General features: G+C 72.3%; 91 protein-coding genes (1 of these 91 only partly in view). 47 read left to right on the forward strand and 44 right to left on the reverse strand.

The genetic code is table 11. From position 1 onward, the window contains the following. Positions 1 to 2 precede the first annotated feature (2 nt). Positions 3 to 1,808, forward strand: a complete 1,806-nt coding sequence (locus ACH4E8_RS01260) for an ABC transporter ATP-binding protein (RefSeq protein ID WP_398443158.1) — start codon at positions 3 to 5, stop codon at positions 1,806 to 1,808. After that, positions 1,805 to 3,676 (forward strand): ABC transporter ATP-binding protein, encoded by a 1,872-nt coding sequence (locus ACH4E8_RS01265; protein ID WP_398443160.1) that lies wholly within the window; start codon positions 1,805 to 1,807, stop codon positions 3,674 to 3,676. Before ACH4E8_RS01260 ends, ACH4E8_RS01265 begins: the two co-directional genes overlap by 4 nt. A 39-nt stretch (positions 3,677 to 3,715) precedes the next feature. Here ACH4E8_RS01265 and ACH4E8_RS01270 read toward each other — a convergent pair whose 3' ends face one another. Further along, positions 3,716 to 4,513, reverse strand: coding sequence for a phosphotransferase enzyme family protein (locus tag ACH4E8_RS01270; RefSeq protein ID WP_398443162.1), 798 nt, complete (start codon positions 4,511 to 4,513; stop codon positions 3,716 to 3,718). 508 nt (positions 4,514 to 5,021) lie between these two features. On the opposite strand from ACH4E8_RS01270, the gene ACH4E8_RS01275 reads away from it, so the two are divergent. The 4 genes from ACH4E8_RS01275 (at position 5,022) to ACH4E8_RS01290 (ending at position 11,089) form a co-directional block, all read left to right on the forward strand. Then, positions 5,022 to 7,049: a M4 family metallopeptidase gene (locus tag ACH4E8_RS01275; RefSeq protein ID WP_398443164.1), complete on the forward strand. Its 2,028-nt coding sequence runs from the start codon at positions 5,022 to 5,024 to the stop codon at positions 7,047 to 7,049. A 92-nt stretch (positions 7,050 to 7,141) separates the two neighbouring features. After that, positions 7,142 to 8,575 (forward strand): hypothetical protein, encoded by a 1,434-nt coding sequence (locus tag ACH4E8_RS01280; RefSeq protein ID WP_398443166.1) that lies wholly within the window; start codon positions 7,142 to 7,144, stop codon positions 8,573 to 8,575. A 221-nt stretch (positions 8,576 to 8,796) separates the two neighbouring features. After that, entirely contained in the window at positions 8,797 to 9,474 is a 678-nt protein-coding gene (locus ACH4E8_RS01285; protein ID WP_398443168.1) for a response regulator, read from the forward strand. A 31-nt stretch (positions 9,475 to 9,505) separates the two neighbouring features. Further along, complete coding sequence (locus ACH4E8_RS01290; RefSeq protein ID WP_398443170.1) at positions 9,506 to 11,089, forward strand: sensor histidine kinase; 1,584 nt, start codon at positions 9,506 to 9,508, stop codon at positions 11,087 to 11,089. Between the two features lie 89 nt (positions 11,090 to 11,178). Here ACH4E8_RS01290 and glgP read toward each other — a convergent pair whose 3' ends face one another. The 6 genes from glgP to ACH4E8_RS01320 form a co-directional block, all read right to left on the reverse strand. After that, entirely contained in the window at positions 11,179 to 13,818 is a 2,640-nt protein-coding gene (gene glgP, locus ACH4E8_RS01295) for an alpha-glucan family phosphorylase (RefSeq protein WP_398443171.1), read from the reverse strand. A 343-nt stretch (positions 13,819 to 14,161) separates the two neighbouring features. Next, complete coding sequence (locus ACH4E8_RS01300; protein WP_398443173.1) at positions 14,162 to 15,472, reverse strand: flavin-dependent oxidoreductase; 1,311 nt, start codon at positions 15,470 to 15,472, stop codon at positions 14,162 to 14,164. Beyond that, positions 15,469 to 16,701 carry a monodechloroaminopyrrolnitrin synthase PrnB family protein gene (locus ACH4E8_RS01305; protein WP_398443175.1) on the reverse strand — a complete coding sequence of 411 codons (1,233 nt, stop codon included), beginning with the start codon at positions 16,699 to 16,701 and terminating at the stop codon, positions 15,469 to 15,471. The genes ACH4E8_RS01300 and ACH4E8_RS01305 overlap by 4 nt, the downstream gene beginning before the upstream one ends. Positions 16,702 to 17,023: 322 nt before the next feature. Continuing rightward, the gene (locus tag ACH4E8_RS01310) at positions 17,024 to 18,796 is read right to left on the reverse strand and encodes an MFS transporter (protein ID WP_398443177.1); all 1,773 of its coding nucleotides are present in this window, start codon (positions 18,794 to 18,796) and stop codon (positions 17,024 to 17,026) included. Next, positions 18,793 to 20,229: a 4-hydroxyphenylacetate 3-hydroxylase family protein gene (locus ACH4E8_RS01315; RefSeq protein WP_398443179.1), complete on the reverse strand. Its 1,437-nt coding sequence runs from the start codon at positions 20,227 to 20,229 to the stop codon at positions 18,793 to 18,795. The genes ACH4E8_RS01310 and ACH4E8_RS01315 overlap by 4 nt, the downstream gene beginning before the upstream one ends. Positions 20,230 to 20,317: 88 nt before the next feature. Next, on the reverse strand, positions 20,318 to 21,298 hold the full coding sequence (locus tag ACH4E8_RS01320) for an AraC family transcriptional regulator (protein WP_398443181.1): 981 nt from the start codon (positions 21,296 to 21,298) through the stop codon (positions 20,318 to 20,320). 120 nt (positions 21,299 to 21,418) lie between these two features. Here ACH4E8_RS01320 and ACH4E8_RS01325 point away from each other — a divergent pair, with 120 nt between their 5' ends. From ACH4E8_RS01325 to glgB, 5 genes are all read left to right on the forward strand, one after another. After that, positions 21,419 to 22,348 (forward strand): SDR family oxidoreductase, encoded by a 930-nt coding sequence (locus ACH4E8_RS01325; protein WP_398443183.1) that lies wholly within the window; start codon positions 21,419 to 21,421, stop codon positions 22,346 to 22,348. A gap of 337 nt (positions 22,349 to 22,685) precedes the next feature. Beyond that, positions 22,686 to 24,674 carry an alpha-1,4-glucan--maltose-1-phosphate maltosyltransferase gene (locus tag ACH4E8_RS01330; protein ID WP_398443185.1) on the forward strand — a complete coding sequence of 663 codons (1,989 nt, stop codon included), beginning with the start codon at positions 22,686 to 22,688 and terminating at the stop codon, positions 24,672 to 24,674. Next, entirely contained in the window at positions 24,671 to 26,377 is a 1,707-nt protein-coding gene (gene treS, locus ACH4E8_RS01335; RefSeq protein WP_398443187.1) for a maltose alpha-D-glucosyltransferase, read from the forward strand. The genes ACH4E8_RS01330 and treS overlap by 4 nt, the downstream gene beginning before the upstream one ends. A 184-nt stretch (positions 26,378 to 26,561) precedes the next feature. Further along, positions 26,562 to 27,956, forward strand: a complete 1,395-nt coding sequence (locus ACH4E8_RS01340; protein ID WP_398443189.1) for a maltokinase — start codon at positions 26,562 to 26,564, stop codon at positions 27,954 to 27,956. A 56-nt stretch (positions 27,957 to 28,012) separates the two neighbouring features. After that, positions 28,013 to 30,433, forward strand: a complete 2,421-nt coding sequence (glgB, locus tag ACH4E8_RS01345; protein WP_398443191.1) for a 1,4-alpha-glucan branching enzyme — start codon at positions 28,013 to 28,015, stop codon at positions 30,431 to 30,433. A gap of 318 nt (positions 30,434 to 30,751) precedes the next feature. Here glgB and ACH4E8_RS01350 read toward each other — a convergent pair whose 3' ends face one another. Beyond that, positions 30,752 to 31,252, reverse strand: a complete 501-nt coding sequence (locus ACH4E8_RS01350) for an SRPBCC family protein (protein WP_398443193.1) — start codon at positions 31,250 to 31,252, stop codon at positions 30,752 to 30,754. An 8-nt stretch (positions 31,253 to 31,260) separates the two neighbouring features. Beyond that, positions 31,261 to 33,525, reverse strand: a complete 2,265-nt coding sequence (locus ACH4E8_RS01355; protein ID WP_398443195.1) for a HelD family protein — start codon at positions 33,523 to 33,525, stop codon at positions 31,261 to 31,263. Positions 33,526 to 33,811: 286 nt separating this feature from the next. On the opposite strand from ACH4E8_RS01355, the gene ACH4E8_RS01360 reads away from it, so the two are divergent. After that, positions 33,812 to 34,534 (forward strand): leucine-rich repeat domain-containing protein, encoded by a 723-nt coding sequence (locus ACH4E8_RS01360; protein ID WP_398444674.1) that lies wholly within the window; start codon positions 33,812 to 33,814, stop codon positions 34,532 to 34,534. Between the two features lie 11 nt (positions 34,535 to 34,545). Here the strand turns inward: ACH4E8_RS01360 and trxA are convergent, their stop codons facing one another. Genes trxA through ACH4E8_RS01375 form a run of 3 tightly spaced genes read right to left on the reverse strand, consistent with a single transcriptional unit; the run spans position 34,546 to position 36,268 of the window. Further along, positions 34,546 to 34,881, reverse strand: a complete 336-nt coding sequence (trxA, locus tag ACH4E8_RS01365) for a thioredoxin (protein WP_398443197.1) — start codon at positions 34,879 to 34,881, stop codon at positions 34,546 to 34,548. Beyond that, positions 34,878 to 35,285: a MerR family transcriptional regulator gene (locus tag ACH4E8_RS01370; protein ID WP_398443199.1), complete on the reverse strand. Its 408-nt coding sequence runs from the start codon at positions 35,283 to 35,285 to the stop codon at positions 34,878 to 34,880. The genes trxA and ACH4E8_RS01370 overlap by 4 nt, the downstream gene beginning before the upstream one ends. 53 nt (positions 35,286 to 35,338) lie before the next feature. Then, entirely contained in the window at positions 35,339 to 36,268 is a 930-nt protein-coding gene (locus ACH4E8_RS01375; RefSeq protein WP_398443201.1) for an NAD(P)-dependent oxidoreductase, read from the reverse strand. A gap of 152 nt (positions 36,269 to 36,420) precedes the next feature. On the opposite strand from ACH4E8_RS01375, the gene ACH4E8_RS01380 reads away from it, so the two are divergent. Continuing rightward, on the forward strand, positions 36,421 to 37,011 hold the full coding sequence (locus ACH4E8_RS01380) for a DUF4240 domain-containing protein (protein ID WP_398443202.1): 591 nt from the start codon (positions 36,421 to 36,423) through the stop codon (positions 37,009 to 37,011). 116 nt (positions 37,012 to 37,127) lie between these two features. Here ACH4E8_RS01380 and ACH4E8_RS01385 read toward each other — a convergent pair whose 3' ends face one another. After that, positions 37,128 to 38,504 carry a cation:dicarboxylate symporter family transporter gene (locus ACH4E8_RS01385; protein WP_398443204.1) on the reverse strand — a complete coding sequence of 459 codons (1,377 nt, stop codon included), beginning with the start codon at positions 38,502 to 38,504 and terminating at the stop codon, positions 37,128 to 37,130. Positions 38,505 to 38,690: 186 nt separating this feature from the next. Here ACH4E8_RS01385 and ACH4E8_RS01390 point away from each other — a divergent pair, with 186 nt between their 5' ends. The 3 genes from ACH4E8_RS01390 (at position 38,691) to aac(3) (ending at position 42,027) form a co-directional block, all read left to right on the forward strand. Further along, positions 38,691 to 40,349: an ATP-binding protein gene (locus ACH4E8_RS01390; protein WP_398443206.1), complete on the forward strand. Its 1,659-nt coding sequence runs from the start codon at positions 38,691 to 38,693 to the stop codon at positions 40,347 to 40,349. Between the two features lie 91 nt (positions 40,350 to 40,440). Continuing rightward, positions 40,441 to 41,130, forward strand: a complete 690-nt coding sequence (locus ACH4E8_RS01395; protein ID WP_398443209.1) for a response regulator — start codon at positions 40,441 to 40,443, stop codon at positions 41,128 to 41,130. Between the two features lie 42 nt (positions 41,131 to 41,172). Beyond that, a complete protein-coding gene (aac(3), locus tag ACH4E8_RS01400; RefSeq protein WP_398443211.1) occupies positions 41,173 to 42,027 on the forward strand; it encodes an aminoglycoside 3-N-acetyltransferase in 855 nt (284 codons plus the stop codon). A 423-nt stretch (positions 42,028 to 42,450) separates the two neighbouring features. Here aac(3) and ACH4E8_RS01405 read toward each other — a convergent pair whose 3' ends face one another. Beyond that, a complete protein-coding gene (locus ACH4E8_RS01405; protein ID WP_398443214.1) occupies positions 42,451 to 42,819 on the reverse strand; it encodes a MerR family transcriptional regulator in 369 nt (122 codons plus the stop codon). Between the two features lie 114 nt (positions 42,820 to 42,933). Here ACH4E8_RS01405 and ACH4E8_RS01410 point away from each other — a divergent pair, with 114 nt between their 5' ends. Next, positions 42,934 to 43,845 carry an NADP-dependent oxidoreductase gene (locus ACH4E8_RS01410; RefSeq protein ID WP_398443216.1) on the forward strand — a complete coding sequence of 304 codons (912 nt, stop codon included), beginning with the start codon at positions 42,934 to 42,936 and terminating at the stop codon, positions 43,843 to 43,845. A gap of 76 nt (positions 43,846 to 43,921) precedes the next feature. On the opposite strand, the gene ACH4E8_RS01415 is transcribed toward ACH4E8_RS01410, so the two are convergent. The 3 genes from ACH4E8_RS01415 to ACH4E8_RS01425 form a co-directional block, all read right to left on the reverse strand. After that, positions 43,922 to 45,043, reverse strand: coding sequence for a hypothetical protein (locus ACH4E8_RS01415; RefSeq protein WP_398443218.1), 1,122 nt, complete (start codon positions 45,041 to 45,043; stop codon positions 43,922 to 43,924). Then, a complete protein-coding gene (locus ACH4E8_RS01420; protein WP_398443219.1) occupies positions 45,040 to 46,233 on the reverse strand; it encodes a hypothetical protein in 1,194 nt (397 codons plus the stop codon). The genes ACH4E8_RS01415 and ACH4E8_RS01420 overlap by 4 nt, the downstream gene beginning before the upstream one ends. A gap of 114 nt (positions 46,234 to 46,347) precedes the next feature. Next, positions 46,348 to 47,562, reverse strand: a complete 1,215-nt coding sequence (locus ACH4E8_RS01425; protein WP_398443221.1) for a helix-turn-helix domain-containing protein — start codon at positions 47,560 to 47,562, stop codon at positions 46,348 to 46,350. Between the two features lie 1,238 nt (positions 47,563 to 48,800). Here ACH4E8_RS01425 and ACH4E8_RS01430 point away from each other — a divergent pair. Beyond that, the gene (locus tag ACH4E8_RS01430; protein WP_398443223.1) at positions 48,801 to 49,706 is read left to right on the forward strand and encodes a S1 family peptidase; all 906 of its coding nucleotides are present in this window, start codon (positions 48,801 to 48,803) and stop codon (positions 49,704 to 49,706) included. Between the two features lie 230 nt (positions 49,707 to 49,936). On the opposite strand, the gene ACH4E8_RS01435 is transcribed toward ACH4E8_RS01430, so the two are convergent. Then, positions 49,937 to 52,141, reverse strand: a complete 2,205-nt coding sequence (locus tag ACH4E8_RS01435; RefSeq protein WP_398443225.1) for an FG-GAP-like repeat-containing protein — start codon at positions 52,139 to 52,141, stop codon at positions 49,937 to 49,939. A 590-nt stretch (positions 52,142 to 52,731) separates the two neighbouring features. After that, positions 52,732 to 53,622, reverse strand: a complete 891-nt coding sequence (locus ACH4E8_RS01440) for a hypothetical protein (RefSeq protein WP_398443227.1) — start codon at positions 53,620 to 53,622, stop codon at positions 52,732 to 52,734. A 176-nt stretch (positions 53,623 to 53,798) separates the two neighbouring features. Here ACH4E8_RS01440 and ACH4E8_RS01445 point away from each other — a divergent pair, with 176 nt between their 5' ends. From ACH4E8_RS01445 to ACH4E8_RS01465, 5 genes are all read left to right on the forward strand, one after another. Beyond that, on the forward strand, positions 53,799 to 54,923 hold the full coding sequence (locus ACH4E8_RS01445) for a CapA family protein (RefSeq protein WP_398443228.1): 1,125 nt from the start codon (positions 53,799 to 53,801) through the stop codon (positions 54,921 to 54,923). A 260-nt stretch (positions 54,924 to 55,183) separates the two neighbouring features. Beyond that, positions 55,184 to 57,454: a HAMP domain-containing protein gene (locus tag ACH4E8_RS01450; protein ID WP_398444676.1), complete on the forward strand. Its 2,271-nt coding sequence runs from the start codon at positions 55,184 to 55,186 to the stop codon at positions 57,452 to 57,454. Positions 57,455 to 57,460: 6 nt separating this feature from the next. Beyond that, on the forward strand, positions 57,461 to 59,035 hold the full coding sequence (gene pgsB, locus ACH4E8_RS01455) for a poly-gamma-glutamate synthase PgsB (RefSeq protein ID WP_398443230.1): 1,575 nt from the start codon (positions 57,461 to 57,463) through the stop codon (positions 59,033 to 59,035). Between the two features lie 73 nt (positions 59,036 to 59,108). Continuing rightward, the gene (locus ACH4E8_RS01460) at positions 59,109 to 59,591 is read left to right on the forward strand and encodes a poly-gamma-glutamate biosynthesis protein PgsC/CapC (protein ID WP_361537160.1); all 483 of its coding nucleotides are present in this window, start codon (positions 59,109 to 59,111) and stop codon (positions 59,589 to 59,591) included. 73 nt (positions 59,592 to 59,664) lie between these two features. Continuing rightward, complete coding sequence (locus ACH4E8_RS01465; protein ID WP_398443232.1) at positions 59,665 to 60,747, forward strand: C40 family peptidase; 1,083 nt, start codon at positions 59,665 to 59,667, stop codon at positions 60,745 to 60,747. Positions 60,748 to 60,830: 83 nt separating this feature from the next. Here the strand turns inward: ACH4E8_RS01465 and ACH4E8_RS01470 are convergent, their stop codons facing one another. Beyond that, positions 60,831 to 61,856, reverse strand: coding sequence for a 6-phosphofructokinase (locus ACH4E8_RS01470; RefSeq protein WP_361969502.1), 1,026 nt, complete (start codon positions 61,854 to 61,856; stop codon positions 60,831 to 60,833). Between the two features lie 673 nt (positions 61,857 to 62,529). Between ACH4E8_RS01470 and pta the strand changes: the two genes are divergently transcribed. The 3 genes from pta (at position 62,530) to pyk (ending at position 67,485) form a co-directional block, all read left to right on the forward strand. Further along, positions 62,530 to 64,671: a phosphate acetyltransferase gene (pta, locus tag ACH4E8_RS01475; RefSeq protein ID WP_398443234.1), complete on the forward strand. Its 2,142-nt coding sequence runs from the start codon at positions 62,530 to 62,532 to the stop codon at positions 64,669 to 64,671. An 82-nt stretch (positions 64,672 to 64,753) separates the two neighbouring features. After that, positions 64,754 to 65,986: an acetate kinase gene (locus tag ACH4E8_RS01480; protein WP_398443236.1), complete on the forward strand. Its 1,233-nt coding sequence runs from the start codon at positions 64,754 to 64,756 to the stop codon at positions 65,984 to 65,986. A gap of 74 nt (positions 65,987 to 66,060) precedes the next feature. Further along, positions 66,061 to 67,485, forward strand: coding sequence for a pyruvate kinase (gene pyk / locus ACH4E8_RS01485; RefSeq protein ID WP_398443238.1), 1,425 nt, complete (start codon positions 66,061 to 66,063; stop codon positions 67,483 to 67,485). Between the two features lie 72 nt (positions 67,486 to 67,557). Here pyk and ACH4E8_RS01490 read toward each other — a convergent pair whose 3' ends face one another. The 4 genes from ACH4E8_RS01490 to ACH4E8_RS01505 all read right to left on the reverse strand — a co-directional run bounded on the left by ACH4E8_RS01490 (position 67,558) and on the right by ACH4E8_RS01505 (position 71,797). Beyond that, positions 67,558 to 68,952, reverse strand: coding sequence for a hypothetical protein (locus ACH4E8_RS01490; RefSeq protein ID WP_398443240.1), 1,395 nt, complete (start codon positions 68,950 to 68,952; stop codon positions 67,558 to 67,560). Continuing rightward, positions 68,942 to 69,490, reverse strand: coding sequence for a DUF6114 domain-containing protein (locus ACH4E8_RS01495; protein WP_398443242.1), 549 nt, complete (start codon positions 69,488 to 69,490; stop codon positions 68,942 to 68,944). The genes ACH4E8_RS01490 and ACH4E8_RS01495 overlap by 11 nt, the downstream gene beginning before the upstream one ends. A 94-nt stretch (positions 69,491 to 69,584) precedes the next feature. Next, positions 69,585 to 70,238 carry a DUF6230 family protein gene (locus tag ACH4E8_RS01500; RefSeq protein WP_398443244.1) on the reverse strand — a complete coding sequence of 218 codons (654 nt, stop codon included), beginning with the start codon at positions 70,236 to 70,238 and terminating at the stop codon, positions 69,585 to 69,587. Positions 70,239 to 70,819: 581 nt separating this feature from the next. Then, complete coding sequence (locus tag ACH4E8_RS01505; protein WP_398443246.1) at positions 70,820 to 71,797, reverse strand: tetratricopeptide repeat protein; 978 nt, start codon at positions 71,795 to 71,797, stop codon at positions 70,820 to 70,822. Between the two features lie 219 nt (positions 71,798 to 72,016). Between ACH4E8_RS01505 and ACH4E8_RS01510 the strand changes: the two genes are divergently transcribed. Continuing rightward, positions 72,017 to 72,622: a TetR/AcrR family transcriptional regulator gene (locus ACH4E8_RS01510; RefSeq protein WP_398443248.1), complete on the forward strand. Its 606-nt coding sequence runs from the start codon at positions 72,017 to 72,019 to the stop codon at positions 72,620 to 72,622. A gap of 39 nt (positions 72,623 to 72,661) precedes the next feature. On the opposite strand, the gene ACH4E8_RS01515 is transcribed toward ACH4E8_RS01510, so the two are convergent. The 4 genes from ACH4E8_RS01515 to ACH4E8_RS01530 all read right to left on the reverse strand — a co-directional run bounded on the left by ACH4E8_RS01515 (position 72,662) and on the right by ACH4E8_RS01530 (position 76,283). Continuing rightward, complete coding sequence (locus tag ACH4E8_RS01515; protein WP_398443250.1) at positions 72,662 to 74,362, reverse strand: methylmalonyl-CoA mutase; 1,701 nt, start codon at positions 74,360 to 74,362, stop codon at positions 72,662 to 72,664. A gap of 471 nt (positions 74,363 to 74,833) precedes the next feature. Next, positions 74,834 to 75,160 (reverse strand): DUF3817 domain-containing protein, encoded by a 327-nt coding sequence (locus ACH4E8_RS01520; protein WP_398443252.1) that lies wholly within the window; start codon positions 75,158 to 75,160, stop codon positions 74,834 to 74,836. Positions 75,161 to 75,257: 97 nt separating this feature from the next. After that, entirely contained in the window at positions 75,258 to 75,767 is a 510-nt protein-coding gene (locus ACH4E8_RS01525) for a MarR family winged helix-turn-helix transcriptional regulator (protein WP_398443254.1), read from the reverse strand. Between the two features lie 168 nt (positions 75,768 to 75,935). Further along, positions 75,936 to 76,283, reverse strand: a complete 348-nt coding sequence (locus tag ACH4E8_RS01530; protein ID WP_398443256.1) for a DUF3817 domain-containing protein — start codon at positions 76,281 to 76,283, stop codon at positions 75,936 to 75,938. A 164-nt stretch (positions 76,284 to 76,447) separates the two neighbouring features. Here ACH4E8_RS01530 and ACH4E8_RS01535 point away from each other — a divergent pair, with 164 nt between their 5' ends. From ACH4E8_RS01535 to ACH4E8_RS01550, 4 genes are all read left to right on the forward strand, one after another. Next, a complete protein-coding gene (locus tag ACH4E8_RS01535; RefSeq protein WP_398443259.1) occupies positions 76,448 to 77,086 on the forward strand; it encodes an AIM24 family protein in 639 nt (212 codons plus the stop codon). Next, positions 77,087 to 77,737: an AIM24 family protein gene (locus tag ACH4E8_RS01540; RefSeq protein ID WP_398443261.1), complete on the forward strand. Its 651-nt coding sequence runs from the start codon at positions 77,087 to 77,089 to the stop codon at positions 77,735 to 77,737. Positions 77,738 to 77,769: 32 nt separating this feature from the next. Then, positions 77,770 to 78,519: an AIM24 family protein gene (locus tag ACH4E8_RS01545; RefSeq protein WP_398443263.1), complete on the forward strand. Its 750-nt coding sequence runs from the start codon at positions 77,770 to 77,772 to the stop codon at positions 78,517 to 78,519. A 194-nt stretch (positions 78,520 to 78,713) separates the two neighbouring features. After that, positions 78,714 to 79,190 carry a MarR family winged helix-turn-helix transcriptional regulator gene (locus tag ACH4E8_RS01550; protein WP_398443265.1) on the forward strand — a complete coding sequence of 159 codons (477 nt, stop codon included), beginning with the start codon at positions 78,714 to 78,716 and terminating at the stop codon, positions 79,188 to 79,190. A gap of 30 nt (positions 79,191 to 79,220) precedes the next feature. Here ACH4E8_RS01550 and ACH4E8_RS01555 read toward each other — a convergent pair whose 3' ends face one another. Together ACH4E8_RS01555 and ACH4E8_RS01560 are read right to left on the reverse strand one after the other, a co-directional pair. Then, positions 79,221 to 80,669, reverse strand: coding sequence for a sensor histidine kinase (locus ACH4E8_RS01555; RefSeq protein ID WP_398443267.1), 1,449 nt, complete (start codon positions 80,667 to 80,669; stop codon positions 79,221 to 79,223). After that, complete coding sequence (locus ACH4E8_RS01560; protein ID WP_398443269.1) at positions 80,666 to 81,361, reverse strand: response regulator transcription factor; 696 nt, start codon at positions 81,359 to 81,361, stop codon at positions 80,666 to 80,668. Before ACH4E8_RS01560 ends, ACH4E8_RS01555 begins: the two co-directional genes overlap by 4 nt. A gap of 126 nt (positions 81,362 to 81,487) precedes the next feature. Between ACH4E8_RS01560 and ACH4E8_RS01565 the strand changes: the two genes are divergently transcribed. Continuing rightward, a complete protein-coding gene (locus tag ACH4E8_RS01565) occupies positions 81,488 to 82,033 on the forward strand; it encodes a PepSY domain-containing protein (RefSeq protein WP_398443271.1) in 546 nt (181 codons plus the stop codon). A gap of 267 nt (positions 82,034 to 82,300) precedes the next feature. Here ACH4E8_RS01565 and meaB read toward each other — a convergent pair whose 3' ends face one another. Both meaB and ACH4E8_RS01575 read right to left on the reverse strand, forming a co-directional pair. After that, the gene (gene meaB / locus ACH4E8_RS01570) at positions 82,301 to 83,266 is read right to left on the reverse strand and encodes a methylmalonyl Co-A mutase-associated GTPase MeaB (RefSeq protein WP_398443273.1); all 966 of its coding nucleotides are present in this window, start codon (positions 83,264 to 83,266) and stop codon (positions 82,301 to 82,303) included. Between the two features lie 64 nt (positions 83,267 to 83,330). After that, positions 83,331 to 84,533 (reverse strand): acetyl-CoA C-acetyltransferase, encoded by a 1,203-nt coding sequence (locus ACH4E8_RS01575; protein ID WP_398443275.1) that lies wholly within the window; start codon positions 84,531 to 84,533, stop codon positions 83,331 to 83,333. A gap of 165 nt (positions 84,534 to 84,698) precedes the next feature. Here ACH4E8_RS01575 and mce point away from each other — a divergent pair, with 165 nt between their 5' ends. The 7 genes from mce (at position 84,699) to ACH4E8_RS01610 (ending at position 94,267) form a co-directional block, all read left to right on the forward strand. After that, on the forward strand, positions 84,699 to 85,127 hold the full coding sequence (gene mce / locus ACH4E8_RS01580) for a methylmalonyl-CoA epimerase (RefSeq protein ID WP_398443277.1): 429 nt from the start codon (positions 84,699 to 84,701) through the stop codon (positions 85,125 to 85,127). A gap of 166 nt (positions 85,128 to 85,293) precedes the next feature. Next, positions 85,294 to 89,145, forward strand: a complete 3,852-nt coding sequence (gene scy / locus ACH4E8_RS01585) for a polarized growth protein Scy (RefSeq protein WP_398443279.1) — start codon at positions 85,294 to 85,296, stop codon at positions 89,143 to 89,145. A 146-nt stretch (positions 89,146 to 89,291) separates the two neighbouring features. Further along, on the forward strand, positions 89,292 to 90,230 hold the full coding sequence (locus ACH4E8_RS01590; RefSeq protein ID WP_361537185.1) for a cellulose-binding protein: 939 nt from the start codon (positions 89,292 to 89,294) through the stop codon (positions 90,228 to 90,230). A gap of 107 nt (positions 90,231 to 90,337) precedes the next feature. Further along, positions 90,338 to 91,333, forward strand: coding sequence for an ABC transporter ATP-binding protein (locus tag ACH4E8_RS01595; protein ID WP_398443281.1), 996 nt, complete (start codon positions 90,338 to 90,340; stop codon positions 91,331 to 91,333). A 3-nt stretch (positions 91,334 to 91,336) separates the two neighbouring features. Next, positions 91,337 to 92,116 carry an ABC transporter permease subunit gene (locus ACH4E8_RS01600; RefSeq protein WP_398443283.1) on the forward strand — a complete coding sequence of 260 codons (780 nt, stop codon included), beginning with the start codon at positions 91,337 to 91,339 and terminating at the stop codon, positions 92,114 to 92,116. 172 nt (positions 92,117 to 92,288) lie between these two features. Then, positions 92,289 to 93,428, forward strand: a complete 1,140-nt coding sequence (locus ACH4E8_RS01605; protein ID WP_398443285.1) for an ABC transporter ATP-binding protein — start codon at positions 92,289 to 92,291, stop codon at positions 93,426 to 93,428. Beyond that, positions 93,425 to 94,267, forward strand: a complete 843-nt coding sequence (locus ACH4E8_RS01610) for an ABC transporter permease subunit (RefSeq protein WP_398443287.1) — start codon at positions 93,425 to 93,427, stop codon at positions 94,265 to 94,267. Before ACH4E8_RS01605 ends, ACH4E8_RS01610 begins: the two co-directional genes overlap by 4 nt. Before the next feature lie 45 nt (positions 94,268 to 94,312). Here ACH4E8_RS01610 and ACH4E8_RS01615 read toward each other — a convergent pair whose 3' ends face one another. After that, entirely contained in the window at positions 94,313 to 94,642 is a 330-nt protein-coding gene (locus ACH4E8_RS01615) for an ATP/GTP-binding protein (RefSeq protein ID WP_398443289.1), read from the reverse strand. A 218-nt stretch (positions 94,643 to 94,860) separates the two neighbouring features. Between ACH4E8_RS01615 and ACH4E8_RS01620 the strand changes: the two genes are divergently transcribed. Beyond that, positions 94,861 to 95,904, forward strand: coding sequence for an LLM class flavin-dependent oxidoreductase (locus ACH4E8_RS01620; protein WP_398443291.1), 1,044 nt, complete (start codon positions 94,861 to 94,863; stop codon positions 95,902 to 95,904). Between the two features lie 242 nt (positions 95,905 to 96,146). Here ACH4E8_RS01620 and ACH4E8_RS01625 read toward each other — a convergent pair whose 3' ends face one another. Then, complete coding sequence (locus ACH4E8_RS01625; protein WP_361969591.1) at positions 96,147 to 96,539, reverse strand: SCO5389 family protein; 393 nt, start codon at positions 96,537 to 96,539, stop codon at positions 96,147 to 96,149. A 307-nt stretch (positions 96,540 to 96,846) separates the two neighbouring features. Here ACH4E8_RS01625 and nucS point away from each other — a divergent pair, with 307 nt between their 5' ends. Continuing rightward, positions 96,847 to 97,509, forward strand: a complete 663-nt coding sequence (nucS, locus tag ACH4E8_RS01630; RefSeq protein ID WP_398443293.1) for an endonuclease NucS — start codon at positions 96,847 to 96,849, stop codon at positions 97,507 to 97,509. A 102-nt stretch (positions 97,510 to 97,611) separates the two neighbouring features. Here nucS and ACH4E8_RS01635 read toward each other — a convergent pair whose 3' ends face one another. The 4 genes from ACH4E8_RS01635 to ACH4E8_RS01650 form a co-directional block, all read right to left on the reverse strand. Next, positions 97,612 to 100,224 carry an ATP-binding protein gene (locus ACH4E8_RS01635; protein WP_398443295.1) on the reverse strand — a complete coding sequence of 871 codons (2,613 nt, stop codon included), beginning with the start codon at positions 100,222 to 100,224 and terminating at the stop codon, positions 97,612 to 97,614. 262 nt (positions 100,225 to 100,486) lie between these two features. Next, positions 100,487 to 100,810, reverse strand: coding sequence for an STAS domain-containing protein (locus tag ACH4E8_RS01640; RefSeq protein WP_361147689.1), 324 nt, complete (start codon positions 100,808 to 100,810; stop codon positions 100,487 to 100,489). 270 nt (positions 100,811 to 101,080) lie between these two features. Beyond that, complete coding sequence (locus ACH4E8_RS01645) at positions 101,081 to 101,929, reverse strand: 3-hydroxyacyl-CoA dehydrogenase family protein (RefSeq protein WP_398443297.1); 849 nt, start codon at positions 101,927 to 101,929, stop codon at positions 101,081 to 101,083. A gap of 123 nt (positions 101,930 to 102,052) precedes the next feature. Then, positions 102,053 to 102,694 carry a TetR/AcrR family transcriptional regulator gene (locus ACH4E8_RS01650; RefSeq protein ID WP_398443299.1) on the reverse strand — a complete coding sequence of 214 codons (642 nt, stop codon included), beginning with the start codon at positions 102,692 to 102,694 and terminating at the stop codon, positions 102,053 to 102,055. Between the two features lie 97 nt (positions 102,695 to 102,791). On the opposite strand from ACH4E8_RS01650, the gene ACH4E8_RS01655 reads away from it, so the two are divergent. From ACH4E8_RS01655 to ACH4E8_RS01665, 3 genes are read left to right on the forward strand one after another with little or no spacing between them, the layout of a single operon-like run. Further along, positions 102,792 to 103,571 (forward strand): ABC transporter ATP-binding protein, encoded by a 780-nt coding sequence (locus tag ACH4E8_RS01655; protein ID WP_398443301.1) that lies wholly within the window; start codon positions 102,792 to 102,794, stop codon positions 103,569 to 103,571. Between the two features lie 42 nt (positions 103,572 to 103,613). Further along, a complete protein-coding gene (locus tag ACH4E8_RS01660; RefSeq protein WP_398443303.1) occupies positions 103,614 to 104,363 on the forward strand; it encodes an ABC transporter permease in 750 nt (249 codons plus the stop codon). A gap of 13 nt (positions 104,364 to 104,376) precedes the next feature. After that, positions 104,377 to 104,949 carry a cob(I)yrinic acid a,c-diamide adenosyltransferase gene (locus ACH4E8_RS01665; protein ID WP_398443305.1) on the forward strand — a complete coding sequence of 191 codons (573 nt, stop codon included), beginning with the start codon at positions 104,377 to 104,379 and terminating at the stop codon, positions 104,947 to 104,949. A 9-nt stretch (positions 104,950 to 104,958) separates the two neighbouring features. On the opposite strand, the gene ACH4E8_RS01670 is transcribed toward ACH4E8_RS01665, so the two are convergent. Next, complete coding sequence (locus tag ACH4E8_RS01670; RefSeq protein ID WP_398443307.1) at positions 104,959 to 105,540, reverse strand: hypothetical protein; 582 nt, start codon at positions 105,538 to 105,540, stop codon at positions 104,959 to 104,961. Between the two features lie 169 nt (positions 105,541 to 105,709). On the opposite strand from ACH4E8_RS01670, the gene ACH4E8_RS01675 reads away from it, so the two are divergent. The 3 genes from ACH4E8_RS01675 to ACH4E8_RS01685 all read left to right on the forward strand — a co-directional run bounded on the left by ACH4E8_RS01675 (position 105,710) and on the right by ACH4E8_RS01685 (position 109,673). After that, positions 105,710 to 106,936 carry a sensor histidine kinase gene (locus ACH4E8_RS01675; protein WP_398443309.1) on the forward strand — a complete coding sequence of 409 codons (1,227 nt, stop codon included), beginning with the start codon at positions 105,710 to 105,712 and terminating at the stop codon, positions 106,934 to 106,936. After that, the gene (locus ACH4E8_RS01680; protein WP_398443311.1) at positions 106,933 to 107,625 is read left to right on the forward strand and encodes a response regulator; all 693 of its coding nucleotides are present in this window, start codon (positions 106,933 to 106,935) and stop codon (positions 107,623 to 107,625) included. The genes ACH4E8_RS01675 and ACH4E8_RS01680 overlap by 4 nt, the downstream gene beginning before the upstream one ends. A 191-nt stretch (positions 107,626 to 107,816) precedes the next feature. Next, the gene (locus tag ACH4E8_RS01685; RefSeq protein WP_398443314.1) at positions 107,817 to 109,673 is read left to right on the forward strand and encodes a glycosyl hydrolase family 18 protein; all 1,857 of its coding nucleotides are present in this window, start codon (positions 107,817 to 107,819) and stop codon (positions 109,671 to 109,673) included. A 104-nt stretch (positions 109,674 to 109,777) separates the two neighbouring features. Here ACH4E8_RS01685 and ACH4E8_RS01690 read toward each other — a convergent pair whose 3' ends face one another. From ACH4E8_RS01690 to atpA, 5 genes are all read right to left on the reverse strand, one after another. Further along, complete coding sequence (locus ACH4E8_RS01690) at positions 109,778 to 110,239, reverse strand: DUF2550 domain-containing protein (RefSeq protein ID WP_361964300.1); 462 nt, start codon at positions 110,237 to 110,239, stop codon at positions 109,778 to 109,780. A 162-nt stretch (positions 110,240 to 110,401) separates the two neighbouring features. Beyond that, entirely contained in the window at positions 110,402 to 110,785 is a 384-nt protein-coding gene (locus tag ACH4E8_RS01695; protein ID WP_361537206.1) for a F0F1 ATP synthase subunit epsilon, read from the reverse strand. Between the two features lie 170 nt (positions 110,786 to 110,955). Further along, positions 110,956 to 112,398: a F0F1 ATP synthase subunit beta gene (gene atpD / locus ACH4E8_RS01700; protein WP_361537207.1), complete on the reverse strand. Its 1,443-nt coding sequence runs from the start codon at positions 112,396 to 112,398 to the stop codon at positions 110,956 to 110,958. Then, a complete protein-coding gene (locus ACH4E8_RS01705) occupies positions 112,398 to 113,315 on the reverse strand; it encodes a F0F1 ATP synthase subunit gamma (RefSeq protein ID WP_398443317.1) in 918 nt (305 codons plus the stop codon). The genes atpD and ACH4E8_RS01705 overlap by 1 nt, the downstream gene beginning before the upstream one ends. Before the next feature lie 20 nt (positions 113,316 to 113,335). Beyond that, positions 113,336 to 114,904, reverse strand: the 3' portion of a protein-coding gene (atpA, locus tag ACH4E8_RS01710) for a F0F1 ATP synthase subunit alpha (RefSeq protein ID WP_398443319.1). The gene runs 30 nt beyond the window's last position; 1,569 of the gene's 1,599 nt are visible here — the last part of the coding sequence; its start codon lies beyond the right edge, outside the window — the gene reads right to left on this strand; the stop codon is at positions 113,336 to 113,338.

Consider the following 114,904-nt stretch of genomic DNA (forward strand, 5'->3'; position numbering starts at 1 on the left):
TGATGCCCATTCACCCTGAACCTGCTGCGCCGCGCTCCGTCGTGCGCACCCTGCTGCGGCTGTGGCCGTACGTGCGACCCGTGCGCGCCCGGCTGTTCTTCGCCGCCGGCGTGGCGATCGTCGCGTCCTGTCTGAGCCTGGTGATCCCGCTCGTCCTCAAGTGGCTGGTGGACGGGCCGGTCGCGGACGGCGACCAGGGCGGGGTGTGGCTGGGGGCGTTCGCGCTGCTGGCGCTCGGGGTGACGGAGGCGCTGCTGTTCGGGTTCCGCCGCTGGCTGGTGGCGCGGCCGGTGGCGAGCGTCGAAGCGGCGATGCGGGCCGATCTGTACGGGCACCTCCAGCGGCTGCCGATGTCCTTCCACGACCGGTGGGCCTCCGGTCAGTTGCTGTCCCGGGGCACCACGGACCTGAGCCTGGTGCGGATGTTCCTGACCTTCCCGATGACCTTCCTGGTGGTCAACGGGGTGACGATCGTCGTCGGACTGGCGATCTTGCTGGTCCAGGAGTGGACGCTGGGGCTGGTGCTGCTCATCCCGGTGATCCCGCTGACGGTGCTGTGCGGCTTCTTCGAGGCACGGTACGGACTGGCGTCCCGGCGCGCCCAGGACCAGGTCGGCGATCTGACGACCGTGGTGGAGGAGAGCGTCCTCGGCATCCGGATCGTCAAGGGCTTCGGGCGCAACCGCAGCCAGGCGCGCGCCTTCCGGAAGATGGCGGAGGAGCTGCGCGGGACCGAGTTGCTCAAGGCGCGGCTGCTGGCGGCCGTCTGGGCGGTGATCACGGCCGTGCCGGAGATCGCCATCGGCGCGACGCTGGTGCTGGGCACGGTCCAGGTCGCCGACGGGGACCTGTCCGCGGGCACGCTGGTGGCGTTCTTGTCCACCGCGCTGGCGCTGCGCTGGCCGGTGGAGTCGATCGGCTTCATGCTGGCGATGTTCCAGGAGGCCGCGACGGCCACCGAGCGGTACTTCGAAGTGATGGACGAGCCCCAGGAGTCCACCCCGGACCCCGCGGGGGCGAAGGCCGCCGGTGCGGACGCCGCCGGCGGGCTGCGCTTCGAGGGCGTACGGTTCCGCTTCCCCGACGCACCCGCCGACTCCGTGCCCGTACTGGACCGCGTCGACCTGGACGTGCGCCCCGGCGAGACGATGGCCCTGGTCGGCGGCGTCGGCTGCGGCAAGACCACGCTCACCGCGCTCGTCCCCCGCCTCCACGAGGTCACCGAGGGACGGATCACGCTCGACGGCGAGGACATCGCGACGATGCCGCGCGAACGGCTGCGGGGCCTGGTGGCGATGGCGTTCGAGGAGCCCACGCTGTTCTCCACCACCGTCGCGGAGAACGTGCTGATGGGCACGGACGGCACGGCGGCGGACCGCCCCGACGCGGTCGAGCGGGCCTTGGAAGTCGCCCAGGCCGGCTTCGTCACGTCCCTGCCGGACGGCGTCCACACCGAGGTCGGCGAGCAGGGGCTGAGCCTGTCCGGCGGTCAGCGCCAGCGTCTGGCGCTGGCCCGCGCGGTGGTGGGCCGGCCCCGGTTCCTGGTGCTCGACGACCCGCTGTCCGCGCTCGACGTGCACACCGAAGCCCTGGTGGAAGCGGCGCTGCGGCGCGTCCTGGAGGGCACCACGGCGCTGGTGGTCGCCCATCGGCCGTCGACGGTGCTGCTCGCGGACCGGGTCGCGCTGCTGTCCGGCGGCCGGATAGCCGCCGTCGGCACCCACCAGGAGTTGCTGCGGACGAACGCCGAGTACGCCTGGTTGATGTCCGGGGTCGACCACGCCCGGCCGGAAGGAAGCCCCCGATGACGTCCACCGCCCCGCCCGCCTCACCGGCCGCACCGCCCCCGTCGGCGGACGGCGCCGTACCGCCCCCGAAGTCCGTCGACCCCTTCGACCGGGACGACCTGCCCGCGCCCAAGGGCGCGACCGGCGCCCTGCTGCGGTCGCTGCTGGCGCCGCACCGGGCCCGGGTGTTGTGCATCGCGGTGTTCCTGCTGCTCCAGCAGGTCGCGGTGCAGTCCGGCCCGCTGCTGGTGGCGTACGCCATCGACCGGGGCGTGCCGGCGCTGCGCGACGACGACTACGGGCCGCTGATCGCGGTCGCGATCGGGTACGCCGTCGCCGCCTGCGGCTCCGGGCTGCTCCAGTACCTCTTCATCGCCACCTCCGGCCGGCTCAGCCAGGACGTGCTGCTCGACCTGCGCGGACGGATCTTCCAGCACGCGCAGGCGCTGAGCCTGGACTTCCACGAGCGCTACACCTCGGGGCGGTTGATCTCCCGCTCCACGACGGACGTCGAATCGCTGCGGGAGCTCCTCGACGAGGGCCTGCAGGAGCTGATCGACGTCGCCCTGTCGTTCGTCTTCATCTGCGTGATGCTGCTCTGGCTCGACCTGGGGATGGGCGCGGTGGCGGTGGCGTCGTTCGTCCCGCTGTTCCTGATGGTGCGGCTCTACCAGCGCCGCGCCGGGGCGATCTTCAGCCGCCGCTCGACCGCGATCGCCGCGGTGATCGTGAAGTTCGCGGAGACGATGAACGGCATCCGCCCGGTGCGGGCCTTTCGCCGTGAGCGGGTGAACGACGCGGAGTTCGGCCGGCTCAACGCGAGCCACGCCCGCAGCAACGGCGACGCGCTGCTGGAGATGGCGCTGTACGTGGTGGGCTCCCGGCTGATCGCGAACACCGCGGTCGCGGGGATCGTGCTGTGGGGCGCCTGGCGGGTCGCCGGCGACACCCTGGCCCTCGGCGTGCTCGCCGCTTCCGTGCTGTACCTGCGGCGGTTGTACGACCCGATCGACCGGCTCGGCATGTTCTTGAACTCGTACCAGTCGGCGGCGGCTTCGCTGGAGAAGATCGCGGGGCTGCTGGCCCAGCGCCCGACGGTGCCGGAGCCGGCGTCCCCGATGCCGCTGCCGGCGTCGACGACCGCGGAGCTGCCGGGCCGTCGGGTCGTCTTCGACGACGTGCGGTTCGCCTACCGCACCGGCGGCGAGGTGCTGCCGCGGTTCGACCTGACGGTCCCGGCGGGGCAGACGGTCGCGGTCGTCGGCTCCACGGGCGCGGGCAAGTCCACCCTCGCCAAGCTCCTGGCCCGCTTCTACGACCCGACGGACGGCCGGGTGCTGCTCGACGGGGTGGACCTGCGCGACCTGGCCCCGACGGACCTGCGGCGCGGGGTGGTGATGGTGACCCAGGAGGCGTTCTTGTTCTCGGGCACCATCGCGGAGAACATCGCGATCGGCCGCCCCGACGCGACGCGCGCCGAGGTCGAGGCCGCGGCGCGGGCGATCGGTGCGCACGACTTCGTCAGCGGGCTGCCCGACGGTTACGACACGGACGTGCGCAAGCGCGGCGGTCGCGTCTCCGCGGGCCAGCGGCAGTTGATCGGCTTCGCCCGGGCGCTGCTGGCCGACCCCGCGGTGCTGATCCTGGACGAGGCCACGAGCTCCCTGGACGTGCCGAGCGAGCGGGCGGTGCAGCGGGCGATGGACACGGTCCTCAAGGGGCGCACGGCGCTGGTGATCGCGCACCGGCTGTCCACGGTGGAGGTCGCGGACCGGGTGCTGGTGATGGAGCGCGGCCGGATCGTGGAGGACGGTGCGCCCGGCGAGTTGATCGCGGGCCGGGGCCGCTTCGCCGATCTGCACCGGGCGTGGCGGGACAGCCTGGTCTGAGGCGGTACGCGGCCCCGTCCCGTCAGCCCACGACGGCCGTCACCCCAAGGCGGCCGTCAACCGGTCCTGGTGCCGGGCGATGTGCGCCGCGTCGGCCCGGTAGAGCGCGTCGTGCCCGGCCGCGATGTGCCCGGCGAAGGCGGCGCTGCCCGCCGCGGCCCGTTCGTGCATGTGCTGGACGAGGTGTTCCAGTCGCTGCCGCGCGGTGGCGGCCAGCACCCGGCGGTCGGCGTCGCCCAGCCCGTAGGCGTCGGCGAACAGCCGCAGCCGGCGCGCCTGTTCGGCGACGGGCAGGTGGAAGTCGTCGTTGCCCGGGCCGGTCAGCGGTGCGAAGCGGTAGGCGGCGTACGCCAGGTCCCAGACGCGGGGGCCGGGGTGGGCGGTGTCGAAGTCGATGAGCGCGACGGCCCCGGAGCCGTCGAAGACGCAGTTGTACGGGGCGACGTCGCCGTGGCAGACCACTTCGGCCGGCTCGCGCACGGGTGCGTACCAGACGGCGTCCGGCGGCGGGACGAAGTCCGCGGTGGCGTCGTGGTAGTTCCGCAGGAGCCGTCCGACGGCGCGGAGCGTCGCATCGGTGCGGACGTGGTCGGCCAGCGGGTAGTGGGCCACCTGCCCGGGCAGGAAGTCCAGGACCTCGCGGCCTTCGGAGTCCCGTCCGTGAGCGCACGGCGCGGCGGTGAACCCGCGGGCGCGCAGGTGGTCGAGGAGGGCGTGGACCGTCGCCGTCCACGGGCCGGTCGGCCGGCGCACCGTCGCGCCAATCCGCACGACGTCGTTGACGCCGCCGCCGGCCAGCGCTTCTTCTTCGCGTTCTGTCCTCGGGTCACCGGTCACGGAGCGGCACGCTATGCGGTGCGGGCCGGCGCCGGCGACTGGTTTACGACGCTCCCGGCCGCAGCACGACCGTCGCGGCGCCGCCCGTCCCTGCGTCCGGGCCCGGGCGCCCGGGCCCGTCGGGAACCGGCCACATTGCCGTCGCCCCGAAGCCCCGCGCCGGGCCCGCCGTACGACCGTTCTGTTCGAATAGCGCAACAGCGGACCCGACTCCGCCTACCGCCGTCGGGTCAACGCCCGCAAGCCCGTGGTGCCCGCGCCATACCGACCCCTTGCCAGGCCCTTGCGACTCCTTTGCCGGCCCATGACGCTCCAGAAACGTCCGCTCAACGAACACGACACATCGACGAACGGACGCTTTCGGTCATTCTTTTGACGCGACCCTGACAGGAATGCTCTGCCGCTGACACCCTTCACCTCACCCGCACCACACATGCTCCGTCGCTCTGCCCGGACAGCGCCTCCCCGCCGCCCGGTATCCGTCGCAGGACCCGCAGAAGGAGTACGCGTGAGACCCACGCCCCGCCGTGCCACGGCGGCCGGTGCGCTCGTCGCCACCGCCGCCCTGCTCGCCCTCGGCCTCCAGGCCGGTGCGTCGGCCGCTCCGGCCGCCCCCGCCGCGCCGCGCGCCGCCCAGTCGGCCGCCGACCCGGGCTCGCTGCCCCGGGCCCTCACCCCCGCCCAGCGCGCCGAGCTGATCCGTGCGCAGACCGCGTCCACCGCGGCCACCGCGAAGGAACTCGGCCTGAGCGCCGGCGAGAAGCTGCTCGTGCGCGACGTCACGCAGGACCGTGACGGCACCACCCACACCCGCTACGAGCGCACCTACCAGGGCCTGCCCGTACTCGGCGGCGACCTGGTCGTGGCGGAGTCCGGGGCCGGGGCGACCGAGTCCGTCGGCCGCGCCTCGCGGACCTCGCTCGCCGGCGCGGACACCACCGCCCGGGTCAGCGCGGCCACCGCCGAGCGCCAGGCCCTCGCCCGCGCCAAGGCCGAGGGCTCCACCCGCACCGACGCGGCCAAGGCGCCCCGCAAGGTGATCTGGCTCGCCCAGGGCGACCGGCCGGTGGTCGCGTACGAGACGGTCGTCGGCGGGCTCCAGCACGACGGCACCCCGAACGAGCTGCACGTCGTCACCGACGCCACCACCGGCGCCAAGCTGTACGAGTGGCAGGCGGTGGAGACCGGCACCGGCAACACCCAGTACAGCGGCCAGGTCCAGGTGGGCTCCACCCCCTCCGGCAGCTCGTACCAACTGATCGACGCCCAGCGCGGCAACCACCGCACCACCAACCTCAACCGCGGCACCAGCGGCACCGGCACCCTCTTCAGCGGCCCGGACGACGTCTGGGGCAACGGCCAGCCGAGCGACCCGGAGACCGCCGCCGCGGACGCCGCCTACGGCGCCGGGCTGACCTGGGACTACTTCAAGAACGTGCACGGCCGCAACGGCATCCGCGGCGACGGCGTCGGCGCCTCGTCACGCGTCCACTACGGCAACAACTACGTGAACGCCTTCTGGCAGGACGCCTGCTTCTGCATGACGTACGGAGACGGCGCCGGCAACGCCAAGCCGCTGACCTCCATCGACGTCGCCGCGCACGAGATGACGCACGGCGTCACCTCCAACACCGCGAAACTGGTCTACAGCGGTGAGTCGGGCGGCCTGAACGAAGCCACCTCCGACATCTTCGCCGCGGCGGTCGAGTTCCACGCGGCCAACGCGCAGGACCAGGGCGACTACCTCGTCGGCGAGGAGATCGACATCCGGGGCAACGGCACCCCGCTGCGCTACATGGACAAGCCCAGCAAGGACGGCGTCTCCAAGGACGCCTGGTACTCGGGCATCGGCGGCATCGACGTCCACTATTCGTCCGGCCCGGCGAACCACTGGTTCTACCTGCTGTCGGAGGGCAGCGGCGTCAAGACCATCAACGGCGTCACGTACGACTCGCCGACCTCCGACGGCCTCCCGGTCACCGGCATCGGCCGCGACAAGGCGGCGCTGATCTGGTTCAAGGCGCTCACCACGAAGTTCACCTCCACCACGAACTACGCGGCCGCCCGCACCGGCACGCTCGCCGTCGCCACCGAGCTGTACGGCGCCACCAGCCCCGAGGTCAAGGCCGTCACGGACGCCTGGGCCGGCATCAACGTCGGCCCCCGCCCCGGTGACGGCAACCCGCCCGGGCCGTCCTTCGAGAACGCGGCGGACGTCGCCGTCCCCGACAACGGCGCGGCCGTCACCTCCACCGTGAACGTCACCGGCGTCGCCGGCAACGCCCCCACGGACCTCGCGGTCGAGGTGGACATCATCCACACCTGGCGCGGTGACCTGGTCGTGGACCTCCTCGCCCCCGACGGCACGGTCTATCCGCTGAAGCCCTTCTCCAGCGGCGACTCCGCGGACAACGTCCAGGAGACGTACGTCGTGAACGCCTCGTCCGAGGTCGCCAACGGCGCCTGGAAGCTCCGCGTCCAGGACCGCGCGGCCCAGGACACCGGCTACATCAACCGGGTCAAGCTCACCTTCTGACGCCCGTACCGCGGGCACCGCTCGACCACGCGCCCGGGAGGACCCCCTCGTCCCCCCGGGCGCGTTCCCGTAGGGCCTGGCAGGATCCGCGCATGGTCATATCGCCAACCGGGGCGCGGTGCGCGGCGTCCGACTGCCCGGGCACACCCGTACACGACCTCAGGTGCCCCGAGCACCTGAGCGAGGAGCAACTCGCCGACTGGCTCGCGGACCTGGGCCCGGGCGAGGACGTGGACCTGAGCAACTGCCGGGTGCCGGCGGAGCTGTTCGACCGGCTCGCGTACGCGGTGTGCAACGCCGAGGGCCGACCGACCTTCGGGAACTTCCTCTTCTCCCACGGCACCGTGGTCGGTGCCGAGGCGTACCTCGCCGACGCCGACTTCACGGGCCTGGTCACCTTCGCCGGCAGCACCTTCCCCGCCGGCCTGGACCTGAGCCTGAGCACCTTCCACGACGACGCCCTCCTGTCCGACGTGGCGGTGGCCGGCACCCTCGACCTGTCCCGCACCACCTTCCGCCTCCCCGTACGGCTCGGCGTCTGCGCCCGCGCCGTGAACCTCTCAGGTGCGCGCTTCGAGGAGAAGTCCACCGTCACGCTGCGGTACGCGGACGTGGACCTGACCGACGCGGTCTTCCTCCAGCCCGTCGCCGTCGCCGCCCGCGCCACGCCCTTCCCCGCGGCGGACGAGTCCGCCTTCGCCGACGCCGACCCCGGCGTACGGATCCGCTCGCTGCGCGGCGTCGACGCGTCGCTGCTCTCGCTCGCCCACACCGATCTGACGCACTGCCGCTTCGCCGGCTCCTTCCACCTCGACCAAATCCACCTGGAGGGCCGGTGGACCCTCGGCACCGCGCCCCCGGGCTGGCGCACCCGACGGCTGGTCGTCGCCGAGGAGCGGATGTGGCGCGCCTGGCCGCAGCGGCGCGCCCGGGCGCGGTCGGGCTGGGGCGAGCCGCCCGAGGACGAACCGCCCGGGCTCGCCACCCTCACCACCGTCTACCGGCAGTTGCGCAAGGCCCGCGAGGACGCGAAGGACGAGCCCGGCGCCGCGGACCTGTACTACGGCGAGATGGAGATGCGCCGCCACAGCCACGGCCACCGGCGCGCGGAACGCTGGCTGCTGGACGCGTACTGGCTGCTGTCGGGGTACGGGCTGCGGGCGTCGAGGTCGCTCGGCTGGCTCGCCGCGGCCATGCTGACCACCGTCGTCCTGCTGATGGGGTTCGGGCTGCCGGACGACGCGCCCCGGCAGGAGATACGGCAGGTCTCCACCGCCGACGGGAAGCCGATCACGGTGCTCGACAAACCCCAGCCCGCGCTCACCAAGCCCTATGCGGAACGCTTCACCGGCCAGCGCTTCGACAAGGCGCTGACGGTGACCCTGAACTCCGTGGTGTTCCGCACCAGCGGCCAGGACCTGACGACCGCGGGCGGCTACATCGAAATGGCCTCGCGCTTCACCGAACCGGTCCTCGTCGGCCTGTCCGCGCTCGCGATCCGGGGCCGGGTGAAGCGCGGCGGCTGACGGGCGCGACCTGGGTTGTCCCTTGCGACGGTGCCGTGCCTCGGCGGACGCGGTTCGCCGTGCGACAAGCTGTGTTTCAGCGTCTGCGGCCCGGTGGTGGGCTGGTCGCAGAGACCAACGCTCCCGCAGGGAAACGGCGGCTACGTCCACCCGCACAGGGAAACCGCGGCACCGTCCCACCGCACAAGCGCCCTCGTCCGCGCCCCCATACCCTGAGGTCCATGACCGCTCCCACCGCTGCGACCGTACGCGTCCTGCTCGCCGACGACGAGGCCCTGGTCCGGGCCGGGGTGCGGGCCATCCTGGCGAGCGAGCCGGGCATCGAGGTCGTCGCGGAGGCCGGGGACGGGCGGCGGGCCGTGGAACTGGCGCTGGCGCACCGGCCGGACGTGGCGCTGCTCGACGTACGGATGCCGGGCCTCGACGGCCTGAGCGCCGCCGCGGAGCTGCGCCGGCTGGCGCCCGGGGTCGCGCCGGTGATGCTGACCACGTTCTCGGAGGACGAGTACATCGCCCGGGCCCTGGACTCCGGGGTGAGCGGCTTCCTCCTCAAGTCCGGCGATCCGCTGGAGCTGTTGGCCGGGGTGCGCGCGGTCGCGGACGGCGCCGCGTGTCTGTCGCCGCAGGTCGCACAGCGGGTGATCGCCCAACTCGGCGGCGGCCGGCTGTCCCGGTCCGCCGAGGCGCGCCGGACCCTGGACCCGCTGACCGGCCGGGAGCGCGAGGTGGTGGCGCTGGTGGGCGCCGGGCTGTCGAACGCGGAGATCGCCGCGGAGCTGCACGTCGTCGAAGGCACGGTGAAGGCGCACGTCAGCGCGGTCCTGAGCCGGGTGGGCCGACGGAACCGGGTGGAGCTGGCGATCCTCGCGTACGAGGCGGGGCTGGTCGCCTCGACGTAGCGTCCCGGACGCTTGGGGCAAGGTGGAGGGCATGCACCGAGACCGTCAGGCCCTGCGCTGCCGCGCCCTCGACCTCGCCCTGTGGGCGCTGATCTGCGCGCCCGTGCTGCTCAACGGGGACGGCGACGGTCCCGGCCGATGGGCCGGCTCCTGGCTCGGGTCCTGGTGGGCGGGTGCCGCGGGCGCAGCGCTGCTCGGCGCCGCGGTCGCCGTCGGCCGGCGCCGTCCGCTGACGGCCCTGGTGGTGGCGCTGGGCCTGAGCGCCGTGCACGGCGCTCAGTTGATCACCCCGCAGTACACGGCGGCCCTCGTCGCCTTCGGCTTCCTCGCCGGGCGCCGCTCCACCCGGGCGCGCCCCGCGCTCGCCCTGTTCGCCGCGGTCGCGCTCGCGGGCCTCGGCGTGGTGCTGGTCCTCGACCGGGCGCCGTGGTCGTGGTTCAACCTGGTCGCGGCGCTCCTGTTCGCCGTCGTCGTGCCCTGGCTGCTGGGCCGGTTCGTACGGCAGTACGTGGAGCTGGGCGCCGCGGGCTGGCGGCTGGCGGACCGGATGGAGCGGGAGCAGCGCGCCGTCGCCGACCGGGCGCGGCTGCGGGAGCGCTCCCGCATCGCCGGCGACATGCACGACTCCCTCGGCCACGAGCTGTCGCTGATCGCGCTGCGGGCCGCCGCGTTGGAAGTGGACCGCGGGCTCGACGAGCGGCAGCGGGCCGCGGCACGGGAGTTGCGGCAGGCCGCGGGGGACGCGACGGCACGGCTGCGGGACATCGTGGGGGTGCTGCGCGGCGACGACGAGGACGCGCCGGTCACCCCGCGGGACGAGCCGGTGCGGGCGCTGGTGGAGCGGGCCGGCGCGTCCGGGCTCACGGTGACGCTGCGCGAGGAGGGCGAGAACGTCCCGCTGCCGGAGATGACCGCGCGCGCCGTGCACCGCGTCGTCCAGGAGTCGCTGACGAACGCGGCCAAGCACGCGCCGGGCGCCGCGGTCGCCGTGCGGGTGGTCCGCGGGCCGGCCGAGGTCGCGGTCACCGTCACCAACGGGCCGGCCCCCTCCCCCGCGCCGTCGGTGGCTGCGGGCGGCACGGGCCTGGTCGGGCTGCACGAGCGGGCCCGGCTCGCCGGCGGCTCCCTGGCCCACGGCCCCGACGCCGACGGCGGCTTCGCCGTCCACGCCCGACTGCCCGCCACCGCGGGCGCACCCCCCGCCCCGCCGCCCGCGCCCACCTCGGCCCGCGAATGGGACCTCGCACGCCGCCGGGTGCGCCGCGGGCTGCGCCAGGTGATCGCCGTCCCGGGCGCGGTGGGGGTGGTGCTGGGGGTGGTGATGCTGGGCTTCGACCAGTACTCCCGGATGCGTACGGTCGTGCACCGCGCCTCGTACGACGCGGTCCGGGTCGGCGACCCGGAGGCGTACGTCCTCGCCCGCCTCCCCGAACGCGCCCTGCCCGACCGCCCGGCGGGCCTGCCGCCGGAGCCGCGCGACGCGGACCGCTGTGCCTACTACCGCAAGGACGTCCTGTGGGACGCCCCCGCGTTCCGCTTCTGCTTCACCGACGGCCGCCTGTCGTCCAAGTCGGTCGTCCGCGACGTCCCCAACGAGGAACACCGCGCCGACTAACCACCCACCTGCACCCCTGGACGGAGCCGCCGTAACCCTGCGGGCGGGTTGGTCTCAGCGGGCCGCAGAGACCAAACCGCCCGCGAGAGCTAGCGCGGCGCCTGCGCTGGGGGCTCCACCGTGCCGGGGGTGTCCGTGGGGAGGGCGATCAGGCCGAGGTCCGCGGGGGACGCGAGCAGGGGGTGGGCCGGCAGGACGCGGACGGTGTAGCCGAAGGGGCCGGTGCGGTCGAGGGCGAGGGGACCCTCGTAGATCCAGCGGTCCTCCAAGTCGGGGCCGCCCGTGGGCTTCAGCGGGAAGTGGCGGGCGTCCGCGATCGCGTCGTCCGCGTCGACCCGGCCGGCGACGGCCTGGACCTCCACGTCGTCCGGCCGCAGCGGGCCGAGGGCGACCCGCACCCGCAGGGCGAGCGTCGCGCCCAGCTCCGCGCTGCCGCTGGGCGCGTGCTCCAGCGCTTCGACGTGGTCGACGGCGACCTTCGGCCAGGCCGTGCGCACCCGCGCCTTCCAGGCGGCGACTTCGCCGGCGACGGGTGCGTCGAGGGCGCGGTGGGAGCGCGCCGCGGGGGTGTAGAGCCGTTCCACGTACTCCCGGACCATCCGGCCCGCCAGCACCTTCGGGCCGAGGGTGGCGAGGGTGCGGCGGACCATTTCGATCCAGCGCTGCGGCAGGCCGTTCCGGCCGCGGTCGTAGAAGCGGGGCGCGATCCGGTTCTCGACCAGTTCGTAGAGCGCCGCGGCCTCCAGGTCGTCGCGGCGGTCCTCGTCCGTGGCGGCCGAGCCGTCGGCGGTGGGGATCGCCCAGCCGAAGTCCGGTTCGTACCACTCGTCCCACCAGCCGTCCAGGACGGAGAGGTTGAGGCAGCCGTTCAGCGCGGCCTTCATGCCGCTGGTGCCGCACGCCTCCAGGGGGCGCAGCGGGTTGTTCAGCCAGACGTCGCAGCCGGGGTAGAGCTTCTGCGCCATGCCCATGCCGTAGTCGGGCAGGAAGACGATCCGGTGCCGCACCCGGGCGTCGTCGGCGAACCGCACGAGTTCCTGGACGAGCCGCTTGCCGCCGTCGTCCGCGGGGTGCGCCTTGCCGGCGACGACGATCTGGACCGGGCGCTCGGGGTGCAGCAGCATCGCCCGCAGCCGGTCGGGGTCGCGCAGCATCAGGGTGAGCCGCTTGTACGAGGGGACGCGACGGGCGAAGCCGATGGTGAGGACGTCCGGGTCGAGTACGCCGTCGACCCAGCCGAGTTCGGCCGCGCCGGCGCCGCGCTGGCGCCAGGAGGCCCGCAGCCGGCTGCGCACCTCGATGACCAACTGCTCGCGCAGTTCGCGGCGGAGTTCCCAGATCTCGGCGTCGGGGATGTCGACCACGGCGTTCCACAGGTCGGAGCCGCCGACGGTGAGGGCGTCCTCGGCGCGCCCGGCGCCGATCTGGCGCGCGCCGAGACGGAAGACTTCGGGGGCGACCCAGGTGGGGGCGTGCACGCCGTTGGTGATGGAGCCGATCGGCACCTCGTCGGCGTCGAAGCCGGGCCACAGGCCGGCGAACATGCCCCGGCTCACCGCGCCGTGCAGGGTGGAGACGCCGTTGGCGCGCTGGGCCAGGCGCAGGCCCATCACGGCCATGTTGAAGACCCGCGGGTCGCCGTCCGGGTAGGTCTCGGTGCCCAGCCGCAGCACCCGCTCGACGGGGACGCCGGGCAGCGCGCCGGACTCGCCGAGGTGCCGGGCGACCAGGTCGCGGTCGAAGCGGTCGATGCCGGCGGGCACGGGGGTGTGCGTGGTGAAGACGGTGCCGGCGCGGACGGCTTCCAGCGCGGCGTCGAAGTCGAGCCCCTCGCCGCCGAGTTCGCGGATGCGCTCCAGGCCGAGGAAGCCGGCGTGGCCCTCGTTGGTGTGGAAGACCTCCGGTTCGGGGTGGCCGGTGAGCCGGCAGTACGCCCGTACGGCGCGCACTCCGCCGATGCCGAGGAGCATCTCCTGAAGCAGCCGGTGCTCGCTGCCGCCGCCGTACAGGCGGTCGGTGACGTCCCGTTCGCCGGGGCCGTTCTCCTCGACGCCGGAGTCCAGCATCAGCAGCGGCACCCGGCCGACGTGGGCGACCCAGACGTGGGCGCGCAGCGAGCGGCCGGCGGGCAGCGCGAGGGCGATCTGGGCCGGGGTCCCGTCGGGCTCCCGCAACAGGGTGACGGGCAACTCGTTCGGGTCCAGCACGGGGTAGTGCTCCTGCTGCCAGCCGTCGCGGGAGAGCGACTGCCGGAAGTAGCCGTGCCGGTAGAGCAGCCCGACGCCGATCAGCGGGGCGCCGAGGTCGCTGGCGGCCTTGAGGTGGTCGCCGGCGAGGATGCCGAGGCCGCCGGAGTACTGCGGGAGCGCGGCGGTGACGCCGAACTCGGGCGAGAAGTACGCGATGGCGGCGGGGAACTCGGCGGCCCGGTCGTTGGTCTGGTACCACCTGCGGCCGCGCAGGTAGTCGTCGAGTTCGCCGGCCGCGGCGGTGAGGCGGCGCAGGAAGCGGCGGTCGCCGGCGAGTTCGGCGAGGCGGGCGGCGGAGACGGATCCCAGCAGCCGCACCGGGTCGCCGCCGACCCTGCGCCATCCGTCGGGGTCGACGGCCTGGAAGAGCTCGCGCGTCTCGGTGTGCCAGGACCAGCGCAGGTTGCGGGCGAGGTCGCTGAGGGGGCGGAGCGGGGCGGGCAGGACGGGGCGGACGGTGAACCGACGAATGGCCTTCACGGCTCCACCCTCCCAGGGCGGACCCCCATCCCCGCGGACGCACGACGGTCCCCGCCCCACGTGCCAGCGCCTCGCGCGACGGTTTCACCCGTGTGGCCGCGCCTTCGCCTGCGGCGTGCGTTGGCTGTCTGCGGGCCGCGTGTGGTTGCCCGCGCCGTTCGGCCCCTGGACACCCTCGCCGTTCCCCTGCGGGCTGCGCTGGTCACCTCGGCCCGGTGGTGGGTTGTTCGCGCAGTTCCGCCCCCCACGCCCAGAGGGCGTGGGGGCGGAACTGCGCGAACAACCACAGACGAGCTGTACGGACCAGCGCACGCCGCAGGCGGAACCGCGGGGGCCCGGGGGCTCAGGGGGATGGGGCGTACGGGGAGCCCTGGTTTACCGTCACGGGGTCGAACGCGCCCGCACGCGCGTACTTCGCCGCGATCTCCGCCCGCTCCGCCGCCGGGACGACCTCGTCGATGTCCGCGAAGCCACCGGGCGCCCGCTCGTGCGCGAGGTTGATCACGACCTCGGGCCCGAGCTCCCGGTTCGCCCGCTGGAGCGCGGTCATCGCGGGGCGGCGGTCCGCGTCGTACGCGGTGAGCGCGTCCACCGGGTCCGGGTGCTCCGACAGCGCGTGTGCCAGGGCCCGCGCGTCGATCACGGACTGGGTGGCGCCGTTGGACCCGATCGGGTACATCGCGTGCGCCGCGTCCCCGATCAGCGTGGTGCGGCCGTGCGACCACCGCGGCAGGGGCTCCCGGTCGACCATGGGGTACTCGTACGCGCCGGTCGCGTGCCGCAGCACGTCGTCGACGCTGACGCCGTCGAACTCCCAACCGAGGTAGTGGTGGCGGAAGCGGTCCACGGGGACGGGCCGGTTCCAGTCCCCCCGGAACGCCCCGTGGTGCGCGCCCTGGTGCGCGGGCGCGTCGGCCCCGTCCGCGAGCGCCGCGGGCATCGCCAGGGCCCAGTTGACCAGGACGGTGTCCGTCGCCGGGTCGACCTCCGTCATCGGGTAGACCACGGCCTTGCGGGTGTCGTCCCCGGCGATGAACATGAAGGTGCCCATGCGCGCCGCCGGCATCCGGGAGGTGCCGCGCCAGACGAGCACGCCGTTCCACGGCGGCTCGCCCTCCTCGGGGTTGAGGCAGCCGCGGACGGTGGAGCGGATGCCGTCGGCGCCGATCAGCACGTCGGGTTCGAGGGATGCGCTGCCGTGCCGGGTCCCGTCGCGGTGCTCGATCCGCACCCGGGGCCGACCGCACTCGGGCTGTTCCACGGCGGTGACCCGCACCCCGGCGACGACCGCACCGGCGCCGAGCCGTTCGCGGACGGCGGCGCCGAGGACGGCCTGGAGTTCGCCGCGGGCGATGGAGAGCTGCGGCCAGCGGTAGCCGGCGGCGCGCCCGCGCGGCTCGCGGGAGACCAGCCCGCCGCTGCGGTGGTAGTAGCGCAGTTCGCGGGTGGGCAGGGAGCGCCGCTCCAGCTCCGGCAGGAGGCCGAGTTCGTCGAGTTCGCGGACCGCGTTCGGCATGATGTTCAGGCCCGCGCCGACCGGGAGGATCTCCCGGGCGGACTCGACGACGGTGATCCGGTCGTAGCCGACGCGGTGCAGCGCGAGCGCCGCGGTCAGGCCGGCTATGCCACCGCCGGCGATCATGAAGTGGGTCATGGGGTCGGCTCCTGTGGTGCCTCGTCGGACTCCGAACGCTTCTCGGACCGCGGACGTCCGTCGCAGTCGGAGTCCGCACGCCCCTCCGGGTCCGGGGCCTCCGGTTCCCCGGCTTCCGGTTCCCGCTCCGGATCGGTGGCCCGGCGCACCAGCGTCTCGTTGTCCCGGGTGAGGTCGAGCACCGTGCGCAGCAGCGCGATGGGCGCGCCGCCGCTGCCCAGGTCGTACTGGCGCACCTCCTCCGCGTACGCCTTGCGGGCGATGGTGATGTGCCGCGCCCGGAACGCCTTGAGGATGCGCAGCACCCGCACCAGGGCGTGCGCCGAGCGGGCGAGCTGGGCCGGGATGCGGTCGCCGCCCTCCCAACTGAACGCGGCGGACAGCTTGGAGACGGCGGAGGTCGCACCGCGGTGGGCGTGGTAGTGGTCGCGCCAGGCCGGCAGGCTGTAGCGGACGGAGTCGGCGAGGAAGGCGTCGTACGCCGCGTCGCTGCGGTCGCACTGCCACAGCGTCAGGTCGACCAGCCAGAGCGGCACCTGTGCCGCGGCCGGCCCGAGCAGGTCGACGCCGTCGACGTCGATCTCCTCGAAGTAGGGCCGCATCTCGGTGGCGAAGAAGACCGGGGAGACGTTGGTGACGGTGAAGTCGATGGAGTCCACCATCGACTGCACGTGGTGCGCGGTGCGGTCCAGCGCGATGGCGAAGCCGGGGTCGTACGGCTCCAGCCGGGCCAGTGCCGCGCAGGAGTCCAGGGACGCGACGAGCCCGGGGAAGACCATCCGGACCGCGGCCTGGAGGTTGGCCTCCATGGTGTGTCCGGTGTAGGTGCGCTGGCGTTCGCCGAGCGGGTTCCAGGTCGTGTAGTGGTGCACGGTGTCGCGCGGCACCATCGACGTCAGTTTGCCCAGCCGTTGCAGCACGGGCAGGACCCGGGGCACGGCGGCCACCGGCTGCACGCCGTGCCGTTTGAGCGAGCCGAGGAGCATGCCGAGGTCGCGCATGGCCGCGAGGGATTCGGGGACGCCGTAGCGCGCCACCTGTTCGGGCTCGGGCACCAGGGTGCGCAGGGCGCGGGTGAGCGCGGGCACGTCGCGTGCCGCGTTCATCTGCGGCAGCCGGCCGAGCAGTTCGTCGGCGTCGAGCGGATCGGCGCCGCGTATCTCGGCAATGCGGTAGTACGGCTCGCCGCGCAATGCGAGATCGGGTGCGACAAGGTCGTACAGGGCCATCGGAGTCCCCCCTCGGACACATCGATGTACATCGAGAAACCGGATGGAATGACATGCACGGCGCCCCCGGGCACCGTGCCGGAACGTGGGCGGAAACGCGCACCGAACGGCCCCCCGCCGTCCATGGACCGTGCGCGCCGCACACCCTTCCGTGCGCCGTTACGATCTCACCCACGATGGGCAGCGGCGTCCCGGCGCCTCGGACCTCCGCCTCCGGCGTTGTCGTCAGTCGCGATGGCTCCGCCATCGCTCCCTCCTCCGCCTTGGATTCGAAGGCCCCAGACGCCGCTCCTTCTCCCACCGCCCATCGTGGGTGAGATCGTTACTCCGGGGCTCCGCCGCTGCGGTCCTGGTGGACCGCGGGATCGGTGGCGGGCCCGGCTAAGGGCGCGCGGGCGGGGCTGGTCCGGGCCCCGGTTTCGGTTGCGGGAAGCGGTCCGGCTGCGGTGCCGTCGGCTCCGGGCGGGCGCGGGCCCGCCGTGGAGCGGCGCAGCCGCAGCGCCAGCAGCACCGCCAGCGCGGCGATGCCGGCGCCCACCAGGAGCGCGTTGCGGAAGCCGGACGTCGGCACGGGTGCCTCGGAGCCGGCGGTGCCGGCCGTGGCGACGGCGACCAGGACCGCGAGCCCGAGGACCGAGCCGAACTGCTGGCTGGTGTTGATCAGGCCGGACGCGAGTCCCGTCTCCTCGGGCGCGGCGTCCGCGGTGGCCGCCACGTTGGTGGTGACCATGACCAGCGGCAGGGCCACTCCGAGGACCAGGCTGGGCGCGAAGACCGTGGAGAAGAACGTTCCGTCAGGTCTGAGCGCCAGCGCCAGCCAGACCAGTCCGACGCCCAGCAGCGCGAAGCCGACGGTCATCGTGGTGCCGAGCCCGATGCGGCCGATCACGGCGCCCGCCTGCGGCGCGACCGCGACGACGACCAGGGACAGCGGCAGCAGCCCCAGCCCTCCGACCAGCGGCGACTGCCCGAGCACGCTCTGTAGGTAGAGGCTGACCAGGAAGAACATCGGGAACAGCGACATCTGCGCCAGGGCGGACAGCACGTTCGCCCGGCGCAGCACGGGCCGCCGCAGCACGGCGGGCGGCACCAGCGGGTGCGCGATCTTGGCCTCGACGAGTGCGAACGCGCCGAGCAGGGCGAGCCCCGCGCCTCCGGCCGCCAGGGTGCGCGCACTGGTCCAGCCCGCCTCCCCCGCGCCGACGAGGGCGTACGCGACGAGGCCGAGCCCCGCGGTGGCCGTGCAGGCGCCCACGGGGTCGAAGCCGCGGGCGCCGGTGCGCCCGCCGGCGTCGAGCAGCCGCAGCGCGGCGACCGCGAGCAGGAGGGCGACGCCGACGTTGAGCCAGAAGGTGGCGCGCCAGCCGAGGACGTCGGTGAGCACGCCGCCGAGCACCGTGCCGGCGACGCCGCCGAGCCCGCCCATCGCGGCGAACGCCCCGAGCGCCTGGTGGCGCGCCGGGCCGTGCGGGAAGAGGTTCAGCAGCAGCGCGAAGGCGGCGGCAGCGGCGAAGGCCGCGCCGACCCCCTGGACCGCGCGGGCCGCGATCAGCAGCTCCGTGGTGCCGGCGACGGCGCCGACGACGGACGCACCCGTGAGCACTCCGAGCCCGGTCAGGTACAACCGTCGGTGGCCGAGCAGGTCGGCGGTGCGGCCGGCGAGCAGCAGCAGTCCGCCGAAGGTGATCAGGAAGGCGTTCGCGACCCACGACAGGGCCGCGGAGTCCGCGCCGAGGTCCTTGCCGACGGACGGCAGGGCGACGTTGATGATCGCCGTGTCCATGATCAGCAGTAGCTGGGTGGAGGCGAGCAGCGCCAGCGCGGCCTTGGTCCGTCGCGCGGGACGCCCTCCGGCCTGAGCGGGCTCGGCGGCCTCGGTGGCCCCGGCGGCCTCCGCGACGGCCCGGTGGCGCCCCCCGGCGTCACCGGACCGCCCGTCCGCGGTGTCCGTGGCCCCGCCGTGCGGCACCCGGCTGCCGTTGATCCGGCCGGGCGGCCGGCCGGCGGAGGCGGGCACTGCGGATCCGGTGGGGCCGGTGGATCTGGTGGGGCCCGCGGATCCGGTGGGGTCGTTGTGAGGGGCGTCCAATGTCACGTGCCGACCCCGCCGCCCAGGTCGTATCCGTCGAGGCAGGCTTGCGCCAGCCGCTCGCTGTTCTCCGCGCCGCCCGCCCACGTCTGCATCGTCAAGTAGACGTGGGGCGCGCCGTGGTAGAAGCGCTCGTACTGCTCGTGGCGGGCCGCGAACTCCGACCCCAGCGCGTCCCAGGCCAGCTTGAGCAGCTTGACCCGGTCCTTGGCGGGCGTGCCGGGCGCGCGCAGGTAACGTTCGACGACCGGGCCCAACTCGGGGTGGAGCAGGTCGTCCCCGGACGCCGGGAGCTGGAAGACCGAGCCCCCGAGGAGTCCCTTCGCCTCCTGGACGGCCCGCGGGTACAGCTCGCCGGCCATGATGCGCTGGGCGTACGAGATCTCCCGGCCCGGCATCACCCCGCCGGCGCCGCCGTTGACGGGTTCGTGGTCGGCCTCCGCGGCCAGCACGAACGCCTTGGCCTGGGCGACCATGCCCAGCAGCCGGCCGACGGCCTGGGTGACGGCCGGCAGTTCGTGCGTGCCGTTGGAGCGGGTCACCAGGATCGCGAGCCCGGTGAGGAACTCCAGCTTGGTCCAGAACCGGGTGGCGGCCTGGTGGACGAAGTTGAGGTAGGCGGGCGTCTGCCACCACATCGCGGCGGTGGCCGCCACGTTGCGGTAGGTCAGCACCCGCTCCCACGGCACGAAGACGTCCTCGCACACCAGCAGCGCGTCGTTCTCGTCGAAGCGGGACGACAGCGGGTTGTCGAAGGTGCTGCGGGCCTGCGCCTCGTAGGAGGTGCGGGAGACGAGCTTCAGGCCCGGGGTGTCGGTGCGCACGCTGAAGCAGAGCGCCTGGTCGACGGCGTCCGGCGCGAGCGGTTCGATCGTGCCGACGATGACCTCGTCGGAGAAGACCGCGCCGGAGCCGATCGTCTTCGCGCCGCTCACCACGATGCCGTCGTCCCGCTCCGCCACCGCCTTGACCAACAGGTCTTCGGAGCCGGTGCCGGAGCGCGGGTTGGTGATGGTGAAGGCGCAGTACAGGTCGTTCTCGGCGAGTCTTCGGTGGTAGGCCAGGACGTTGTCGGCGCCGTCGAAGGAGTCCGTGGTGAACAGCCCGGGCAGCGCGGCGAAGCCGGCGGCGCCGCTCGCCATGTAGTCGGGCGTGCGCCCCAGGAAGCCGTAGCTGGCCTCGGCCCACACCTTGTACGCCGCGCGCCGTGCGACCAGGTCCGCCTGCGTCCGCGGTACGACGTAGGCGCGGTGCACTCCGTCGCTGGTCAGCACGGAGCTGTGGGCGGAGTCACGGGCCAGGTCGTAGAGCCCGGCGATCGACGCAGCAGTGTTGCGGAAGGCGGGATGGCTCGTCACGTCCTTGACGCGTTCGCCGTCGAGCCAGACCTCGCGCCCGTCGCGCAGGGCATCGAGGTAGTGCCGGCCAGACCTGATCAACGTTTCTCCTCAAACGGACCGTCCCCCGACAAAAGCGAGCCTGGCTCGCGCCGGGGACAGTGAGCAATGAACGACCGTCCAGTGGTGATTAAGAACCGGCCAGGCGCGCAGATGAGGGCCGCCCCGCTCGGTACTCGCCCGGCGTCATGCCGAACCACTTCCTGAACGCCAAGTGGAATCCGACCGCGCTCTGGTACCCGACGCGCTGCGGGACCGCGGACTGCGGTACGGACGTCTCCCCGAGCAGCCTCGCCGCCTCCTGCATCCGACGCCCCGTGAGGTGTCGGGCGGGCGCCTCGCCGACCAGTTCCCGGAAGGCGGCGGTGAAGGCGGACCGGGACATTCCGACCTCCCTGGCCAGCGCCTCGATGGTCCAGGGCTCGGCGAACCGGGTGGCGATGATCACCATGGCCTTGCTGATCCCGGGGTGGCGCAGCACGGGCAGCGCCGAGGGGTTGTCGGCGAGCTCCCGCAGCAGCGGGCGCAGTGCGAGGACGAGCGCCATCTCGAAGGCGCGCAGGGTCACCAGCCGGTCCCCCGGGCCCACCGGGCGGTCGGTGGCGGCCAGCAGCCGCAGGGTGTCGCGCAGCAGCGGTTCCTGGTCGACCTGGGAGCAGTCCATCACCAGCGCCCAGGGCAGCGCCTGGTAGAGGCCGGTGGCCGCGTACTCGTCGTAGTGCAGCCCCGCGCAGAGCAGCCGGCTGACCGGGCCGTCGCCGTCGATCCTGATCTCTCCGGAGGTGCCGGGCTCGCGTTCGGGCAGCATGCTGCCGAGCGCGACGCCGCCGCGCCGCTCCGGGTGGTCGGAGAGCCGGTGCGCGGTGCCGGTCGGGAAGACCGCGAGGTCGCCCTCGTGCAGCCGGAACGGGGTGCGTCCGTCCGCGGTGATCCAGCAGGAGCCCTCGGTGATGAAGTGCAACACGGCGCAGCTCTGCTCCGCGTCGCCCTCGATGGCCCACGGGGCACGGACGTTCCAGCGGCTGTCGAACACGCCCGTGAGGCGCAGGGGCTTCATCAGCTCGCTGAGAAGGTCGTCGCCTTCGGTCGCGGCAGTCTCAACTGAGTCCATTGGACGATCCTTCAACCTCCGACCCGGTTTGTTAATTGATCGGCCGAAGCCGCCGCCGCGAGCCTGGAAAGAGCCGTACCCGGCAGCGACCTCAACCTTATCGAAGGGCTCTTCAGACACATGTCCGATCACATTCCGATGCGCGTGGCGGTCGTGGGGGCGACCGGCTTCCAGGGAGGTGCGACAGCGCGGCTGCTCGCGGAGCGGGGCCACCAGGTCCGTACCCTCAGCCGCAAGGCCGAAGCGGACCGTCCGGAACTGCCCGGCGTCTCCTTCGGCGAGGGCGACCTCGGGCGGTACGAGGACGTGCGCCAACTCTTCGAGGGCGCGACCCACGCCGCGGTCGTGATGCCGCTGGTGTACCAGGCGGAGACGGTCATGCGGTACGCGCAGCACATCGCGAAGGCGGCGCGGGAGTCCGGGGTGCGGCGGCTGGTCTACAACGCCAACACGCGCGTGCCGCACCGGACGACGAACGTGGTCGCGTTCGAGACGCGACGACTGGCCGAAACCGTACTGCGGGAGGGGCTCGCGCAGAGCGGCGTGGAGCTGGTGGTCGTCCGTCCGCCGGTGTACCTCGACAATTTGTTCAGTCCGTGGAACGGGCCGGCGCTGCTCTCCGAGGGAGTGCTGGCGTATCCGCTGCCCGAGGCCGCGCCCACGGCGTGGATCTCGCACCGCGACCTCGCGGAGGCGGTGTTCGCGGCGCTGACGGTGGACGGCATCGGGGGCCGCACCTTCGACATCGGCGGCTCGGTGTCGCTGACGGGCGGCGAGTTGGCGGAGGCGTTCTCCCGGGGGCTGGGCCGCGAGGTGCGGTACGTGCCGCTGGCTCCGGAGGTCTTCGAGCAGGGCCTGTCCCAGATCGTCGGCCCGGAGGCGGCGGCCGGCGTGTCCGGGCTGTACCACTACATGGCATCGGGCCTGGAGCCGAACTTGATGGCCGGGGACGGCGGCACGTCGTCGACGGCGCTGTCCGTGAAGCCCGCGGCCGTCGAGGAGTGGGTGGCCCGCCAGCCGTGGCACATGTGGATCGAGGAGGTGGCATGACCGACGCGCTCGACCGCACGGCCCGCCCGACCGGCGCGCCCGCCCTCGGCCCCAAGGAGCCGAGCTGGGAATTGACGCAGCCTTAACCGAACACGCCTGCCCGAGGGCCCCGACGCACGACGCGTCGGGGCCCTCGGGCGTGTGCGCCCGTACCGGGCCGGTTCCTTCCGCCCACCGAGTGAACGCGGACGGGGGCACTCAGGGACCCGGCCCGTCAGCCACCTACCGGCACGTTACAAATATCAGGAGACTTCAACAAAACCGGCACATCACCAGATTTCACCACATCTGATATCTAGTCAGACATCCTGCCCGCACAGCCCTCACAGGTGAGCTCATGATCGGTCGCATTCCCGTCCTGGACGTCAGTCCCCTGGTCGACTGCGGGAGGAGGCCCGCCAAAGCCGTCGTCGGTGAGACCTTCCGGATCGGCGCCACGGTGTTCCGCGAAGGCCACGGCGCCGTCGGGGCCAACGTCGTGCTGCGCGGCCCCGGCGGCCGCCCGGGGCCCTGGACCCCGATGCGGGAACTCGCCCCCGGCTCGGACCGCTGGGGCGTCGACGTCACCCCGGACGTCGAGGGCCGCTGGAGCTACGCCGTCGAGTCGTGGAGCGATCCGCTCGCCGACTGGCTGCACGAGGCCGAGGTGAAGGTGCCCGCGGACATCGACACCGCGCTCGTGCTGGAGGAGGGCGCGCGGCTGTACGAGCGCGCCGCCCGCGGCGTGCCGAAGCGGGACGGCCGGGAGGCGGTGCTCGCGGTGGCGGACGCCCTGCGCGACGACACCGAGGAGCCCGAGACCCGGCTCGCCGCCGCGCTCGCGTCGGACGCCCGCCGGGCGCTCGCCCGCCACCCGCTGCGCGAACTGGTCACCATCTCCCGCCCCCTACCGCTCCTGGTGGAGCGCCGCCGGGCGCTCTTCGGCTCCTGGTACGAGTTCTTCCCGCGCTCCGAGGGCGCCGTCGTCACCCCCGGCCGCCCCCCGGTCTCCGGCACCTTCCGCACCGCCGCCGAGCGGCTGCCGGCGATCGCCGCGATGGGCTTCGACGTCGTCTACCTCCCGCCGGTGCACCCCATCGGCACCAGCCACCGCAAGGGCCCGGACAACTCCCTGGCCGCCGGCCCGCACGACGTCGGCGTGCCGTGGGCGATCGGCTCGCCCGACGGCGGCCACGACGCGATCCACCCCGACCTCGGCACCCCCGCGGACTTCGCGCACTTCGTGCAGACCGCGCGCGCCCTGCGCCTGGAGGTCGCCCTCGACTTCGCCCTCCAGTGCTCCCCGGACCACCCTTGGGTCACCGAGCACCCCGAGTGGTTCGCCCACCGGGCCGACGGCAGCATCGCGTACGCGGAGAACCCGCCGAAGAAGTACCAGGACATCTATCCGATCGCCTTCGACGCGGACCTGCGCGGCCTGGTTGAGGAGACCCTGCGGGTGCTGCGGCTGTGGATGGCGCGCGGGGTGCGGATCTTCCGGGTCGACAATCCGCACACCAAGCCCGTCGCCTTCTGGGAGCAGGTCATCGCGGAGGTCAACCGCACCGACCCGGACGTGATCTTCCTGGCGGAGGCGTTCACCCGCCCGGCGATGGTGCGCACGCTGGCCGCGGTCGGCTTCCAGCAGTCGTACACGTACTTCACCTGGCGCACCACCAAGCAGGAGCTGACGGAGTACCTGACCGAGCTGTCCGGGGAGACCGCCGCCTACCTGCGCCCCAACTTCTTCGTCAACACCCCCGACATCCTGCACGCCTACCTCCAGCGCGGCGGGCGCCCGGCCTTCGAGGTGCGGGCGGTGCTGGCCGCGACGCTCTCCCCGTCCTGGGGCGTGTACGCCGGCTTCGAACTGTGCGAGAACACCGCGCTGCGGGAGGGCAGCGAGGAGTACCGGCGCTCCGAGAAGTACGAGCTGCGCCCCCGCGACTGGGCCGCGGCCGAGCGCTCGGGGCGCACCATCACCCCCCTGATCACGGCCCTCAACCGGATCAGGAGGCGCCACCCGGCGCTCCAGCAACTGCGGAACCTGCACTTCCACGCGACCGACAACCCCTCGGTGATCGCGTACTCCAAGCGGGCGGGCCAGGACACCGTGCTCGTCGTCGCCAACCTCGACCCCCACCACACCCAGGAGGCCACGGTCTCGTTGGACATGCCGCGACTCGGGCTCGCATGGCACGAGACCGCCCCGGTGCGCGATCTGCTCACCGGTGAGACCTATCACTGGGGCAGAGCCGCCTATGTGCGCCTTGAGCCGGGCAGTACGCCCGCGCACGTCGTGGCTCTGCGACCGTCCCCGCCGATCGGAGGGTCACCCACATCATGATCGTCAATGAACCCGTCCACGACCTGTTCGAGGACACCCCCGAGAAGGACCGCGACCCCGACTGGTTCAAGCGGGCCGTCTTCTACGAAGTCCTGGTGCGCTCCTTCCAGGACAGCGACGGCGACGGCGTCGGCGACCTCAAGGGCCTCACCGCCAAGCTCGACTACCTCCAGTGGTTGGGCGTCGACTGCCTCTGGCTGCCGCCCTTCTTCAAGTCGCCGCTGCGCGACGGCGGCTACGACGTCGCCGACTACACCTCCGTGCTCCCCGAGTTCGGCGACCTGGCCGACTTCGTGGAGTTCGTGGACGCCGCCCACCAGCGCGGCATGCGCGTCATCATCGACTTCGTCATGAACCACACCAGCGACCAGCACGAGTGGTTCCAGCAGTCCCGCTCCGACCCGAACGGGCCGTACGGCGACTACTACGTCTGGGCCGACGACGACAAGCAGTACCCGGACGCCCGGATCATCTTCGTCGACACCGAGTCGTCGAACTGGACCTTCGACCCGGTCCGCAAGCAGTACTACTGGCACCGCTTCTTCTCCCACCAGCCGGACCTCAACTACGAGAACCCGGCCGTCCAGGAGGAGATCGTCTCCGCCCTGCGGTTCTGGCTGGACCTGGGCATCGACGGCTTCCGGCTGGACGCGGTGCCGTACCTCTACCAGGAGGAGGGCACCAACTGCGAGAACCTGACGCGCACCCACGAGTTCCTCAAGCGGGTCCGCAAGGAGATCGACGCCCACTACCCCGACACCGTGCTGCTGGCCGAGGCCAACCAGTGGCCCGAGGACGTCGTCGACTACTTCGGCGACTACGCGGCGGGCGGCGACGAGTGCCACATGGCCTTCCACTTCCCGGTGATGCCGCGGATCTTCATGGCGGTGCGCCGGGAGTCGCGCTACCCGGTCTCGGAAATCCTCGCCAAGACCCCGGCGATCCCCGAGAACTGCCAGTGGGGCATCTTCCTGCGCAACCACGACGAGCTGACCCTCGAAATGGTCACGGACGAAGAGCGCGACTACATGTACGCGGAGTACGCCAAGGACCCGCGGATGCGGGCCAACATCGGCATCCGCCGCCGCCTCGCCCCGCTGCTGGACAACGACCGCAACCAGATCGAGCTGTTCACCGCCCTGCTGCTGGCCCTGCCGGGCTCGCCGATCCTGTACTACGGCGACGAGATCGGGATGGGCGACAACATCTGGCTCGGCGACCGGGACGCGGTGCGCACCCCGATGCAGTGGACGCCGGACCGGAACGCCGGCTTCTCCTCCTGCGACCCGGGACGGCTGTACCTGCCGACCATCATGGACCCGGTGTACGGCTACCAGGTCACCAACGTCGAGGCGGCCATGAGCAGTCCGTCGTCGTTGCTGCACTGGACCCGGCGGATGATCGAGATCCGCAAGCAGAATCCTGCCTTCGGACTCGGCGAGTACACCGAGTTGCCCTCCTCCAACCCCGCGGTGCTCGCCTTCACCCGGGAGTACCAGGACGACCTGGTGCTGTGCGTCAACAACTTCTCCCGCTTCGCCCAGCCCACCGAGCTGGACCTGCGGGAGTTCGCCGGCCGGCGGCCCGTCGAGCTGATCGGCCAGGTCCGCTTCCCGGCGATCGGCCAGTGGCCGTACCTGCTCACCCTCGCGGGGCACGGCTTCTACTGGTTCCGCCTCCGTAAGGACCGGCCCTCCGGCTGATCCACTCGGCGCCCGGCCGGATCTCGTCGACCACGGCCGGGCGTCCGGACGCAACCCCACCCCACCCCCGCAGCGGGCACTCTGCGCGCCCGCTCCGCGCGCCGCCGGACAGTGGACGCCAAGATCCGCGACACTCTCCGCATATGTGACAAAAGGGTATATTTCGGGGAAAGGACGCGATGCCATGTCGGAGGCTGCTGCCACCCGCACTCCCGTAGGCCGTCCCCCGCTGGTACCGCTGCTCCCCTCGCTCGCCCCGCTGCTGCGGTCCTGGCTGCCGCGCCAACGCTGGTTCGCCGGCAAGGGCCGGTCGATCACCGGCTTCTCGCCGGTGTCGGCGACCGAGCTGCTGCCGGTGACCGCCGCCGGACCGGGCGCCGGACCCGGGCTGCTGCACCTGCTGGTGACGGTGCACCAGGGGGCGTCATCGGCGTCGGACGACTGCTACCAGCTCCTGCTGGGCGTACGGGACGCGCTGCCGCCGCACCTCGCCCCAGCGCTGATCGGCCGCCCCGCCGCGGGCCCGCTCGCCGGCCGCACGGTGTACGAGGGGCTGCTCGACCCGCGCCTCGCGGAACTGGTCCTGGAACGGCTGCGCACCCCCGGCGCCCTGGGGCCGCTGCGCTTCGAGAAGTCCGCGCACTCCCCCGCCGTGCCCGGCGGTCTGGCCGCGCGCCCGCTCGACGCCGAGCAGTCCAACTCGTCGCTGGTGTACGGCGACGAGTACGTCCTCAAGGTGCTGCGGCGCGTCCAGCCCGGCCCCCACCCCGACCTGGAGCTGCCGTTGGCGCTGGCGCGCGCCGGGTGCGCCCGGGTGCCGGAGCCGGTGGCCTGGTACGAGGCGACCGCGCCGCACCCGTACACGCTCGGCGTGCTCCAGCCGTATCTGCGCGGCTCCCGGGACGGCTGGCAGCTCGCGCTGGAGGCGCTGGCCGCCGGCCGGTCGTTCACCGCGGAGGCCAGGGCGCTGGGCCGGGTCACCGCCGAGGTGCACACGGCGCTCGCGGCCGAGTTGCCGACCGTCGCCCTCGACCGCGCCCGCGCCGAGCGGCTGGCCGCGGCGATGGCCCGCCGCCTGGACGAGGCCGCGCACGCGGTGCCCGGGCTGCTGCCGTACGCGCCCCGGCTGCGCACCGCCTTCGACGCGCTGGCGGGCCTCGGGGACACCGGGCGCCGCTGGCGGGTCCAGCGCGTCCACGGCGACCTCCACCTCGGCCAGGCGCTGTACGCGGACCGGGACTGGTCGGTGATCGACTTCGAGGGCGAGCCGGCCCGCCCGCTGGCCGAGCGCCGCCGCCCCCAGCCGCCGGTGCGGGACGTCGCCGGAATACTGCGCTCCTTCGACTACGCGGCCCGTACGCACCGCCCGTGGAACCCGTCCTGGGCGGAGCGCTGCCGGACGGCGTACTGCGAGGGCTACGCGCAGGCCGCGGGCGTCGACCCGCGGGCCGAGCCCGAGTTGCTGCGCGCCTACGAGACCGACAAGGCGGTGTACGAGGTCGTGTACGAGGCCCGGCACCGCCCCGACTGGCTCCCGGTGCCGATGGCGGCGATCGACCGGCTGGCCGCCGCCGCCTGAACGCCCCCCTGCTCCCGTTGTGTTCTTCCTGTTGTGTTCCAAGGAGGCCCGTACCCGTGACCCCCGCACGCCCCCCGTACCACGACACCCCAGCCACCGAAGCGGCGGGCGCCCCGGCGCCCGCGTCGTCCGTGCCCAGGCCGACGGTCCAACAGGCCGCCGCCGCGCGGCCGGCCCGCTCGGGCACGGCGAAGCCGGCGCGCCCGGCGGCGCCGGTACGGAAGGCACCCGTCCGCACCGCCCGCCGGCAGGCCGCCCCGCAGCCGGGCGTGCCCGCGGCGCCGCCCCTCGCGCCCGACGAGCGGGCGCGGCTGCTCGGCGGCGGGCACCACGACCCGCACGCCGTCCTCGGGGCGCACGTCGGGCCCGCCGGCGTCGCGGTGCGCGCCCTGCGCCCGTACGCCCGCGCGGTCGCCCTCATCGCCCCCGGCGGACGGCGGGTGCCGCTGCACGACGACGGCGACGGACTCTTCTCCACGCTGCTGCCGGGCCGCACGGTGCCCGAATACCGACTGCTGATCACGTACGACACCCCGGACGGGCGGGGCGTCCACGAGGTCGAGACGCACGACCCGTACCGGTTGCTGCCCTCCCTCGGCGAACTCGACCTGCACCTGATCGGCGAGGGCCGGCACGAGGAGCTGTGGCGCGCGCTGGGCGCCCATCCGCTGGTCCACCAGGGCGTGGCCGGCACCAGGTTCACGCTGTGGGCGCCGAACGCACGGGGCGTGCGGATCGCCGGCGACTTCAACTACTGGGACGGCGGCGGCTACCCGATGCGGTCGCTGGGCTCGTCGGGCGTGTGGGAGCTGTTCCTCCCCGGCATCGACGCGGGCGCGCTGTACAAGTTCGAGATCACGCGCCCGGACGGCACGCACACCCTGCGGGCCGACCCGATGGCCCGCCACGCCGAGGTGCCGCCCGCGAACGCCTCGGTGGTGACCCGGTCGCAGCACGTCTGGCAGGACGCCGAGTGGCTGGCCCGCAGGTCCGGGCGCCCCGCCCACGAGGGGCCGATGTCGGTGTACGAGGTGCACCTCGCCTCCTGGCGCCCCGGGCTGACCTACCGCCAGCTCGCCGAGCAGCTCCCCTCGTACGTCAAGGACCTGGGCTTCACGCACGTGGAGCTGATGCCGCTGGCGGAGCACCCCTTCGGCGGCTCGTGGGGCTACCAGGTCACCGGGTTCTACGCGCCGACCTCCCGCATGGGCTCCCCCGACGACTTCCGCCATCTGATCGACGCGCTGCACCGCGCCGAGATCGGCGTGATCATGGACTGGGTGCCGGCGCACTTCCCGCGCGACGAGTGGGCGCTCGCCGAGTTCGACGGCCGCCCGCTGTACGAGCACGCCGACCCGACCCGGGCCGCGCACCCGGACTGGGGCACCCTGGAGTTCGACTACGGCCGCAAGGAGGTCCGCAACTTCCTCGTCGCGAACGCGGTCTACTGGTGCGAGGAGTTCCACATCGACGGGCTGCGGGTGGACGCGGTCGCCTCGATGCTCTACCTCGACTACTCCCGCGAGGAGGGCGAGTGGACGCCGAACGCGCACGGCGGCCGGGAGGACCTCGACGCGGTCGCCTTCCTGAAGGAAATGAACGCCACCGTCTACCGGCGCTGCCCCGGGGTGGTCACCATCGCGGAGGAGTCCACCGCCTGGGACGGGGTGACCCGCCCCACCGACAGCGGCGGCCTCGGCTTCGGCCTGAAGTGGAACATGGGCTGGATGCACGACTCGCTGGAGTACATGGTCCGCGAGCCGGTGCACCGCAAGTTCCACCACAACGAGATGACCTTCGCGATGGTCTACGCGTACAGCGAGAACTACGTCCTGCCGATCTCCCACGACGAGGTCGTGCACGGCAAGCGGGCGCTGGTCAGCAAGATGCCGGGCGACTGGTGGCAACAGCGCGCCAACCACCGCGCCTACCTGGGCTTCATGTGGTCCCACCCGGGCAAGCAACTGCTCTTCATGGGACAGGAGTTCGCCCAGGGCGCGGAGTGGTCGGAGTCCCACGGCCCCGACTGGTGGCTGCTGGACCCCTCCTACTCGGCCGAGCCCGACCACCGCGGCGTACGGCACCTGGTGCGCGACCTGAACGCGGTGTACGGCGCCACGCCGGCGCTGTGGGAGCGGGACTCCGCACCCGACGGCTTCTCCTGGATCGACGCGGACGCGGCGGAGGACAACGTCTTCGCCTTCGTCCGCTTCGACGCGGCGCGCAACCCGCTCGTCGCGGTCAGCAACTTCTCCCCGGTGGTGCGGGAGGGCTACCGGGTGGGGGTGCCGGAGTGGATCCCCGGGTGGGAGGAGGTCCTGAACACGGACGAGTCGCGGTACGGCGGCGCCGGCATCCGCAACGGCTCGGGCGACCGCCACGCGGTCCCCCCGGAGCCGACCCCGTCCCACGGCCGCGGCTCCAGCGTCCTGCTGACCTTGCCACCCCTCGCCACGCTCTGGCTGCGCCCGGCGTAGGCGTCCCCCGCGCGGGCTGCCCTCACGGACGCGGTCCCGCCGTGGCGCGTACGCAGCGATGGCCCCTGCGGCCCGGTGGGTGGCTTGTCGCGCAGTTCCGCCCCCTACGCCCAGAGGGCGTGGGGGGACCCCCAGCGCCCCTGAACCCGTTGCCCCAGCCCGCAGGGCGTAGGCGGCGGAACTGCGCAACCAGCCACTGTTGATCCGCAGGTAAAACAACCAAGGGGAGCGCAACAGGGGCGCGGGGAACTGCGCGAACAGCCACCCACCGGGCCGCGGTCGCCACGGTCGCTCGACCAGCGCGGCGGGACCGCGGCCTCAGCGGAGCATTCGCGCGAGGCGGATCGAGGTGCGCAGGAGGCGGACGTACGGGCTCCAGCGCGCCGGCCTCCGCACCGAGCCCGTCAACGCCGACTCCGCACGGTCCAACGCGTCCTCCAGGAGCGCGTCGTGCAGCGGGCGGAAGACCAGCGGCCAGCTCACGCGCGCCGGGCCCCGCACGTCCATGGCGAGGACGTGGCGCAACACCGTCCGCTCCTCGTCCAGCGCGTGCACGGTGAACTCGTGGAAGCCGTGGAACCCCCGCGGCCCTCGGAAGGCGAACCGCACCGACGCCCCGGGGGCGTACCCGACGACGGTGTAGCGCACCGGACCGTGCCCCCCGCTCGCGCCGATCCCGAGCGGCCGGTCGAAGACCATCGCCGGCCAGGCATGGCGCGGCCACAGCCGGTCCCCCGGGCCGCTCAGGGTGTCGACGAGCGCGCCGACCTCCTCCGCCGGCGCAGCCAGGACGCGCTCGTGCACGTTGTGGACGCCCATGCCCCGCCTCACTCCGTCCCGAGCCCGGCCGGGAGTTCACCGGCGTGGATCAGCCCCAGGCGCTGCGTCGCACGTGTCATCGCCACGTACAGGTCGCTGTCGTCGAAGCGGCCCGGCTCGACGAGGACGACCGCGTCGAACTCCAGGCCCTTCGCCGCGCGGGGGTCGAGCAGCACCACCCGTCGGGTGAGGTCGACCGCGCCGCCCGCGAGTGCCGGGTCGGCCGCCGTCAGGAGCGCGTGGAGGTCGGGCGGGGCGATCACCGCCAGCCGGCCTTCGTCCGGGGTCTCGCGGCGCACGGCCGCGGCGACCGCGGCGGCGAGGCCGTCAGCGGCGACCCGTTCGCGCCACGGCTCGACGCCGGTCGACCGCACCGAGCGCGGCGGCTCGAAGTCGGGGTGCGTGGCGCGGCGCGCCGCCGCGGCCAGGGCCATGATCTCGGCCGGGGTTCGGTAGTTGACGCCGAGTCGGGCGTGGGTCCAGCGGTCGCCCACGTACGGCCCGAGGATCTGCTGCCAGGAGCCGGCGCCGGAGCGTTCCGCGGTCTGCGCGAGATCGCCGACCAGGGTCATCGAACGCGTCGGGCAGCGCCGCATCAGCAGCCGCCAGGCCATCGGCGACAGCTCCTGCGCCTCGTCGACGATGATGTGCCCGAAGGCCCAGGTGCGGTCCGCGGCGGCGCGCTCCGCGGCGCTGCGGTGGTCGGCCTCCTCCTGTCGCTCGGCCATCCGCTCGGCGTCGATGACGTCGTGCGCGGCCAGGACTTCGGACTCCTCGTCCTCGAACTCGTACGACTCCGAACCAGCCGACAGGTCCAGCACGCCCTGCGCGTAGGCGATCCGCTCCTGTCGGGCGGCCTCCTGGGCGGCGCGTTCGGCGCTGTCGTCGACGCCGAGGAGTTCCGCGGTCTCGTCGAGGAGCGGCACGTCGGCCGGGGTCCAGGGGCCGCCTTCGCGCCGGAGCAGCAGCGCGTCGTCCTCGGTCAGGTATCCCTCGGGGTCGGCGAGGAAGTCCGCGACGACCTGCTCGGGGGTGAGCTGCGGCCACAGCTCGTCGATGGCCGCGTGGACGTCGGCGCTGGTGGCGATCTCCTTGCCGATCTGGGCGGCGTCGTCGGGGCCGAGGAGGTTCGGCCCGCCGTACGGGTCGGCGCCGAGCCGGTCGACGAGTTCCGCGGTGAGCGCGTCGATGATCCGGAACGCGAAGTGCGGCCGGGCGAGGTTGTGCGGCAGCCCGGTGGCGCGGGCCCGGTCCCGTGCCTCGTACGCCATCTCGCGGTGCAGGCGCAGGGTGCCGTACTGCTCGTGGTCGACGAGGAGCGCGGGCTCGGGGAGGGTGCCCTGCGACTCGTGGTCCGCGCCGGGGGCGTCGGGAATCGTCTCGGGCAGCAGTTGGCGGTCGCGCACCACCTGCTCCAGCACCGCGGCCATCTCCGCGCGGCCCTTGACCTCGGCGGCGGCCGGCGGCTCGACGCCGGTGGCGTGCACGCCGGGGAAGAGTTCGCCCAGGGTGGAGAGCAGGACGCCGGTCTCGCCGAGGGACGGCAGCACTTCGCCGATGTAGCCGAGGAAGGCCGGGTTCGGGCCGACGATCAGCACGGCCCGGCGGGCGAGTTGCTCCCGCTCGGCGTACAGCAGGTACGCGGCGCGGTGCAGCGCGACCGCGGTCTTGCCGGTGCCGGGGCCGCCCTCGACGACCAGCACGCCCTGGCGCGGGGCGCGGATGATGCGGTCCTGTTCGGCCTGGATGGTCTGCACGATGTCGGCCATGCGGCCGGTGCGGGCGGCGGAGACCGCGGCCAGCAGCACGGAGTCGGCGTCGTGGTCCTCGTAGCCGGTGCGGCCGGTGTCCCGCAGGTCGAGCACCTCGTCGTGCAGCGCGGTGACGGTGCGCTCGTGGGTGCTGATGTGCCGGCGGCGGCGCAGCCCCATGGGCTCGTACCCCGTGGCGAGGTAGAAGGGGCGGGCGACGGGGGCGCGCCAGTCGACGAGCAGCGGGGTGAGTTCCGCATCGGCCGCGCGGATGCCGATGCGGCCGATGTGGCGGACCGTGCCGTCCTGGAAGTCGAGCCGGCCGAAGCAGAGTCCGGCCTCCACCGCGTTGAGCGCGGCGAGGTGGGCGGAGCGCTCGAAGGTGCGCACGTCGCGTTCGACGCGCGCCTGGCGGCCGGTGCCGAGTTGGGCCAGGGAGGCACGGACGGTGTCCTCGGCCTCGCCGCGGAGCTCTTCGAGGCGGGCGTAGACGGTGGAAAGGAATTGCTGCTCGTGCGCCAATTCCGCTTCCGGGCCTCCCGCAGCGTGTCGGTCTTTCTCGCATTCCCCGTTTGACAATTCAGCTCCTGACGCGATATGGTGTCACCTGTTGATGGCTTTTCCGCCTCGCCTTCTCCTGATGTGATTCTCCACAGGAGAACAGGCAAACAACCAATATACGCAGAGCAAGACAGTCACGAAAACCCTCGGCCGACAATTCGGCGGGGGATTTTTTGTTACAAAGGGTGTCGTGCCCTCCACGACTGACCACGAACGGACCGACCGCGGACGCGGACCGGTCGAAGAGCTGAACCTCTGGCGGCAGGACCTCGGCCGTGCGCCGGACGCCGTCTGGGACCGCACCGACCTCCGGGTGCTGATCCTCGCCGACAACGGACTGACCGAACTGTCCCCGCGCATCGGCGCGCTGCGCCGGCTGCGCACCCTGGACCTGGGCCACAACGCGCTGGAGTCGCTGCCGGTGGAGATCGGCGAGCTGCGCTCGCTCAGCCGCTTCCTCTACCTCCACGACAACCGGCTGACGAAGCTGCCGGCGTCCCTGGGCCGACTGACGGCGCTGCGGTACCTCAACGTCGGCGAGAACCCGCTCGGCTCGCTCCCCGACGAGCTGGGCTCGATGGCGGCGCTGGTGGAACTGCGGGCCCAGCACTGCTCGCTGACGGGCCTACCGAGCGGCATCGGCCGCCTCGCGGCGCTGCGCGAGCTGTGGCTGCGCGGCAACGCGCTGACGGGGCTGCCGGATTCGGTGGCGCGGCTGCGGGAGCTGCGCCAGTTGGAGCTGCGGGAGAACGCCCTGGTCGAGGTGCCGGCGGCGCTGGCGTCCCTCCCGCTGCTGCGCTCCTTGGACCTCCGGGCGAACCGGCTGCGCGCCCTGCCCTCCTGGGTGGCCCGCATGCCCGCGCTGGAGAAGCTGGACCTGCGGTGGAACGACCGTTGGGAGGGCGGGGCGCCCGATCCGGAGGTGGTGGCGGAGTTGGAACGGCGGGGCTGTGTGGTGCTGCTCAGCTAAGGGGCGTCAGCTCAGTCGAGAACCGGGGCCAGCTCCCGTAGCAGGCGGGCCTTGGGCTTGGCGCCCACCGTCGACAGCACCGGTTCGCCGTCGCGGAAGACCATCACGGTCGGCGTGGAGAGCACGGTGTAGCGCTGGGTCGTCTGCTGGTTGGCGTCCACGTCGATCTGCACCACCTTGAGCCGACCCGCCTGCTCGCGGGCGATGTCCGCGAGGACGGGCTTCAGCATCCGGCACGGCCCGCACCAGACCGCGGTGAACTGCACCAGCACCGGAAGCTCCGACTCCAGCACCCGTGCCTCGAAGTCGGCGTCCGTCACGTCCGGCAGTCCAGTCGTCTGCGTCACAACTCCCCCTCGGTGAACCCCCAGGCGCAGCGCGGCGCCGGGCAGTCGAGCACTTCGCCTTCGGCGCGGGCCAGTTGGGCGCCGACCCGGTCCCGCACCGAGCGGAGCCGGTCGATCAGCCCGTCCAACTCGTCGAGCTTGGCCCGGTAGACGGCGAGGGAGGCGGGGCAGGCGTCCCCGGCCGGGTGGCCCGCCCGCAGGCACTCCACGAACGGCCTGGTCTCCTCCAGGTCGAACCCGAAGTCCTGGAGCGTCCTGATCTCCTCCAGGAGCCGGAGGTCGCCCTCGTCGTAGCTGCGGTAGCCGTTGTCCGAGCGGCGTGCGGGCAGCAGGCCGCGCGTCTCGTAGTAGCGGAGCGTGCGGGTGGTGGTACCGGCGCGCTCGGCCAGTTCGCCGATTCTCATGTCGACGAACCTAGACATTGACGCCGACGTCAAGGCAAGGGGGCGCGGGCCGTTCAGGGCCGTGGGGAGAGCAGCGCTTCGTAGGTCGCGGCCCAGGTGTGGTCCCCGTGCCCGAGTTCCTTGGCCCGGTCCGCCGTCCGCTTGATGGCGTCGATCTGTGCGGAGTCCAGCTTGTGGCTGCGCGCCAGGTGTGCGACGTGGTCGACGGCCGTCGCCATCATCCCGAGGCCGCCGCCCCCGGTCCCGTAGGTGCGGGTGTCGACCTCGGCTGCGTGCACCGGCAGCATGGGCGGCAGGATGGCGGCGATGGTGGCCATGTACGGGGCGACGTCGACCGCGTCCACCCCCTCCTCCTTGGCCATCCCGAAGGCGTGGATCATGCCGCTGATGGCCCCGTAGAAGAAGTCCAGCAGCGCCAGGTCGAAGGCGGCGGCCCGACCGTGGTCCACGCCGACGTACTCGGTCCGGCCGCCGAGCGCCCGCAGCGTGTCCTCGTGGCGCTCGAAGACGTCGCGCGGACCGGCGTGGAACAGCAGCCCGTGTTCCGTGCCGACCACCGGGACGGGCACCATCACGGCGCCGTCGAGGTACGCGATGCCGTGCTGCTCGGCCCAGGCTGCCGTGCGCCGGCAGCGCTCGGGCACGTCGGAGGTGACGTTGACGAGGGTGCGGCCGGCGAGGGCGTCGGCCAGCGGTTCGAGGACCGCGTCCGATGCGTCGTAGTCGAGGAGGCACACCAGGGTGAGCCCACTGGCCCGTACGGCCTCTTCGGCGCTGGCGGCGACGACGGCGCCCCGCTCGACGAGGTCGCCCTCCTTGCCGGGGGTGCGGTTCCACACGGTGGTGGGGTGGCCGGCGTCGAGGAACGCGCCGGCGAGCGCGCGTCCCATGCCGCCGAGGCCGATGACGGTGACGGCGTCCGGCCGTACGGTGGTGGCGCGGTCTGTTGTGGATCCTGTGGATGGGGTGTTGTCCCTGTTCATGACCATCATCGTTGACGCGGCAATCAGGGCGGACAAGTACTGACCTTGAAGTCAGCAACGCACCTCGGGGTAAGCATCCAGGTCAGGCGTCTGCGGGGGTCGGGACCCGTTTCCAGGGCGGTTGTCAGACCCGGGTGGCAGAGTTCCGCCCCATGGATCTCACGGAGTTCTGGCGCGTCATCGAAACCGCCCGCTCGACCGCCACGGCGGACCGCCCCTTCGACGCGGCCCTGGTCGACGTCCTCGCCACCCGTCCCGCGTCGGACGTCCTCGCCTACGAAGAGCGCTTCGAGGAGATGACCGCGGCGGTCTACCGCTGGGACATGTGGGCCGCGGCCTACCTCATCGGCGGCGGCTGCTCGGACGACAGCTTCATGGACTTCCGGGCCGGTCTGGTCGCCCTCGGCCGCGAGTGGTACGAGAAGGCGTCGGCCCGCCCCGACGCGCTCGCCGAGAACCCCGTCGTCGCCGAAGACGCCACCGTGGGCGGCGTCGACTACGTCTTCTACGAGGACGTGAACTACGCGGCCCGCACCGCGTACGAGCGGATCACCGGCGCGGAGGACTTCTACGAGGCGTGCACCCGCCACCGCGCCGCCCGCGGCGAAGAGGACCGGACGCCCGTCGACATGGGCGAGGAGTTCGACTTCGACGACGAAGCGGAGATGCACCGCCGCTTTCCGCGCCTCTCGGCGCTGTTCCTCGACGACGACGGCACCCACGAGTCCGGCGACGCCGCCTGATCGGCCCGGCGCCGAACGCGCCCGCGCCCACCCTCCGTCATGGGGGAAGCCGGAGGGCGGGCGCGGGTGGGAAGCGGCTCGGGAGGGGAAGGGGGAGGGCTCCCGGGCCGGCGGGGTCAGACCTTCGCGGGGGCGCTCTCCTGCTCGCGCGGCTCCGGGACGTCCGGGGCGTCGTCGTCCGCGGGCGGGGCGCCGTGGCCGTCGTCGAGGAGGGTCTTCTCGTCGAACGGGATGCGGCCGGCGAGCACCGCCTCGACCCGCTCCTTGTCGATCTCCTTCGTCCAGGTGCCGACGAGCACGGTCGCAACGGCGTTGCCCGCGAAGTTCGTCAGGGCCCGCGCCTCGCTCATGAAGCGGTCGATGCCGACGATCAGGCCGACGCCGTCGACCAGTTCGGGGCGGTGCGACTGGAGGCCGCCGGCGAGGGTCGCCAGGCCCGCGCCGGTGACGCCGGCCGCGCCCTTCGAGGCGATGAACATGAAGACCAGCAGCGAGATCTGCTCCGAGACGCTCAGCGGGTCGCCCATCGCGTTGGCGATGAACAGCGAGGCCATCGTCAGGTAGATCATGGTGCCGTCGAGGTTGAAGGAGTAGCCGGTGGGCACGGTGATGCCGACCACGGGCTTGCTGACGCCCATGTGCTCCATCTTCGCGATCAGCCGCGGCAGCGCCGACTCGGACGACGAGGTGGAGACGATCAGCAGGAACTCCCGGCCCAGGTACTTCATCAGCGACCACAGGTTGACCCCGGCGACCAGCTTCAGCAGCGCGCCGAGGACCACGAAGACGAAGAGTCCGCAGGTGATGTAGAAGCCGATCATGATCACGGCCAGCGACTTCAGCGCGTCCACGCCGGTCTCGCCGACCACGGCCGCGATCGCGCCGAACGCGCCGACCGGGGCCGCCCACATGATCATCGCCAGGATGCGGAAGACCAGCCGCTGGATGTGCCCGATGCCGCGCAGCACCGGCTCGCCCGACTTGCCCATGGCCTGGAGCGCGAAGCCGGCCAGCAGCGCCACCAGCAGGGTCTGCAGGACCTTGCCCTCGGTGAAGGCGGAGACCAGCGTCGTCGGGATGATCCCCAGCAGGAAGTCCGCGGTGGACTCGCCGCCGCCTTCGGCCGCCTTGCCGCCCGCTTCCTTCGCCGCCTCGGTGATCTGGAGGCCGTTGCCCGGGTCCAGCACGTTGCCGACGAGCAGGCCGATCGCGAGCGCGGCGATCGACATGACGACGAAGTAGCCGAGCGCGAGCCCGCCGACCGCGCCGACCTTGGCCGCCTTGCGGACCGAGCCGATGCCCAGCACGATCGTGCAGAAGATCACCGGGGAGATCATCATCTTGATGAGGTTGACGAAGCCGGTGCCGATGGGCTTCAGCTCGACGGCGACTCCCGGGGCTGCGAAACCGACGGTGATGCCCAGCACCACCGCGACGATCACAGCGATGTACAGGTAGTGCGTGCGGTCCCTTCTGCCTGCTGCTGCAGCCACGGGTCCTCCTCGAATGTGTGCCGTTCCATGTCCCGTATGGATTCCGGCGAATATCCATCACGCTGTGACCCGGGTCACCGTTGCGTGCATTTCGTTCACGATCGAGCCCGTGGGCACCCAAACGAGCCGAGTGACGAATCTGGCACTGCATATCAAAAGTCATGATTCGAAGGGCAAACTGTCACCATGCGCATACCCCGCCCCCGCAGCCTCGCGGGCCAGCTCTTCGCGATGCAGGTCGTCCTGGTCGCGGTGATCGTCGCGGGCTGCGCCCTCTTCGCGTACCTCACCGACCGCTCGCAGGCGGAGGACACCGCCCGCCGGCAGGCCACCGCCACGGCCGCGACCGTCGCCGGCTCCCCCTGGGTGGCCGCCGCGATCGAGTCCGCGGACCCCTCGACGGCGCTCCAGCCGTACGCGGAGCGGGTCCGCCGGGACGCGGGCGTCGCCTTCATCACGATCATGTCGCCCGACGGCACCCGCCTGACCCACCCCGAACCCTCCGAGATCGGCCGCGCCTACCTCGGCCACACCGAACAGGCCCTGCGCGGCGAGGTGTACAGCGAGAAGCACCTCGGCGTGCTCGGCCCCTCCATCCGCACGGTCGTGCCGGTGTACGAGGACGGCGGGACCGGCGCCGGGGGCGAGCGCCGCGTCGTCGGGCTCGTCAGCGCCGGCATCACCATCCAGGCCATCAGCGAGCAGGTCCGCGAGCAGGTCTTCTGGCTGCTGGTGGTCGCCGGCGGCGCCCTCGCGCTCGGCGGCCTCGGCACGTACGTCATCAACGCCCGGCTGCGCCGCCACACCCACGGCATGAACGCGAGCGAGCTGAGCCGGATGCACGACTACCACCAGGCCACGCTGCACGCGGTGCGCGAGGGACTGCTGATGCTCGACGGGCGGCGCCGCATCGCCCTCGTCAACGACGGGGCCCGCGAGCTGCTCGGCCTCGGCGGGGACGCGGTGGGCCGGCCCGTCGACGAGTTGGGCCTGCCGCCGGGGCTGACCGGGGCGCTGCTGGCCGCGGAGCCCCGGGTCGACGAGGTCCACCTCACCGCGGACCGGGTCGTGGTCGTCAACACCAGCCCGGTGGTCGGCGGGGAGCGCCGCGGCACCGTGGTCACCCTGCGCGACCACACCGAACTCCAGTCACTGCTCGGCGAGTTGGACTCCGAGCGGGGCTTCACCCAGGCGCTGCGCTCACAGGCCCACGAGGCGGCGAACCGGCTGCACACCGTGGTCTCGCTGATCGAACTGGGCCGTGCGGAGGAGGCCGTCTCCTTCGCCACCGCGGAGTTGGAACTCGCCCAGGCGCTCACCGACCGGGTGGTGGCCGCGGTCGGCGAGCCGGTCCTCGCGGCCCTCCTGCTCGGCAAGGCGGCGCAGGCCAACGAGCGGGGCGTGGAGCTGGTGCTGGCCCCGGACAGCCGGATCGACGACGGCGTCCTGCCGGCCACCCTGCCCGCCCGGGACCTGGTGACGATCCTCGGCAATCTGATCGACAACGCCGTGGACGCCGCGTCCGAGGCGGCGGCCGACGGACCTCCCGAAGGCTCCCCCGCCCGACCCGGGGCGCTCCGGGCCCGGGTCACCGTCACCGCGTACGCCGAGGCCGACGAGTTGCTGGTGCGGGTGCACGACACGGGCGCCGGCGTCGACCCCGCCCGCGCCGACGAGGTCTTCCACCGCGGCTGGTCCACCCACGGCCCCGGCCGCGGCATCGGCCTCGCCCTGGTCCGCCAGGCGGTCCACCGCGCCCACGGCACGGTGGCGCTGGCCGAAGGTCCGGACGGCGGCGCGGAGTTCACCGTACGGCTGCCGTTGCAGTCGGGGGTGCCGGCGTGACGGGGCGGTCCTGGCCAGCGGGGACGGGCTCCGGGGGCACTCGGGTCGGTGTCGTACGATCGCCGCTGCCCACCGCGGAGGTGCACCACCCATGAGCGCGAGCGACGAGCCCATCAGCGTCCTGGTCGTCGAGGACGACCCCGTCGCGGCGGACGCGCACGCGCTGTACGTCGGCCGGGTCAGCGGCTTCCGCGTCGCCGGCGTCGCCCACTCCCGCTCCGAGGCCGTGCGGGTGCTGGAGCGGACCCGGGTCGACCTGCTGCTGCTCGACCTCTACCTGCCCGACGGGCACGGCCTGGCGCTGGTGCGCTCGCTGCGGGCCGCCGGGCACTCGGCGGACGTGATCGCGGTGACCTCGGCGCGGGACCTGACCATCGTCCGGGAGGGGGTGTCGCTGGGCGTGGTGCAGTACGTCCTCAAGCCCTTCACCTTCGCCACGCTCCGGGACCGGCTCGGCCGGTACGCCGACTTCCGAGCGTCGGCGGGCGAGGCGAGCGGCCAGGAGGAGGTGGACCGGGCGCTGGCGACGCTGCGGGCGCCTGAGGGCGGTGCGCTGCCGAAGGGGTTGAGCGGTCCGACGCTGACCGCGGTCACCCGCAGCCTGCGTCAGGCGCCGGACGGGCTGACGGCGGCGGAGGCGGGCGCGGCAGTGGGCATCTCCCGCATCACGGCGCGCCGCTACCTGGAGCACCTGGTCACGCAGGGGCGGGCGGCCCGCAGCCCGCAGTACGGCCACATCGGCCGCCCCGAGCTCCAGTACCGGTGGCTGACGGCGCCGTAATCCGCTGTCGTCGGATCCCGCGCCGTGGATACGGTCGCGCCCATGGACGAGATGGCATTACTCAAGCGCGCCGACGGCCCGGTCACCCGCAGCCGGCTCCGCCGTGACCTGACCGCGCTCGGTCTCGGCGGCGGCGACACCGTCATGTTCCACACGCAGATGTCCGCGGTCGGGTACGTGGCCGGCGGCGCCCCGACGATCGTCGACGCGCTGCGGGACGTCGTGGGCGAGCGGGGCACCCTGATGGTGACCTGCGGCTGGAACGACGCACCGCCGTACGACTTCACCGACTGGCCGCCCGCCTGGCAGGACGCCCTGCGGGCCGAGCACCCCGCGTACGACCCCGACCTCAGCGAGGCGGACCACAACAACGGCCGGCTCCCGGAAGCGCTGCGGCGCTGGCCCGGCGCGGTGCGCAGCCGCCACCCCGACGCGAGCTTCGCCGCGCTCGGCGCGGGGGCGGCGGAGCTGATGTCCGACCACCCCTGGGACGATCCGCACGGCCCCGGCAGCCCGCTGGCCCGCCTCGTCGCCCGGGGCGGCCGGGTCCTGCTCCTGGGCGCGCCCCTGGACACCCTGACGATCCTGCACCACGCCGAAGCGCTGGCGGACGCGCCCGGCAAGCGGTTCGTGGAGTACGAGCAGCCGATCCTCGTGGACGGCGAACGGGTCTGGCGGCGCTTCCGCGACATCGACTCGGAGGACGCCGCGTTCGACTACTCGTCGCTGGTCCCGGAGGGCACCTGGCCCTTCGAGGTGATCGCCCGGGAGGCGCTGGCGGCGGGCATCGGGAACAAGGGACTGGTGGGTGCCGCGGAAAGCCACGTCTTCGACGCGGCGGATCTCGTCCGGTTCGCCGTCGCGTGGCTGGAGCGGAACCTCGGCGGGGCGAGCTAGGTCCCCTGCGGTTTGCTGGGTGTGCGTGGGGACAGTGCCGCCGTGCCCCTGCGGGTGCGTTGGTCTCTACCGGCCGGTGGTGGGCTTGTCGCGCAGTTCCTCCCCCTGTGCCCAGAGGGCACGGGGAGACCCCCAGCGCTCCTGAAGACCTCCGCCGTTTCCCTGCGGGTGCGTCGGTCCCTACCGGCCGGTGGGGGCTTGTCGCGCAGTTCCTCCCCCTGTGCCCAGAGGGCACGGGGGGACCCCCAGCGCCCCTGATGTGCTTCCCCCGTCCCTGTTATCTGCGGGCTGACGGCGGAGGTCTTCAGGGGCGCTGGGGGGGGTCCCCGTGTCCTCTGGGTACAGGGGGAGGAACTGCGCGAACAGCCCCCACCGGGCCGCAGACAAGTGACCGGGCAGCGAATCAGGTGGCGGGCGCGTGCTCTACGTCAGGTGGGAGCAGTCCGCTTCGGGGTCGCCGGAGATGGCGATGACCGCGTCGAGGCGGTCGCGCACGGCGAGGAGGTCGGTGATGTGTTGGTCGATGCGGGCGCGTTCGACCGACAGGCGGTCCTGGAGGTCGGGGGACGCTTCGCCCGTGTCCACGCACGGCAGCACCACCTCGCGGACCACCCTGCTCGGCAGACCCGCGGCGTAGAGCTGTTGGATCAGCCGGACGCGGGGGACGGCGGCGGCGGGGTAGTGCCGTTGGCCGCCGGGGGTGCGGGACGACTGGAGCAGCCCGTGCTCCTCGTAGTAGCGCAGCGCGCGGACGCTCACTCCCGCCTGCGCGGCGACCTCACCGATGCGCATCGCGCCTCCTCCTTGCGGGCGGTCCGCCCGACTTGCACCTGACGTCGGCGTCAGGTTTTAGCGTAACGGTCGGCGTCGGCACTCTCGCCGAGCATCCAGGAAAGGCAGGACGTCATGCGCGCAGCCCGGTTCCACCGGTACGGCGGGGTGGAGACCCTCGTGGTCGAGGAGGTGGCGGACCCGCACCCCGGGCCCGGCGAGATCCGCATCCGCGTCGCGGCGGCCGGCGTCAACCCCGTGGACTGGAAGGTGCGTTCGGGGGCGGTGCGCGAGGTGCTGCCCGTGGAGCTGCCGGCGATTCCCGGGCGGGACGCAGTCGGGGTGGTCGACGAGATCGGTGCGGGAGTGGCGGGGGTGGGCGTCGGCGACCGCGTCTTCGGGCTGGGCGGCGTCACCGGCGCGACGGCGGAGTCGGCCGTGCTCTCGGCCTGGGCCCACGCGCCTGCCGAGTGGACCGACGAGGAGGCCGCCGGCGCCGGCCTGGCGTCGGTGACCGCGCTCGGCGGACTGAATGCGCTCGGTCCCCTGCGGGGGCGCACCCTGCTCGTGGAGGGGGCGGCCGGTGGCGTGGGCAGTGCCGCGGTCGAGATCGCGGTGGCTCGGGGCGCCGTGGTGATCGGGACGGCCAGCGAGCGCAACCACGCGTTCCTCGCCTCTCTGGGCGCCGTACCCACCACGTACGGCCCCGGGCTCGCGGCCCGCGTCGCCGCCCTGGCTCCGCGCGGTGGCGGCGTCGACGTGGCGCTCGACACCGCGGCCTCCGGGTCCCTCGCCGACCTCGTCGCGATCGTGGGCGACCCGGGCCGCGTGTCGACGATCGCCGACCACGCCAACGCGCAGGCCCTGGGCGTGCACCTGGTCAACGCGGTGAACGACTCCGCGCTCCTCGCCGAGGCGGGCGAACTCGGCCGGCAGGGCCGCTACACGCCGCGCGTCGAGCGGACGTACCCGCTGGAGGGGATCGCGGAGGCGCATGCGTACGCCGAGCGCGGCCGCACGCGGGGCAAGGTGGTGGTCCGCGTCTGACCCCGCCCCGGGCCGTTCGACGCTGCACCGCGTCCGGTGCGTCGGGCGGCGCGCCGGACGCGGGGACGGGGCCCGGTCACCGCGGCGCGTCAGCGGGCCGCAGGGTGCAGCCGCGGGCCTTGGCCGAACGCTCGGCGAAGGCGTCGAGGGCCCGTTGCGGATACGTCGGCGACGCCCCCTCCTCGGCCGACCACGGGGAGCGGATCACGTACAGCCCGGGCACCGCGCCACCGGCGCAGGACGCCGCCGCGACCAGGACGCCGTCGCCCGCCGCCCCCGGGCGCTTCCGCACCTCCTCGGCGTACGGCCCGTAGTACGCGTCCAACTCGTACCGCAGGTAGTCCGCGCCCACCGACGTCACCTCGCAGCGCTCGCGGAGCGCGACGCCGCGCCCGCTCTCCCGCACCCGGGCTTGGGCCCGGCCCGTGCCGCTCGGGGCGGGAACGCCGGCGCAGGCGCCGCGGGCGTCGGACGGGGCCACGTCCTCGTCGGCCGCGGACGGCAGCGCGATCGCGGCGGGGTCGGCCGCCGGGTGCGCCCCGCAGCCGAAGCGGTCCGCCGAAGCGCGGGCCGTGCCGGTGGCGAGGCGGGCGATGCGCAGCCGGTCCACCGGGTTGTCCATGGCGCCGTCCACGACCACGCCCCGCACCGTGACCAGCAGGTCCGTGGCGCCGCGTGGGCACAGGACTAGGACGGCGGCGAGCGCGTCGAGCGAGCGCGGCTCCGTTCGCGTGACGCCGTTGAAGAAGCCGTCCCAGCCGCCTCCCAGCGGGACGGGCCAACGGGCGTCCGTCCCCGGGTACGACGGCGTGCCCACGGCGTCCGCGCCGCGCTCGACGCGGTGCACGGCGACGTCCACGCTGTTTCCGCCGTCGCCGGTCCCGGCGACCACGCACCGGTGGTCGGCCGGCGTGCCGTCCGCGGCGGACGACGGGTCGCGCCGCTCGGCGAGCCGGCCCTCACCGAGCACCGCCCGCGCCGCCGCGACCGGCAGCAGCCCGTCGCAGGCGGAGTCGAGGACGGGGTCGCCGCGCCATCGGTCGAGGCCGTCGCCGAGCGTCAACCAGGCGGTGAGCAGCGCCAGCAGTGCGGCGAGCGCGCCGAGGAGCGCCGCGCGGAACCGGACCGCGGGCCGGCGGTGCGCCGGCTCGGGGCCGACCGGGCGGACCTCCTCGTCGGGGTCGTCGATGACGATCACGGCGGCACCCCCTGCGCCCGGGTGTCCCGACAGCCCGAGCGGTCCGGCCAGGCGCCCTCCGCCGTCACGTAGCGGTCGAGCGCGGCGCGCGCCAATCGGCTTTGTTCGGCGGCCTGTTCCCGGTTCGGCCGGCGGTCGACCGCCTCCGGCCCTTGGGTCCGTACGAGCACCTGGTGGTACGTGGCGACGCCGCCGCACCGCGCGGTCGCCGCCGCCGCGACGTGGGACAGGCCGCCGCCCTGCTGCTGTTCCACGAGGTCGCGGGACCAGGCGCCGGACGCGCTGGCGGCCTCGATCGCGACGACGTCCCCGGGGCGTTGCGGCACGGGCTGCGCGCGCAGTTCGCAGCGGCCGCCGCGGGTGGCGTACGGGCCGGTGGGGCGCGCGGTCCAGGCGCCGGCCAGGCCGAGGGCGTCGGCGTCCAGCCAGCGGCACAGGGACGCGTCGGGGCGGGCCGGCGCCGCGCGGAGTTCGCCGAGCGGGGTGCCGCCGCAGTTCTGGCGCACCGCGATCCGGTCGGCGACGGCCGCGGCGGTACGGGCCGCTTCGGTTCGGGTGGGCCCGGCGGCGCCTTCGGGCGTGCCGGGGCGGGCCAGCGGCAGGCTGACGCGCACCTGGAGGTCGGTGCTGCGACCGGTGCGTCTGGCGAGGCCGTTGGGGCAGGTGACGACGAGGACGGCCGCGGCCGATTCCTCGTCGCCGTCGGCGCTGCCGAGCGCGTTCGCCGGGAGCGCCAACGGGAAGGCCGCGTCGGGCCGCTGTGCCGTGTCGGGTGCGTCGGGCCCGGGTCGCAGCGGTGCCGTGGCCCGTACCTCCGCGCTCACCCCGCCCCAGGACAGCCGGCAGTCCAGCAGCGCACCGCTCTCCCGGTCGGGGTGGAGCAGGGTGCCGTACTCGACGCGGCGGCCCGGGGTGTCGTTGGGGAGGTGCGGCCGCAGGTGCTCCCGCGGCAGCAGGCCCCAGCACGCTTCCGCCAACTGGGTTCGGTTGTCCGCGAGTTGCTGGCGCGCGAGGTGGGCCCGCACGGCGTACGTACCGCCGCCGACGAGCACGAGCATGGCGAGCGCCAGCGCGCCCCAGGTGCGGGGGCGCCACTGGCGCGGCCCGGTGAACGAACCGCCGCCCGCGCCGCTTCCGTCGCGCCGTGGGACTTCGCCGCCCGCGCCGTCCGCGCCGTCCGCGCCTCGCATGTGCCCCTGCCCCGACGTCCGGTATTCGCGACGGGAGGCTACCAACGGGGCCGCGCGGCCGGAGCAGTGATCACGTGATGCGTCCGCCTTGGCAGGGGGGAAGGGTCGGCGGGCTCAGGCGCTGCGTTCCAGGACGAAGAGCTGACCCGTCCGGCCGTCGCGGCACGGGCGCAGGACGCCGAAGAAGTCGCTCCCCGCCGGGGTGGGCTCCAGCGTCATGCAGTCACCGGAGTCCAGGGGGCGGATGACGTAGACGCCGGGTCCGGCCGTGCTGACCGGCTCGATGCGGAACTCCTCCCCGTAGCCGCGCTGGCCGCACTTCTGGTTGGTGAAGGCGGAACCGTTCGCCGGGTCCTTGCCCACGGTGCCGGCGCAGCGTCTGCCGTGCACCGGGTGCGAGCTTTCGATCCGCCAGAAGCCGTACGGGCCGCGTTCGATGCGGAACTCGGGAAGGCGCCCGCCCTCGCAGGAGACCTGGAAGATCCGGCCGGTGCCGTCGTCCTGCTCCCCCAGGCACCAGGTCGATTCGGCGGGACGGATGAACACGTCGCCGGCGGACGGGGCGAGCAGCAACGGCCCCATCGAGAAGGAGGGCCGGGCCCCGCCGCCCTGCGGCGGGCCGGGGGCGTCGTCGGCGGAGCCGCGCATCGTGTGCACGAGCGCCGCGAGGACGGCCCCGAGGACGACGACGGTCGAGGCGATGAGCACGAGGGCCCGCTTGGAAGGCTTGGAAGGCTTGGCGGGATCGGCGGGATCGGCGGGCGTCGCGGGTAACTGCCCGACCGGCGTGCCGGATCCGTCGCCGGCGTCGGCACCGCCGGGGTCGCTCGCACCGTCAACGGGAGCGCCGTCGACGCCTCTGCCCGCGACGGCGTCCGATGTGCCGGCCGCGCCGTCGGCCCCGCCGCTGGCCCCGCTGTCGAGCGCGACGTCCGTGCCGGCCGCCGGCGCGCCCGCCGCCCGGTGCTCACCGCCGTCGCCCTGACCGTCCGCCGTTCGTACGACACCGTTGTCCACGTCGGCCGGCTCGACCGCGACGGCACCCGCGTCGGCCGCGGCGCCGCCCGCTCCGTACCCCGGGACCTCCGTCGACTGCCGCTCCCGGTGGGTCAGCTCCTTGCGCACCCGCGTCCAGGAGTCGATGCCGTCGGGGCCGCAGCCGCAGGCCCGGACGAAGGCGACCACGAGCTCTTCGCGCGGCAGGGTGGAGCGGCTCAGCATGTTCGCGACGGTCGAGCGCGGCAGCACGTCCCCCACGGCGCTCGCCCGCTGGGCGAGTTCGCGGTAGGTCAGACCGGACCAGTCCTTGAGCGCGTGGAGCCTGGCCACGAACTCGGCGACTGTGCGGGCGTCTTCCGGGTCGGGTGCGCTCCGTCGGCCGGCATCCATCCGTCCTCCGATCTCCGTCCTTGCGCTGACCAGCCGGGACAGCCTCGGGACATGTCCCAGAAGTGTCCCGGACGGGCTACACCCTTGTCATGGGGCCGGTGCGGCTCAAGAGTGATCTGCGCCATCCCCCGGCCGCCGGCCGGGAAGCGTCGGCCGTACGCGGTCCGACGCTCCGGGAGACGGGGGCGGGGGACGGCGCCACGGGGGTACGGGGGTACCACGGGGGAACGCGGGGGAGAGCGGCTGGGACGGACCGCACGGGTGCCCGTCCCAACCCTTCTCCTCCGCGTCACCCGCCGTCGACGGACCGGCCGCCGACCCGAGCACGGCCTCGCCCCGGCCCGGCCCCGGACATCCGGCCTGCGGACACGACGCGGACGCCGCACGAACGCCGCGGCGGCCCGGCCCGGGCGCGATCCCTCGGGAGGTCGTCCGTCACTACTGTCCCGGCAGTATCCGGACCCGCGCCTTCCGAGGAACACGGCTCCGCCGCCGTCGTGGAAAGGGGCGCCGAACCGGACACGGACGCCGATATGACAAGGGGGGCAATCCTCCCCATACGGACTCGGCGCCGCGGCCGGCTGCGTACATTTCCCGCCGCTGGGCACCCGAAGCGCTCCGCCCCCTCAATGACCCCAGCCGCAGCGACCGGCTACGGGCGCAGCGTCAGCCCGAACTCTCCCACGACACCACACGACGTACCGGAATACTCCACGTGATCTTCACGAATCAGCCAGGCGTCCCGGCAGAGCGTGCGGGCCGCCACTCCGGTCACCTCCGGCACCACGTTGAGCTGCCACCTCCGTGTCCACCGTCGCCACCACCAGCGGTCATCAGGGACGGCCGCAGGTGGCGCGAACCATCCGAGTGCGCGCCGCACCGGGGCGCACCGGAATCCGTACGGCACTGACACGTCGCAGCAGAGGGACCGACGCGCCGTCGTGCGCCCCCGCGTCGAACTCCGCTCCCGACAAGAGCGCCTTCCTGCCAACCGGGACCGGACGCCCGAACTCCACCGCCAGAGCGTCCGAAAGCCGAACTTGTTGACAGGGACCGGTCACGCGGAGGATCCCCACATCGACGACGCAGCCCCAGGACACCCGCACGGTCCGTGGGCCTGCCGACCTCGTGAAGAGGGCCCGATGCGTACGGGCCCAGGACCCCTCATCGGAGGACTTGTGAAGGTAAAGACGTTCCTGTCCACGGGCTCCGTCGCCCGAAGAGCCCGCGCCGCCACCGTCGTAGCCAGCCTGGCGACCGTGTCCGCGCTCGTGGCCCCGACCGCCGTCGCGGCCCAGGCGCCGTCGGGCGCGAAGGCCACCGCGACCCAACTCGCCCAGGCCAGCGACGCCGTGCTCGGCGCCGACGTCGGCGGCACCGCCTGGTTCACCGACAAGGCGTCGGGCAAGGTCGTCGTCACCGCCGACAGCACGGTCTCGGCGGCGGAGATAGCCAAGATCAAGAAGGCGGCCGGCGCCCAGGCCGGCACGCTGGAGATCAAGCGCACCGCGGGCAAGTTCAGCCGACTGATCGCCGGCGGCGAGGCCATCACGGCGGCCGGCGTCCGCTGCTCCCTCGGCTTCAACGTGGTCAACTCGGCGCGCCAGTTCTTCGCGCTCACCGCGGGCCACTGCACCAGCGGCCGGCCCAACTGGAACATCGGCACCGCGGTGCCGGGCCAGACCGTCTTCCCGGTGTACGACCACGGGGTCATCCGGCACGGCAACCCCGCCGCCGCCGACGGCCGGGTCTACCTCTACAACGGCACCTACCGCGACATCGTCAACGCCGGCTCCCCGGGCCTCGGCCAGCGCATCGAGCGCTCCGGCAGCACCACCGGCTACCGCACGGGCACCGTCACCGGTCTGAACGCCACCGTCAACTACGGCGGCGGCCAACTGGTGTACAACACGATCCAGACCAACGCCTGCGCCCAGCCCGGTGACAGCGGCGGCCCGCTCTTCGCCGGCAACACCGCGTACGGCCTGCTCTCCGGCGGCAGCGGCAACTGCTCCGTCGGCGGCACCACGTTCTACGAGCCGGTGACCCGGCCGCTGGGCCTGTACGGCCTGAGCGTCTTCTAGGCCGCGCGCCCCGCGAGCAGCGGGGCAGGCACGAGTGGATCCAGATTCAGGCCGGGGTCCAGTTCGGATCCAGATCCAGGTGGACCCCGGGGATCCCCCGCGGTCGCCGTCGGCGGCTCGCCCTCCCGGCCCCCCGGGCAGGAGCCGCCGACTCGATCCCGGTGACCGCCCCCGGCGCGGCGTACGGACCGCGCCGGGGACGGTGTCGACCGGCAGCAGAGCGACAGCGGTCAGAAGACCTTGCTGAAGCCGTTCCAACCGGTGCCGATCTTCACGCCGTTGCGGACCGTGCCGGCGCCGGTGCCGTCGTACCGCCACAGCTCACCGGCCGCGTTCCGGCCCACCACGTCGTCCTTGCCGTCCTTCGTCAGGTCCCCGGCGCCGACGATCGCGGTGAAGCCGCCCCAGCCGGAGCCGATCTTCACGCCCGCGCGGATCGTGCCCGCGCCGGTGCCGTCGTACCGCCACAGGGCGCCCGCGGCGTCCCGGGCCAGCAGGTCCGCGTGCCCGTCGGCGTTCAGGTCGCCCGCGCCCACGACCGTCAGCGCCTTCCAGTTGGTGCCGATGCGCCCGACGCGGGCCAGCCCGCCCTTGTCCGTGGCGGCGAAGAGGTACATGTCGCCGGTGGCCGCGTCCCGGGCGACCAGGTCCGGGCGCCCGTCCTTGGTGAAGTCGCCGGAGGCCACGAGCGCGTCGAAGCCGCCCCAGCCCGAACCGACCGTCGCGGACGGGCTGTTCGGGGTGACGACGGCACCGCGCGCGGGACGGTACGCCTTCAGCCCGCCGGACCCGTCGCGCACCAGGACCTCGTTGGCCCCGTCGCCGTCCAGGTCGCCGTACGGGACCAGGGTGGAGGTGGTCGGCCAGGTGCCGCCCTGGACCTTGGCGTTGTAGCCGTGGGTGGCGTTCCCCCGGTAGACGGTGAGGGCGCCCGCGGAGGTCTGCGCGAAGACGTCGACGAAGGCGTCGTCACCGACGTGGTCCCGGCGCACGGCGGGCGTCACGGACGGCTCGCTCCCGGGCAGCCCGGTCCCCGCGGTCCACAGTTGGCCGGTGAAGTCGCCGGTCGACTCGTGCCACACCGCGGTGGTACGGCCCTCGGGACCGCCGGCGACCTGGCCGATGGCCACGCCCGACGGCTTCCTGCTGAGCGTCTTCGGCGTCGTCCACGCGCCGTTGACCCGCGCGGCGTGCTGGAAGATCCGGCCGCCGTCGTTCGCCGGCGTCGCCTCCTGCACCCAGCCGGCGTGCACGGTGCCGTCGGGGCCGATCTCGGCGTCGAACTGCTCGGGGACGTACTGCGTGGAGAGGGTCTGGAGGGGAGACCACGCTCCACCGGTCGAACGGGTGGTGGTACGCGTGCCGTACCCGGTCTCGCCGCTGGAGTCCACCCACACCAGGGTGATCTCGCCGTTCGGCGCGACCAGCGGCTGCGTCTCCACTGCGCCGTTGGCCGGCCCGATCTTCTCCACCGCGCCCCACTGGGCGCTGCCGGCCGGACGTACGACGGCTTCCATGGCCCGGTCGTTGCCGACGGACCTGTTCCACGTGAGCACGGCCGTGCCGTCGGACCCCGTGCCGGCCCGGACCCGTCCGATGCTGGTCGCAGACCCGGAGACGGAGCGCGGCGCGGTCCACTGCGTCGCGTCGGCCGCCTTCTCGGCGATCATGGCGGCGCTGCCGTTCACGTCGCCCTCCGTCCAGACGACCGTCAGCGTTCCGTCGGCCGCGAAGAACGCCTGCGGCGCGTCGCCGAACGACTCGGCGGTCGAGGCGTCCAGTTGGTGCGCCGGCGACCAGCTTCCGCCCGCGGTGGTGCGCTCGGACACGTAGACGTCGGTCGACCGGTCGACGTACCGGGACCAGACCAGCGCGGCCCTGCCGGAGGGGCCGACCGCGAGGAACGCGTCGCGCACGTTCCCGCCGCCGGTGACGACGTCGGCCGGGGCCGACCACGTCGTGCCGCCCGCGGCGAGCGTCGACATCCGGATGGTGCGGGAGTCGCCCGGTCGCACCCAGGTGAGCGTGACGGAACCGTCCGGGGTCGGCAGCAGCTGGACGCTCTCCCGGCCCTTGTCCATGGTGTCGAGGACGGTCGCCGCGCCCCAGGTCCCGCTGTTCGCCGGCCGCACCGCGACCCGCAGCTCGTGGTTCCACGTACCGGCGATCTCCCGGTAGTAGACGGCCACGACGTCGCCGTTGCCCCGGGTCTTCACGTCGACGACGTCCACGACGTCGGTGGTGCCGGTCAGCGCCACGGGGGTGCTCCACGGGCCGGCCACGCCCGAGGGCGTGACGGCGTTCGGTGCTGCCGCCGCGGCCGGCGCTGCGCCGACTCCTGCGACGGTCACCGCGCCCAGCGCGAGGACGGGTGCGAGTGAGACGCCGAGGATCCGGCGTACGGTCGCGCGCTGGGGCTGCGGGTTAAGTCTCAAAGTTCCTCCGATGGTCGACTACGTCGTGGAGGAAGGCGACGGCACGATGCGAATACGCTCCCCCCACACACAAGTGTTCGGGACAGTAACAGCCGCCACCGACAAGCGCCTTGGGATATTCCCCCCTCGGCGCTTTCGCCGTGCGCTTTCGCCGTGCGGCGAGCTCCGCCGACCCCTGCGGTTTCGCCGTGCGGCGAGCTCCGCCGAATCTGCGGCCGGGTGGGACTTGTTCGCACGGTTCCGCGCGCCCCCGGGCACCCTCGCCGTTTCCCTGCGGGTGCGTTGGTCTCCGCGGCTTGCCTGTGGCTCGTCGCGCAGTTCCCCGCGCCCCTGTTTCGCTACCCCCGCCGTTTGCCTGCGGGCTGGGGCGGGGGTTAGGGGCCCTGGGGTCCCCCACGCCCGCAGGGCGTAGAGGGCTGAACTGCACGACCAACCACAGACGAGCCGCAGAGACCAACCCTCCCGCGGGGAAACGGCGGGGGTGTCAGGGGCCCGGGGCTTCGCGACAAGCCACGGACAAGCCGCAGAGGCCAACGCTCCCGCAGGGAAACGGCGCTCCGGGTGGAGGCGCGGCGGCGCAGGGGCGCGGGCTAGCGGGGCGTGGCCGACCAGGCCGCGAGCACCGTCGACAGCGCCGCCGCCGTCTCCTTCGCGGACTTGCCGTCGCCACGCACCTTCGGCGCGAGTTCGACGTGGAGGAAGGTCGCCTCGTACCGCTTCGCCGACTTCCCCTGGACGTTCGTGGTCCCTTCCAACTCGCACCGGTCCGACCAACCCCGGCAGACCCGCAGGCCCTTCCCGGCCAGGAGGCCGGCCAGGTCCGTGACGTCCTGCGTCACCGTCGGCACCGCACCGGTGGAGAGGATCGCTTCATAGGGGCGTTTCGACGATTCCGCGAAGCCGTGCAATTGGATCCCCGGAATTCGGCGCTTCTGCAATTCGGTCACCATTGCGTGGAAAGCGCTGTCCGTGCGGTGCGCCACGTCCGCCGCGTTCCCCTTGCCCGCGTCGCGGTGGGCGCCGGCGACGACGAGCGCGCCGCCCGGGGTGTTCTCCATGAGGTGTGCGCCGAGGGATTCGGTGTCGCGGTCGGCCACCGGATGGGGCACCTGCACGCTCCAGCGGACCTCGGCGTCGGCGTTGAGGTAGAGCCGCCCCCACCGGGCACCATTTCCGGACTTGCTGGCCGAAACCTCGTCGTACCGCTTCCCGGAAACGGCGTCCGTGAGTCTCGTCACACGGAAGCCCGCGTCGTCCAGAACCTGTTCGGCCTTCTCCCGGTCGCCGTCGAGCAGGTGTCCGACGCCGCGTGCGATGCGCTCGCGCTGCTTGTCGCTCGGCGGCTCGTACTCGTCCCGACTCTCCGCCTGGCCTGCGTACCTGACGATCCGGTCGTTGACGTCCACCAGCTCCCGCGACCCCGACTTCCCGCCCTTTTCGTCACCGGGTTCCGCCTGGCAACCGACCAGCGCCAAGCCCATTCCGAGGGCCCCCGCAACAACGATCAGTCGAACAGAAAGTGATGATCTCGTGATGCCCGGCGGACGGCCGGGCTTCGGCGGCATGGGAAAATCTGCCGGTGACATTCTGTGATTCTCTCCCTATAGGTCGTGCGCTGGCAGTGACGGCGGCCCTCGCCGTACTCACCACCGGCTGTATGTCGACCTCCTCGGAGTCGCAGAGCAAGCCGGGCGGTCGTTCGTTCACCGTCGCCGCCGCGGGTGATGTTCTCATCCACCCCGAGCTGGTCGAGCAGGCGGCTGCGGACGCGAAGAAGACCGGCAAGGGCGAGGCCGGGCTCGACTTCGGCCCCATGCTCGCCGGTGTGCAGCCCGTCATCAGCAAGGCGGACCTGGCCATCTGCCACATGGAGACGCCGGTCGCCAAGCCCGAGGGCCCCTTCGAGGGCTACCCGGAGTTCCTGGTGCCCCCGCAGATCCTCACCGCGCTGAAGGACGTCGGCTACGACACCTGCTCGACCGCCTCGAACCACACGTTCGACCACGGTCTGAAGGCCGTCCGCCGCACCCTGGACACCATGGACGAGGTCGGCCTCGGCTACGCCGGCTCGGCCCGGAGTCGTGAAGACTCCGAGAAGATAAACATCCGGACGGTCAAGGGCGTCAAGGTGGCGCATCTCTCCTACTCGTGGGAGTCCTTCCTCAACCCGACCCCCGAGAAGGAACGCTGGGCCTTCAACCGGATCAGCACCAAGGAGATCAAGCAGGCCGAGGAAAGGGCCCGCAAGCAGGGCGCCGAAGTGGTGCTCCTCTCGGTGCACTGGGGGCTTGAGCACTACAACGAACCGAGCGTCCCGCAGTTGGAGCTGGCCGAGCGCATCACCACCGAGACCGGGATCGACCTGGTCATCGGACACCACGCGCACGTCGTGCAGCCGATCCAGAAGGTGAACGGCACCTGGGTCGCCTACAGCCTCGGCAACCAGATCGCCCGCCACTCCTCCCCCACCGGCCTCACCGAAGAGGGCGCGATCGGCTGGTTCGAGTTCCGGGAGACGACCTCCGGCTGGGACGTCGCGGCCCGCTACCGCACCACGCTGGTGGACATCCCGCCCGAGGTCGAAGTGGGCGAGAAGGCCCCCGAGGGGTCCGTCGAAGCCCATCGGCTCGTCGACGTCAGAGGGGTCCTGAACGACCCGGGCGAGCTGAACGAAGCCCGGCTCGCCCGCTACCGCCTCGCCATCGACCGCACCCGCGGCTTCCTCTTCAACCGGGGAGCGCCGGGCGGCGACGGCCTGGCCGAACTCTCCTTGAAGGACTGACGAGGAGGACGGGCGGACATGCTCCCCCGCCCCGCGGGGCCCGCGCCCGAAGCCGCCCCGCTCCCGAACACGGCCCGCAGCGGCGCCCGGAGAGCACGGTGGACGACCCGCCCCGCTCCCCGGCCCGCAGGACACCGGGGCCACCGCCCGCAGGCACCCGAGCCGCAGCCCGTAGGAACCAGGAAAGAGCACCAGTGAAACCGAGCAATGCCGCGTACTCCGTGCGCGGAGGCCGGCGCCGCAGCCGCAAGCGCGCGGACATGCCCCTCCTCGGCGGCATCCGTCCGCCGATCGCGGTGCTGTGCGTACTGATCCTGGCCCTCGCCGCGCTGACGGCGAAGGTGCTCGGCCCCAGCAAGGACGCGGTCGCGCCCAAGGCGGTGCTCTCCTCGCAGAAGCACTTCGCGGAGGACGGCGCCATCGCCATGCGCGCCTCGGTCGACGAGCGGGTCGCCGACCTGGACCGGACCGCGAAGGCGCTCAGCGCGGGCGAGCCGGTGAAGCCCGAGCGGATCCTGTCGGACCTGGGTCGCACCTACCAGAAGTGGACCGGCACCACGGTGCTGGACGTGGAGAGTGGCGAAGTCCTCGCCGCACGCGGGGAGACGATCCCGCTCGCCTGGCTGGACAAGGACGTCCTCACCGGCAAGCGCGCCCTCACCCCGCGCATGGTGCGCCTGGACACCGGCGACGTGCGCCTGATGATCATGGCGGTGCTGGACTGGAAGGACCGGCCGCAGCAGTTGCTGCTGGCCTCCAGCAGCCTGTCCGTGCCCGCCATCAACCTGGGCCAGTTCCGCACCATGGCGGTCGTCGCCAAGGACGGCGAGGTGCTGGCCACCGCGGGCTTCGAGCGGGCCGAGGCGCTCAACTCGGACCAGGAGCGCAAGGAACTCGCGTTCCTCCAGAAGCAGATGAGCCAGCTCTCCGACCAGGCGGCGGTCCGGACCGAGCAGCACCCCGTACGGGCCAAGGAGCCCGGCTCCGGCGGTTACCCCGGCGTCAGCGGAACGCTCGTCGGCAAGGAGTACAACGGTCGCGTCGCCCTCGCCGGCTACGCCTCGCTCGCCTCCTCGAACCCCGAGGAGAAGAAGAGCGTCGCCGCCGGCCTCGGGCTGACCGTGGTGTCCCTGCTGCCCGTGGTGCAGGAGGAGACCGGGGAGTCCGACCGCGAGCTGTACGGGCTGATCGCGGCCGGCGTCCTCGTCGCGCTCGGACTGCTCGCCGCCGCGGTGCTGTGGACCACCGTCCAGCGGCCCCTGCTGCGGCTGTTCCTGGAGTCCCGCCGGCTCGCCCGCGGCGACCGGACCCGCCCGGTCACGGTGCCCCGCTGGGGCGAGGCCGCCCGGATCGGCGCCGCGCTGGAACGGCTGCGCCAACAGCTCGACGACGAAGCCGCCGGCGCGCCCCCCGGCGGCCCCGCGGACGCCGCCGGGGCACCGCGCCGCAAGAAGATCCGCATCGGCAGCCGCGGGCCGCTCGCCCTGACCCTGGCCCTGCTGCTCGTGTGGTGCGTGCCCGTCGGGCTGCTGCTCAACCGCACCGACGGTTCGGTCAGCGTGCCGATGACGATGGTGAACGACCAGCGCGACCGTACGGACCTGATCGCCGACCGGGTCCGCAGGGCGCTCAACGAAGCACAGGCCGACCTCGTCTCGACGTCCCACCTGATCGGTGCGGACGACGCGTCCGCCACCGACCGCACCCTCCAGAAGGCCCTGGACAAGCACACCCGCTACCGGGCGCTGTACGTCGTCGACGCCGACGGCAAGGTGACGTCCAAGGCGGGCGCCGACCCGGCCGACTGGAGCACCGAGAAGGAACAGCCGCTGGTCCGGGTCTCCGGCAAGGGCGGCAAGGAGCCCGTGGTGCAGGCCGCGGCCCCGGTCGCGGAGCGCAAGGGCGCCACCCTGGTCGGCGAGATCCGGGTGGAGTTCCTCAACTCGCTGCTGAACAGGCCCGGGCTCGGCGAGGTCCGGGTGGTGGACGCCGAGGGCCTGACCATCGCCGGCAACGACGGCTTCCTCGCCTTCGAGAAGCTGCCCCGCGAATCGCTGACCGACATCGTGCGGGCGTCCGGCGTCCGGGTGGGCGCCGACCCGGTGGAGACCGGTCTGCTGCTGCGCGACGGCGGCAAGGTCACCGTGGCCGCGGCCGCTCCGTTCTCCGGCGGCGGCGTCACGGCCGACATCGGCTGGACCGTGGTCAGTTGGCAGAACGCCGAGCGCTTCCAGATCGCCCCCTACGAGCGGGAGGACCGCAGCGTGCTCGCCGGCATGCTGGGCCTGGCCGCGATCATCTTCTCCCTCGGCTGGATCTACCTGGTGGTCGTCCGACCGCTGCGGGCCCTGGCCACCAGCGCGGAGAAGCTCGCCGACGGCGATCTGAAGACCGTGCACTACCCGCGCTACCAGGACGAGGTGGGTGCCGTCGTCCGCAGCCTCGAACTACTGCGTCAGCAGGCGCAGGCCCACAGACACAACCAGGCGCGCCGGACCGCGGAGGTCCAGCCCGGCGCCGGCGGAAGGTGACCGGCCGTGCTCTACCTCTACTTCGTCCTGCTGACCGGTGCGGTGTTCCTGCTGATAGCCGGGATCGTGGAGCAGCGCAGGCACTACGCCGCCCTGCACTCCATCCCCAGCCGGGTGCTGGTCAACGGCATCCGCGGCAAGTCGTCCATCACCCGGCTGTGCGCGGGGGCGCTGCGCGGCGGTGACCTGGTCACCGTCGCGAAGACGACGGGGACGGCCGCCCGCTTCATCCACCCCGACGCGACCGAGGAGCCGGTCTACCGCAAGTTCGGCATCGCCAACGTGGTGGAGCAGATCGGCATCGTGCGCCGGGCCGCCACCTACCGGCCGCACGCCCTGGTGATCGAGTGCATGGCGGTCATGCCGGCGCTCCAGGAGGTCAACCAGAGCAAGCTGATCCGTTCCACGATCGGCGTGCTGTGCAACGTCCGCGAGGACCACCTCGCCGAGATGGGCCCCACCCTGGACGACGTCGCCCGCTCGCTGTGCCGCTCGATGCCGCAGGACGGCATCTGCGTCACGGCCGAGAAGGACCGCTTCCACATCCTCCAGGAGGAGGCGGACGCCCGTAACTGCCAACTGATCTACGCCGACCCCGACACCGTCACCGACGAGGAGCTGCGCGGCTTCAGCTGGTTCACGTTCAAGGAGAACGTGGCGATCGCGCTCACCGTCGCGGAGCTGCTCGGCGTGGAGCGCCAGGTGGCCCTCCAGGGGATGTACGACGCGCCGCCGGACCCGGGCGTGCTGTCCGTGGAGCGGTACGTCACCCCGGAGGGCAAGCGGCTGGCGTTCGCCAACGTCTTCGCGGCCAACGACCCCGAGTCGACGCTGATGAACGTCAACCAGTTGCTGGACCTCGGCGCCATCAACCGCCCGCTGAACGTGGTGATCAACTGCCGGCCCGACCGCGTCGAGCGCAACGGGCAGATGGGCGAGCTGATCCCGGACCTCAAGCCGGACCACGTCTTCGTCATCGGACACCCCGCGAAGAGCGCGATCGACGCCGTCCCCGCCGAGTGGCGGGACCGGGCGGTCGACCTGGGCGGCGAGCGCCGCGAGGCCGAGGAGTTCATGGCGACCATGCTCGGCAAGATGCCCGACGGCTCCTCGCTCGTCGCCATCGGCAACATCCACGGCCAGGGCGAAGAGCTGTTGGAGTACCTCGCCGAACTGCCCGCCGACGAGAGCGCCGCGACGCCCGGCGCCGAGCCGGCGGACGACCGGCAGGAGCAGGAGCAGGAGCAGGAGGAACAGCAGCAGCCGCAGTTCGCTCCCGTCGCCGCCCAGCCCGCGCGCCTGGACCCGTACGCCCCGTACCCGACGGCGTACGAGGAGCGCTACCAGGCGTCCCAGACCCAGGAGATCCCGGTGGTGCGGATCCCGACCCAGCCGACCGACGAGCACCGGTTGGAGCCGGTGCCGCCGCCGCCCACCGCCGCCGGCTCGTGGGACGGCCGGGCGTGGCCCGCGGCCGACGAGCGGCCCGAGGCGCGTGTCGAGGAGCCCTTCGACCCCTTCGGCCACCGTCAGCGCCCGACCCACGAGGGCGATCAACTGCCTCCGCACCACCGCCCCTGACCAGCGGACGGCCGCCGGCCGCCGTCGCACGTCCCGTCCGCCCTGCCTCGCAACACCCGCCCGGAGCCCCCAGTTGACCACTGCCGCCCTGACCCCCGAGATGGCTGCCCTGGGCATCGCCATAGGTCTGTTCTTCTCCCTGCTGTGCTACCTCACCACCAACCTCTCCCCCGGCGGCATGATCACGCCGGGCTGGCTCGCGCTGACCCTGATCGAGGACCTTCAGCGCGCGGCCATGGTCGTCGGGGTCACCGCGCTGACCTACGCCGGCACCAAGCTGATGCAGCGGGTCATGATCCTGTACGGGAAGCGGCTGTTCGCCGCGGTCGTCCTGCTCGGAGTGCTGCTCCAGTCGACGGTGATGATCGTGCTGTCGATCGAGTTCCCGCTGCTGTACGGGAACGAGACCCTCGGCTTCATCGTCCCCGGCCTGATCGCCTACCAGTTGGTGCGCCAGCCGAAGGTGCCGACGCTGCTCGCGACGGCCTCCGTCTCGATGATGGCGTACATCGTCGTCGCCGCCGGTCTGCTGCTCGGCGTCATGCCCGCCGTCTGACCCCCGAAGAAACGACGACCCGAAAGTCTCGAAGAGCCGAAGACTCGACGAGCCGAAGAATCGAGGAAGTTCGATGGCAGTGAAGAAGAAGTCGCGCCGGGTCCTGCCGGTCCTCGCGGTCCTCGGGCTCGTCGCGACGTCCGGCTACCTCACGCTGGAGTTGCGCCAGCAGGAGGACGACGGGGTCACCGAGATACGCAACGTCGGCGTCCTGAACGGGATGAAGGGCACGACCGGCGCCTCCGCCGACAAGGGCGCGGAGGGCTGGACCCGGCTGGAGAACCCGGCGCGCAGCGTGCTGCGCGGCGGCGACGGCCAGGTGAAGGCGGTGCTGACCGACGGCGCACAGACCGCGAAGCTGACCGGCCCGGCGCGCACCTTCGCCGAGCCGGCGTCGACGGGCTCCAAGGTCTCCACCACGGACTGGGTGCGGCTGATGCCCGAGGAGTGGTCCGAGGGCGCGGAGAAGGAGAAGTGGTTCAAGGAGTGGTACGCCGAGTACGCGGACAGCAAGGAGGACGACATCTTCTCCTTCGCCTTCCAGTACGTGCAGGGCGCACCCGACGTCAAGGACGACAAGGGGCTGGTCGTCGCGGGTGACGCGAACTTCGGCCCGCTGAACGTCGGCGGGAAGGACGAGGACGGCGACCTGCGCCTGGAACAGTCCGACTTCTACGACTATCTCGGCAAGCCCTATCCCTTCCGGGACGGCAAGACCGGCACGCCGGAGAGCATGCGTGCCCGGTCCTTGGACTGCTCGGGCTACATCCGGATGGTGCTGGGCTACCGCGGGCGCTATCCGCTGATGTCGTCGGACCGTTCCGGCGACGGCCTGCCGCGCACCGCGAACGGCATGGCGCGCTCGAAGCTGGGCGCGGACGTACTGCCGCTGAAGGGCATCACACCGGCGGACCGCCCGACCGCCATCGACCAACTGCAAGCCGGTGACCTGGTGTTCTTCAAGCTGGACACCCGCACCGCAGACCGGTTGGACCACATGGGCATCGTCGTCGGCCACGACACCGAGGGGCATCTGATCTTCATCTCCAGCCGCGAGGAGATCAACGGCCCCACCATCGGCGACGTCGGCGGCGTCTCCCGACTGGACGGCAACGGCTACTACGCGAAGACGCTGCGCAGCGCGAAGCGCCTGTAGCTCCCGTAGCTCCCGTGTGCGTGAGGGCGGGGCCATCCCCAAGGGGTGGCCCCGCCCTCACGCGTCGAGAAGACCGACCGGGGTCAGAAGACGGACTCCGCCTCGTTCATCCGGTTCTCCGGGACCATCTTCAACTGCGTCACGGCGTCCGCGAGCGGGGCCATCACGACCTCCGTCCCGCGCAGGGAGGTCATCTTGCCGAAGTCGCCGCGGTGCGCGGCCTCCACCGCGTGCCAGCCGAAGCGGGTGGCGAGGACCCGGTCGTACGCCGTGGGGACGCCGCCGCGCTGTACGTGGCCGAGGATGACCGGCTTGGCCTCCTTGCCGAGGCGGTGCTCCAACTCGACGGCGAGGCGGTTGCCGATGCCCTGGAAGCGCTCGTGGCCGAACTGGTCGATCTCGCCCTTGCGGTACTCCATCGAGCCCTCGGCGGGGTGCGCGCCCTCCGCGACGCAGATGACGGCGAACTTCTTGCCGCGGGCGAACCGCTCCTCGACCATCTTGACCAGGTCCTGGACCTCGAACGGCCGCTCGGGCAGACAGATGCCGTGCGCGCCGCCCGCCATCCCGGACTCCAGGGCGATCCACCCGGCGTGCCGCCCCATCACCTCGACGACCATGACGCGCTGGTGCGACTCGGCGGTGGTCTTCAGCCGGTCTATGGCTTCGGTGGCGACCGTCACCGCGGTGTCGAAGCCGAAGGTGCGGTCGGTGGCGGAGATGTCGTTGTCGATGGTCTTCGGGACGCCGACGACGGGCATCCCGGCGTCCGCGAGCATCCGGGACGCGGTGAGCGTGCCCTCGCCGCCGATCGGGATCAGCACGTCGATGCCGTACTGCCGCTGGATCTCGCCGCAGTTCTCCGCGGCCTCCCGCAGCCGGCTGCGCTCCAGGCGCGCGGAGCCGAGGATCGTACCGCCACGGGCCAGGATGCCGCTGACGGCGTTGAGGTCGAGGGGGCGGTGGTGGCCGTCGAGGAGGCCCTTGAAGCCGTCCTCGAAACCGATGACCTCGTCGCCGTGCCCGGTGATGGCCCGGTGCACGACCGAGCGGATCACGGCGTTGAGACCGGGGCAGTCGCCTCCGGCGGTCAGCACTCCGATACGCATCGCGCTGTGTCTCCTGCTCGTAGTGGGGCGTCTGAGCCGAGAGTCAATTGTTCCACGCCCACGGTCCCGCCGTGCGGCGAGCTCTGCCACGACGTCTGCGACCCGGTTCTGTCGGGCTCGCCCAGCCCCTCGCGCCCCAGACCTCGCCGTGTCCCTGCGGGTGCCGTGTTCCCTGCGGATGAGTGTGGCTGGTCGCGCAGTTCCGCCCCCTACGCCCAGAGGGCGTGGGGCCCCAGCGCCCCTGACTACCCGCCGTTTCCCTGCGGGTTCATCGGTCTCTGCGGGTGCATCGTGGCTGGTCGCGCAGTTCCCCGCGCCCCTGGAAACCCACGCCCTGCGGGCGTCGGGACAAACCGCGTACCCGCTGGTGACCGACGGGCTGAGCGAATCAGGGGCGCTGGGGGTCCCCCCACGCCCTCTGGGCGTGGGGGGCGGAACTGCGCGAACAGCCACCCACCGGGCCGCAGACGCCCAGGCGCAGCTCGCCGCACGGCGAAACCGCGGGTCGCAGGGGCAAGCGCGTACTCACCCGGCCCGACCCCCGACGCACGCCCTAGTCCACTTCGAGAGGTATTGTCAAGAGGGAAAGGCCGCGGACCAGCGGTTTTTCTTCGGTTTTTGCCACAACGAGTGACTGCCACGTCGAGTGACGACGGGCGGACGGAGGGCGCACGTGACGCGCAGCGTGTACGTGACCGGAATCGACCGCGGGGACGGCCGCCAGGTCGTCGAGCTGGGGGTCATGGAGCTGCTGACCCGCCAGGTGGACCGGGTGGGGGTCTTCCGCCCCCTGGTGCACGACGGGCCCGACCGGCTCTTCGAACTGCTGCGGGCCCGCTACCGGCTCGCCCAGGACCCCGCGTCCGTGTACGGCATGGACTACCACGAGGCGTCCGCGCTCCAGGCCGAGCAGGGCACCGACGAACTCGTCTCCCACCTGGTGAACCGCTTCCACCGGGTGGCCCGCGACTACGAGGTGGTGCTCGTCCTCGGCACCGACTTCGCCGCCACCCAGCTCCCCGACGAACTGGCGCTCAACGCCCGGCTCGCCAACGAGTTCGGCGCCTCCGTGATCCCCGTGGTGGGCGGTCGGGGCCAGACCGCCGAGTCGGTGCGCGCCGAGGCCCGCAACGCCTTCCGCGCGTACGAGGCGCTCGGCTGCGACATCCTCGCCATGACGGTCAACCGGGTGGCGGCGGCCGACCGCGGGGAGATAGCCGAGCGGCTGGCGGCCCGCCTCCCCGTCCCCTGCTACGTCCTGCCCGACGAGCCCGCGCTCGCCGCGCCCACCGTCTCCCAGATCGCCCAGGCCCTGAACGGCACGGTGCTGCTCGGCGACGACTCCGGCCTCGCCCGCGACGCCCTCGACTTCGTCTTCGGCGGCGCGACCCTGCCGAACTTCCTCACCGCCCTGACCCCCGGCTGCATGGTGGTCACCCCCGGCGACCGCGCGGACCTGGTCGTCGGCGCCCTCGCCGCGCACTCCGCCGGCACCCCGCCCATCGCCGGCGTGCTGCTCACCCTGGACGAGCGGCCCCGGGACGAGGTGCTGACCCTGGCGTCCCGGCTGGCCCCCGGCACCCCGGTGGTCTCCGTCGCCGCCACCAGCTTCCCCACCGCCATGGAGCTGTTCAGCCTGGAGGGCAAGCTGAGCGCCGCCACCCCGCGGAAGGCGGAGACCGCGCTCGGCCTCTTCGAGCGGCACGTCGACTCCGCCGAGCTGCTCGACCGGCTGGCGGTGGCCCGCAGCGGCCGGGTCACCCCGATGATGTTCGAGCACGAGCTACTGGAGCAGGCCCGCGCCGACCGGCGCCGCGTCGTACTGCCGGAGGGCACGGAGGAACGGGTGCTGCGCGCCGCCGACGTGCTGGTGCGCCGCGACGTGTGCGACCTGACCCTGCTCGGCGACCCGGACGTGATCCGCAAGAAGGCCGCCGACCTCGGCATCGACCTGTCCGCCGTCCAACTCGTCGATCCGAACACCTCGGAGCTGCGCCAGCCCTTCGCCGAGCGGTACGCCGAGCTGCGCGCCCACAAGGGCGTCTCGGTGGAGCTGGCGTACGACGTGGTCGCCGACGTGAACTACTTCGGCACCCTGATGGTGGAGGAGGGCCTCGCCGACGGCATGGTCTCCGGCTCGGTCCACTCGACCGCGGCCACCATCCGCCCGGCGTTCGAGATCATCAAGACCCGCAAGGCGGCCGACGGCTCCGGCGGCGGCGCCTCGATCGTCTCCTCCGTGTTCTTCATGTGCCTGGCGGACGAGGTGCTGGTGTACGGCGACTGCGCGGTCAACCCGGATCCGAACGCCGAGCAGCTCGCGGACATCGCCGTCCAGTCCGCCGCGACCGCCGCCCGCTTCGGGGTGGAACCGCGGATCGCGATGCTGTCGTACTCCACCGGCACCTCCGGCTCCGGCGCGGACGTCGACAAGGTGCGGGAGGCCACCGAGCTGGTCCGCCGCGCCCGCCCGGACCTGCGGATCGAGGGGCCGATCCAGTACGACGCGGCCGTGGAGCCGTCCGTCGCCGCGACCAAGCTGCCGGACTCCGAGGTCGCCGGCCGCGCGACGGTGCTGATCTTCCCCGACCTGAACACCGGCAACAACACGTACAAGGCCGTGCAGCGCTCGGCCGGCGCGGTGGCGGTCGGCCCCGTGCTCCAGGGCCTGCGCAAGCCGGTGAACGACCTGTCGCGCGGCGCCCTGGTCGGCGACATCGTGAACACGGTCGCGATCACCGCGATCCAGGCGCAGCCGGAGCCGGGGGCCGAGCAGCCCGCACGGCCGGCCCGGTCGGCCGCCGCGCCCGCGTAGCCCCGACCCGCCCGTACCCCCGTCCCGTACGCCCGAGACCCCGAGACCCCGCAATCCGCACCCGACAGAAGGCCCCGCGACCGTGACCACGTCCTCCGCCCCCGCTCCCTCCCGCGTCCTCGTCCTGAACTCCGGCTCCTCCTCGGTCAAGTACCAGTTGCTCGACATGGTCGACGGCGCCCGGCTCGCGGTCGGGCTGGTGGAGCGGATCGGCGAGCGGACGTCCCGACTCGTGCACACCCCGGGCGACGGCGGCGAGCCGCGCGAGCGCACCGGCCCGATCGCCGACCACGAGGCCGCGCTGAAGGCGGTCGCCGAGGAGTTGTCGGCGGACGGGCTGGGGCTGGACTCGCCGGCGCTGGCGGCGATCGGCCACCGGGTGGTCCACGGCGGGCTGAAGTTCACCGCGCCGACCGTCGTCGACGACGAGGTGCTGGCGGAGATCGAGCGGCTGGTGCCGGTGGCCCCGCTGCACAACCCGGCGAACGTCGTCGGCATCCGCACCGCCCGGGCGCTCCGCCCCGACCTGCCGCAGGTCGCGGTCTTCGACACCGCATTCCACACCACGATGCCGGAGTCGGCGGCCCGGTACGCCATCGACGTGGAGACCGCGGACGCGCACCGCATCCGCCGCTACGGCTTCCACGGCACCTCGCACGCGTACGTCTCGCGCGAGACGGCGAAGCTGCTGGGCAAGGAGCCGGCGGAGGTGAACGTGATCGTGCTGCACCTGGGCAACGGCGCGTCCGCGTCCGCGGTGGCCGGCGGCCGGTGCGTGGACACCTCGATGGGGCTCACTCCGTTGGAGGGCCTGGTGATGGGCACCCGCTCGGGCGACGTGGACCCGGCGGTCACCTTCCACCTGAAACGGGTGGCGGGCATGTCGACGGACGAGATCGACACCCTGCTGAACAAGAAGAGCGGGCTGGTGGGGCTCTGCGGCGACAACGACATGCGGGAGATCCGCCGGCGCATCGACGAGGGCGACGAGCGGGCGCGGCTGGCGTTCGAGATCTACGTGCACCGGCTGAAGAAGTACATCGGGGCGTATTACGCGGTGCTCGGCCGGGTGGACGCGATCGCCTTCACGGCCGGCGTGGGCGAGAACGCGGCCTTCGTGCGGGAGGCCGCGGTCGCCGGGCTCGAAGAGTTGGGGCTCGCGATCGACGCGGAGTTGAACGCCGAGCGGTCGCCGCGGGCGCGGATCGTGTCGCCGGTGTACGCCCGGGTCGCGGTGGCGGTCGTGCCCACCGACGAGGAGTTGGAGATCGCGCGGCAGACATTCGAGGTGGTGTCCGCCAATTCACTCGACTGAGCGAATGCCTGCCCATTTGTATCTTCCACTAGACGGAATATTCCGAGTCGAAACAAACCGATAGGATCCGCCTTATGCGCCGTTCCAAAATCGTCTGCACACTGGGCCCCGCCGTCGACTCGTACGAGCAGTTGAAAGCTCTCATCGAGGCCGGCATGAACGTGGCCCGCTTCAACATGAGCCACGGAAACCACGCCGACCACCAGGGCCGCTACGAGCGCCTGCGGCGGGCTTCCGCGGACACCGGCCGGGCGATCGGCGTGCTCATCGACCTCCAGGGCCCCAAGATCCGGCTGGAGACCTTCGCCGAGGGCCCCGTCGAGCTGGTGCGCGGTGACGAGTTCACCATCACCACCGAGGACGTGCCCGGCGACCGCACCATCTGCGGCACCACCTACAAGGGCCTGCCCGGGGACGTCGCGAAGGGCGACCAGATCCTGATCAACGACGGCAACGTCGAGCTGCGGGTCGTGGAGGTGGACGGCCAGCGGGTGAAGACCATGGTCGTCGAGGGCGGCGTGATCTCCGACCACAAGGGCATCAACCTCCCCGGCGCCGCGGTCAACGTGCCCGCGCTCTCCGACAAGGACGTGGAGGACCTGCGCTTCGGCCTGGAGATGGGCTGCGACCTGGTCGCGCTCTCCTTCGTCCGGGACGCCGGCGACGTCCGCGACGTCCACAAGGTGATGGACGAGGTCGGCCGGCGCGTCCCGGTGATCGCCAAGGTCGAGAAGCCGCAGGCCGTGGAGAACATGCAGGACGTCGTGATGGCCTTCGACGGCGTCATGGTGGCCCGCGGTGACCTCGCCGTCGAGTATCCGCTCGAAAAGGTCCCGATGGTGCAGAAGCGCCTCATCGAGCTGTGCCGCCGCAACGCCAAGCCGGTGATCGTGGCGACCCAGATGATGGAGTCGATGATCACCAACTCGCGGCCGACGCGCGCCGAGGCGTCCGACGTCGCCAACGCCATCCTGGACGGCGCGGACGCGGTGATGCTCTCCGCCGAGTCCTCGGTGGGCGCCTATCCGCTGGAGACCGTCAAGACGATGTCGAAGATCGTCGTGGCGGCGGAGGGCGAGCTGCTCTCCAAGGGCCTCCAGCCGCTGGTGCCGGGCAAGAAGCCGCGCACCCAGGGCGGCTCGGTGGCCCGCGCGGCCTGTGAGATCGCGGACTTCCTGGACGGCAAGGCGCTGATCGCCTTCACCCAGTCCGGCGACACGGCGCGGCGGCTGTCGCGCTACCGCGTCTGCCAGCCGATCCTGGCCTTCACCACCGAGGAGTCCACCCGCAACCAGCTCACGCTGAGCTGGGGCGTGGAGTCCTTCGTCGTGCCGCACGTCGACAACACGGACGCGATGGTCGACCTGGTGGACGCGGAGCTGTCGAAGCTCCAGCGCTACAACGAGGGCGACACCATGGTCATCACGGCCGGCTCGCCGCCCGGCGTCCCCGGCACCACGAACATGGTGCGGGTGCACCACCTGGGCTCCAAGTCCTGAGCCGCGGTCCCGCGTGACGCACGGCGGTGCCCCGGTCCGGTGCGGACCGGGGCACCGCCGCGTCGTGCCCGGCTACTCGGGGTCGTAGTGGCCGGGCGTGAAGTAGTTGTGCAGGCCCGGGATCGTCAGCGTGCCGCCGAACTGGCCTGCCTGGCGGACCGTCACATCGGTGAAGATCGCCAACGGTACGTTCAGGGGCGGCGGCTTCTCGGGGCTGAAGGTGACCGGGATGATCCCGAAGAGGTTGCCCTTCAGCTCCTCGGTGTACATCGTGACGGTGCCGTTGCGGATGGTGGAGGTGGACCCCTCGTCCGCCGTCGCGTGCAACGTGGTGCCGTCGGGGCCGTCCACCAACTGGTGCAGGTCCTTGATGTCGATGCTGCTCGCGGTGAACTTCAGCACCGGCTTGACCTTGCCGCCGCCGGTCTTCACCTCGACGATGCCCTTGTAGTCCAGGCCCGCCAGGGTGAGCTTGGTGCTCTTGAGGATCCACGGCTGGTCGGGGAGGTCGGGGATGCCCGGCTCCAACTCGGCGTCCGCCAGCGCCTCGGGATCGGGGGTGGGGCAAGGGAAGCGGGGCTTGGCGCCGTCGGGGATGTCCTCGTCCTTCTTCGGTTCGAGCCCCTTGGCGTCCTCCGCCAGTTCCTCGACCTCGGCGCCCGCCTGCTCGGCCGCCTTGCGGATGGCCTTCTCGGTCCCGCCGCCGTCGCCGCCCTCGCGTGCGGTGTCGTGCCCGTCGGCCCGCGGCGCGTCCGGCTCCTTCGACGGCTCGGTGGACGGCTTCGGGTCCGGCGCCGGGGGCGGGGTCGCCTTCGGCGGCGGCGTCGTGGGCGGTGGCGGGGCCGACTGGTTGCCCTCGTCACCCACGCCGAACAGGTCCTTCAGCGCGTCCCCGACCCCCAACGGGTCCCAGGGGTCACGGGACTTGGTGGAGCTCGGCGCGGCCTGCGGCGAGGGCGGGGCGCCGGCACCCGCGGCGTCCTCGGTGGCCTGCGCCGCCGACGGCGCCTCACCGGGCTCCTCGTCGTCCTCCGGCTCGGGCTCCCGCGCGTCCTCAGCGGCGGACTCCCCCGGCGCCGGTTCCGGCTCGCGCGCCGGCTCGTCCGAGGGCTCCGCGCTCTCCGACGGCTTCGGGGATCCGGGGGCCGCCGGCTTCTCGGGCTTGGCGTCCTTCTCGGCCTTCTCGGGTTCCGCGGATTGCTGCGGCTCGTCCGACCGGGTCACGCACGGCCCGGGGGCGAAGGGGATGTCCTTGTTGTCGGCGAGGGCCGCCTTGGGGGTGAGGCCCATCCCGACGAAGACGGCGGTCGGCATGGCCGCCAGGGCTATCGCCCTTCCGGCCGGCCGCTGGAGCTTGGTCAGCAGCGACTTCTTCGGGGCGGCGTGCCGTGGGCCCTTCTTGGCCCGCGCCCCATCGCCGTCGGCACCCGTCCCGGCACCGGTCAGCGGTGTGACGTCACCCTGCACTGTTCCTCCCGCCGTGGGGGTCGATGGTCGTCTTCTCGTGCGGGTCGGCCGGCTCGGCCTGCATCGGGGCCAGTACGGCCGTGGGGGTCCCTTCCTCCTTCGGGGTCCCTACGGGCTCCGCCTCGTGCACGACCGGCTTTCCGGGCGCCCAGGAGACCGAGAGGGCACCGCCGAGCAGTGCGAAGAGGAAGCCGATCACGAAGCCGCCCAGATTGGCGACGGGGATCGAGATCAGCGCGAGCAGGATCGCGGCCACGCCGGCGAACACCCGAACGATGTGGTGGAACCACATCGTGAGCCCCAGCGTGACCAGCAGCACGCCGATGATCAGCGAGCCCGCGCCGGCGGTCGTCGACATGGAGAGCGTCAGATGCCCCAGCTTCAGGCTGGCGTACGGGAAGTAGGCGATCGGGATGCCGCCGATGAGGGTGAACAGCCCGGCCCAGAAAGGCCGTTGACCCCGCCAGTCACGGAACCTTCGCCAGAGGGTCCGGGTGTAGTGGTCGTTCCGCCCGGTGGCCATGGAGTCGGCGCTCATGGAAAACAGCTCCCTGGAACTGGTGTTGCTGGGTGGAGAGTGGGCGGGCGGCCGACGCCACGACGGCGTCACCGCCCGCCCGGACGGTCGACCGTCAGTAGCACTCGACCTTCGGGCCGTCGCCCTTGTGCAGACGCATCTTGAGGCCGCCCAGCTTGAAGGTGCCGGCGGTGGTCGCCCACGCCTTCTGCTTGACGCCGGTCAACACGGCTTGGTCCGCCTGCTGGGCAAAGCTGTTGGGAAGGATCTTGTCCTGCACGACCGGACCCTTGCCGCCCCGCCGCGAGTCCGTGTCCTTAGCCGCGACACCGATGTCAATGTTGGTGAACTTGGCATCGCCGTCCAGCTCGGTGATGTCGAGGTAGAGGTTCTCCGCCTCGACCGTCTTGCTGCCCTCACCGGCACGGAGCTGGAGCGTGATCTTCCCCAGCAACGGCACGTCGGTCACCACCGACTGGCACATGTTCTTGATCGTCGCCGACCGGAACGTCGAGATGGCGACCGGGTGCTTGGTCTTGTCGTCGCCGTCCATCGTCTTGTAGCCCATGTCCACGCCGCCGTACTGCGCGAACCCGGTGCCGTCCAGCTTCCCTGCCGTGACCTTGAACTCCTGGCCGGACACCGCGAAGGACGCGGCGAGCGCCCCCTGTGCCAGCCCGATGCCGATGGCGGCGGTGGCCGCCACGCTCGGCACCATGACTAGGGCGAACCGCTTCCATCTGGTTCCGCCACGAGTCATCGACTCCATGACTTTCCTCCTTCTCGGACGTACACCCCGACTGACGGACCCGTCCGTCACGAGGTGGGAGAAGCGCTACGTCCCCGGGAAGAAGAGCGCCTGCGAGTCCAGGCGCGTACCGCGACCGAAACACCGGCGATCACCCCCGAGCGACAACCACTGATCGCGCCTGACGCGTCATGCGCAACCTCGGGTCGGACAGGCCCTGCCGTTCGGCAGGAACCCCCCTGTCCGCGTCCGGCGGTGCGCCGGCCGGCTCGGTGGGGACCCAGGACCGCGGGCACGGCCGGGGAGCCGGGCCGGTGCGGTGTTGGACCGAGCGTGGCCGATCGTGGTCCATTCGGGGCCTTGACACAAGGGGGGTCGTTACTGGCTAGTAACGACCTGATAACCGCACACCGGCCACGCGTTCCCGAACAGGCACACACGGTGCACCAGCGGTCCACGGCATAGCGGGGCAAGCCCACCAAAAGCCGGACAGGGGGAGCGAGTTGATTTACTGCGAGTAACACCGCCCCTCTTTGCCAAGATTTAGCAAAGGGGGCGGTGCTTGGCCACTGCGCCAAAAAACGGCGCGCGTCCTACGGTGCTCAGTACAGGGCGCGGGCCAGCGCCGAGCGGGCCGCGGTCACCCGGGGGTCGTCGGCCCCGACCACCTCGAAGAGCTCCAACAGCCTTACGCGCGCGGCGTCCCGATCGTCACCGCGGGTGCGGCGCACGGCCTCGACCAAGCGCCCGAAGGCGTCCTCCACGTGCCCGCCGACCAGGTCCAGATCGGCCGCCGCGACCTGTGCCGCCACGTCGTCCGGACGGGCCGCCGCGTCCTGCCGCGTCTTGTTCGGGTCCAAGTCCTTGACCCGGCCGAGCAGTTCGGCCTGGGCGAGGCCCAGCTTGGCCTCGGTGTTCCCGGGGTCCTCCGACAACACGTTCTGGTACGCCTGCACCGCGCCCGCGAAGTCGCCCGCGTCCAGCGCCTGCACGGCCGCACCCAGCGCCGCGTCGTACGGCCCGACCGGTTCTTCGGGGGCCGCGGCGGCCGACTCGTCGCCCTCGCCCGCCGGGGCGACCGCGATGCCGGTCAGCCCGAAGCGCTGCTCGGCGACCTGGATGAGCTGGTCCAGGGTCTCCCGGATCTGACGCTCGGGGGCCGCGCCCTGGAAGAGCGGCAGCGCCTGCCCGGCGACCACGGCGAACACCGCGGGGATGCCCTGCACTCCGAACTGCTGCATCAGCAGCTGATTGGCGTCGACGTCGATCTTGGCGAGCAGGAAACGGCCGTTGTACTCCGTCGCCAACCGTTCGAGGAGGGGCCCGAGCTGCTTGCAGGGCTCGCACCACTCGGCCCAGAAGTCGATGACGACCGGCACCTCGTTCGAGCGCTGCAACACGTCGCGCTCGAAGCCGGCCTCGTCGACGTCGATCACCAGACCGGAGGGGGCCACGGCACCGCCGCCGCCCTGGCGCGCGGCCTCGGCCCGCGCCTGCTCCGCCTTGGCCTTGGCCTCGTTGGCCGCCTTCACCGCGGCGAGGTCGACGACGCCGCTCATGGACATGTTCCTAGGCTGCATGAGTACATCCTCCCCCCTTCGCGCGCGCAAGTGAAAAGCACCCCGAAAAGCTCGGAAAGCTGGCGCACGGTCCCCACCCTGCGCCGGTGGTTGTCGCGGAGAGCCGATCACGGCTTTCGCTACGGGTCGTAGCGTAACTGTGCCGCCCGGGTGCCGTGTGAGATACCTCCCGTGAACTGGCTCACAGCAATCCTGCTACCCGCCGGTATGGTCGCGGGCATGCAGAGCCGTACGGGCCGTCCCCGGAGCGCGGGGACCGACACCGCGATCCTCGACGCCACACGGGCCGCGCTCGTGGAGCTCGGCTGGTCGAAGCTGACCATGGGGGACGTCGCGGTCCGCGCCGGCGTCGCCAAGACGACGCTCTACCGGCGCTGGTCGAACAAGAACGAACTCGTGGTGGACGCGGTGGCCGTCATCTTCGACGAGCTGCGCCTCCCCGACCTCGGGAGCCTCGACGCCGACGTGCAGGCGGTGGTCCTCCAGTTCGCGGCGCTGCTGGAGCGCCCGGAGGCCAGGACGGCGCTGATGGCCGTGGTGGCGGAGGCGACCCGCGACGAGGCGCTGCGCCGGCGCATCCGCTCGGCGATCGTGGACCGGCAAAAGCGCCTGGTCCTGGAAGGGCGGGCGCGGGCGCAGGCGCGCGGGGAGCTGCCCTACGAGGACGACCCGGCGCGGGCCGCGCTCCGGGCCGACCTGATCTTCGACGTGATCGCCGGCGCCGTGGTGCACCGCGCGCTGGTGAGCTCGGAGCCGGTGGACGAGGCGTGGGCGCGCGACTTCACGGCCCTGCTGCTGTCTGGCCTGACGCCGTCGGTGCCGTAGCGGCTCGACGGCGTCGGACAGGGCGCCTGCGGCGGGGGCTCAGAAGCCGGGGGGCTCGGTGTACGTGCCCCATTCGTCGCGCAGCGCGTCGCAGATCTCGCCCAGCGTGGCCTCGGCGCGTACGGCGTCGAGCATCGGCCCGATCATGTTCGACCCGTCCCGTGCGGCCGCCAGCATGGCCGTCAGCGCGCTGCGCACCCGGGCGTCGTCGCGCCGCTCGCGCCGCTCGGCGAGGACGCGCACCTGCTCGCGTTCGACCTCGTGGCTGACCCGCAGGATCTCCAGGTCGCCGGTGACCGAGCCCTCGTGCACGTTGACGCCGACGACCTTCTTCTCGCCCTTCTCCAGCGCCTGCTGGTAGCGGAAGGCGGACTCGGCGATCTCGCCGGTGAACCAGCCGTCCTCGATGCCGCGCAGGATGCCGGAGGTCATCGGTCCGATCGGGTGCCGTCCGTCGGGGTGGGCCCGGAGCCCGCGCTCCTTGATCTGGTCGAAGACCTTCTCGGCGTCGGCCTCGATGCGGTCGGTGAGCTGCTCGACGTACCAGGAGCCGCCGAGCGGGTCGGCGACGTTGGCGACGCCGGTCTCCTCCATCAGCACCTGCTGGGTGCGCAGCGCGATCTCCGCGGCCTGCTGACTGGGCAGCGCCAGGGTCTCGTCCAGGGCGTTGGTGTGCAGCGAGTTGGTGCCGCCGAGGATCGCGGACAGCGCCTCCACGGCGGTGCGCACGACGTTGTTGTACGGCTGCTGCGCGGTGAGCGAGACGCCCGCGGTCTGGGTGTGGAAGCGCAGCCACTGCGCCTTTTCGCTCCGGGCGCCGTAGACGTCGCGCATCCAACGCGCCCAGATCCGGCGGGCGGCCCGGAACTTCGCGATCTCCTCGAAGAAGTCGAGGTGCGCGTCGAAGAAGAAGGAGAGCCCGGGCGCGAAGACGTCCACGTCCAGGCCGCGGCTGAGCCCGAGCTCCACGTAGCCGAAGCCGTCGGCGAGGGTGTACGCCAGCTCCTGGGCGGCGGTCGCCCCGGCCTCGCGGATGTGGTAGCCGGAGACGGAGAGCGGCTTGTACGCGGGGATGCCGGCGGCGCAGTGCTCCATCAGGTCGCCGATCAGCCGCAGGTGCGGCTCGGGCTGGAAGAGCCACTCCTTCTGGGCGATGTACTCCTTGAAGATGTCCGTCTGGAGCGTGCCGTTGAGCACGGCGGGATCGACGCCCTGGCGCTCGGCGGCGACCAGGTACATGCAGAACACCGGCACGGCGGGCCCGCTGATCGTCATGGAGGTGGTGACGTCGCCGAGCGGGATGTCCCGGAAGAGGACCTCCATGTCGGCGGCGGAGTCGATCGCCACCCCGCAGTGGCCGACCTCGCCGAGCGAGCGGGGGTCGTCGGAGTCCCGCCCCATCAGCGTGGGCATGTCGAACGCGACGGAGAGCCCGCCGCCGCCGGCGGCCAGGATCATCTTGTAGCGCTCGTTCGTCTGCTCGGCGTTGCCGAAGCCGGCGAACTGGCGGATCGTCCAGGTGCGACCGCGGTAGCCGGTCGGGTGCAGCCCGCGGGTGAAGGGGTACTCCCCCGGCCAGCCGATGCGCTCGAACCCCTCGTACGCGTCGCCGGGCCGCGGCCCGTAGACCGGCTCCACGGGATCCCCCGAGAGCGTGCTGAAGTCCGCGTCCCGCTTGCGGGCCTTGTCGTATCGGGCCTGCCAGCGGAGGCGGCCCTCTTCAATCGCGTGGGCGTCCATGAAGCCAATTTACTAGGACGTCCTACTATCTGTCGACGCGGATGCGCTGCGCTGTGCGTGCGGATGTGGGGCGGGGGCGCCCCGGGGCGCGGCCGGGGCACACGCCCCGCACCTCTGCGGGAGCGTCGGCCGGCGCGGCCGGATGGGGTTTGCTTGCGCAGTTCCGCCCACCACGCCCCGCGGGCGTAGGGGGCGGAACTGCGCGAACAGCCCCCACCGGGCCGCAGACGCAAAAGATGCACAACCAGCCACGGCGCACCGCACCAGCGGGTGCCACTGACGCCGTGACGGCGACCACAGGCCATGGACGGCTGGTCGCGCAGTTCCCCGCGCCCCTGGGGTCCTCCGCTTAGGGGGCTGGGGGCGCTGGGGGTACCACCACGGGGCGGAACTGCGCGAGCAGGCCCACCACCGGGTCGCAGACGCGGAGGGGTCGCAACCGGCGCAGCCGGAGCCCGCGGGGTGCTCGGGTTACGCCTTCGCGGGCTCGGGCGCTCCGCCGGCGATCAGCGCCTGGGCCTCGCGGGTGATCTTGGGCTCGACGAAGAAGGAGGCCACCGGGATGCAGCCCGCCGCCAGGACCCACAGCAGCTTCCCGAAGGGCCACTTCGCCTTGGATCCCAGGTCGAACGCGAAGATCACGTAGACGATGAAGAGGACGCCGTGGATCTGCGAGATCACCATGGTGTCGCCCGTGCTGAAGCCGTACTTCAGCACGATGGCCCCGGTGAACACCAGCAGCCAGACGGCGGTGATGTACGCCATCACGCGATAGCGGGTCAGCACGGTTTGTTTCATGCGCCGAGCCTAACGGGGCCCGGATACCACTCCGCGCCTGGGGCGTCCAGTCCGCGGGCCGCCGGGACCGCCTCCGGGCTACCGCCGGGCCCGCCGCTCACGCCTCGTCGAAGTCCCGCGCAGCCACCCTCAGCGGCCGCAGCATCGCGAAGATCTCGCCGCACTCCTCACCGTCGTACGCCCCGAGCCCGAAGTCCATCGCCATCAGGTCCCGGGTGGCCGCCTCCACCACCCCGCGGCCCTTCTCGGTGATCGAGGCGAGGGTGCCGCGGCCGTCGTTCGGGTTGGGGCGCTTGTCCACGAGACCGGACTTGACCAGCCGGTCCACCGTGTTCGTCACGGACGTGGGGTGGACCATCAGCCGCTCGCCGATCTTCGACATCGGCAGTTCGCCCGCCTTGGAGAAGGTCAGCAGCACCAGCGCCTCGTACCGGGCGAACGTCAGCCCGTACGGCTTGACGACGGCGTCGACCTCGGCGAGCAGGATCTGGTGGGCCCGCATGATCGAGGTGATCGCGGCCATCGAGGGCACGGGCCCCCAGCGCTGGCGCCACAACTCGTCGGCTCGGGCGATCGGATCGAAGGAGAGGCTGAGCGGCTTGGACACGCGCCCGACCCTACCCAGTGGGCATCGAGCGCTCAGCCCCGTCTCGCCCTTCGGTCCGCCGCCCGCAACGGAGAAGACCCCGCCGAGCTGAGTGCTCGGCGGGGTCGCCGACCGGCGGTCGGGGGGTGCCGGTCGGAAGTCGCAGGTGCTGCGCGGGCGCAGCGCTGACTAGGCGGGGTTCACCGTGCCCTCGCGGCGCGCACGCGAGGCGATCACCTCGTCCTCGGCCGCCCGCTTCAGCTTGCGCTCCGCCACGAAGCCGCCGAACGGCAGCACCGAGAGCACGAAGTACAGCGCCGCGGTCTTCAGGTCCCACTTGGTGCGGTTCCACGCGTCCAGCCAGAACAGCACGTAGATGATGAAGAGGACGCCGTGGATCATGCCGAGCGCGGGCACCGCGTTGAAGTCCGTGGTGCGCTTCAGCACCGACGCGATCATCAACAGGATGAAGGAGACGGCCTCCGGCGCCGAGACGAGGCGGAGACGGTGGAGGGACGAGGCGGTCTTGATGTCCACGGCGGATGCACCTTCGGTGGGAGACGATCTTGTGAACGCGCTCACAAGCGCTGCCCCATTCTGCCAGCCCCCTTTGCCAAGCCTTTGTCCGGGGTGGGTGCGCGGGCGCCGTGATCCTCCTTGAGTACCTGTTCGTACCGGGTTGCGCCGGATACGGTCGCTCCGTGGCAACGTTTCGACTCCAGGGGAGCAAGGTGCTCGCGGTCGACATGACCGGCGACGCCGTCAAGGCGAAGAACGGGTCGATGGTCGCGTACGACGGCCAGATGGCCTTCAAGAAGCTCACCGGCGGCGGCGAGGGCATCCGCGGCATGGTGACCCGCCGGCTGACCGGCGAACAGATGACGCTGATGGAGGTCAAGGGCCAGGGCACCTGCTTCTTCGCCGACCGCGCGTCGGAGATCAACCTCGTCGCACTGCACGGCGACAAGCTGTACGTCGAGTCCAGCAACCTGCTGGCGACGGACGGCGGGCTGCGCACCGGCACCACCTTCACCGGCCTGCGCGGCGGGGCGAGCGGCAACGGCCTGTTCACCACCACCGTCGAGGGCAGCGGGCAGGTCGCGATCACCTCGGACGGCCCGGCCGTGGTGCTGCGCGTCACCCCGCAGTACCCGCTCTCCGTCGACCCCGGCGCGTACGTGGCCCACCAGGGCTCCCTGCGCCAGAACTTCCAGTCCGGGGTGACCTTCCGCACCTTCATGGGCGAGGGCGGCGGCGAGGCGTTCCAGATCCGCTTCGAGGGCGACGGACTCGTCTACGTGCAGCCGAGCGAGCGCAACACGATCGGGGGCGACGTCTAGATGTCCTTCCGCGAGATCAACTCCAGGCTGATCGAGGTGACCGTCGCCCCGGGGCAGCGGCTGTTCAGCCAGCGCGGCGCGATGATCGCGTACCGCGGTGACGTGACCTTCACCCCGAACACGGCCGGCGGCCGGGGCGGCATCGCCTCGATGATCGGCCGCCGGGTCGCCGGCGAGGCGACCCCGCTGATGACGGTGGAGGGCAGCGGCACGGTGATGTTCGGGCACGGCGGCCACCACGTCCAGGTCGTCCACCTCACCGGCGACACGCTCTACGTGGAGGCGGACCGCCTGCTCGCCTTCGACGGCGCCTTGGAGCAGGGCACGATGTTCATGGGCTCGCAGGGCGGGGTCATGGGCATGGTGCGCGGCCAGGTCAGCGGCCAGGGCCTGTTCACCACCACGCTGCGCGGCCACGGCGCGGTGGCGGTGATGGCGCACGGCGGCGTGGTGGAACTGCCGATCGTCCCCGGGCGCCCGGTGCACGTGGACCCGCAGGCGTACGTGGCGCACCACGGCGACGTGCGGAACAAGCTCTCCACCGCGCTCGGCTGGCGCGACATGGTGGGGCGCGGCTCGGGCGAGGCGTTCCAGTTGGAGCTCAGCGGCAGCGGTGCGGTGTACGTCCAGGCGTCGGAGGAGAAGCTGTGACCGGTCCGGGCGGCCCCGTGGCCCTTGATCCGATGACGTTGCCGAGCGACGACAACGTCAACGCGTACACCTTCTGCGTGGAGCTGAAGGGGAGCCAGTGGTTCCTCCAGAAGGGCAAGATGATCGCCTATTACGGGCAGATCGAGTTCAACGGCGTCGGGCACGGCCGGCTCGACCGGCTGCTGCGCACCTCGTTCCACTCGCCGCTGCACGCGGGCGACTGGGTGGTGGCGGAGGGCAGCGGCAAGATGCTGCTCGCGGACCGGGCGTTCGACGTGAACTCCTTCGACCTGGACGACGGCAATCTGACGATCCGCGCCGGGAACCTGCTGGCCTACCAGCCGTCGCTGGCGCTGAAGCAGTCGATCGTGCCGGGCTTCCTGACGTTGATCGGCACGGGGAAGTTCGTCGCCGCTTCGAACGGCCCGGTGGTCTTCATGGAGCCCCCGATCCGGGTGGATCCGCAGGCGCTGGTGGGGTGGGCGGACTGCCCCTCGCCCTGTCACCACTACGACCACGGGTACATGACGGGGGTGCTGGGCGGGGTGCGGGCGCTGACGGGGATCGGCGGGGCCTCCGGCGAGGAGCACCAGTTCGACTTCGTGGGTGCAGGCACCGTGCTGTTGCAGTCCTCCGAGGCGCTGTTGCCCGAGGTGTCGACGGGGGCGCCGCCGGCGCAGGCGGGGGTCCCTTCGGGTCACGGCGGGGGGCAGGGGCAGCACGGCTCGGCACCGCGCCTGCCGGGTCAACTGGGCGACCTCCAGCGTCGCTTCGGACTGTGAGCGGGGGCCTGCGGAGCGTGAGACCGTAGCCAGACCCCCCTCGCGTGCTGCGTACACTGCGCATTCACACGAGGGGCGTGCCGCGCCTCGCGGTCCACAGGCCCCGTGGACCGAAATCCTCCGGACGCTCCGGACCGACGATCTTCCGACCCAAAAATAGTCCGTCTTTCAACTTCTTTAGGTAGAATCCACATATGGAGACCGAGACGGCCACCCGCTGGCTCACCGATGACGAGCAGACCACCTGGCGTGCCCACCTGGACGTCAACAGGTTGTTGATGCACCAGCTCGAAAGGGACCTCCAGCCGTTCGGCCTGACCCTCAACGACTACGAGATCCTGGTCAACCTCTCGGAGTCCGACGACCTGCGGATGCGGATGAGCGACCTGGCAGCGGCCACGCTCCAGTCCAAGAGCCGCCTCTCCCACCAGATCACCCGGATGGAGAACGCGGGCCTGGTGCGCCGGGAGAACTGCGAGTCGGACCGCCGCGGGCTGTTCGCGGTGCTCACCGAACACGGCATGGCCACCATGCGCCGGGTGGCGCCCCACCACGTCGCCTCCGTGCGCCGGCACTTCATCGACCTGATGTCCCCCGAGGCCCTCGCGGACCTGCGGGACTCGCTGCTCCCGGTGGTGGACCACCTGCGCGGGCAGCGCGGCAAGCTCTGACGCGCCGACCGTAGGCGCAGAGCCGTCGATTCACAGCGCGGGCAGCCGCAGCACGAACCGCGCACCGCCCGCCGCGGACCGCCCCACCGTGAGCGTGCCGCCGTGTCGCCGGGCGACGTCCCGCGCGATGGCGAGGCCGAGACCCGCGCCTCCCTCGTCGCGCGAGCGGGCGTCGTCGAGCCGTACGAACCGCTCGAAGATCCGCTCCCGCTCGGCGTCCGGCACGCCCGTCCCGTCGTCCGCGACGGACAGCACCGCGGATCCGCCCTCGCGCCGTACGGAGACCTCGACGGAGGCCAGGGCGTGCCGCTGGGCGTTGTCGAGGAGGTTGCCGAGGACCCGGACGAGCTGTCCGTGCGAGCCGGCCACCTCCACCCCGTCCGTCACGTCCACGGCCGCCGGCACCCGGTCCCCCGTGCGCTGCGACACCTCTTCGCGCACCAGCGCCGACAGGTCGAGCCGGGCCCGCCCCGGCTGCTCCCCCGCGTCCAACCTGGCCAACAACAGCAGGTCGGCGGCGAGCTGTTGGAGCCGTACGGTGTCGGCCACCGCACCCGGCACGTCCAGCAGCTCCGGGTGCGCCTCGCCGACCTCCAGCTGGGTGCGCAGCGAAGCGATCGGGCTGCGCAGTTCGTGCGAGGCGTCCGCGACGAACCGCCGCTGCCGCTCCACGGACGCCTCCAGCGCCGCCAGCGTCTCGTTCGTGGTGTGCGCGAGCCGGGCCACCTCGTCCCCGGTGGCGGGCTCCGGCACCCGCCTCGACAGGTCCTCCGAAGCGGTGATCGCGGCCATCTCGGCGCGGATGCCCTCCACCGGCTTCAGCGCGCGCCGGGTCACCAGCCAGGTCACCGACGCGACGACGACGAGCACCGGCGGCAGACCGATGAGCATCGCCTCCCGCACCGACCCCACGGCGTCCTTCTCGACGGACAGCGGGGCGCCCGCGTAGACCGTGACGGTGCGGCCGGCGCCCGTGGTCGCCTCCACGACGGCGAAGACGTACTCGGCGAAGTCGCCGTCCACGGTCGCCGTGCCCTTCACGAAGCGCGGCTCCTTGCCGGAGACCTCGCCGCGCTCGGGCTCGTCGACGTCCTGTTCGTCCTGGCCGTCCTGGCCGTCCTGGTCGCCGTCGCCGTCCCCGTCGTCCCCGCCCGGCGGCAGCGGCTGCGGCTTCACGCCCGTCGTCCCGGTACCGGAGATCTGCTCCAGCTCGTCGCTGACCGCGACCACCCGGCCGTCCTCGTCGACGACCTGCACGGGCCGGTCGTCCGTGGACGGGATCGTCAGCGTCCCGCTCGCCGTGTCGCCCTCCCGCGCGACCTGCGCGGCGACCTCCCGGGCGGTGACCTCCGCCTGGAGTTCCGCCTGGTCGGAGAGGTACGCCCGGAGCACCAACAGCACCGCGGCGCCGGCGAGGACCAGGGCGACGGCGACGACCGCGGTGGCGCCGAGCGCGGCCTTGGCCCGTACGGACCTCATCGGCCCGCCCCGGCTTCGGGGCCCGTACCGGGCGGGGCCACCAAGCGGTAGCCCGCGCCCCGCACCGTCTGGATGCGCGGGGCGCCCACCTTGCGGCGCAGCGCGCTGATGTACACCTCGATGATGTTCGGGTCGCCGTCGTAGGCGAAGTCCCACACGTGCTCCAGGATCTGCGCCTTGCTGACGACCTCCCCGGCGCGCACCGCGAGCTGCTCCAGGACCGCGAACTCCTTCGCCGTCAGGGCGACCTCCGTCTCGCCGCGGAACACCCGGCGGGCCGCGGTCTCCACCCGCAGGTCGCCGACGAGCAGCACCGGCGACGGCCCGCCGCGACCGCGGCGGCGGAGCAGCGCCTTGACCCTGGCGACGAGCACGACGTACGAGAACGGCTTGGTCAGGTAGTCGTCCGCGCCGGTGTCCAGGCCCTCGGCCTCGTCGTACTCGCCGTCCTTGGCGGTCAGCATCAGGATCGGCACCTCGTTGCCGGCGGCGCGCAGCGCGGCGCAGACCCGGTAGCCGTTCATGCCGGGCAGCATGATGTCGAGGACGACCAGGTCGTACGCGCCGTCGGCGGCCCGGTGCAGCCCCTCCAGGCCGTCGTGGACCACGTCCACGGCGTATCCCTCGGCGGTCAGGCCCCTGGCGAGGGAGAGGGCCAGCCGCTTCTCGTCCTCCACGATCAGCAAACGCATGGGCCAAGGGTCCCAAACCGAAGCTGAAGATCCCTTCAGGTGGCTTCAGGTTGCGTTCAGGGTCCCTTCGCCAGATTGGTGGTCGTCAAGCCAACGACGCACCACCTCGATGGGGAGGACCCCTCCATGAAGCGCAAGATCGTGATCGCGACGGCCGTGGCCGCGGCACTTTTGACCGGCGGCGCCTACACGGCGGTGGCCGCGACCGACGACCCCTCGGCGGCGAAGGTCCCGACGAAGGTCACCGTCGAGGACGCGACGAAGGCGGCCCTGGCCGAGGTCCCGGGCACCGTGGAGTCGGTGGACCTCGACGACGACGACAACGGCGGCTGGGACGTCGAGATCCGCGGCACCGACGGCAAGGAGAGCGAGGTGCGGGTCGACGCGGAGTCGGGGAAGGTGAGCGTCACGGAGCGGGACGACGCGGATGACGACGACCGGGACGACCGGGACGATGACCGCGATGACCGCGACGACGCGCCCAAGGGCGTCAAGGTCACGTCCCAGCAGGCCGCGGACGCCGCCCTCGCACTCCACCCCGGCACGGTCACCGAGATCGACTTCGACGACGACGGCTGGGACGTCGAGGTCCGCGGCAAGGACGGCAAGGAGCACGACGTCAAGGTCAACGCGACCACGGCGAAGGCGACGCCGGACCGCGACGACGACTGACCTGCGGTCGCGGGGCGGGGGGACGTGCGCGCCGTAGCACCTCGGGTGCATTGCTCTGTGCGGACCGTGGGTGGCTGGTCGCGCAGTTCCCCGCGCCCCTGAAAACCCCACCCGACCGCGGGTTGTCCTGCAGTCAAAGGCCAAGCAGAGGAACCCAGGGGCGCTGGGGGTCCCCGTGCCCGCAGGGCACAGGGGGCGGAACTGCGCGAGCTGCCGCAGGCGGGGCAGTCGGGCAGCTACGGGTCGCACCGCAGCGCCCGGTGCGCGCTACGCGCGGGTGACGCCCGCCACCAGTTCGTCCGCCGCGCCGTAGGGGTCCAGCTCGCCCGCGACGATGCGCGCCGCCAGCGCGTCCAGGCGGCGGTCGCCGTGCAGGTCGGCCAGGTCCGCGATGCGGCTGCGGAGCGCGGTGACCGCGATCGTCTCGACCTCGCCCGCCGCCCTCCGCAGACGGCGATCCGCCAACACCCCCCGCTCCTCCATCCACGCCCGGTGCTTCTCCAGCGCCTCCACGACCTGGTCGACGCCCTCCGCGCGCGCCGCGACCGTCTTGACGATCGGGGGCCGCCAGTCCCCCGGGCCGCGCGCCTCGCCCAGGCCCAGCATGTGGTTCAGCTCCCGCGCGGTCGCGTCCGCGCCGTCCCGGTCCGCCTTGTTCACCACGTACACGTCGCCGATCTCCAAGATGCCCGCCTTCGCGGCCTGGATGCCGTCGCCCATCCCGGGGGCGAGCAGCACCACGGAGGTGTCGGCCTGCGCGGCGATCTCGACCTCGGACTGGCCGACGCCGACGGTCTCGACGAGGACCACGTCGCAGCCGGCGGCGTCGAGGACCCGCACCGCCTGCGGCGCGGCCCAGGCCAGACCGCCGAGGTGGCCGCGGGTGGCCATCGAGCGGATGTAGACGCCGGAGTCGGAGGCGTGCTCCGACATCCGCACCCGGTCGCCGAGGAGCGCCCCGCCGGAGAACGGCGACGAGGGGTCGACGGCCAGCACGCCGACCCGCTTGCCCGCCTTGCGGTACGCGGTGACCAGCGCGGAGGTGGTGGTGGACTTGCCCACGCCGGGCGAGCCCGTCAGCCCCACCACGTACGCCCCGCCGGTCAGCGGCGCGAGCGCGGCCATCACCTCGCGAAGTTGCGGGGACGCCCCCTCCACCAGCGAGATCAGCCGGGCCACGGCGCGCGGCCGGCCCTCCCTCGCGCGGGCGACCAGCTCCGCGACGTCGACCATGGCTCAGCTCCTCGGTGCTCGTGCTCGGTGTGCGTACGAGTGCGTACGGGACGGCGCCCGCGGCCTACTTCGCGGGGACGCGGACGATCAGCGCGTCGCCCTGGCCCCCGCCGCCGCACAGCGCCGCCGCGCCCACGCCACCGCCGCGGCGCCGCAGCTCCAGCGCGAGGTGCAGCACGATGCGCGCGCCGGACATGCCGATGGGGTGGCCGAGCGCGATCGCCCCGCCGTTGACGTTCACCCTTTCCGGGGAGACCCCCAGGTCCTTCATTGACTGCACGGCGACCGCGGCGAACGCCTCGTTGATCTCGATGAGGTCGAGGTCGTCGACGCCGATGCCCTCCTTGCCCAGGGCGTGCAGGATCGCGTTGGACGGCTGGGACTGGAGGGAGTTGTCCGGGCCGGCGACGTTGCCGTGGGCGCCGATCTCGGCGATCCATTCGAGGCCCAGCTCCTCCGCCTTGGCGCGGCTCATCACGACCACCGCGGCGGCGCCGTCGGAGATCTGGGAGGAGGTGCCGGCGGTGATGGTGCCGTCCGGGGCGAACGCGGGCCGCAGCCGCCCCAGGCCCTCCGCGGTGGTGTCCGGGCGGATGCCCTCGTCCTGGGCGAAGACCACGGGGTCGCCCTTGCGCTGCGGGATCTCGACGGGGGTGATCTCGGCGTCGAAGAGGCCGTTCTTCTGCGCGGCGGCGGCCCGCTGGTGGGACGCGGCGGCGAAGGCGTCCTGCGCGGGGCGCTCGATGCCGAGCCGGGTGTTGTGCTTCTCGGTGGACTCGCCCATCGCGATGCCCTCGAAGGCGTCGGTGAGGCCGTCGTGCGCCATGGCGTCGAGCATCTGGACCGCGCCGTACTTGAAGCCCTCGCGGGACTTCGGCAGCAGGTGCGGCGCGTTCGTCATGGACTCCTGGCCGCCGGCGACGACGACGTCGAACTCGCCGGCCCGGATCAGCTGGTCCGCCAGCGCGATCGCGTCGAGGCCGGAGAGGCAGACCTTGTTGATGGTGAGCGCGGGCACGCTCATCGGGATGCCCGCCTTGACCGCGGCCTGGCGCGCCGGGATCTGTCCGGTGCCGGCCTGGAGCACCTGGCCCATGATCACGTACTGCACCTGGTCGGGGCCGATGCCGGCCCGGTCCATGGCCGCCTTGATCGCGAAGGAGCCGAGGTCCGCGCCGGAGAAGGACCGCAGCGAGCCGAGGAGCCGGCCCATGGGCGTCCGGGCGCCCGAGACGATCACTGTGGTGGTGTCGGTGTTCCGTGACATGTGAGCGATCCCCTTAGAAAGCCTGAGAAAGCCTGCGAGCTCTGACGCCGAGGAGTGAACGATGGTTCACCTCAATGTACTGAGCGGTACGGCCCGGGGTCACCGTGCGCCCGGTGTGATGGCGCGCACCTTGCGTAACCGACGTGGTGCCGTTCCACTGTTCCCATGTTGACGCGTATCGACCACATCGGGATCGCCTGCTTCGACCTCGACGAGACCGTCGAGTTCTACCGGGCCACGTACGGCTTCGAGGTCTTCCACACGGAGGTCAACGAGGAACAGGGCGTGCGCGAGGCCATGCTCAAGATCAACGAGACCTCCGACGGCGGGGCCTCCTACCTCCAGCTCCTGGAGCCGACCCGCGAGGACTCCCCCGTGGGGAAGTGGCTGGCCAAGAACGGCGAGGGCGTGCACCACATCGCCTTCGGCACGGCCGACGTCGACGGCGACGCGGAGGCGATCCGGCAGAAGGGGATCCGGGTCCTGGACGAGCAGCCGCGCCGGGGCTCGATGGACTCCCGGATCACCTTCCTCCACCCCAAGGACTGCCACGGCGTGCTGACCGAACTCGTCACCTCTGCAACGGAGCACTGACCTCCGGTTACCCGGCCCGGTAGAGTGGGCGATTCCGGGCCGGGGCCGGGTCGGGGCCGCGACGCGTCCTCTCATATTGTTCTGTCACCATTCCCCGGGGGACCGTCCGCGAGCGACGGTGCTTGTGCGGGATCAGTTTCGACCAGGGGACGGATGGGACCGCGTCGTGCGGGGCTACGAACGCCAGGAGAGTCACCGGGCTGAGGACGACCACCTCTCGCGGTTCGAAGCCGAGATGAAGCGGCTGAAGACCGACCGGGAGAAGGCCGTCCAGCACGCCGAGGACCTCGGCTACCAGGTCGAGGTGTTGCGCGCCAAGCTCCACGAGGCGCGCCGCGCACTCGCGTCCCGCCCCGCCTACGACGGCCAGGACCTCGGCTATCAGGCCGAGCAGATGCTGCGCAACGCACAGGTCCAGGTCGACCAGATGCGCTCGGACGCCGAACGCGAGCTGCGTGACGTCCGCGCCCAGGCACAGCGGCTGCTCCAGGAGCACGCGGAGCAGCAGGCCCGCCTCCAGGCGGAGCTGCACGCCGAGGCCAACCAGCGCCGCCAGCGGCTCGACCAGGAGCTGGCCGAGCGCCGCCGCACCGTCGAGGCGCACGTCAACGAGAACGTCGCCTGGGCCGAGCAGCTGAGGGCCCGTACCGAATCGCAGGCCCGGCGGCTGCTCGACGAGTCCCGCGCGGAGGCCGAGCAGTCGCTGGGCCAGGCCCGTGCCGACTCGAAGCGACTGATGGACGAGACCCGCTCGCGGGTCGCGTCCGAGGCGGACTCGGCCCGCAGCGAGGCGGAGGCCCTGCTGCACCGGGCCCGCCGGGACGCCGAGCGGATGCTGAACGCGGCGTCGGCCCAGGCCCAGGAAGCCACGGCGCACGCCGAGCAGCTTCGCTCGACCACGACCGCCGAGTCCGACCAGGCCCGCCAGCAGGCCACCGAGCTGAGCCGGAGCGCCGAGCAGCGGCTCCAGGAGGCCGAGGACCGGCTGCGCGAGGCCCGCGCCGAGGCCGAGGGACTGGTCACCGAGGCGAAGGAGTCCGCGGGCCGTCAGCTCGCGAGCGCCGAGTCCCTGGCCGAGCAGCGCAACCGCACCGCCAAGGCGGAGATCGCCCGGCTGGTCGCCGAGGCCACCACCGAGGCCGAAGCGGTGAAGGCGGAGGCCGAGCAGGTCCTCACCGACGCCCGCTCGCAGTCCGAGAAGCAGCTCGCGGAGGCCGGCGAGAAGGCCCGCCAGATCGCGGCCGAGGACTCCGCGGCGGCGATCGCCAAGGCCGCCAGGGACGCCGAGGAAGTCCTGAACAAGGCGTCCGAGGACGCCCAGGAGACCACCCGCAAGGCCGGCGAGGAGGCCGAGCGGCTGCGCCGCGAGGCGGAGGCGGAGGCCGACCGGCTGCGCGAGGAGGCGGCCGAGCAGGCCGACCAGCTCAAGGGCGCCGCGAAGGACGACACCAAGGAGTACCGCGCCCGGACCGTCGAGCTCCAGGAGGAGGCGCGGCGGCTGCGCGGCGAGGCGGAGCAACTGCGCTCCGAGGCGGTCGCGGAGGGCGAGCGGATCCGCACCGAAGCCCGACGCGAAGCGGTGCAGCAGATCGAGGAGGCGGCGTCCACCGTCGAGGAGCTGCTGACGAAGGCGCGCACGGACGCGGACGAGCTGCGGTCGGGCGCGAGCAACGACAGCGAGCGGATCCGCACCGAGGCCATCGAGCGGGCGACGACGCTGCGCCGGCAGGCCGAGGAGACCTTGGAGCGCACCCGCGCCGAGGCCGACCGGCTCCGGGTGGAGGCCGAGGAGCAGTCGGACGCGATGCGGACCGCCGCCGAGGCGGCCGCGGCCACCCTGCGCGAGGAGACCCAGCAGGCACTGACGGCCCGTCAGGAGGAGGCTGCCGAAGAGCTGGCCCGGCTCCAGTCGGAGGCCGAGGCCCGGGTGGAGTCCGCGGAGCAGGGCCTTCAGGAGGCGCGCGCCGAGGGCGAGCGGCTCCGGCGCGAGGCGTCGGAGGAGGCCGACCGGCTGCGTACGGAGGCCGCCGAGCGGATCCGTGCGCTCCAGGAGCAGGCCGGGCAGGAGGCCGACCGGCTGCGTACGGAGGCCGCCGCGGACGCGTCGACGGCCCGTGCGGAGGCGGAGAACGTCGCGGTGCGGCTGCGCGGTGACGCCGCGGCCGAGGCGGAGCAGCTCAAGAACGAGGCGCAGGACACCGCGGACCGGCTGCGGGCCGAAGCCGCTTCGGCGGCCGACCGGCTGGGCGCCCAGGCGCAGGAGGCGCTGGCGGCGGCGCAGGAGGAGGCCGTACGGCGTAGGCGTGAGGCCGAGGACATCCTGAAGGCGGCGCGGGACGACGCCGACCAGGAGCGGGACCGGGCGCGCGAGCAGAGCGAGGAGTTGCTCGGCTCGGCGCGCAAGCGGGTCGAGGAGGCCCAGGCCGAGGCGCAACGGCTGGCGGAGGACGCGGACCGGCGGGCCACGGAGGCGATCGCCGCGGCCGAGCAGACCGCGAAGCAGGTGCGGGACTCGGTGTCGGGGCTGCACGAGCAGGCGGAGCAGGAGATCGCCGGCCTGCGCTCCGCCGCGGAGCACGCGGCCGAGCGCACCCGTACGGAGGCGCAGGAGGAAGCGGACCGGGTGCGCGCGGACGCGCACGCGGCGCTGGAGCGCGCCACGGACGACGCGACGCAGTTGCGGGCCCGCGCCCAGGAGGAGACGGAGGCGGCGACCGCGCTCGCCGAACGGACCGTCAACGACGCGATCGCCGAGTCGGAGCGGCTGCGGTCGGACTCCGCGGAGTACGCCCAGCGGATGCGCACGGAGGCGTCCGACGCGGTGGCCTCCGCCGAGCAGGACGCGGCCAGGACCCGGGCCGAGGCCCGGGACGACGCCAACCGGATCCGTTCGGAGGCGGCGGGCCAGGCGGACCGGCTGGTCTCGGAGGCGACGGCCGAGAACGAGCGCATCAGGGCCGAGGCGCAGGAAGTGCTGGACGAGGCGCGGCAGTCCGCGGACAAGCGGCGCGCGGACGCGGCGTCCCAGGCCGACCAGTTGGTGGCCGAGGCCCGCGGGGACGCGGAGCGGCTGCGCGCGGAGGCGGCGGAGGCCGTGGCGGCGGCGCAGCAGGCCGCGGAGCGGCTGCGGTCCGATGCGCAGCAGGTGAAGTCGGAGGCGGAGCGGGCGGCCGAGCGGGTGCGGGGCGAGGCGCGTACGGCGGCCGACCGCATCGTGGACGAGGCGCGGGACGCGGCGGCCAAGCGGCGCAGGGACGCGGCCCAGCAGGCGGACCACCTGGTGAACAAGGCTCAGGAGGAGGCGCTGCGGGCCGCCCTGGAGGCGGAGAAGCAGGCCGACACGATGGTGGGCGCGGCCCGCAAGGAGGCGGAGCGGCTGGTCTCCGAGTCGACCGTGGAGGGCAACTCCCTGGTGGAGCGGGCCCGGGCGGACGCGGACGAGCTGCTGGTGGGCGCGCGTCGGGACGCCACCGCGATAAGGGAGCGGGCGGACGAGCTGCGGGTGCGCGTCGAGGGCGAGGTCGAGGAGCTGCACGAGCGGGCGCGCCGGGAGACCGCGGAGCAGATGAAGGTGGCCGGCGAACGGGTGGACCAGTTGGTGAAGGCGGCCACCGAGCAGCGCAACGAGTCGGCGGAGAAGGCCAAGGAGCTGCTGTCTGAGGCTTCGTCGGAGGCGGGCCGGGTGCGCATCGCCGCGGTGAAGAAGGCGGAGGGCTTGCTCAAGGAGGCCGAGCTGAAGAAGGCCGAGCTGACCCGCGAGGGCGAGCAGATCAAGTCCGAGGCGGAGGTCGAGGCGCGCAGACTCGTCGGCGACGGCAAGCGGGAGTTGGACGTCCTCACCCGTAGGCGTCAGGACATCCAGGCGGAGATCTCCCGGGTGCAGGACGTGCTGGAGGCGTTGGAGTCGTTCGAGGGTCCGCCGTCGGGCGGCAAGTCGTCGGGCGGCTCCTCAAGCGGCGTCAAAGCGGGCGCCTCAGCGGGAGTTACCCGCTCAGGCGGCAAGTCGTCGGGGGACTGAGGACCGTTTCTGCGCCCAAGTCGGGGGCCCAGCCACTCAAAAGGCTGCACATTCTCCAGATCAAACCCGTATCCGCTCGATGACACACCGCTTCGGCCCCTAGGATTCCCCCTATCACCTCACCGGTCTCATTCGACAGGAACCCCATGAGCGACACTTCCTCCCCCTTCGGCTTCGAGCTCGTGCGGCGTGGTTACGACCGCGGTCAGGTGGATGACCGCATTACCAAGCTCGTCGCCGATCGTGACAGTGCTCTGACCCGAATCACCTCCCTGGAAAAGCGGATTGAGGAGCTGCACCTCGAAACGCAGAACGCCCAGGCGCAGGTCACCGACGCGGAGCCGTCGTACGCCGGCCTCGGTGCGCGGGTCGAGAAGATCCTCCGCCTCGCCGAGGAGGAGGCGAAGGACCTGCGCGAGGAGGCCCGCCGCGCCGCGGAGCAGCACCGCGAGCTCGCCGAGTCCGCCGCGCAGCAGGTGCGCAACGACGCCGAGCAGTTCGCCGCCGACCGCAAGCAGAAGGCGGAGGACGAGGGCGTCCGCATCGTCGAGAAGGCGAAGGGCGACGCGACCCAGCTGCGTGCCGACGCGCAGAAGGACGCGCAGTCCAAGCGCGAGGAGGCCGACGCGCTCTTCGAGGAGACGCGCGCCAAGGCGGCCCAGGCCGCGGCCGACTTCGAGACGAACCTGGCCAAGCGCCGCGAGCAGTCCGAGCGCGACCTGGCGTCGCGTCAGGCCAAGGCGGAGAAGCGTCTGGCGGAGATCGAGCACCGGGCGGAGCAGCTGCGCCTGGAGGCGGAGAAGCTGCGGACGGACGCGGAGCGCCGGGCCCGTCAGACGGTGGAGACCGCGCAGCGCCAGGCCGAGGACATCGTGGCCGACGCCAACGCCAAGGCCGACCGGATCCGCAGCGAATCCGAGCGCGAGCTCGCGGCGCTCACCAACCGCCGCGACTCGATCAACGCGCAGCTCACCAACGTCCGTGAGATGCTGGCGACGCTGACCGGTGCCGCGGTGGCCGCGGCGGGCGCGCCCGCCGACGACGAGCCGATCTCCCGCGGCGTCCCGGCCCAGCAGTCCCGCTGAGCCGGAGCCGCAGCCGACCTCTCGTCAGGTCACAGCTCCAAATCAACCGTCGGGCCCCCCGTCGCTCAAGTGGCGGGGGGCTCGTCGCGCCCGTTAGCGTGGGCGCCATGATCGAGCTAGAGGGTCTCACCAAGCGCTTCGGTACGAAGCTCGCCGTCGACAACCTCTCGTTCCAGGTCCGACCGGGTATGATCACCGGTTTTCTGGGCCCGAACGGTGCGGGCAAGTCGACGACGATGCGAATGATGCTCGATCTCGACAACCCGACGTCGGGTTCGGTGCGGATCGACGGGAAGCACTACCGCGAGCTCCAGGAACCGCTGAAGTACATCGGCGCGCTGCTGGACGCCAAGGCCATGCACGGCGGGCGCAGTGCGTACAACAACCTGCTGTGTCTGGCCCAGTCCAATCGGATCCCGCAGTCCCGGGTCTCCGAAGTGCTGGACGTCGTGGGTCTGACGCCGGTGGCGCGGAAGAAATCGAAAGGATTTTCCCTCGGTATGGGGCAGCGCCTCGGCATTGCCTCGGCGCTGCTCGGAGATCCACAGGTGTTGCTCTTCGACGAGCCGGTGAACGGCCTCGATCCCGAAGGCATCCACTGGATCCGCAATCTGATGAAGCAGCTCGCCTCGGAAGGGCGCACGATCTTCGTCTCGTCGCACCTGATGAGCGAAATGGCGCTGACCGCCGAGCACTTGATCGTGATCGGGCAGGGAAAGCTGTTGGCGGACACGTCGATGGCGGAGTTCATCCGACAGAACTCGCGCAGCTACGTCCGGCTGCGGACGCCGCAGCCGGAACAGCTGCGCGACCTGCTCCAGGCGAAGGGCCTGTCCGTGCTGGAGTCGGCCGGCGCGCTGGAGGTCGACGGCGCGACGACGGAGTCCCTGGGCGAGCTCGCGGCCCAGCACCAGATCGTGCTGCACGAGCTGAGCGCCCAGCAGGCATCGCTTGAAGAAGCGTTCATGCAGATGACCGCGAGCGCGGTGGAGTACCACGCGCACGGCACCCCGACCCCGGGCGGCGCGCTCCAGCAGGGGCAGCCCGGCCCCCAGTGGGGCGCCGGCTGGGGCCAGAGCAACGACCAGAACAAGGGAGCCTGACGCATGGCCTCGGTACCCGCCGTCCTACAGTCCGAGTGGACCAAGGTCCGCACGGTGTCGTCCACGACCTGGACCCTGGTGGCCGCCTTCGTGGCGACGGTCGTGATCGGTGCGGCGCTCAGCGCGGTCTTCAGCGCGACCTTCGACGACCTCTCCGACACCGAGCGGCTGACCTTCGACCCGACGTTCGTCAGCTTCTCCGGCACCTCGCTCGGTCAGCTCGCGATGGTGGTCTTCGGCGTCCTGGTGATCGGTACGGAGTACAGCTCCGGCATGATCCGCACCTCGCTCGCCGCGGTCCCGCAGCGCGCCACCTTCCTCTTCGGGAAGATGGCGGTGGCCACCGCGCTGGCGCTGCTCGTCGGCATGGTGACCAGCTTCACCACCTTCTTCGTCGGCCAGGCCCTGCTGGGCGACCACGGCACCGACCTCGGCGCCGAGAACGTCCTGCGCGCGGTCACCGGCGCCGGCATCTACATGACGCTGATGGCCCTCTTCTCGATGGCCGTCGCCACGATGCTGCGCAGCACGGTGCTGGCGCTCGGCATCCTGATGCCGTTCTTCTTCCTCGTCTCCGGGATCCTCTCCGTGGTCCCCAAGGCCAAGGAGGTCGCGCGCTACTTCCCCGACCAGGCCGGCTCGCAGATCATGCGGGTCGTCCCGGACGCCCTGGGCAGCGACAAGGCGCCCTACGGCCCCTGGGAGGGCCTGGGCATCATGGGTCTGTGGGTGATCGTGGCGATCGCCGGCGCGTACCTGGTGCTCAAGAAGCGCGACGCCTGAGGGCGCGGGCCCGCACAGCGACGGCGTCCGCGAACGCAGCGTCGAGCGGCCGTCAGCCCAGCGTGACGCCGCGGTCGCAACCGTTCGCCGCCCGATAAGCTCATTGACTTACGGGGGGCGAACGGCAGCGTTGCCGGGCCCCGGACCGACCGGAAGTCAATGGGGCAGGAGCATGATCGAGGCAGTCGGCCTGACGAAGCGCTACGGCGCGCAAACGGCCGTGTACAACCTTTCGTTCCAGGTCAGGCCAGGTGCCGTGACCGGATTCCTGGGCCCCAACGGCGCCGGCAAGTCCACCACCATGCGCATGATCCTGGGGCTGGACAATCCCACGTCGGGCACGGTCACCGTCGGCGGCCGGGCCTTCCGCCACGCGCCGAACGCACCGCGCGAGGTCGGCGCCCTGCTGGACGCCAAGGCGGTGCACGGCGGCCGCAGCGCCCGCAACCACCTGCTGTCGCTGGCCCAGCTCTCCGGGATCCCGGCGCGGCGGGTCGACGAGGTGCTGGGCGTGGTGGGGCTCCAGGACGTGGCCAAGCGCCGCTCCAAGGGGTTCTCGCTCGGCATGGGACAGCGCCTCGGCATCGCCGCGGCCCTGCTCGGTGACCCCCGGGTGCTGCTCTTCGACGAGCCGGTGAACGGCCTGGACCCCGAGGGCATCCTGTGGGTCCGCAACCTGATGAAGCAGCTCGCCGCCGAGGGCCGTACGGTCTTCGTCTCCTCGCACCTGATGAGCGAGATGGCGCTCACCGCCGACCACCTCATCGTGATCGGGCGGGGCCAGTTGCTCGCCGACATGAGCGTGCGGGAGTTCATCGCGGCGAACTCCGCGGGCTTCGCCCGGGTGCGCACCCCGCAGGAGGAGCCGGAGCAGCGGGAGAAGCTGGCCACCGCGCTCGCCGAGGCCGGCGGCCAGGTGATGCCGGAGACGGACGGCGCCCTGCGCGTGACCGGGCTGCCGCTGCCGCGCATCAGCGACGTCGCGCACGAGGCGGACGTACGGCTGTGGGAGCTGTCGCCGCACCAGGCGTCGCTGGAGGAGGCGTACATGCGGATGACGCAGGCCGCGGTCGACTTCCGCTCCACCCACGACCAGAAGTCGGGGCTGATGCAGCAGCTGCCCTACGGGGCGCCGCCGCAGGCAGCTCCGGGGGCCCAGGGGCCGCAGCACGGCTGGTACGCACCGCCGCCGCGCGAACAGAACCCGTACGCCGTGGCGACGCCGCCCGCGCCCGCGGGACCGCCGCCGGCCGCTCCGCCGGTTCCGCCGGCCGCCCCGACCTCCCACGACCCGTCCGAGGACGCCCGATGACCACCCCTCACCAGCAGCCGGGCGCCCCCGTCCCCGAGTACGCCGCACCGGTCGACTACACCTCGCCGATCCCGATCCGCAGGGCCACCCTCGGCGACGCGCTGGCCTCCGAGTGGACCAAGATCCGCTCCGTGCGCTCCACGATGTGGACGCTGGGCGTGATGGTCGCGCTCCTCGTCGGCATCGGCTTCCTCGTCGCGCTCGCGGTGCGCACCACCGACGACACCTTCCAGCGCGACGACGTGCTGACCCTCGGGTTCTTCGGCACCCTCCTCGGCAGCATTTGCGTGATCACCCTCGGGGTGCTGACGATCGCGTCCGAGTACGGCACCGGGCTGATCCGCACCACCCTGACCGCCTGCCCGAACCGGGCCCGCGTGCTGACCGCCAAGGCGATCGTGTACTTCCTGCTCGTCTTCGGCGTCACCGTCGTCACGACGCTGCTCGTCGGCGCCATGCAGGTCGGGATGCTCGGCGGCGAACCGAACGGCAGCCAGTGGTTCCGCGCGACCCTCGGCGTCAGCCTCTACCTCGCGCTGCTCGGCCTGCTGTCGCTGGCGGTCGGCACCGTCCTCCGGCACTCCGCCGGCGCCATCACGATCATGATCGGCGTCGTCCTGCTGCCGCTGGTCGTGGCGGTGTTCATGGTGGGCAGCTCCCTGCGGGGCACCGCGGAGTTCCTGTTGGAGTACTCCATCCCCAGCCAGATCGGGGTGTTGTACGACGACGCCCTCATCGAGTCCGGTCCGCAGGGCTGGGACCCGCTGTGGATCATGGCCGGTCTCACCGCGGTCGCGCTCGCCGGCGCGTACGCCTCCGTCTTCAGCCGGGACGTCTAGCGAAGACTTCCTCGGGTGCCGAACGGGCCGGCCTGCGCCGCGCGTTCAGTACCTGGGGGCGTTCCTGGACCGCTGCACCCGCGAGGTGCGGCGGTCCTTCGCGTTCCAGCACGCCTTGTGCCAGTGCCGGCGGTCGTCCACCCCGCCGTGCTCCGGCCAGGCGACCACGTGCGGCACGCCGGAGGGGATCTCCTGGTCGCAGCCGGGGCAGCGGTACGTCTTGCCCGCGGCGCTCGCGCCGGCGACGTGCCGGACCGACCACTCCTCGCCCTGCCAGGTCTCGGCGCGGCCGAAGCCGCCGTACCGGTCACCGGCGTCGCCGGAGCGGTCGGTGGGGTTGTCGCCGCCCTTGGGGCGGTTGCGGCGGGGGGACACGCGGCACCTCGCGGGGCAAGTGGGGACGTTTCCTGTCGAGTCCAGCCTACGGGCCGAAGGGCCGGGCACACGTACACGGGAGGGTGATCCCGAGCCACCCCTTGGGTCCAGTTACCGGACAATCGCAAGAACTTCGCCGCGGCCCGTGCCTTTGGCACGTGTCAGGCGTTAATGCGGGCAGGGGGAGTGACGCGTCGGCCGCAAGGAGGCAAAAGGCGATGCGCGTGGGTACGTTCGTCCTGGCCGCTCAATTCCCGGGCCAGGGACAGGGGGAGGCGCTGCACCGGGCGGTGCGCTCCGCCGAGGTCGCGGAGGAGTCCGGACTGGACGCCGTCTGGTTGGCCGAGCACCACTTCGTGCCGTACGGGGTCTGCCCGTCGGCGGTGACGCTCGCCGCGCTGCTGCTCGGCCGCACCAGCCGGATCCGGGTGGGCACCGCGGTGACCGTGCTGCCCAGCGCCCATCCGGTGGCGCTCGGCGAGCAGACCGCGCTGCTGCACCTGACCAGCGGCGGGCGGTTCTCGCTCGGGGTCGGCCGCGGCGGGCCCTGGGTCGACCTGGAGGTGTTCGGCGGCGGCATCGAGGCGTACGAGCGCGGCTTTCCGGAGTCGTTGGACCTGCTGATGCGGTGGCTGCGCGAGCCCTCGGTGGCCGCGAGCGGGGACCGGTACCGGTTCCGCGAGGTGACCGTGGTGCCCCGCCCCGACGAGTTGGTGGCGGACGGTTCCGCCGACGGCGGGCAGGGGCCCGAGGTGGTCGTGGCGTGCACGTCGCCGGCGAGCGTCCGGCTCGCCGCCGGCCACGGGCTCCCCATGCTCCTCGGCATGCACTGCGGCGACGAGGAGAAGGCGGAGATGGTCGCCCTGTGGCGGCGGTACGCGCTGGAGGCGGGCCACTGCCCCGACGCCGTCGCCGATGCCGGTCACGTCTCCGCCGGCGTGGCCCAGATCGCCGACCGGGCCAACGAGGCCCGCGAGACCCTGGTGAAGTCGATGCCGGGCTGGCTGAAGCAGGGCCTGGACGCGCACGTCACGGTCGACGGCAGCCACCGGGTGATGCGCGACCCGGTCGGCTACACGGAACTGCTCTGCTCGATCCACCCCGTCGGACCGCCCCGGCTGGTGGCGGACCGCCTCGCGGCGACCGCGGAGCGCACCGGCATCCGCCGCTTCGCGCTGTTGACCGAGGGCTCCGGGGACCTCGCGGGCACCGAGTCCAACATCCGCCGCCTCGGCGAGGAAGTTCTCCCGCTGCTGGTCTGACCGCCGGTGGGGCAACCGCTGCCGTACCGGCCCCCGTTGGCCCGCCCGCCGCAGGTGCGTCCCCCCTCCCCCGCCTGCCGTGCCGCCGCGACGGCACGGCAGGCGGCCCGGACGCACGGAACCCCCCGCCGAGAGGACCCGCCCCTCGTGCGGGGGGCCCGTGGGAGAGCCCGCTCTCCGCGCGGTCGAGCGCCCCCGCATCTCCCGCGATGCGAAGCCGCTCCGACGACCGCAAGAAGACCTCAGCAGTCGCGCAGCTCGGGCGACTGGTTCAACAGCTGTGCCCTCGCGGAGGTGAAGCGGGCCAGCCGCTCGTCCACCGAGGGGTCCAACGGGAACACCGCGACGCGGTGACAGTTCTGGAATGCCAGGCGCACTCCGAAGTGCCGCTCCAGCGCACCGCGGATCGCATCGCTAGCGAGTGCGCGCAGTAGCTGACCGCGTGCCTGCTCGTCCGGCGGAGGCGTCTGGTTGTCGGCGAAGTCGCCGCCGTCGACCTTCAGCTGTGCCACCAGAGAACTGATCATCTCCCATGCGAAGGGCAGGGAGGTCCGGACGCAGTCGACGAAGGCGGCTTCGTCGACCTCGCCTCGCTCGGCCTGTTCCAACAGCGCCGGTGAGACGTCGAGCGACATGGGTTCTCCTCTCGCGGCCCCGGGGCGCGGGGCCTTGCGGGCAGGGCAGGAAACGCCGGAAACCACCGGAATGCCTCAGCATGCGCATGACGCATGACGACGCAGAGTGCGCGACCGGCAACCTCCTGCATCCACGGTAAGTGCGCCGTCCCGCGCGCACCAGGAGATTGGGCAGACAACCGGCCACAAACGAACACGGACAAGAGGGGCGACCCGAAGCGCCTCAGCCAGGCTCAGTACCCGGTGCGGACGGCCGAGCGCAGACGGAATCGCGCGCGACCCCGGGCGTCGAGTAGCGTTGCCGACCATGCGCCTTGTCATCGCTCGCTGCTCCGTGGACTACGTGGGCAGGCTCACCGCCCACCTTCCCTCCGCCCCCCGCCTGATCCTCGTGAAGGCCGACGGCAGCGTCTCCATCCATGCGGACGACCGGGCGTACAAACCGCTCAACTGGATGTCCCCGCCCTGCACACTCAAGGAGGGCGACGACAGTGTCTGGACGGTCATCAACAAAGCCGGCGAAAAATTGATCATCACCATGGAGGAAGTCCTGCACGACTCCTCCCACGAGCTGGGCGTCGACCCCGGTCTGATCAAGGACGGCGTGGAGGCGCACCTCCAGGAGCTGCTGGCCGACCGGATCGAGACGCTCGGCGACGGCTACACCCTGATCCGGCGTGAGTACCCCACCGCGATCGGGCCGGTGGACATCCTGTGCCGGGACTCCGACGGCGCCACGGTGGCGGTGGAGATCAAGCGCCGCGGCGAGATCGACGGCGTGGAGCAACTGACGCGCTATCTGGAGCTGCTGAACCGCGATCCGCACCTCGCGCCCGTGCGCGGCGTCTTCGCGGCGCAGGAGATCAAGCCGCAGGCCAGGGTGTTGGCGACGGACCGCGGAATCGGCTGCGTGGTGTTGGACTACGACGCGCTGCGCGGCGTCGAGGACGACAAGCTCAGGCTCTTCTGAGCCCGCCTTTCCTGCCGGGCGGGCCTTCGAGGCGACTTCCGGGGCCGTACGTCGAAGCGGGCGGGGACGATGCGCATCGTCCCCGCCCGCTTCCGCGTCCGCTCAACTGCCGGACGGCACCGGCTCCGGCGCCACCGACTCCGGCTTCGACTCCGGCTCCGCCGATGAGGCCGTGGCCGCGGGGCCGGCGCCGCCCTGGGCCTCCGCCTCCGCCTCCGTCGACTCGCTCAGCGAACTCGTCGGCGGCGAGGGCGCCGGCGACGAGGGCGAGTCGGTCGGCGGCTTGGAGGACGGCGGCGGTGACGAGGGCGGCGTGGACGACTTGGTCGGCTTGGGCCCCTGACTCGACGACGCCGGCGGGGTCTTCGACGGGGTCGTGGAGGGCCGCTGGGACGTCGTCCTGGACGGCGATGCGGACTCCTCGGGCGACTTCGACCCGGACGCGGAGGCGGACCCCGAAGCGGCGGGCCGGGTCGCCGGGTCGCCGGTGCGCTCCTCGCCCGGCGCGGACTCGGCCCCGCTGCCGTCGTCGAACCCGTCCTGCTCGTCCTGGCCGTTCTGGCCGTCCTCCTCGCTCGCCGAGGTGTCGGTGCCCACCCGGTTGCCCGGCAGGTCCTTCTTGTCGGACGCCGTGCCGAGGCTCGCGACCGTCCCGAGCACAGCGACGAGCAGCGCTCCGGCGCCCGCCGCGACCAGGTTGCGGCGGGTGTTGCCGAAGCCCACGCGCCGGCGCCGCTGCTTGGCGTCGTCCGCGAACACCGGCGTACGGGCCGTCGACCCGGCGATCAGGGTGTCCGGCGCGCCCAGCGGGTCAGCCCCGAGGGCGCCCGGCGGCTCGTCCAGGTGCGCGGGTCCGACACCGGTCATCGGCACGAGCGCGGGCACCGGCACTCCCCGTACGGGCGTGTCACCCACGACGGGCGCGCCGCCGCCCACGGCCGGAGCCGGGCGGACGGCCACCGGGCCGCCGGGACGCAGCTCCAGCGCGGCGCCGTCTTCCTTCTCGCCGTTCAACCGCCGCTCGCGGTCGGTCACCAACGTCAGGGCGCGCCGGCCGGCGACGGTGCCGTTCCGGTCGGCGAGCGCACCGCGCAGCCCGATCGACGCCTCCAACTCGGCACGGGCCCGGCCCAGGTTGTCCGTGCACAGCGCGAGGACGCCCAGCTCGTGGTGGAAGTACGCCTGCTCGGCGACCTCTCCCGCTATTCGCGCGGCGGTCGACCCCATCCGCAACGCGCTCTCCCAGGCGCCCCAGTGCAGCCCGGCGGCGAAGGCGGGCGCGGCGCTGCGGGCCAGCAGGACGGCCGCGCTGGGCTGCCCGGCGGCCCGGTTCTCCACCAGCGCCGACAGGGCGGCCAGCACGGCATCGGCCTCGGCGACGACGCGTTCGGCGGTCACCGAGGGGTGCGCCGCCCACCAGGCGTAGTGCTGGGCCGCGGTGTGGGCGCGGTCGGCGGAATCGGCCGGATCGGCGCCGTACCCCTTCTCCTGGAGCTGCGCGAGGACGCCCGCGGCGAGGCGGTAGCGCGGTCCGGCCGGGGAGAGCAGTCCACAGCCCGTCAGTTCGCCGAGGGCGGCGTCCGCGTGGGTGTCGCCGATCAGGGCGGGCAGGTGCGCCTGGTGCGGGACCTCGCCGCCGAGGGCGACGGCGAACCGCAGCGCCTCCCGGGCCGCCTCGCTGAGCCGGGACGCGAGCAGGGCTGCGGGGGCCGCGCCCTGGCCGAGCGTCGGCAGCCGTACGCCGCTGGCCCGGGTGCCGTCGAAGGGCGAGGCGTCTTCGGCCTCCTCCGGGTCCGTCGCGTACAGCTCGTCGTACTGCCGCAGCAGCGCACCGGCGTGGACGAAGCGCAGCGGCAGGCCCTCGGACTCGAACCAGAGGTCGCCCGCCCAGTTCTTCTCGTCCTCCGTCAGGTCGCGGTCGACGACGCGGGCGAGCAGTTCGAGTGCGCCGGGACGGCTGAGCCCTTCGAGGGCGACCTCGTCGAGGAGGGCGTCGCCGTCCGGGGCCGCGACGTCGGGCGTGGCGGCGAGCAGGAAGGCGCACTCGGGCGCGGCGTCCAGGAAGTCCGTGAGGGCGGTGCCGCCGAACTCCAGGTCGTCGAGGACGACGACGGCGCCGATCTGCCGCACTTCGGCGAGCAGTTCGTCCCGACCGAGCCGGTGCCGGTCCGTGGTGTGGACCACTGCGAACAGCTCGTACAGCAGCTCGGTGGCGGTGCGGTGCAGACCGTTGAGCCGGACGACGCCGGCGGGCGCGACGCCGGCGCAGTCCTCGGCGACCAGGTCGAGCAGCGCGGAGCGGCCGGAGCCGCGGGGGCCGGTGAGCCGTACCGAGCGACCGCGGCTGAGCAGTTCGCCGAGCTGCTCGCGCGGTCCGTCGCGTTCCACCAGCGCGAGCCGCGGGGACGCGGGACCGGCAGGTACGGGAGGCTGCGCCGCACGCTCCTGCGCGGCGCGCTCGGCGGGGGTGCGGCGGCGCGGCGGCGGGGTCCACCCCTGCCCGTGGGGCGCTCCACCGGGCGGACAGGGCTCGATCTCGCTGCCGTCGACGGGGTTGACGGTGAGCAGGAAGTCGCCGGCGACGACCGGTGTGGTGCGCGCGGGTGCGGGCGTGAGCGCGGGCGCCGGGCCCTCACCGGAGGCGCGACCGGGTCCGGTCGACTCCCGTGGGGTGCGCGGCCGTGCGACGCCCTCGCCGAAACTGTCCTTCTCCATGGTGAAATGCCCCTAGATGCGCTGTCGCAACAGCTGCGCCCGCGACGGCGGACGCGCCCGGGCGCGCCACGGCGGCGGGCGGAACGAACCCTAGCCGCTGGCAGCGTATCCCCCCACCCCGGGTGTGCCGCGCGGTCCGCCACGTCACGATCCCATGAGAATTGTGAGCGCCCTGCGAACGCGCGGCGCTGCGTCGCCTTCTGGGCGTGCTGTGCCGGATCGCCCACGGCGCAACACCGCAAGCTCGCACGCAGCTCGCGGGCTACACGCGCGGGAGGGACTCCGCCGCCAGGCCGCCCTCGATGGCGAGGATCCGGTGGAGGCGGGTGGCCACCAGGAGGCGCTGCATCTGCGGCGGCACCCCGCGCAGGACCAGGCGCCGCCCGCAGCGGCCGGCGCGGCGGTGCGCGCCCATGATGACGCCGAGGCCCGTCGCGTCCCAGGAGTCGAGGCCGGTCAGGTCCAGCACCAGGTCCCCGTCGCCGTCGTCCACGGCCGAGTGCAGGACCGTACGGGCGTCCGCCGCGCTGCGGACGTCGAGGCGGCCCCCGACGACCAGCTCGGTGTGGTCGCCCCTGATGTGCATATGCGCTCCCCGAGTACTTGACTGCGCTGCGTCTGTGTTGCGTGCGTACTGCTGCTGCGTGCTGCGTCCACCAAGCCCCGTGAGCCCGCATCAGCCCACGCGGCACGTTCCGTCTCTCGCGTCTCTTCCGTCCGCCCTGCCGGTTCTTTCACCAACTGACCGCATCCAGGGCCGTGCAGTTGCTGCTTGTAAGCGAACCGATACCGAATTCACCCCGAAGGGTGATCGACGGAGGCCGGCTCCGGTCGCTCCGGCAGCTGCGGGCGGGGGTCAGTGAGCGTAGAACCCCTGCCCGCTCTTGCGTCCGATGTCACCCGCGTCCACCATCCGGCGCATCAGCTCCGGCGGGGCGAACTTCTCGTCCTGGCACTCCGTGTAGATGTTCTCGGCGGCGTGCAGCAGGATGTCCACGCCCGTCAGGTCCGCGGTGGCCAGCGGCCCCATCGCATGGCCGAAGCCCAGCTTGCAGGCGACGTCGATGTCCTCCGCCGAGGCCACGCCCGACTCGTAGAGCTTGGTCGCCTCGACGACCAGTGCCGAGATCAGCCGGGTGGTGACGAAGCCCGCGACGTCCCGGTTGACGACGATGCAGGTCTTGCCCACGGACTCGGCGAAGTGCCGGGTGGTGGCGAGGGTTTCGTCGCTGGTCTTGTAGCCGCGGACCAGTTCGCACAGCTGCATCATCGGGACGGGCGAGAAGAAGTGGGCGCCGATGACCCGCTCGGGCCGGCGCGTCACGGCCGCGATCTTGGTGATCGGGATGGCGGAGGTGTTGGAGGCGAGCACGGCGTCGTCCCGTACGAGTTCGTCGAGCGCGCGGAAGATCTCGTGCTTGACCTCCAGCTTCTCGAACACCGCCTCGACGACCACGTCCGCGTCGGCCACGGCCGCGAGGTCGGTGGTGGGGGTGATCCGGGCCAACGCGGCCTCGGCGTCGGCGGCTTCGAGCTTGCCCTTGGCGACGAACTTGTCGTACGACGCCTTGATCGCGTCCGTACCGCGGGCGAGGGCCCCGTCGGTGACGTCGCGCAGCACGACGTCCCACCCGGCCTGGGCGGAGACCTGCGCGATGCCGGATCCCATGAGTCCGGCTCCGATGACGGCGAGCTTCCCGGCCACTGCGACACCCCTAACGTCTGTTTACTTTTCGCCTCTCGGCGGAGGTTAGCGCCCGTGGCGGGCGCTGTGGCGATGAAGAGATGCGCGTCACGTCTCACATGACGGACATCACACCGGCGCCACTCACTCGCTGGCGCGTACGGCGTAGTTGAAGACCCGTCTCCCGAGCAGTTCCTCGATCTCGTCGAGGACGCCGAGGGCTTCCCGGGAGACCTCCCTCGGGTCGCGGCAGGCCGTCATCTCCCGGCTGACGAACTCCATCACGCACTGGTGGACCCAGCCGATCTGACCGGCCATCAGGGCGGGGAGGAAGTCGCCGGGCGCGGCGCCGGTCTCCGTGCGCAACTCCTCCTCCAGTCGCTCCAGCGCCCGCCGCTGGAGGCGGGAGAGGCTGGCGCGCAGGGAGGCCGCGTTGTGCACGACGAGCACGAACCGGTCGTACCCCGACACCAGTCCGACGCGCGGCGACATGCCTTCGATCTCGGCGCGCAATTCGCGCAGGACGGCGGCGACGGCGGACTCCCCCGCGTCCCTGCCGCGCACCCAGCGGGCGAGCTGTTCGACGATGTCGTCTCCGCGGTCGAGGAAGAGGTCTTCCTTGGTGGCGAAGTAGTTGTAGACGGTGTTCACGGAGACGTCGGCCGCTTCGGCGATCTCGGCGATGGTGACGTCCTCGAAGCCGCGCTCCATGAAGAGGCCGGTGGCGGTGTCGGAGATGTGCTGCCGCGTGCGGCGCTTCTTCCGCTCCCTCAGTCCCTCGGCCATGGGCTCAGCATACCTTTCCTACACTCTCGCCCAATTTCGCATCCCCTTAATTTTTAGAGTCATTGCAAACTTTCATCGACTCTGCTTTCGTGGGGTCATGGCAGTCATCAGCACGTCCGGGCTGGCCCGGACTTTCCAGACGAAACAGGGCGCCGTGGAAGCGGTCCGCGGCATCGACCTGACCGTCCGGCCCGGGGAGGTCGTCGGCCTCCTGGGGCCGAACGGAGCGGGCAAGACCACCACCCTGCGCATGCTCACCACCCTGCTCCCGCCGACCGGGGGCGCCGCCACCGTCGCCGGGCACGACCTGGTGCGCGACCCCGCGGCCGTACGCCGCTCGGTGGGGTACGTCGCCCAGTCCGGCGGGCTCGACCCGCACGTCAGCGTCCGGGAGGAGTTGGTGACCCAGGGCCGGCTGTACCGGCTGTCGAAGGCGGCGGCGACGGCCCGGGCGAAGGAGTTGGCGGCCGACCTCGGCATCGACGGGCTGCTCGACCGGCTGACGTCACAGCTCTCCGGTGGCCAGCGGCGCCGGCTCGACATCGCGATGGGCCTCACCCACCGGCCCGCGGTGCTCTTCCTCGACGAGCCCACCACCGGGCTCGACCCGGGCAGCCGGTCCGACGTGTGGGAGTTGGTACGACGGCTGCGGGCCGAGCACGGCACCACCGTCGTGCTCACCACCCACTACCTCGACGAGGCGGACGCCCTCGCCGACCGGGTCGTGGTGGTGGACGGCGGAGTGGTCGCCGCCGAGGGCACCCCGGCCGCGCTGAAGCTCACGCACGCCGGCTCCGCGGACGCCACCCTCCAGGACGCCTTCCTGGCGATCACCGGGCGCGGCCCGGCCGCCGACTCCGCCCCCGTCGCCGTCTAAGGGGTGTCCCGTAATCCCTGAGAAAGGACCGAGGACCCCGCCATGCTGCTGCACGACACCGCCCTCGTCTTCGGGCGCTACGCCCGCCAGACCCTCCGCTCGCGCTTCCACGTCTTCTTCGGCGTCCTGATGCCGATGCTCTACCTGTTCTTCTTCGGCCCCCTCCTCGTCGACCTGCCCATCGCGGACCGCGGGGACTCCTGGCAGGTCCTGGTCCCCGGGCTGCTGCTCCAGCTCACGCTCTTCGGTGCGGCCTTCTCCGGCTTCGCCGTCATCGTGGAGCGCGGCCAGGGCGTGCTGGAGCGGATGCAGGTGACCCCGGTCAGCCGGCTCGCGCTGCTGCTCGGCCGGGTGCTGCGGGACGTCTGCCTGCTGGTGTTCCAGGCGGTGCTGCTGGTGGTCACGGCCGTTGCGATGGGGCTGCGCGCCCCGCTCGTCGGCGTCCTCGTGGGCTTCGCCTTCGTCGCCCTGCTCGCGCTGTCGCTCGCGTCGCTGTCGTGCGCGCTCGCGGTCCGCGTACCCGTGCCCCAGCAGTTCGGCCCGATCGTCAACGCGGTCGTGATGCCCGTGATGCTGCTGTCCGGCCTGATGCTGCCGATGTCACTCGGCCCCGGCTGGCTGGACGGCCTCTCGAAGGTGATGCCGCTGCGCCATCTGGTGGACGCGGTGCGCGACGCGTACCTCGGCCGGTACGCCACCGGGTCGCTGTTGTACGGGACGCTGATCGCCCTCGGCCTCGCGGCCCTCGCCGTGACCGCGGGCACACGGGTCTTCCGTCCCGCCGACGCGTAACTACGCTGGGGGCATGGTCAACCTGACGCGCATCTACACCCGCACCGGCGACACCGGCACCACCGCCCTCGGCGACATGAGCCGGGCGCCCAAGACCGATCTGCGGATCGCCGCCTACGCCGACGCCAACGAGGCGAACGCCGTGCTGGGCACCGCGATCGCCCTGGGCGAGCTGCCCGCGGAGGTCGTCACCGTCCTGGTGCGGGTGCAGAACGACCTCTTCGACGTCGGCGCGGACCTGTCGACGCCGGTGGTGGAGAACCCCAAGTACCCGCCGCTGCGGGTGGAGCAGTCCTACGTCGACCGGCTGGAGCAGGACTGCGACCACTTCCTGGAGTCCCTCGACAAGCTGCGCAGCTTCATCCTCCCCGGCGGCACCCCGGGCGCGGCGCTGCTGCACCAGGCGTGCACCGTGGTGCGGCGCGCCGAGCGCTCCACCTGGGCGGCGCTGGAGGTGCACGCGGCGACGATGAACCCGCTGACCGCCACGTACCTCAACCGGCTGTCCGACCTGCTGTTCATCCTCGCCCGGACGGCGAACAAGGACCGGGGCGACGTGCTGTGGGTGCCCGGCGGGGAGCGCTGAGGACCCGGCTCACCGACGGTTGCCCGCCTCCACCGGCTCGCCCTTCTCGTCCTGCCCCTCGGGCGCCTTCGTCGGGAAGACCACGTACCAGAGCACCACGAGTCCGTGGAACCCGGTGATCCGCCACGCCTGGAAGATCCACGCCCAGAGGCTGTCGTCGCGGGAGGAGTCGCCGACGTACGCGATCGCCAACAGCAGCAGCGCGCTGGCGGTGACCGCACCGACGATCGTGCCCAGCCACAGCTTTGCCTCGTACACCACCCGCGCCTTGCCGTACCCCGCGCTGCTCTTCGGTGCCGGGGCGCCGCCGAAGCGGTGGGCGGCCTTGGCGTCCAGCCACTTCACGGTCCGGTGGCCGTGGCCGACGGTGTAGCCGATGTAGAGCGCGGCGAGGCCGTGCGTCCAACTCGGTTCGGCGCCGTTCTTGAGGTCGATCGCGGTGGCGACCAGCAGGACGACTTCCAGCAGGGGCTCCAGCAACAGCAGTCCCAGGCCCAGGCGCGGCATCTTCAGCACGTAGCGGGCCCCGAGGCCCGCCGCCAGCAGCACCCAGAAGCCGACCTCACAGATCACGATCAGCGCGACGATCACGACTGCACCCCTTTCACCTCCTCAAGGGTCCCGGCCGCTGCGCCCGGTTTCGTCGTCGCCGGTGACGAACCGGGCGCCGACGCACTGCATCTTTCGATGTAGCGGACGCTGCGCCGACTCCCACCACCACAGGAGGCAAAAGGTGCGCGTCGGCGTGTTTCATGGGTGCGTGCACCTTCCCCGTCCCCATCGCGACGACGTCGTCATCGCCGTGGCAGCCCTGCTCGGCGGGCTGCTGCTGTGGTCGCTCGGCCTGTACACCAACGGCGACGTGAACCGTCCGCTGCCCAAGTGGGCGACGCTGCTGCCGCTCGTGGTGATCTGCGCCATGTCCGTCTACCGCAGGACGTTCCCGCTGACGACGTTGCTGGTGTGCACCCTGTGCCTGACGGTGGACGTGTTCTCGGTCGGCAGCCTCGTCACGATCATCATGTTCTCGGACGGGGTGTACGTGTCGGTGGTCTACGGGCCGCCCCGGTTCGCCCACCGCACCCCGGTGATCACCGGAATGCTCACCGTCGCCATGACGGGCCTGCTCACCGCGCTGCTCCAGGTGCCGGAGGCGCTGCTGATCGGGGTGGTCTTCGGGTTGATCACCTTCGGCCCGGCGACGACGGGCGCGATCGTCCGCAACCACCGCGAGGCGGCGGACGCGGCCAAGCTGCGGGCCGAGCAGACGGCGCTGCTCGCCGAGATGGACCGGGTCCAGGCGGTCACCGCCGAGCGCTCCCGGATGGCGCGGGAGCTGCACGACATGGTCGCCAACCACCTCTCCGCGATCGCGATCCACTCCACCGCGGCGATCTCCCTGGACGACGCCGCGACCACCCGCACCGCGCTGAGCGTGATCCGGGAGAACAGCGTCGAGGGCCTGGCCGAGATGCGCCGGCTGATCGGGCTGCTGCGGGACGACGCGAGCGCCGACGACCGCGAACCGGCCGCCCGGCCCTCGCTCGCCGGTCTGGAGTCGCTGGTGGCGCAGGCCGGGACGAACGGCGCGGCCAGCGGCCTCACGGTCACCCTGGACGACCGGCGCGCCGGTCAGAACTCCGGGGAGGCGACGCTCCCCGCGCCGGTGGAGCTCGCGGCGTACCGGATCGTCCAGGAGTCCTTGACGAACGCGCTCAAGCACGCGGAGCCCGGCGAGGTGCACGTCCGACTCGTGCACACCGCGGGCGACCGGTTGACCGTGACCGTGACCAGTGCGTACGGCGCCGGCGCCGGCCCGCGCGCGCCCGGCTCCGGCGCCGGTCTGGTGGGCATGCGGGAGCGGGTCGCGCTGCTCGACGGGGAGATCGAGGCGGGCCCGGTGCCGGGCCCGGACGGCGGGCCGGAGAAGATCTGGCAGGTACGGGCGGTCCTTCCCGTACGGGACGAGAAGGAGCCGGACGCATGACGGGCGCAGCACGGCAGGCCGACCGAGCGCAGCAGGAGCCGCGGATCCGGGTGCTGGTCGCCGAGGACCAGAGTTCGGTGCGGGCGGGGCTCGTCCTCATCCTGCGCAGCGCACCGGACATCGAGGTGGTGGGCGAGGCCGTCGACGGCGAGGAGGCGGTGCGGCTCGCCCGCGAGCTCCGCCCCGACCTGGTCCTGATGGACATTCAGATGCCGCGGCTCGACGGGGTGTCGGCCACCCGACAGGTGGTGTCGGAGGACCTGGCGGACGTCCTGGTGCTGACCACGTTCGACCTGGACGAGTACGTCTTCGGCTCGCTGCGGGCCGGTGCCGCCGGGTTCCTGTTGAAGAACACCGAGGCCAAGGACCTGCTGGAGGCGGTGCGCACGGTCGCGCGCGGCGAGGGGCTGATCGCCCCCGCGGTGACGCGCCGGCTGATCGCGGAGTTCGCGGCGCCGCGGCCGGTCCGCTCCCCCGACGCGCCGGACCCCGCGGTACTCGACGCGCTCACCCGCCGGGAGCGCGAGGTGCTGTCCTGTCTGGGCGAGGGGCTGTCGAACGCGGAGATCGCGGACCGGCTGACGATGGCGGAGGCCACGGTGAAGACTCACGTCAGTCGGTTGCTGGGCAAGCTGGAACTCCGCAGTAGGGTCCAAGCGGCCGTACTGGCACAGGAGTTGGGGATCTGACGCATCGCCGCAGCCCAGTGCACCATCGACCGGCGCACCGGACGCCGCCTATGGTCTGGACCTATTGACGATTGGTCCAGACCTTCCTACTCTCCTCGGAACACGCGCTGCGGTGAGCCACGCAGTGTGCGCAGTGCACGGTTCAGCCCAATGGTCCCACCCCACTGTTCGGACCTCGTCGAGGAGTACCCGTGAGCACTCAACCCCCACCTCTGCGCGCCCGCAGATTCCGGGTTCCCGTCAGAACCAGGATCGTCGCGGTCCTGGCCGCGCTCGTCGTCCCGCTGGCCGCCATGGTCGGCCTCGCCTCCCCCGCGCAGGCGGCCACCTCGGCCACCGCCACGTACGCCAAGGGCTCCGACTGGGGCAACGGCTTCGAGGGCAAGTGGACGATCAAGAACACCGGCACCACCACCATCAGCAACTGGACGGTGGAGTGGGACTTTCCCACCGGCACGCGGGTCACCTCCGCCTGGGACGCCGACGTGACCAACGTCGGCAACCGCTGGACCGCCAAGAGCAAGTCCTGGGCCGCCGCGCTCGCCCCCGGCGCCACCGTGACCTTCGGCTTCAACGGCACCGGCCCCGGCGCCCCCTCCAACTGCAAGGTCAACGGCGCCAGTTGTGACGGCGGCACCATCCCCGGCGACGACCCGCCGTCCGCCCCCGGCACCCCGACCTCCAGCAACGTGACGGAGACCGCGGCCACCATCTCCTGGGCCGCCGCCACCGACGACAAGGGCGTCAAGAACTACGACGTCTACCGCGACGGCGCCAAGGTCGCCACCGTCACCGGCACCTCGTACAACGCCACCGGCCTGACCAAGGCGACGGACTACAGCTTCACGGTCCAGGCGCGCGACACCGCCGACCAGGTCGGCCCGCACAGCGCCGCCCACACCTTCCGCACGCCCGGCGTCCCGGACCCCGGCGGCAACAAGATCAAGATGGGGTACTTCACCAACTGGGGCGTCTACGGGCGCAACTACCACGTGAAGAACCTGGTGACCTCCGGCTCCGCCGCCAAGATCACCCACATCAACTACGCCTTCGGCAACGTCCAGAACGGCCGCTGCACCATCGGCGACTCCTACGCCGACTACGACCGCCTGTACACCGCCGACCTCTCCGTCGACGGCGTCGCCGACACCTGGGACCAGCCCGTGCGCGGCAACTTCAACCAGCTGCGCAAGCTGAAGAAGCAGTTCCCGCACATCAAGATCCTGTTCTCCTTCGGCGGCTGGACCTGGTCCGGCGGCTTCACCCAGGCCATGCAGAACCCGGCGGCCTTCGCCCAGTCCTGCTACGACCTGGTGGAGGACCCGCGCTGGGCCGACGTCTTCGACGGCATCGACCTGGACTGGGAGTACCCCAACGCCTGCGGTCTGACCTGCGACTCCAGCGGCCCCGCCGTCATGAAGAACATGGCGCAGGCGTTCCGCGCCAAGTTCGGCCCGAACTACCTCGTCACCGCGGCCGTCACGGCCGACCCCAAGGCCGGCGGCAAGATCGACGCCGCTGACTACGGCGGCGCGGCGCAGTACATGGACTGGTACAACGTGATGTCGTACGACTTCTTCGGCGCCTGGGCGGCGCAGGGCCCGACGGCCCCGCACTCCCCGCTCACCACGTACCCCGGCATCCCGGAGCCGACCTTCAACTCCGCCGACGCCATCGCCAAGTTCAAGGCCAAGGGCGTGCCGGCGAACAAGCTGCTCCTCGGCGTCGGCTTCTACGGCCGCGGCTGGACCGGCGTCACCCAGTCCGCACCGGGCGGCACCGCCACCGGACCGGCCCAAGGCACCTTCGAGCCCGGCTTCGAGGACTACAAGGTCCTCAAGAACACCTGCCCGTCCACCGGCACCGTCGGCGGCACCGGCTACGCCCACTGCGGCAACAACTGGTGGGGCTACGACACCCCGGCGACCATCGGCAACAAGATGAACTGGGCCAAGAACCAGCAGCTCGGCGGCGCGTTCTGGTGGGAGTTCAGCGGCGACACCAGCAACGGCGAACTGGTCAGCGCGGTCAGCAACGGCCTGCAATGACCTTGAGCCCAACCGTCTGAACCACCCGTGACACAACGGGCGAGGGGCCGGGAGGACAGATCCTCCCGGCCCCTCGGCCTTGACCTCCGCGAGTGAGCGACGGACTACGCGACGTTCACCCGCTGGCCGGGCGGCGCCGCCTCCAGCCAGGCGAGGAAGCCCGTCAGCGCGTCCTCGCTCATCGCCAGCTCCAGCCGCACGCCCTGGTGCAGACAGCCCAGCACCACCGCGTCGGAGAGCAGCGCCAACTCCTCCTCGCCCTCGGGCGTGCGCCGGCCGACGACCTCGATCGCGGAGCGCTCCAGCACCCGACGGGGCCGCGGCGCGTACGAGAAGACGCGGAACCACATGATGCGGTCGCCGCTGTAACGGGCGACCCCGTACACCCAGCCCTTGCCCGGGGGCAGTGCTGGCTGTACGGGGTCGTCCGGAACGTTCCACCGCAGGGAGCAGTCGAAGGTGCCGCCGGAGCGCTGGATGAGCCTACGGCGCAGACCGAAGACGAAGAGTCCGATCCCCACCAAGGCGACCACGACCAGGACGCCCACCAGAACCGCGAGGAACATCTCCGTCGACCTCCTCGCATCGTTCGTGTCGTTCGCACCGTCCCCGCCGGAGCACTCGCCCCGACGGCCGATCCCACTTGCACCTGCATTGCCTCAGCCGCGGCACGGTCTGGAGGTACCAGTCCGGGCCGCGGCTGAGGGCGACGTCTGTCGGCGGGGCGCTCAGCCCACCGCCACCGCACGCAGGCGGACGTCGGCGCGGCGCTCGGCCGCCCCGTCCGAATCCGCCTTGGCACGCTCCAGCGCCCGCTCGGCACGCTGGGCGTCGATCTCGTCCGCCAACTCGGCGACCTCCGCCAACAGCGACAGCTTGTTGTCGGCGAAGGAGATGAATCCACCGTGCACGGCGGCGACGACCGTACCGGCGCCTTCGGGGCCGCTGGTACGGATGGTCACCGGGCCCGACTCCAGCACACCGAGCAGCGGCTGGTGACCGGGCATGACGCCGATGTCGCCGGACGTGGTGCGCGCGACGACCAGGGTGGCCTCGCCGGACCAGACCTGGCGGTCGGCGGCGACCAGCTCGACATGCAGCTCAGCAGCCAAGGGTGGCTCCTCGGGTCACCACCCGGCGGCTCCGCCGGGTGTCGGTTCATCAGTCTAGTGGGGCCCGCGGTACGACCGTGCCGGGGCCCGGTCCGACCCTGCGGCCGGACGGGCGAGGGGGAGGCGGGGTCCCTTGCGGGGTGCCCCGCCCCTCCTCGTCGGTGCGGGGGTCAGGAGACGCCCAGCTCCTTGGCGTTCTTGCGCAGGTCCTCGATGCCACCGCACATGAAGAACGCCTGCTCGGGGAAGTGGTCGTACTCACCGTCGCAGATCGCGTTGAACGCGGAGATCGACTCGTCCAGCGGCACGTCCGAACCGTCCACACCGGTGAACTGCTTCGCCGCGTGGGTGTTCTGGGACAGGAAGCGCTCGACGCGACGGGCACGGTGGACGACGAGCTTGTCCTCCTCGCCCAGTTCGTCGATGCCGAGGATCGCGATGATGTCCTGGAGGTCCTTGTACTTCTGCAGGATCCCCTTGACGCGCATGGCGGCCTCGTAGTGGTCCGCGGCGATGTACCGCGGGTCCAGGATCCGGGACGTGGAGTCCAGCGGGTCCACGGCCGGGTAGATGCCCTTCTCCGAGATCGGACGGGAGAGCACCGTCGTCGCGTCGAGGTGGGCGAAGGTGGTCGCCGGCGCCGGGTCGGTCAGGTCGTCCGCGGGGACGTAGATCGCCTGCATCGAGGTGATCGAGTGACCGCGGGTCGAGGTGATGCGCTCCTGGAGCAGACCCATCTCGTCCGCCAGGTTCGGCTGGTAACCCACCGCGGACGGCATGCGGCCGAGCAGGGTGGACACCTCGGAACCGGCCTGGGTGAACCGGAAGATGTTGTCGATGAAGAAGAGCACGTCCTGCTTCTGCACATCGCGGAAGTACTCCGCCATGGTCAGACCGGCCAGGGCGACGCGCAGACGGGTGCCCGGGGGCTCGTCCATCTGACCGAAGACCAGCGCCGTCTTGTCGAGGACGCCGGACTCCTCCATCTCGTCGATGAGGTCGTTGCCCTCACGGGTGCGCTCGCCGACGCCCGCGAAGACGGAGACGCCCTCGTGGAGGTTGGCGACACGCATGATCATTTCCTGGATCAGCACGGTCTTGCCGACACCGGCACCACCGAACAGACCGATCTTGCCGCCCTTGACGTACGGGGTCAGCAGGTCGACGACCTTCAGACCCGTCTCGAACATCTCGGTCTTCGACTCAAGCTGGTCGAAGGCCGGGGCCTTGCGGTGGATCGCCCAGCGCTCGCCGACGTTGGCGTTCTCCTCGGGGTGGTTCAGCACCTCGCCGAGGGTGTTGAACACCTTGCCCTTGGTGAAGTCGCCGACCGGGACGGTGATGCCCGCGCCCGTGTCGGTCACCGCGGCCTGGCGGACCAGACCGTCGGTGGGCTGCATCGAGATGGTGCGGACCACACCTTCACCGAGGTGCTGCGCGACCTCAAGGGTCAGCGTCTTGGTGGCGCCGTCGGCGGCGGGGTCGGCCACCTCGACGTGCAGCGCGTTGTAGATCTCCGGCATCGCGTCGACGGGGAACTCCACGTCGACGACCGGGCCGATGACCCGGGCGACGCGGCCCGTGGCGGCGGCCGTCTCAACAGACGTCGTCATTACTTTTCACTCCCCGCGGTCGCGTCGGCCAGGGCACTGGAGCCACCGACGATCTCGCTGATTTCCTGGGTGATTTCGGCCTGGCGGGCCGCGTTGGCAAGTCGGGAGAGCGTGTTGATCAGCTCACCCGCGTTGTCGGTCGCCGACTTCATCGCGCGGCGACGGGCGGCGTGCTCGGATGCGGCGGACTGGAGCAGGGCGTTGTAGACCCGGCTCTCGACGTACCGCGGCAGCAGTGCGTCCAGGACGTCCTCCGCCGACGGCTCGAAGTCGAACAGCGGCAGGATCTCGGCCTTGCCGCCGCTCTCCTCCGCCGCCTGCTCCAAGCTGAGGGGCAGCATCCGGTTGTCCACCGGGGTCTGCGTCATCATCGACACGAACTCCGTGAAGACGATGAACAGCTCGTCGACCCCGCCCTCGGCGGTGTCCTTCTGGATGGCCTCGATGAGCGCCGCGGAGACCTTCTTGGCGTCCGCGTACTCCGGGCTGTCCGTGAAGCCGGTCCACGAGCCCGCGATCTTGCGCTCACGGAACCCGTAGTAGGCGACGCCCTTGCGGCCGACGATGTAGCTGTCGACCTCCTTGCCCTCGCCGCGGAGCCGCTCGGTGAGCCGGTCGGCCGCCTTGATGGCGTTGGAGGAGTAGCCTCCGGCCAGTCCGCGGTCGCTCGTGACGAGCAGCACCGCGGCACGGGTCGGGTTCTCCGCCTCCGTGGTCAGCGGGTGTTTGGTGTTCGACCCGGTCGCCACCGCCGTGACCGCGCGGGTCAGCTCGGTCGCGTACGGCGTGGAGGCCGCCACCTTGCGCTGCGCCTTGACGATGCGCGAGGCGGCGATCATCTCCATCGCCTTGGTGATCTTCTTCGTCGCGCTGACGGACCGGATGCGACGCTTGTAGACCCGGAGCTGCGCTCCCATGGATCAGGTCCCTTCCGTCGTCACTTGGAGACGTTGACGGCGGCCGGAGCGTCCTCGCCGAGCAGCTTGCCGTCGTGCGTCTCGAACTGCTTCTTGAACGCGGAGATGGAGTCCGCGACCGCGGTCAGCGTGTCGTCCGACATCTTGCCGCCCTCACGGATGGAGAGCATCAGACCGGACTCCTCGCGGTGCAGGTACTCCAGCAGCTCGCGCTCGAAGCGGCGGATGTCCTGGACCGGAACGTCGTCCATCTTGCCGTTGGTGCCGGCCCACACGGAGACGACCTGGTCCTCGGTGCGCATCGGCTCGTACTGCGGCTGCTTCAGCAGCTCGACCATGCGCTTGCCGCGCTCCAGCGAAGCCTTGGACGCGGCGTCCAGGTCGGAACCGAAGGCGGCGAACGCCTCCAGCTCGCGGAACTGGGCGAGGTCCACGCGCAGACGGCCGGAGACCTGGCGCATCGCCTTGTGCTGGGCGGAGCCACCGACTCGGGAGACCGAGATGCCGACGTTCAGGGCCGGACGCTGACCGGCGTTGAACAGGTCGGACTCCAGGAAGCACTGGCCGTCGGTGATGGAGATGACGTTGGTCGGGATGAACGCCGAGACGTCGTTGGCCTTGGTCTCGACGATCGGCAGACCGGTCATCGAACCGGCACCCATCTGGTCGGAGAGCTTGGCGCAGCGCTCCAGCAGACGCGAGTGCAGGTAGAAGACGTCACCGGGGTACGCCTCACGGCCCGGCGGACGGCGCAGCAGCAGGGACACGGCGCGGTAGGCGTCGGCCTGCTTCGACAGGTCGTCGAAGATGATCAGGACGTGCTTGCCCTCGTACATCCACTGCTGGCCGATGGCCGAGCCGGTGTACGGCGCGAGGTACTTGAAGCCGGCCGGGTCGGACGCCGGGGCGGCGACGATGGTCGTGTACTCCAGGGCGCCGGCCTCCTCCAGCGCGCCGCGCACGGACGCGATGGTGGAGCCCTTCTGGCCGATGGCGACGTAGATGCAGCGGACCTGCTTGTTCACGTCGCCAGAGCGCCAGTTGTCGCGCTGGTTGATGATCGTGTCGACGGCCAGGGCGGTCTTGCCGGTCTGCCGGTCGCCGATGATCAGCTGGCGCTGACCGCGGCCGATCGGGGTCATGGCGTCGACGGCCTTGTAGCCCGTCTCCATCGGCTCGTGCACCGACTTGCGCTGCATGACCGTGGGGGCCTGCAGCTCCAGCGCGCGGCGACCCGAGGTCTCGATCTCGCCGAGGCCGTCGATCGGGTTGCCGAGCGGGTCGACGACGCGGCCGAGGTAGCCCTCGCCGACGGCGACCGACAGCACCTCACCGGTGCGGCTGACCGACTGTCCTTCTTCGATGCCGCTGAACTCGCCGAGGACGATCGCGCCGATCTCGCGCTCTTCCAAGTTGAGCGCGAGGCCGAGGGTGCCGTCCTCGAACTTCAGCAGCTCGTTCGCCATGGCCGAGGGAAGTCCCTCGACCTTCGCGATGCCGTCGCCGGCCAGGCTGACCGTACCGACCTCCTCGCGCGAGGCCGCGTCCGGCTTGTACGACTGGACGAAGTTCTCCAGCGCGTCCCGGAT

Source organism: Streptomyces sp. NPDC017979, from assembly GCF_044328175.1.
Taxonomy (GTDB): domain Bacteria; phylum Actinomycetota; class Actinomycetes; order Streptomycetales; family Streptomycetaceae; genus Streptomyces.

Bases quoted from the DNA above. Each gene is read 5' to 3' on its own strand.
- ACH4E8_RS01260 (WP_398443158.1), top strand. From the start codon at position 3: ATGCCCATTCACCCTGAACCTGCTGCGCCGCGCTCCGTCGTGCGCACC.
- ACH4E8_RS01265 (WP_398443160.1), top strand. From the start codon at position 1,805: ATGACGTCCACCGCCCCGCCCGCCTCACCGGCCGCACCGCCCCCGTCG.
- ACH4E8_RS01280 (WP_398443166.1), top strand. From the start codon at position 7,142: ATGGTCATATCGCCAACCGGGGCGCGGTGCGCGGCGTCCGACTGCCCG.
- ACH4E8_RS01285 (WP_398443168.1), top strand. From the start codon at position 8,797: ATGACCGCTCCCACCGCTGCGACCGTACGCGTCCTGCTCGCCGACGAC.
- ACH4E8_RS01290 (WP_398443170.1), top strand. From the start codon at position 9,506: ATGCACCGAGACCGTCAGGCCCTGCGCTGCCGCGCCCTCGACCTCGCC.
- ACH4E8_RS01300 (WP_398443173.1), bottom strand. From the start codon at position 15,472: ATGACCCACTTCATGATCGCCGGCGGTGGCATAGCCGGCCTGACCGCG.
- ACH4E8_RS01305 (WP_398443175.1), bottom strand. From the start codon at position 16,701: ATGGCCCTGTACGACCTTGTCGCACCCGATCTCGCATTGCGCGGCGAG.
- ACH4E8_RS01320 (WP_398443181.1), bottom strand. From the start codon at position 21,298: ATGGACTCAGTTGAGACTGCCGCGACCGAAGGCGACGACCTTCTCAGC.
- ACH4E8_RS01325 (WP_398443183.1), top strand. From the start codon at position 21,419: ATGTCCGATCACATTCCGATGCGCGTGGCGGTCGTGGGGGCGACCGGC.
- ACH4E8_RS01330 (WP_398443185.1), top strand. From the start codon at position 22,686: ATGATCGGTCGCATTCCCGTCCTGGACGTCAGTCCCCTGGTCGACTGC.
- treS (WP_398443187.1), top strand. From the start codon at position 24,671: ATGATCGTCAATGAACCCGTCCACGACCTGTTCGAGGACACCCCCGAG.
- ACH4E8_RS01340 (WP_398443189.1), top strand. From the start codon at position 26,562: ATGTCGGAGGCTGCTGCCACCCGCACTCCCGTAGGCCGTCCCCCGCTG.
- ACH4E8_RS01350 (WP_398443193.1), bottom strand. From the start codon at position 31,252: ATGGGCGTCCACAACGTGCACGAGCGCGTCCTGGCTGCGCCGGCGGAG.
- ACH4E8_RS01370 (WP_398443199.1), bottom strand. From the start codon at position 35,285: ATGAGAATCGGCGAACTGGCCGAGCGCGCCGGTACCACCACCCGCACG.
- ACH4E8_RS01375 (WP_398443201.1), bottom strand. From the start codon at position 36,268: ATGAACAGGGACAACACCCCATCCACAGGATCCACAACAGACCGCGCC.
- ACH4E8_RS01380 (WP_398443202.1), top strand. From the start codon at position 36,421: ATGGATCTCACGGAGTTCTGGCGCGTCATCGAAACCGCCCGCTCGACC.
- ACH4E8_RS01390 (WP_398443206.1), top strand. From the start codon at position 38,691: ATGCGCATACCCCGCCCCCGCAGCCTCGCGGGCCAGCTCTTCGCGATG.
- ACH4E8_RS01395 (WP_398443209.1), top strand. From the start codon at position 40,441: ATGAGCGCGAGCGACGAGCCCATCAGCGTCCTGGTCGTCGAGGACGAC.
- ACH4E8_RS01405 (WP_398443214.1), bottom strand. From the start codon at position 42,819: ATGCGCATCGGTGAGGTCGCCGCGCAGGCGGGAGTGAGCGTCCGCGCG.
- ACH4E8_RS01410 (WP_398443216.1), top strand. From the start codon at position 42,934: ATGCGCGCAGCCCGGTTCCACCGGTACGGCGGGGTGGAGACCCTCGTG.
- ACH4E8_RS01420 (WP_398443219.1), bottom strand. From the start codon at position 46,233: ATGCGAGGCGCGGACGGCGCGGACGGCGCGGGCGGCGAAGTCCCACGG.
- ACH4E8_RS01440 (WP_398443227.1), bottom strand. From the start codon at position 53,622: ATGGGCTTGGCGCTGGTCGGTTGCCAGGCGGAACCCGGTGACGAAAAG.
- ACH4E8_RS01445 (WP_398443228.1), top strand. From the start codon at position 53,799: ATGTCGACCTCCTCGGAGTCGCAGAGCAAGCCGGGCGGTCGTTCGTTC.
- ACH4E8_RS01450 (WP_398444676.1), top strand. From the start codon at position 55,184: ATGCCCCTCCTCGGCGGCATCCGTCCGCCGATCGCGGTGCTGTGCGTA.
- ACH4E8_RS01465 (WP_398443232.1), top strand. From the start codon at position 59,665: ATGGCAGTGAAGAAGAAGTCGCGCCGGGTCCTGCCGGTCCTCGCGGTC.
- ACH4E8_RS01470 (WP_361969502.1), bottom strand. From the start codon at position 61,856: ATGCGTATCGGAGTGCTGACCGCCGGAGGCGACTGCCCCGGTCTCAAC.
- pyk (WP_398443238.1), top strand. From the start codon at position 66,061: ATGCGCCGTTCCAAAATCGTCTGCACACTGGGCCCCGCCGTCGACTCG.
- ACH4E8_RS01495 (WP_398443242.1), bottom strand. From the start codon at position 69,490: ATGAGCGCCGACTCCATGGCCACCGGGCGGAACGACCACTACACCCGG.
- ACH4E8_RS01500 (WP_398443244.1), bottom strand. From the start codon at position 70,238: ATGGAGTCGATGACTCGTGGCGGAACCAGATGGAAGCGGTTCGCCCTA.
- ACH4E8_RS01505 (WP_398443246.1), bottom strand. From the start codon at position 71,797: ATGCAGCCTAGGAACATGTCCATGAGCGGCGTCGTCGACCTCGCCGCG.
- ACH4E8_RS01510 (WP_398443248.1), top strand. From the start codon at position 72,017: ATGCAGAGCCGTACGGGCCGTCCCCGGAGCGCGGGGACCGACACCGCG.
- ACH4E8_RS01515 (WP_398443250.1), bottom strand. From the start codon at position 74,362: ATGGACGCCCACGCGATTGAAGAGGGCCGCCTCCGCTGGCAGGCCCGA.
- ACH4E8_RS01520 (WP_398443252.1), bottom strand. From the start codon at position 75,160: ATGAAACAAACCGTGCTGACCCGCTATCGCGTGATGGCGTACATCACC.
- ACH4E8_RS01540 (WP_398443261.1), top strand. From the start codon at position 77,087: ATGTCCTTCCGCGAGATCAACTCCAGGCTGATCGAGGTGACCGTCGCC.
- ACH4E8_RS01545 (WP_398443263.1), top strand. From the start codon at position 77,770: ATGACGTTGCCGAGCGACGACAACGTCAACGCGTACACCTTCTGCGTG.
- ACH4E8_RS01550 (WP_398443265.1), top strand. From the start codon at position 78,714: ATGGAGACCGAGACGGCCACCCGCTGGCTCACCGATGACGAGCAGACC.
- ACH4E8_RS01555 (WP_398443267.1), bottom strand. From the start codon at position 80,669: ATGAGGTCCGTACGGGCCAAGGCCGCGCTCGGCGCCACCGCGGTCGTC.
- ACH4E8_RS01560 (WP_398443269.1), bottom strand. From the start codon at position 81,361: ATGCGTTTGCTGATCGTGGAGGACGAGAAGCGGCTGGCCCTCTCCCTC.
- ACH4E8_RS01565 (WP_398443271.1), top strand. From the start codon at position 81,488: ATGAAGCGCAAGATCGTGATCGCGACGGCCGTGGCCGCGGCACTTTTG.
- meaB (WP_398443273.1), bottom strand. From the start codon at position 83,266: ATGGTCGACGTCGCGGAGCTGGTCGCCCGCGCGAGGGAGGGCCGGCCG.
- ACH4E8_RS01575 (WP_398443275.1), bottom strand. From the start codon at position 84,533: ATGTCACGGAACACCGACACCACCACAGTGATCGTCTCGGGCGCCCGG.
- mce (WP_398443277.1), top strand. From the start codon at position 84,699: ATGTTGACGCGTATCGACCACATCGGGATCGCCTGCTTCGACCTCGAC.
- ACH4E8_RS01590 (WP_361537185.1), top strand. From the start codon at position 89,292: ATGAGCGACACTTCCTCCCCCTTCGGCTTCGAGCTCGTGCGGCGTGGT.
- ACH4E8_RS01595 (WP_398443281.1), top strand. From the start codon at position 90,338: ATGATCGAGCTAGAGGGTCTCACCAAGCGCTTCGGTACGAAGCTCGCC.
- ACH4E8_RS01600 (WP_398443283.1), top strand. From the start codon at position 91,337: ATGGCCTCGGTACCCGCCGTCCTACAGTCCGAGTGGACCAAGGTCCGC.
- ACH4E8_RS01605 (WP_398443285.1), top strand. From the start codon at position 92,289: ATGATCGAGGCAGTCGGCCTGACGAAGCGCTACGGCGCGCAAACGGCC.
- ACH4E8_RS01610 (WP_398443287.1), top strand. From the start codon at position 93,425: ATGACCACCCCTCACCAGCAGCCGGGCGCCCCCGTCCCCGAGTACGCC.
- ACH4E8_RS01620 (WP_398443291.1), top strand. From the start codon at position 94,861: ATGCGCGTGGGTACGTTCGTCCTGGCCGCTCAATTCCCGGGCCAGGGA.
- ACH4E8_RS01625 (WP_361969591.1), bottom strand. From the start codon at position 96,539: ATGTCGCTCGACGTCTCACCGGCGCTGTTGGAACAGGCCGAGCGAGGC.
- nucS (WP_398443293.1), top strand. From the start codon at position 96,847: ATGCGCCTTGTCATCGCTCGCTGCTCCGTGGACTACGTGGGCAGGCTC.
- ACH4E8_RS01635 (WP_398443295.1), bottom strand. From the start codon at position 100,224: ATGGAGAAGGACAGTTTCGGCGAGGGCGTCGCACGGCCGCGCACCCCA.
- ACH4E8_RS01640 (WP_361147689.1), bottom strand. From the start codon at position 100,810: ATGCACATCAGGGGCGACCACACCGAGCTGGTCGTCGGGGGCCGCCTC.
- ACH4E8_RS01650 (WP_398443299.1), bottom strand. From the start codon at position 102,694: ATGGCCGAGGGACTGAGGGAGCGGAAGAAGCGCCGCACGCGGCAGCAC.
- ACH4E8_RS01655 (WP_398443301.1), top strand. From the start codon at position 102,792: ATGGCAGTCATCAGCACGTCCGGGCTGGCCCGGACTTTCCAGACGAAA.
- ACH4E8_RS01660 (WP_398443303.1), top strand. From the start codon at position 103,614: ATGCTGCTGCACGACACCGCCCTCGTCTTCGGGCGCTACGCCCGCCAG.
- ACH4E8_RS01665 (WP_398443305.1), top strand. From the start codon at position 104,377: ATGGTCAACCTGACGCGCATCTACACCCGCACCGGCGACACCGGCACC.
- ACH4E8_RS01680 (WP_398443311.1), top strand. From the start codon at position 106,933: ATGACGGGCGCAGCACGGCAGGCCGACCGAGCGCAGCAGGAGCCGCGG.
- ACH4E8_RS01690 (WP_361964300.1), bottom strand. From the start codon at position 110,239: ATGTTCCTCGCGGTTCTGGTGGGCGTCCTGGTCGTGGTCGCCTTGGTG.
- atpD (WP_361537207.1), bottom strand. From the start codon at position 112,398: ATGACGACGTCTGTTGAGACGGCCGCCGCCACGGGCCGCGTCGCCCGG.
- ACH4E8_RS01705 (WP_398443317.1), bottom strand. From the start codon at position 113,315: ATGGGAGCGCAGCTCCGGGTCTACAAGCGTCGCATCCGGTCCGTCAGC.